Consider the following 93,583-nt stretch of genomic DNA (forward strand, 5'->3'; position numbering starts at 1 on the left):
ATCTGCAGATATCCCCGGCTCCAGGAGCAGTTCGATATCTTGCCGTTCATAGAAACGTTGTACCCGATAGAGGGCTTTTCTGTCCGTCAGAATATTGATGAGAAGGGCCTTAATCCGCACCCCGACGGAAACACGGCAGTCTTCGGGTTTGACTGGAACAATCGCATCAATACGCTCCACCCATTTCAATCGCCGTATGAGTTCAGCGAATACGGGAGCTGCTTCAACCTGAAACTGCGATATGGGTTCAATCAACTGGAAATCCTCCGTGCCATGTTGCGATGGATGAAAGATTTCGCTGTGAACCCCCGTAAACCCTTTGGAAAATTACTGAACCACCCTATATCAGGCGCGGAATCTGTGTTATTCACAAGCTGGCACCAAATCCGCAAACTGGCGGGATTGAACTTGAGGGAAAACAGTTCCGGCAAGCATAAAGGGCAAACCCGCATCAGCAAGCGGGGAAGGGCCAGGTTACGAGCACTGCTGTATCAAGGCGTGTTCCACCTGGTAGCGGTAAATGCAGAGTTCAAACTCCTGCATCAACACTTCAAGACCCGTGGGGATAACCCGCTCAAGCCGAAGCAATCGCTCATCGCCCTCTGTGGAAAACTGATACGGATTCTATTTACCATTGGAACCCGGCATGTGGACTATGATCCCGAACGAGTACTGGGACTCGCTTATCGACAACTCACGAGCCAGATGGTTGCGTAGTTCACAGGACTGACGGCTAAGCTACCGGATGAATTCCTTATTGGTCGCATGATCTGCATTTGACAAACGTACAGCACGGAGAAGCCAGCAGATATCTGATCCATTCGGGCATAGACCCTGCACATGAGCTTGGCCGGCCTCCACCCTTTCGATAGGCCGTACGAAGGACTGCTTGGGGCACAGACCCTGTGAGACATGAGAGGGTAAACCACGAAAGTGTTTGGTGAAGATCCGAGGTGCGTACCAAACCAAAATCTAGAAGGCGATGCTACACCGTCTGGTTTGGTACACCCTCAAACGGGTCGGCCCACTCACATCACACATTTTGCGGTCTGGGTACGCAAGGAGTCAAATGCGAAATCGTGCGATTGAGTGAGAAAAACGAAGAAAAACCTACTTTCCCTGAGAGAGGAAGTGGGAGGCCAGAATCATGCTCTTTCAAGTTCCAATCAGGCGCTCAGTTGATCCATGGTGGTATGAAGACATGTGGATTGTGGAAGTTTGTTGGGGGCATCCCCCAACCAGATGCGGGCGGATATAAAGTTTTCAAGGAACAAGCGCATGATAAAGAAGCGGAGTAGCCGTCAAGCGACTCCGGTGACTCAACCGATAACAATCATCTATGGGTCAATGGGAACCTCCCCATCCATGGGTGAAAACGGGTATTGCGATACTGCGAGATTGTTTGGATGGGGAAGCCCCATCAACCACTTCCCATCCTCCTGAGCAGCTGTCTCATTCGGATGGTCTTGAGCCGGCTCTGGAAATTCTCCAGCGCTGTTCCAGCAGTTCCGGACCTACTGGAAATTCGACGGAGGAGAACTTATACTACCCTCATACGAGGAGGGGGAACTTTATGGACTACCGGAACGTTACGGTCGCTGGGGGTGGCGTCTTAGGCAGCCAGATTGCCTTTCAGACTGCCTTTAAAGGGTTTCATGTCACAGTGTATGACGTAAGTGATGTGGCGCTGGAAAGCGCCAAAGACCGAATCAAAAACCTGAAACCACGCTATCAAGAAAGTTTTGGGGTCCCGCAAGATCAGGTGGATGCGGCGTACGAGAGGATGCAGTTCTACACCGATTTAGCCAAGGCCGTCGCAGATGCCGATTTGGTCATTGAAGCGGTTCCTGAGGTGGCGGACATTAAGATGGACTTTTACAAGACATTAGGTCCGCTGGCACCCGCCAAGACGGTCTTCGCAACCAATTCGTCCACGATGTTGCCGAGTCAGTTTGCAGACGCGACGGGACGCCCCGAGAAATTCTTGGCACTGCACTTTGCGAACGAGATTTGGATCCATAACACAGCGGAAATCATGAAACACCCGGAGACGGATATGCAGGTCTTTCAGGACGTCATTGACTTTGCCCGGGCGATTGGCATGGTTCCGTTACCGTTGTACAAAGAACAGCCGGGGTACATTCTCAACTCTTTGCTGGTTCCGTTCCTGGAGGCTGCTCAGATGTTATGGGTAAACGAGGTGGCGGATGTTGAGACGATTGATAAGACGTGGATGATTGCCACCGGGGCGCCGGAAGGCCCGTTTGCCATATTGGATACCGTTGGTATCCGCACGGCCTACAATATCGCGGCCGGAAAGGCGAATGCTACCGGGAGTGCGGATTACAAGAAATTGGCGGAGCGCCTGCAGACAGAGCTCATTGCGAAGGGTAAGCTGGGAAGAGAATCGGGGGAAGGTTTCTATCGCTACCCAAACCCGGCTTTCGAGCAACCGGATTTTCTCAAGGGTTGAGCACACTTCCTCGTTTCGCCCAAAAGGACTGCCCCTTGCGCCATCGCGCTTGGGACAGCCCCCGTATTGAACCCGACTTTGTCAAGACAGATGGGATGGCCTTTAAGAGAGAAGCGGGGGTCTTGAAATTCCGATAAAGATTGTCTCACGCTGCGTTCCGTCGTGTTTGCCAATTTCTGAATTTCAACGGCGACCGATAACCGAGTGCGGAATGTGGTCGGTCCGTGTTGTGAAAATGAATGTACGACTCAATCGCCGCTTTCGCCTCGTCCAAGCTACTGTAGGGTCTGCTGAACGAGTCACGAGTTCACCAGCGTAGTTGAAGTTTGGACCTGTTGGAGCCACGAAAGAACAAGGGACAGAAGAAGGCGAAGTCGGTGTTCCAAGTTCATCACGAGCAGTTGCAGCGCGATAACCGTCTCGCTCGTTGCCTGCAGGCACGCCCGAATCAAGCCGAGACCGTACAGACACTTGCCTTCGCCGAACTTCCCTTCAATTTTGTTTCGTTCCGCTGCGTCCTGTCTCTCAATCCGTGCCTCTTCTGCTCGCGCCGTCTTTGAGGGCCGACCGAGTGGAGGTCCACTCAGGCGAATGCCACGCTCTTTGCAGTAACGCAGGTTCTCCCGACTCCGGTAGGCCCTGTCGGCCAGCACAGCTTCCGGATAATTGCCATACCACTCCCAATAGGCCTCCACTGCCACCTGCAGGGTATTGCCTTCGTGTGTCCCAGTGTCCAACCGCTCCAGCCTTGCGTACCCATTCACACACTGATTGCCACCTTCGTGCCAAACTTCACGTTGGCGCGTACCTTACCACGTACGATGGGCCTCACATGGTTAACTTAATCCCTCAAGTTTCGCACCTTCAGCTCAAGTTTGACAGTACCCTTGATGTGGCGCGGATTGTAGGCGCAAGTTTGTACCACACGCACGCTAGCTCCGCATCGCTGCGGGGCTCGCAATCGACTATGGGGACTCACGGTCTTCGCGGTGGTTCTGTCGGGCGTTTACTGGGCAGGGTCAGCACACTCATGGTTCGAACGGACAAGGTCTTGTTCGGCATCGGAATACCCAGGCTGGTGAGGATTTTCTTCACACTGTCGCTCGCTTTCGTCACGCTGAGAAACTCCTTGTCCATGGCGTGCACCGCCTGCCATCGCCTCAGTTCACGTACAATGGCTTCTCCGGTGTACCAGCGCTTATCCAACTCCGTCAACGCCTTGGCTCGCTCCTGGTCATTCTCGATTTTCTCCGCGTCGTTCTTGTCTTGCTCCCATTGGCGACGGTACAGCACTTGCATCTCTTGCTCGAACAGATAGGCCAGCACGCAGACAAAGATGTGCCCTCTGACCCTCTGCTCGTTCCAGGGATACACAGATCCCACATCGAGGAAGTTCTTGATTTGGTCAAACGCCCGTTCAATCCCCATCAGCGTCTTGTACGACAACACCACGTCCCCTGCGGACAAGTCGGTGTTCGTCCGAATCAGGAACTTCCCGTCCCGCAGTGCCTCCTTGGCAACGGCTTCTTCATCCCATTGGTATGTCAATACCCTGTCCCTGTAGTCGACCTGAAAGAACGCCTGAACCCCCTTCTTTGTCAGCAGTTCCGCCACCTTGAGCATGACACCTTTGTCGGTCGGTTTTCGGCCGCGCCTTGGTTTCGTCAACCCTTCTGCCAAGGCCATTAGACCGGTCTCGGCCTCCGCGATAGCACTCTCTCGAAATGCGGCATCGTGGGCCGCCTTCTCGGGATTGTAGCAGAGGATGTACCGTACGCCGGCCGTCTTTTCATCGTCGTCCACACTCTCCGCTGGCACCTCGAGATAGCGCAGGTTGTCCTTGAGTTCGCTGTATGTATCGACATCTGCAAACTGCTCCAGCAACGCGTCGCTCACGATTCGGCCACGCTTGTGAAACCCGACGATGTACGGAAATCCAGCCTCCGCCATCAAGGCCATGTTCTTTTCCGTGACCATCCCGCGGTCACCGACGAACACACACTGCTCGACCGCGAATTGCTCCTTGAGGCGCTTCAAGATGTCGGGCACGGTCTGCTTGTCCGAGACGCTGCCCGCGAACACCTCGTGGGTGATCGGGATACCCTCCGGTGTCACCAGCAGCCCGAGCTCGACTTGCTCGAGATCCGGGCGATGAGTGCGCGAGTACCCATGCTCGTCTAAGGGGCAGGCGTGCCCGTGTAGGTGCGTGCTGGTCAGGTCATACGGCACCAAAGACAGCTTGAAGTTGAGCAAGTCCGTCAGCCGACTGTACAACGCCCGCTCCAGCTGCGGTTTGATCTCCACGAGGTGATCCAGCGCCCGATAGAAGTGCTGAAGCTGCCACGGTTCCGACCCGGCGTCCGGAAGATACAGGTCATCCAGCGTTCGAAACAGACGGAGTTTACTGGAGGGGTCCACCAATCGATGAACCACCATGGCCTGCACGTACCGGGCCACGTCGAAGGTGATATCCCGGTCTTTCAATGCATCACGGATGGCCTCTGTCAGTCCGAGCTGGTTCCACAGAAATTGAACCACGTAGGGAACACCAAACTGGAGGACCTGCTGGGCCTCGAAGTCTTCGAGCGAACCCGTAGTGCGGTGTTGTAGGAGAGACTCGAGCGTCCGGATAATCTGCTCAATCTCCCGCTCTGAGTACTGACTAATGTTACCGAGACTAGCGACACGGCGTTTTTTGACGGTCCCGCCCTCGCGAGAGGACTCGACGATGTGGAGATATTTGTAGGTTTTACCGTCCGGTTTCTTTGTGGATACAATTTGAGCGAACACGGAGCTCACCACCGCCAATATTTATAACCACAATTATGCCAAATAACTCCTTTCATATTAATGAAAAATGATCCTTTAGTTTGACCTACATTTTTGATGCAAAAGTACCACCAAACAACGAAAAAACCGCGCCGTAGCGCGGTGTTGGCCTCTGGATCAAGGGGTGTTACTGTCAAACTTGAGATTAACCAGCACCACTCAGCCATCGATGGCAAAGCCCTGGTGACTCGGTCAGGATATTTATTCCATATTCACACACCACCCCAACTTCCTCCCGCACTCACGCTTCATCCATGATACTCCTCCACATACTCAGGCCCGTCATTCTGCACATTTCTCACCAGATGATTCACTTGGAAATATAGGTCTGTAGATCATGAACGAAAGTTGCTGCATCCGTTTCAGAAGGAAAAACGCGCTTAGGAATGACGAACAAGTTTCTAGCGTTCTTGAACCTTAGAAATATATATTTATCCGTGTCTTTGCAGCTTTTAGCGTACTTCCAGTCAATCTTAGCGTTTAGGCCTGCCCCGTTTACTCCAAAACCATCTGGGCCAATAGTAATCACCATAGGTTCTTGTCCTGAACTTTCCTTGTGAGTGCGATTATACATGAGGTTTAATCGACAATAGAGAAGAATGGGTACCAAGATAACAAAGAGTAAAGACATATACAGGAGATGAGTCATAGAGCAAATTATCAAAACGAGAATAAAGCCAGCGAGTATAATCGCCCCATGCCGATTTCGGGTCGTTTGAATAAACGACAGTTTAATATACTCCGGTTTCGTCAGTGAACAATTTGTCAGGAAATAAGTACCTTCTCTTTTTTTCATCAAGATTCTCCCACTCATTGTTTTGTTTTATTTTATAAGATACTCTTATTTAACGACGATTGAAATCGTTCCATTGTGATTCGTGATCTCGCACGACGCGGACGAGGGTGCGGCGATAAAATGTTTCGAGGAACGGAGGTTAGCAATTCGTTTGCAAATACGGTTCTGGATTGCGGAGGGTATGGAAAAGCGGCTCCCCGGGGGAGTCGGGAAGCCACACCACGACTAGCGGAGAGGGTGGGATTCGAACCCACGGTGAGCTTGCGCCTACAGCGGTTTTGAGGTTCCCAACGTATCATTTTTATTGAATAAATGAGCACATGAATTAGCACATGGGCGCTTGTGTGCGGTTTGTGTGCGAACTCAGCCGAAATGCGTGTCAGTGGATGTAAATACGGTTCAGAACAGAGGGCCTAAAATGCCTGTCATGGCGCGGAAAATGACACTCAGAGGAACTGCCCGGTATTCGGTGTAAAATGCCTCCGGCCTGCCTTACAAGCAGGGGGTCAGCGGTTCGAGCCCGTTACCGCCCACCATGAAGAAACCCCGCATATACAACGAAAATCGGATGGAAAGCTGTTATTGGCTTCTATCCAATTCGTGTTTCAGTCTAATTTTCCGTGATGATCTATCTATTCACGCGAACCCTTCGAATGAATCGATGCTACTTCAAGCTTGAGCTGATCTGTTTTTTAGGAGAATCAAAGCACAGATCCGTAACTGATGGCCTTTAGAGCCCTCAGCGGATGGATACCCGTAAGCACGCCCCCAGGTCCAGGACAAACGTACAGACAACCCCGAACCCAGGAAAGCTGCTGCTCGATGCCACATGCGCGCTGGCGGACATCTCCTGTCTGACCGACTTGTCGCTTCTAAATGAGGCCCGTGACCAAACGGCCTTGTTCATCGTTTGTGTGCATTAGGTCTCCAATCCTTATGTAAAGTACTCGATTTTGGCTTCCGGGAAGTGTCGGTCGAGCAGTTCGCGAAATAGGTCTTTGATCTCCTGTTGCTGCTCATCGGTGTAAACGTACTTTCCGATGCCGTAGCGGCCCCACTTGTATTTGCGCTTATTTTCATCCAAATCAAGTTTTGTCTTGGGATAGCGCTGTTCTATAACTCGCTTAGCAGGTTTGGTAAACCGGTGCTGAATCAATTCGAACGTTAGGTCACGGCGGGTCTCCGGCGGCATCGCCTCGGCCAGGTTCTGAACGAGTTTTTTGTAGTCAGACTTCCAGTCGTCGTAAAGATAGATTGGAGCAATGATAAAACCAAGTGGGTAGCCGGCGAAGGCGGCCTTGCGAGCGGCGGAAATCCGCTCATGCAGCCGGGCGGTCGACGGTTCAAAATAACGGATCACATACTCTGTGTTGACCGAGAAACGGATGCGCGTGTGGTCATTGTGCTGTAGCAGAAGCAAGGAATCAATCTGGTCGTACTTCGTTACGAAACGAAGGCGTCCGTACTCTTGTGTAGCCATAAACTCAATCAGTTCCTTAAGTGATCCCGTGAGGTGTTCGAGGCTCAGTGGATCGCTCGTGCAGGCAGCCTCAAAGCGGGTGATTTCGGGCGCACGTTGGTCGATGTAGCGTTTCGCCTGTGCTAGGATGTCCGGCAGGTTAACGTACACTCGGATGTAAGGCCTGGTGCCGAGCGTCGTCTGGAGATAACAGTAATGGCAATGACCAATACATCCGGTCGCGATGGGAATGGCATACTCCGCAGACGGTTTAGAGCTATCGAATTTGAGTGTTTTACGCAGGCCAACCACTAGGGTTCGTTTCGCATTTCGGTACTTCTGTAATGGATTATTCCCTGGCAGCCCGGTTACCCGGTTGTGCGAGGTGGTCGTCAAAATTTCAACTCCAAGAGCGCGTAGCTTTGCGTAAAGCTTACGTCCCAGCGGGTAATCTAATGCTTCGGGTTCAAAGTAGGCTCGGTCGGGGATAAACGGCTCCATGCTCATCCTCCTGGTGTTGACGAGTGTCTCGGACCTAGCTTGGTCCGTCGGATATGACGTATGCATAATGCGCCACGCCGGAATCATCCATTTTGTGTAAGTCTATACATGGGGAAGGCATTATAAGGGGATGATGAACTGCGGAACTGATTGGAGGAATGAAAGTGGGAGCGAGGGACTCGGTTCATGTCATTGATTCCCTTTGTCCATTGTGTGGTGGGAATTTGTGGAAAGATGAACTCACCCGGGAAGTTTGGTGTTCAAGTATGAAGTGTCGGTACGGCGTAGAAGAGGAAATACTGTACGAAGAAGGAGAATTGTCAGCAACCCCGTAGCTGAATCAAGGGGTTGCATCGCGCATGGCTGGTTGACCGCAACCCTCCTGGGAGACCAGCAGCGAAGTTGAAGAGCACTAGATAAATGGTAGTCACAAATGTCTCAAACCCAGGCGCTCGCAATCCGTGCTAAGATAGAAGAGGTAAGAGTCCGGCGTTTTCATCCACAGGCCATCGAAACGAGCGGGTTACGACAAGGCCGGCCTGCTGTCGATGGCCACACATGCCTTGCCTGGAGGGATGAGCGGGCATGAAAACTTGGGTTTGGCTTAAGATGGTGTTGAGCGGTTGTTGTGGTGCCGCCATCGTCCTCGCGGGTGTTATTTATTATTTCGCGCATGAGCGGCAACAAGCAACGAAAACAAACAAATCCGTACCAAAAGTGACCATTCAGGTTGGACCCGCCCAGCCGGTATATACTGTGAACCCAAACGGACAGACTGTGCAACAACAGCGGGAGGTGTACGCAGCCGTCAAGCGAATGCTGCAATCCTCGGGTAGTCTCAGCCTGGATGCATCGGGGTTTGTCCAAGCCGCCCTCTCTTCTGCAGGTGTCTCACTTCCGCGTACGATTGCGGATCAGGCGCAAACCGGTACCATCATTCAAGATAAACAGGATTTACAAACCGGCGACCTTGTATTTTTTGATCTCTCGGGCAACGGGAATGCACCGACTTTTGATGGGGTCTATATGGGTCAAGGACAGTTTGCAGCTCTGACAACGCATGGCTTACGGTTAATTGCGTTGAGCGATGAATACTGGGCTGGGAAATATCTGTACGGTCGCAGGGTTCTTGGCTAGACTCCCATTTCGCCGGGGCAGCACTATCAGAAAGATGAAAATGGTCACCTGAGGCTCTTTTCAGGATATACGGGTGCCGAACCACAGGGATACCCGTGGTTCGGCCATGGCAGGATGTTATTGTTCTTCACGCAGGTCCCCGACAGGTGCCGTATAGACCTCTCCGTTTTCGTAGTGAACTTTCGCGTAGCCATTGGTCTCGTAGATTTCATCAATGTGGACCGGTTTCCCGCGATAAGTTACGGGGATGATGCGGGGAGATTCGAGGATCTGTTTCGCGCGTTGAACATCCATGAAGATCGACCTCCGGAAAAAATCTTGAGTGATGGTGGTCCAGGATGGGTTCAGTGGCCCAGCCGTTTCCGCAACCCCGTCAGCGGCTCAGGTATGTCGCGTTCACGTATCGCTTGACAAACAGCGTCCTTCCTCATAAAATAGATGATGTCCCATTGATGTGGGAAGCATACAAACCAGTCATGGTATACATGGAGTGATGGCCGAGTAGGTCGAAGGCGCTCGCCTGCTAAGCGAGTATACGCTGTAGAGGCGTATCGAGGGTTCGAATCCCTCTCACTCCGCCAGATACGAAGCGAGCTAAGGGCTCGCTTTTTGATTGCCGAGATTCGTTGGTCTACCTTTTGTGGCGCGACTGATGGCATTTTTGTCCGCACTTTTTCTCCAGAGTTGTCATTCCGCGGATACTATTGAAAGCGAGCTTGTTGACCGATGGCTTCTTGGTACCACGCCAAGAAGGCCTTGGCCAAAGCCGCTTCAATTTCGTTTTCCTTGAATTCCCCGTTGAAGACCACTTTCTGATCCAGCCAATCTGCGAACTTGTCGAAGACGTTGGGCATCTGTTGCCAATGCCCGTCCTTGACCAAAACTTGGACAAGCCTACCCTTGCATTTGGTGGAAACTGTGAAGACCGGTGGTAGGCTTGGCCCCTCCAGGGTGATTGTAAATCCCGGGTGGTTGTCTGGGGATAGTCCTACGCTTAAGTGTTCATCGTTCGCCGCCCATTCGTTTGCCCACCGTTTGAGACATTGCTTTAACAATCGCTCTGTCGCCATCTGAACGGCTTCCTTCTCCTGTTCCTGCATGTTGTGGAGGGTTGCCAGCAGTTCTTGTTGGTGCCGGATTCGTTCCATTTCTGTGGTCACATCGGGAATATGGGACATCGGATAGCACCTCCGGATTTTGAGACGGAATATACGAAGTGATGGTCGGCCAAAGTGATGAATGGTCTGGCATTTTCAGTCTCGCTGTTTAAGCGCCAGATATACAGGTACGATGGCGGGGAAGTCGTTGAAATTCGTCGATCCCGCCGGACTGTCGTGGGTATGACAGGGGGTGTCGGAGGGAGAATAAACAGGCAGTCTCGGTGAGGAGGCAGTTGGATGTTTGAGACGAATCAGGAGAAGAAGGTTGGTCAACAGCTGCGACAGTGGGATATTGATAAACAGCATGTACCGCCCATTTCACGCAACCTCCAGGAGAATGTAGAGTACCTCAACCGTCTGCTTGGCATCGGATATGGTCCGGGAAACGCGTGGGATCTGATGGCCAAGCCGTTTCGCTACGGCGGTTTGAACATGATGGCATACGTTCTAAACGGATTTTTCACCACCACCAACCTGGTTCTGATTCTGGACAATTTTGAGCGGCAAATCAGTGAATTTGTGACCCGAAAGCAAGGTCAGGACTTCAGTATTCAAGAACTCGCGGAGTTTCTTAACACGCATATTGGCTTCGTCCAGGTTCAGCCGTTTGCGGACATGGGGGAGCTCATCCGTCAAATTCTCTCCGGACCCATGGTCATTTTTATCGATGGATTTGATGTAGCGCTGCTCATCGATACCCGTATCTACCCGATGCGTAGTATTGGGGAGAGTGAGATTGAACGCACCGTGCGCGGCCCGCGAGACGGCTTCGTAGAGACGATGCTGTTTAATGTCGCATTGGTTCGCCGCCGGTTAAAGGACCCTCGCATTCGAACGGAACTCATCCAGGTGGGAAACCGCTCGAAAACCGATGTCACGATTATGTACTTACAAGACGTCACGAACCCTGAACTGGTCGACAACGTCCGCAGATCCCTCACTTCCATCGACGTAGATGCGATTACGATGGCCGAACAGGCGATCACCGACCACATGATGCGTGTCAAATGGAACCCGTATCCCGTTGTTCGTTACACGGAGCGAGCTGATGTGGCCGCGACAGCACTCGTTGACGGTCATGTGTTAATCATTCCCGACACCACACCTGAGGTCATTATTGCGCCGGTGACATTCTTTCAGTTGCTGCAAAACCCAGGTGAGTATCATTCGTATCCGCTTGTCGGTACGTACATGCGATGGGTCGTTTTACTCTCCGTCATCGTGAGCACCATCCTGCCGGGGCTGTTCCTGATGGTGAATCTTCATCCCCAAGTGGTGCCAAAAGAGTTTTCATTCTTTCGTGCGGACACCACATACCCATTACCCGTTTGGGCGCAGTTGTTGGTTGCAGAGATTGGGCTCGATATTTTACGCATGGCAGTTGTCAACATCCCGAGCGTCCTGGCGGGATCGGTCAGTATTGTCGCTGCCGTCATCTTTGGCCAGTTTGCCAGTAAGATTCAGCTCTTCCAACCCGAAGTGCTGGTCTATATGGCTTTCGTGATGATTGCTCAGTTTGCGATTACGTCGTTTGAATTGGCGAATGCGAACGCGCTGACGCGCCTGTTTCTGATTTTGACTACGGAAGCAGGATTCGCCGTCGGCATCCGCGGCTGGGGGTTTATCCTTGGTCTTGCGGCGTGGGTATTGTTATTAGCGACCACACGTTCTCTCGGGGTACCTTATTTATGGCCATTGATTCCATTCCGTTGGAAAAATGGCATGCAGGATGTGCTGCTGCGAAAACCGATGTCCACCATTCGTGGACGACCTCCGATTCTCTTCACCCGCACGGCCAAACGGAAAGGCTGAGCCTGGCACTCGGCGAACGTCATCTAGGCGATCACCCACATGGGCCTCGACGCATAGGTTATCGTGGTCGCTGGCATACACGGCCAGAGGCTGCGGAAACTTGACCGTCGAGGTGATGTGCGTGCGACGAACACCTCCCAATCCTCAGGTCCGAGAACAATCCCAAGAGATCTTACAGCGTTACCGTGACGGTCAGATTGCGCTGGCAGAGGCGTTACAGTGGTTGGCGGGTCCAGCAGAAACGAAATCAGATGCGGAAAGTCCGCCTTTGACGCGTTCCGCGTTGTTGAGTCAACTCGCGGAACTCGACACGTTGGTCGGTCTCGAACAAGTCAAGGCGACGGTGCGGGAAATTTTTGCGTTGTTCTATATGCAGCAGCGGCGTCGTGAATTTCATCTGCAGACGGAACCGGTGGTTTTGCACATGGTGTTTAAAGGCAATCCAGGTACGGGTAAGACCACGGTAGCTCGTTTGCTGGCAAAGATATTTCACCAATGCGGACTGCTTAGCAAAGGACATCTGGTCGAGGTTGAGCGCGCAGATTTGGTCGGAGAGTATATCGGGCATACGGCACAAAAGACGCGTGAACAAGTGAAAAAGGCCTTAGGCGGGATTTTATTCATCGATGAGGCTTATTCACTGGCTCGCGGCGGTGAAAAGGATTTTGGACGAGAGGCTATCGATTGCCTCGTCAAGAGCATGGAGGATTACCGGAATCAATTTATCGTCATTATCGCTGGGTACGAACGGGAAATGGACTGGTTTCTGTCCACCAATCCGGGCCTTCCCAGCCGTTTTCCCATTCATCTGGTGTTTCCCGATTACGATGTCAGGGCACTTATGAACATCGCCCGCAAGATGGCCAGTGAACGGCAATATCAACTGAGTCGGGAAGCCGAACAAAAGCTGCGCGAGCATCTGAAAGAGGTGCTCTCCGTTCACGATCCGTATGGCCGTTTTAGCAACGCGCGGTTCGTTCGCAACACCATTGAGCGTGCCATACGCCGACACGCTGTTCGGTTGTTTGATGAAACACGTTTGAATCGAGAGACTGCCATGACGTTGGAGGCTCGTGATTTTGTCTGGGAGGGGGAAGTCTTTTGAGGTGCGTTCTTGTAATTGGGCGCAGCAACGTTGGGAAAACGCTATTCTGTATCCACTTCGCCGAGTATCTCGGCCTCTCCAAGCTCATCTGGAAAATTCAGCAGCCTTCCGGTCAACTCGAAAACAAGCGGCTGACCGTACCGCAAGCGGAAACCACATTGACCGACGCCTCTCCGCACTTTACACGCTGTTTGCAATCGGTGGAGATCGACGTGCCGAAAAGGAAAGTGGATTGCCGACTGATGCTTACCGACTCGACCGGACTCACCGATGGAATTCATTCCGATACGGGGTTACGTTATGCCATGGCTCAGACGCTCGAAGCACTATTACAGGCCGATGTGATTTTGCATATGGTGGACGCGGCCCAGTCGGCCTGGGAACCGTTGGATGAGCAGATATACCTCTATGGCCGTACATGCGACGCTTATCTTGTATTGGCAAATAAGATTGATTTGCCGGCAGCCAAGCGGGGGTATCGTCAACTCACGCGCCGTCTCTCGTCAACCCGAATACTCCCGATTTCGGCTCTCTACGGAAACGGATTTCGGGAGGTAAAGCAATATGTCTGGCGGATGGCTTGATTATGTACGAGTGTTCGCTTGTTTGTTGCTCATGGCTGGCGCCATTAAAGTGATGGATGATTACCTGGACAGAGATTTCGACCTGACTTGCGGGAAACGTACCCTGGCTGCGCGTCTGGAACGATCCGCGCTACCCTATGGGCTGGTGCTTGCGCTGGTCGCGACGTTTCTTGATTTGCGTGTTGCCCTGGCCGTTTTTTTTGGCAGCTACGCGGTTGGGATGTTTGCGAATTGGAAGGAAAAGATGCCGACCCACCTACCTGCATACGTAGAAATTGTCGCTTCGATAATATTGGCTTGCCTGTTTAGCGGGTGGCAAACTGCACTCTGGGGAATTGCGATGATGGCGGCCATCGATTGGCTTGATGATCTCTTAGACCAGGCTGTCGACCGACGGAGTGGGCAGAGAAACTTAGCATCTAAAATGGGTACGATTGAGACTTTGCTCTTGGTGCTTGCGGCGCTTGGGGTGGCCGTGTTGGTCAACGCCTCGTTGACCGTCCTGGCATTCTTAGCCCTTCCCATGATTATCGTGCTCGACGAATTGACCACACAGCGCCTATGGAAGACATCGGAGGAAGACGGGGTGAATGTTCCGTGATGGGGTCCGTTGGGTGGCTCGTGATTGTGGCCGTCCTTTGGACGTGTCTTGTCTTTGCTGTGGCACGGCGCATCGGGACGGCTGAAGGAAGACAAGAGGCCAAGGCCGAAATTCCCATTCAATTGCGGGTCTGTGCATTGAGAGAGGGCCGCTGTCCGGTCTGCGACAAAACCTATGATACAATCGCGCAAGAGGAATGACCCGAGGTCATCCGGCTCCACGAAACAACGTAAAAAACGACGTGTTGTAAGCACAGATTCATATCTTGGAAAGGATGCCCATATGCAGAATACAGGATCTTCACTTTTAAAAGCGGCCTGGCAAAGGGTACAGCCGGTGTTTACGCAAATTGACGCCCAGGCCATTGAGAATCAGCGGAAGGTTCTCCGGGCCTTTCAATCCGAACAGGTGGCTGCTCATGATTTGTTGGGGACCACGGGGTATGGTCTCGACGATGCGGGGCGGGACAAGCTGGAATCCGTTTGGGCGCGTGTCTTCGCGACGGAAGCGGCGTTAGTCCGACCTCAGATTGTTTCTGGCACGCATGCCTTACGGCTGGGGTTGTTTGCAGCCCTGCGTCCGGGAGACCATTTATTGTTTGTCACAGGCACCCCATACGACACCTTAGAGTCGGTCATTGGGCTACGAAACGCTCGTGGGAGTCTGCGGGACTGGGGGGTTGAATGCACCACCGTACCGCTCGGCGAAGACGGGCAAATTGACCTGGAGGCATGCCAGGCTGCGATACGGCCACAGACGAAAGTGGTGATGTTTCAACGTTCCCGTGGCTACAGTGACCGAAGGGCGTTTTCGGTAAAGGAGATTGGCGACGCGATTGACGCCATCCGCAAAACCGCCAGACAAGCGGTTATGTTGGTGGATAACTGTTACGGCGAATTTGTCGAGACGTTGGAACCGTCAGAGGTCGGTGCCGATTTGGTCATAGGGTCATTGATTAAGAATCCGGGAGGTGGATTGGCGACAACCGGGGGATACCTGGTTGGCCGACAGGACTTGATCGAGGCGGCTGCGGACCAATTGTACGCCCCGGGATTGGGACGCGAGTCTGGCCCCACACATACCTTTTTACGGTCGTTTTACCAGGGGCTCTTTTTGGCTCCCCATGTGGTGGCCCAGGCTCTAAAAGGTTCCGTCTTGGCTGCGGCCGTGTTCGAGGCGGCCGGGTTAAAAGTGTCGCCGAGGTGGTCTGAACCGCGTACGGACCTTATCCTTTCCATTCGGTTTGACCAACCGGATCCGCTGTTGGCTTTCTGTCGCGCGGTGCAGGCGAGTGCCCCGATTGATTCGTTCGTTCGCCCGGAGGCGGCCCCGATGCCTGGATACGATTCGCCCATTGTCATGGCAGCAGGTACGTTTGTTCAAGGCGGATCGCTCGAATTGAGCGCCGATGCGCCATTGCGTCCACCGTACGTGGCCTACATGCAAGGCGGGTTGACGTTGGAGCATGTGTACCTGGCCTTGGAAAAGGTTCTTGAGACGATCCCGGTTGATCAACGTTAAGAAGTTTATGTCTTCCGTAAACTTATATGTCAGGAAACATGACATACATAGTTGCTCCGTTCGACAAGGAGTGATACGATCACGATAACCGCTGGGCACGGAGGGGTGGCGATGGACCTCGGAGACCGGATGCGGCAGCCGCTTTTTTCCATTGGCATCGTACAGCAATTGACCGGATTAACCGCTCGGCAAATCCGGTATTATGAGCAGCAAGGCCTGGTTTCACCCGGCCGTACGCAAGGGAACAGACGTCTGTTCTCGTTTGTCGACGTGGAACGTCTGGTTCGAATTCGTGGTCTGCTGGATGAGGGGATGACCCTGTCCGATGTACGGAACTTTTTAGCGGCCGAGGCAAAGCAAAGGCGGAAAGGCAGAATGGTCAAAGAGGAAGCGACGGACCGGCAGGTATACCGCTGGATTGAGCGTGAATTGCTCGGCGAGGGCAAAGGCCCATCCCAGTCGGTGCTGCAAGGCGATTTGTCGCGGTTCTATCGTCGTCGTCCATGAGTGCCAGATTGTTCGGGCGTGATCGCCGTCGTTGGTGGTCCGACGGGCAGAATATGCTTTGAGTGGAGGGTATCCATTGAAGCCAGACTACAGCAAGGAACAGATTTTGGAACTCGCGAAAGAGCATGATGTGAAGTACGTCCGTCTGCAATTTACGGATCTCCTCGGAGTCGTGAAGAACGTCGAAATTCCTGTGGATCAGCTGCCGAAGGCGCTGGATAATAAGATCATGTTTGACGGTTCTTCCATTGAAGGCTTCGTGCGCATTGAGGAGTCCGACATGTACCTGGTGCCGGACCGGAGCACGTGGCTGGTTCTTCCGTGGACTTCGGAACAGGGTTCGGTGGCTCGGCTAATTTGTGACATATATACGCCGGACGGTGAGCCTTTCAAGGGCGATCCTCGCTCCGTGTTGAAGCGTGTCCTCAGTGAAGCTCGTGACATGGGATTCACAACGTTCAATGTCGGACCCGAACCTGAGTTTTTCCTCTTTAAACTGGATGAACGTGGCCGTTCCACGCTGGAGGTTAACGATGAGGGCGGCTACTTCGATTGGGCGCCGCTGGATTTGGGTGAAAATTGCCGTCGCGAGATTGTCTTGACCCTGGAATCTATGGGCTTTGAAATCGAAGCTTCGCACCACGAGGTGGCTCCGGGACAGCACGAAATTGACTTTAAGTACGCGGATGCGGTGGCGGCTGCCGACAACATTGCGACGTTCCGCATGGTGGTTAAGACGATTGCCCGCCAATACGGGTTGCATGCCACGTTTATGCCGAAACCGGTATTTGGAATCAATGGTTCGGGCATGCACTGCCATCTCTCTTTGTTTAAAGACGGGCAAAATGCGTTCTACAACGAGTCTGATGAACTAGGACTGAGCCAAACGGCCCGGCATTTCTTGGCTGGAATCTTGGAGCATGCGCCTGCGTTTACTGCCATTTGCAACCCAACGGTCAATTCGTACAAGCGCTTGGTCCCGGGATTCGAAGCGCCATGTTACGTGGCTTGGTCGCCGAAGAACCGCTCGCCGCTCGTCCGGATTCCGGCTGCACGCGGTATGAGCACCCGCATCGAAGTCCGTAGCCCAGACCCGTCTTGTAACCCGTATCTGGCGATTGCCGCGATGCTGGCTGCTGGTTTGGATGGAATTCGTCGTCAACTGTCTCTGCCGGATCCAGTCGACCGCAACATCTATATCATGACGGAAGAAGAGAAAGAGGAAGTCGGCATCCGCAGTCTGCCTGAAAACTTGCTGCTGTCGCTTGAGGCACTCGCGAAGGACGAGGTCATCTGCGGTGCGCTTGGCGAACACGTTCTCACTCACTTTACGGAGGCCAAGAAGATTGAGTGGAATATGTATCGCACTCAGGTCACCGAGTGGGAAAAGGAACAGTATTTGAGCGTCTATTGATCAAACCTATGGACATTCCGTCATAAACAGGGGCTGCCCTGCAATCCCATCGTAAAACGGGGGAAGGGGCAGCCCCTTTCTCATCGCTCCTGGCAGGATGGATGGTATACATGTCAAGGAACCGTATCTGGGCCCCTCAATCGATACGGCGAAATACGCCTATGACCTTTCCCAAGATGCGAACATCCTTGTACCGTAGGGGCAGCATGGTCGAATTCTCGGGTTGCAGGCGAATGTGGTCGCGCTCGCGATAGAACCGTTTTACGGTCGCCTCGTTATCCTCGGTCATGGCAACGACGATTTCTCCATTTCTCGCAGTCTCTTGTTTCCGCACAATCACGTAGTCACCGTCCAGGATACCCGCATCCACCATGCTATCTCCTTGCACGTTCAGGAGATAGACCTCGTTGTCACGCACCATATCTTTGGGTAGGGGAAAATAATCCTCAATGTTCTCTATGGCGGTGATGGGCATCCCGGCAGTAACCTTGCCGACAACCGGAGCCAATACCAGATCCGCTGCGGGGAACGACGGATTCGCTTCCGGTGGGTCTTCGAGAAGTTCAATCGCGCGCGGCTTGGTCGGGTCTCGTCGGAGAAAACCTTTGGCTTGTAAGCGGGTCAGGTGCCCGTGGACGGTAGAACTGGACGTGAGTCCCACCGCTTCTCCGATCTCACGAACCGACGGAGGATATCCTTTTTCGCGAATGTTCTTCCGGATGAAGTCAAGAATGGCCTGTTGTCTTGGGGTCAGACCTGTCACAAGGAATCCTCGCTTTCCGTACCACGTACCATTTTGTGCAATCATAACATAGATCCGCGGTGCACACAAACAAACGTTCCCGTCCGTGAGCCTTGACACGAACATATGTTCTATATTACGTTTGGAGACAGGAACATACGTTCGCAACGGTTTTGCAACAATCCGATGGGGAGGGACCGGATTTGTTCAGCTATCGGCAATTGACCGGGGCACGGAACGAACACCGTCAGCGAGTTAATGGGGCGTCCCGGGTGAAGAGATGGCCAGTCGAATGGGTTCTCGGTATCGTGGTGTTATTATGGGTTGTTGTTTGGATGGCAGCCGATGTTCTTCAGGATAGCCCGCGTGTCGTCAGGGGAGTTGTAGCGTATCGGGTTCAGCCCGGAGATACTTTGTGGTCGATTGTTGAGAAAGAACGTCTGGAAGGAGATACGCGCCACTGGGTGGAATGGCTTCTGGAGTTTAACCATTTACCCAACTCAAACAGCCTGCGACCTGGCGAGATACTGCGGGTGCCACAACCCACAGGCCACCTGCCTTGAAGCCTCTGTCATTTTAACAGTCCAAGGCTTTGGCACGCTCGCAGTACGCCATCCTCTTCAACGGTTGTGGTGACAAAGGAAGCTTGCTTCTGGACGTCGGGAGCAGCGTTCCCCATGGCCACCGAGATTCCGACTTGTTGGAACAGCGGAATGTCATTCCCGCCATCGCCGATGTGTATCGCTTGGTCTGGACGGATGCCGAGGTGAGACAGGAGTATCTGGGCGCCCACTGATTTATCGCATGAACCCTTTTGTAGGTCAATGGCATGAAAATCCCAGCGGTACAAGAGGCACTCTGGAAACTTTGCGCGAACTCGATCGTCCCAGTCTGGAGTAAGCAGCACGTTCGACTGAAATACCGATTGGCTATCGCAAGACCACTCGGTCTCTTCGATTACCTGGATGGGCGGAAAATCGTACGCATCCAGCAGAGGGCGGAATTGCCCGGGAATCGATTCAAAGGTGACGGCCGACTCGGTGGTGTGCAGAATGAGTGGCAACTTGTACCGTTTGGTAAACGAGATCATCCGCTGAACGACTGTAGCGGAAAGAGGAAATGACTGAATGATGTGTCCCTTTGAATAGGTGAGCGCTCCGTTGAAATAGACGCAATGCCTAACGCCCAACTCCGCTTGAACCTTCCTGCCGTGCAGGACAGAACGGCCTGTACACAGGGCAACTTCTATCCCGTTGTTTTGAAGGCCGCGAACGACACGGTGCGCGCTTGGGACCAAACGCCGGTCATGCACCAATGTGCCGTCAATGTCGAGGAATACCATACGAATGTCCAATCAAGCTCCTCCTTGCTGGAGTCCATGAAACTCACTGGCCTCATTATACATGTTAGACATGGATGATCTTCCCGACGGTGTGTGAAATGCAACGGAAGGTCTATCGTGGGGTTCGTTGCACCTAACGAATCCATTACAGTATCATAACCTTGTGTGCTTGTAGGCTTGCAGGAGTCGGGAGGACAAACCATGTCAGTTACAATGGAGCAATTAGTTGCATTAGCCAAACATCGCGGATTTATATTTCCAGGTTCGGACATCTATGGCGGTCTAGCGAATGCTTGGGACTACGGCCCGCTCGGCGTCGAACTGAAAAACAATTTGAAACGCGTGTGGTGGCAGAAGTTCATTCAGGAGTCTCCCTATAACGTTGGATTGGACGCGGCCATCTTGATGAATCGCGAGGTATGGGTTGCGTCTGGACACGTCACGAACTTTAATGACCCGATGGTGGATTGCCGTCAATGTAAAGCCCGATTTCGGGCGGACAAGCTTCTCGAAGATGCTCTAGCCGAAAAAGGAATCGAGCTGTTGGTCGACGGGCTGCCGTTTGCGGAAATGGAATCCTTGTTGCGTAAGCACGATGTTCACTGTCCGGAGTGTGGTGCGGCAGATTTTACGCCCATTCGTCAATTCAACATGATGTTTCGCACCCATCAAGGAGTTACCGAGGATACCAGCAGTGAAATCTTCTTACGGCCGGAGACGGCACAAGGAATCTTCGTGAATTTCCGCAATGTGCAACGTACGATGCGAAAGAAGCTCCCTTTTGGCATCGGACAGATTGGGAAGAGCTTTCGCAACGAAATCACTCCGGGGAATTTTATCTTCCGAACCCGCGAATTTGAGCAGATGGAGCTGGAGTTTTTCTGCGAACCTGGGACCGATATGGAATGGTTTCGGTATTGGCGCCAGTTTTGCTACGACTGGTTGCGGACGCTCGGGCTTTCCAAGGAGAACCTACGGCTTCGTGACCACGCACCTGAACAGCTTTCCCATTATAGCGCCGCCACCACGGACGTCGAGTATCACTTCCCATTTGGTTGGGGCGAGTTGCTTGGGGTGGCCAATCGGACGAACTATGATTTAGGGCAGCATCATCAGCATTCCCATGAAGACTTTATGGTGTCTGAAGAGGGGAAAGAGCCGTTTATCCCGTACTGCATCGAGCCTTCCATCGGTGTGGAGCGTTTGCTGCTGGCGATATTCGCCGACGCATACGAAGAGCAGTCACTGGATGGTGGGGATACGCGCACTGTACTGCACTTCCATCCAGCCATCGCGCCGTTCAAGGCTGCGGTGTTTCCGTTATCGAAAAAGTTGTCTGAACCTGCACGCGAACTCTTTCAGCAACTATGTCGAGAGTTTCGAGTGGATTATGACGAATCGGGTTCCATCGGCAAGCGATATCGTCGCCATGATGAAATCGGCACTCCTTACTGCATTACGTATGACTTTCAGTCGACAGAAGACCAGTGTGTGACCATCCGCAATCGCGATTCCATGGAGCAGTCTCGCGTGCCGATTGCGGAATTGAAGGACTGGCTGCGCGAACACACCCGGCTCTGACACTTGAGTTGCCCTGGTGCATGTCCGGGGAGGACTTGGGCAGACCATAAACGGGGGTGTGTGGCATGACAAATCAACACACGGACAACCATAATGATGCGTTCACGTTTTATGGCGCTCTGAAGCAAAACGACATTGCGGAAGGCATTGTCGATCGACGCAACCGGGTGATGGATGAGGCAGCTTTGACGCCTATCCCGTGGAAGCAGATTCACCACGCAAACGTGCCGCATCTGTCCAGGCGTTCGAACTGATTTGGAGTGGACATCACATTCCCGCAACGGTCGGGGGAGCTGCAGCTCCCCTTTGCCGTATTCGGGTATCATCCCTTACGCATCGGTTGAATTTCTAGGAGGGAAATGAGAATGGATATGGGCGTCACAGATAAAGTCGTTTTGGTACAGGCGGCGACTCGTGGCCTTGGGTTCGCCGTGGCCAGGGCGTTTGCTCAAGAAGGGGCGCGCGTGGTCATTACGGGTCGCAATCAATCGCGGATGGCCGAAGCCGTGGCCGAGCTCGAGTCGTTGACAGACAAAGAACACGTTTTAGGGGTGCTCTGCGACCTGAGTCTTCCTGGGGACATTGATGCTCTGTTTGAAACGATTGAACAAAGTTGGGGTGGGGTGGATGTACTCATCAATAACGCCGGCGGTCCTCCGAAGGGAAACTTTCTCGACTTTTCGGATGGGGACTGGGAGGAAGCCTTTTCGTCCTGCCTCATGAGCATGATTCGATCCGTTCGCCACGTCCTTCCGCACATGCGGAGTCAGCGGTGGGGACGGATTGTGAATATCGCCTCCTCGTCGATTCGTCAACCCATTGAAGGACTCATCCTATCGAATACGTTTCGCGCCGGGATACTCGGTCTCGCCAAGAGCCTTGCGGTGGAATTGGCCCCAATCAATATTCTTGTCAACACATTGGGACCGGGGCGCATAGCCACCGACCGCGTGCGCTCACTCGACCAATCCGATGCGGCTGCTGCCGGCATTTCAGTTGCCGACGTGCAAAAACGGTGGCATGAAAAGATTCCGATGGGGCGCTATGGAGAACCAGATGAATTTGCTGCGGTCGCATTGTTTCTCGGTTCTGCGGTCAACGGGTATGTTACCGGCCAGGCATTGCTCGTGGACGGCGGGATGGTGCGCAGTCTGTAATGTGCGGAGGGTTGTAAAAGGATTGATCCTCCGTCAAGCACTGAAAGAATTGAAAAATCGTCCGTAAACTTATATAATTATGTTGCCTCGAGTGGCTAGTTGTTCTATTTAACAGCGTAAGCGTTCACATAGCTGTTTCCGTTTCCGGCAAACGGTCACAGACTCTGACTTTCGTTCTCAGCAGTACGCATTCAAGTCTGACTGAGGTACGACAAAGGAGTGTTGAGATATGCAGGTTCAGAACGAGCGTTTGGATACGCTCTTACGGGAACAGCGGGTGTTTGCGCCATCCGAAGACTTCCAAAAACAAGCGAACTTTTCCGATCCGGACGTGTATGAGCGGGCCGCAAAAGATCCAGAAGGGTATTGGGCAGAACAAGCGTCCTTTCTCAGCTGGATGAAACCGTTCACAAAAGTACTGGAGTGGAATCCACCGCATGCACGATGGTTTGTTGACGGCCAGTTAAACGCGGCTCACAACGCGGTCGATCGGCATCGCGAAGGCGCACGAAAGAATAAAGCGGCGATTCTCTGGGAGGGAGAACCCGGGGATCGCAAAGTATATACGTATGAGATGCTGGGGCGCGAGGTCGACCGAGCAGCCCATATGCTGAGGCGACTGGGGGTCACAAAAGGGGACCGCGTAACCATCTATCTCCCGATGATCCCTGAGCTACCTATCGCGATGTTGGCCTGTGCGAAGATTGGCGCCATACACTCCGTGGTATTCGGTGGGTTTTCGGCATCCAGCCTGCGTGACCGCATTGTGGATGCTGGCGCGAAGTTGTTGATCACGGCTGACGGTGGATGGCGGAGGGGAAACATTGTTCCCTTGAAACAAAACGCCGATGAAGCCGTGTCGGGGACTTCGGTTGAAAAGGTGCTAGTCGTCCGGCGTATTGGGGACGCCGCTGGCGTATCCATGGTGCCTGACCGCGACCTTGATTGGCATGAGGAAATGGCCAAATCACCATTCACGCCATACCCTGCCGAGCCGATGGACGCAGAGGATGTTTTGTACCTCCTGTACACCTCGGGTACGACTGGCAAACCGAAGGGGATTGTGCATACGACCGGCGGTTATCTCGTCGGGGTCAACACCTCGATGCGGAGCGTCTTCGACATCAAGGACAGCGATGTGTATTTCTGCACCGCGGACATTGGCTGGGTGACCGGCCATAGCTATGTGGTGTATGGCCCCTTGTCGGCAGGTGCAACGGTTGTTCTGTATGAAGGTGCGCCGGATTATCCGGATCGAGATCGCTTTTGGGAAATCATTGAGCGGTACGGGGTGACTATTTTCTATACGGCTCCCACGTCGATTCGCATGTTCATGAAATGGGGGGAAGAGCATCTCCAGAAGCATGACTTGACCAGCTTGCGCTTGTTGGCTACCGTCGGCGAGCCGATTAATCCAGAAGCTTGGATGTGGTTCCACGAACACGTCGGACTGGGTCGATGCCCCATTGTGGATACCTGGTGGCAAACGGAGACAGGATGTGCGATGATTGCGTCGCTTCCCGGGCTAATTCCCACGAAACCAGGCTCTGCCACAAAGCCGGTTCCTGGGATTGAAATTGACATCGTCGACGAAAATGGCACATCCGTACCACGAGGACAGGGCGGTTACCTTGTCGTTAAACGGCCATGGCCTTCCATGTTACGTACGGTATGGGGCGATGACGAGCGATTTAAGAACACATACTTTGGCAAGTTCGACGGGATCTATCTATCTGGAGACGGGGCCCATATGGATGAAGACGGATATGTATGGATTCTGGGTCGGATTGACGACGTCATCAATGTCTCGGGTCACCGGATAGGGACGATGGAAGTGGAGAGCGCCTTGGTATCGCATCCGACCGTGGCGGAGGCCGCCGTTATCGGGCGCACCCACGAGGTGAAGGGACAGGCGATTACGGCATTTGTCACTTTGAAGGAAGGAGTAAGCCCTGACGATGCGTTGGTCAAGGAGTTAAAGGGCCACGTTGCCGCACAGATTGGCGCTATGGCGCGTCCTGAGGAAATCGTATTTGTGGCCGATTTGCCAAAAACCCGCAGTGGGAAAATCATGCGTAGATTACTGCGCGATATCGCAGAAGGCAGGGTGGTAGGAGATACGTCTACCCTGGCTGATCCCAGTGTCATTCGGACCTTGCAAGAGGAGCATCGAGCCGTCGAAGTCTAAGAGGCTAATTGAATCGAGGTAAACCGGGGACCGGAGCGAAATCCATCTGCTTCGGTCCCGTGGTTCCGTGATTTTCCCTTCTTTCAGTTGTTTAGCCTTTCATGGACTCTAGCCACTCCGCGTAACAGTTGTCGCATAGGGGTTCGTCGTGTTCGTCCTCTACCTCGTAGAACGTCACGTAATGTGGCTTTCCTTCAATGCGGTGTTGGCAATAGTAGCAGGTATCCTCCACCGTGAATTCCCCTCCGCAACTTGTTTCTCTGGGTAACGCCACTGTCCTGGCGTCTTTAGCTTGCGCAGCCGTCACCGACTTTTGCATGGATTTTCTTGGATGGTGATCGGTATGACACCCGTCCAGCCGCTTTGGGGGTGCTATCATAGGATGCCCCAAAGGAGGTGGCATTGGCGATCCGCCTATCGCCGCGTCCGACCAATTTCCGCACCATCTCGGGAAGTTGATGACATTCGACTCCTTCAAGATGTAGCCGAGGGGTTAACGGAAACGGCCTGGTTTCCGTTTTGGTTCTTTCCCTGGGCATTTTTAGGGGGATTTTGGCTCTGGGCTTGGTGGTGGTAATCCTTAACCGGCCAAACACCCTCACCGGCGCTCCTTCCCTGAGAAGGCTTGGCAGCGGGCGGATACCGCGACAGCGTCATCGTGTGGCGTCATATGGTGAATCAGCTTTCAGCGAGGGAGGTGTTTGAACGTGTACGGAGTTTTCGGTGGATATACCCGGTGGGCGGTTGTATTCCTGATCATCTTCGTCCTGTTCTTCTTGCTGGTTCCAGGCTACTACGGTGCAGCGGCCACCTGCTAAGTGAACCTGTTTCGGGTTATTTAGGTGGAAGAAGCGCTGTCCTGATGGGGCCGGAATGAGTGTGTGCACGAAGGAGGGCTGTGGAATGTACGACGCCGTTCTCGGCGGATACACCCGCTGGGCGATTGTATTCCTAATCATCTTCGTGTTGTTCATGCTGCTGATTCCATACAATGTGACCACTTGTACAACCACATCCGTCTATTGATGCGTGATACGCCATTCCGGAGGAATCACGGCCCTGTGCGGGGACATCCATCCCCCGCACAGTGTCACAGATGAAATACAAACGGGTATTGCAAAGGGGTCCATCCCTCGGTATATTGGGGAAGGAATCACGAAAAGTACATAACGTGCAGATGACTGCTGGCGTGAGAGTGTAGCGATACCACCGATGGGGCAATGTGCGGTCGCGTCCTCGGCCCGCACAAAATCTCTCAGGTCATGATAGCGCCGCAGGATGCAGCTCTGGAGAAGCCGTGTAATCACGGCTACCGATGGGGTAACCGTTTCGAGAAAACGGGGAACTCTCAGGTTGACGAGACAGAGACGACGGAGGCCTAGCTTTCGTATGTCTCTGTCTTTTTTGCATAGAACTTGGACCGTCTGCAGAACAGTTGGATGCAAGGGAGGGAGCGTGCATGTCCAGCTTGAAACGAACCGCACTTTACCCGCTCTACGCGCGTTCGGGTGCCAAGATGGTCGACTTTAGCGGATGGGAGATGCCTGTTCAGTTCGACAGCATCTTGCGCGAACACGAAGCGGTTCGAACGAGAGCCGGTCTGTTTGATGTATCGCACATGGGGGAGTTCGAGGTCATAGGCAGGGAAGCAGGTCTTTTTTTACAGTCGATGCTCACCAATGATGTCTCGAGGCTGGTCCCTGGCCGGGCCTTGTACTCGCCCATGGTCTATCCGAACGGGGGAACGGTGGATGACCTTTTGGTCTATTGCCTTAAGGAGAATCACTACCTCGTGGTCGTGAACGCAGCAAACATTCAAAAGGATTTCGACTGGTTGCATGCCTACACGGGGAAGTATCAAGTCTTTGTCCGTGACCGGTCCGACGAGTACGCCCTCTTGGCTGTACAGGGCCCACGCTCGGAGTCGATTCTGCAGCCGCTTGTCGATAGGGAAGTGTCACTGGCCGCACTCCGTCCCTTCCGTTTTCAATACACGAGTGTGGCCGGCGTGCGGGTTCTGATTTCCTGTACCGGATATACCGGCGAAGACGGTTTTGAAATTTACGCTCCGGCCGAGCATGCTGGGGTGCTTTGGCAGCGCATCTTGGCGGACGGACAGGAACTGGGTCTCGTTCCGTGCGGCCTTGGGGCGCGGGACACCTTGCGGTTGGAGGCGGCGTTGCCGCTGTACGGACACGAACTGACCGCAGATATCACCCCGCTTCAAGCCGGATTGGACCGATTTGTCAAGTTCGATAAAGGAGATTTTGTCGGTCGCGAAGCCCTGTGGCAAGAGCGGCAGCTGGGTGTGCCGCGCCGGCTTGTCGGACTTACTCTGTTGGAACGCGGCATTCCGCGTGCCCATCAACCTGTTGTCTCACTTGCGGGGAAACGCGATGCCGACAATGACCGGCCAGAGGTCATCGGTATGACAACCTCAGGCACGATGTCCCCCACGCTGAAGCAAGGGATTGCCCTCGCTCTGGTCGACACCGGATACCTCTCGAGGGGTGGCGCGATGGGGGTAGACATCCGCGGCCGAGTGGCTCCTGCGAAAGTTGTAGAATTACCTTTTTATCGTCGGCAACGGTGAAGAAGAAGTTCTCCGAAAGTCCCGGGCTATCGCCGGTCTATAGGGTCGCAAGCAATATGAGGTGGGAGGTTGACGCGTGACAAACTTTAGCTATCTGCCCCATACCGAACGAGATTGCCAAAAAATGATGGAAACGCTGGGGATAAAGGACGTCGCGGAGCTGTTTGCCGATATTCCGGAAACGGTTCGCTTGCAGCGGGACCTAAACCTTCCTAAAGCGATGTCCGAAATCGAATTGAATCGTCATATGCAGGGCTTGGCGGCGAAAAACCGACATGTGGAAGAATTGGTCAGCTTTCTCGGCGCCGGTGCTTACGAGCATTATCAGCCGAGTGTGATTGATGCGATTGTCAGCCGATCCGAATTTTATACGTCCTATACGCAATACCAACCGGAGGTCAGCCAGGGGATGCTCCAGGCCATCTTCGAGTACCAGACCCTGGTGGCGGAACTAACGGGGATGGATTTGGCCAACGCGTCCATGTATGATGGGCCGACGGCGCTCGGGGAGGCTGGGATGGTCGCCTGTACCCAGACGCGCCGCAACCGCTTGTTGATTGGGACGACTGTCCATCCAGAATACTGCGAGGTCACGACCACCTATGCAGGCGGTCAGTCCGTGGAGTTGGTCGAGATTCCGCATCGTGACGGCCGGATTGACCTCGACGCGCTAGCTCGGTTATGTGACCAGACGGTGGCCGGCGTGCTGGTGCAGTACCCGAATTTCTTCGGACAGCTGGAGGACCTGGCGCGGGTGGCTGAACTCGCCCACGAGGCGGGAGCCTTACTCGTGGTCAGCACCTATCCCATCGCTCTTGGCTTGTTGGAGCCGCCCGGGAACTTTGGCGCGGACATTGTGGTGGCGGAAGGCCAATCGCTGGGCAACCCGCTCAGCTTCGGTGGTCCGTATCTGGGCATCATGGCCGCCCGCAAGGATTTGATGCGCCGCTTGCCGGGGCGTATCGTCGGCGAAACCACGGATGCCCAGGGGCGTCGCGGCTACGTCCTGACCCTCCAGGCGCGCGAACAACACATCCGGCGTGAAAAAGCGTCGTCCAACATTTGCTCCAACCAAGCCCTGAACGCCCTGGCAGCCACGGTGTTCCTGGCCTACATGGGGCCGCAGGGGATGCGCGAGCTGGCGCTGCAAAACTATCACAAGGCGCACTACCTGCAAGGGCGGCTGTGTGAGCTAGACGGGATATCCCGTGTCTTTTCCGGGCCGTTCTTCAACGAATTTGTTGTACGCCTACCGAAATCTGCGGAAGTGGTGCAAAACCAACTTCTACAACAAGGGTACCTGTTTGGACTTCACTTAGGGCGCTGGTATCCAGAGTTTCGAGATTGCGTCCTGGTCAACGTGACCGAGATGCGCACGCGCGAGGAAATGGACACGCTCGTACGGTTGGTGAAGGAGGCGCTCGTATGAATCCACTGCGTGAGCAAGAAGTGCCGTTGTTATTTGAACGGAGCCAACCCGGCCGCAGAGCCTACACGCTGCCAGACTTGGATGTGCCGGAGGCCGATGCCGCCGCAGACCTGGGGGCGTTTTTCCGCAAGTCGGATGCACGGCTACCCGAACTGGGGGAGTTGGACGTGGTCCGCCATTTCACGGCGTTGTCGACGCGGAATCACGGGGTCGACTCCGGGTTTTATCCGCTTGGGTCCTGCACGATGAAATACAATCCAAAGCGGAATGAGAAAATGGCCCGCCTGCCCGGGTTTACCCATCTTCACCCCTACCAGCCGGAGGAAACGGTGCAGGGCGCGTTAGCATTGATGTATCGACTGCAGCACGACCTAATGGAAATCACAGGCATGGATGCCGTCAGCCTGCAGCCAGCCGCTGGGGCGCAAGGGGAATGGACAGGGCTCTTGATGATTGCCGCTTATCATCGGGATCGCGGAGAAAAGCGGGATAAAGTCATTGTCCCGGACTCTTCCCACGGCACCAACCCGGCCAGTGTCACCATGGCGGGACTAAAGGCGATCACGATCCCGTCGGATGCCGAGGGAAACGTCGACCTCGCGGCTTTACGCGCGGCTGTCGGCCCCGATACCGCGGCTTTGATGTTGACCAACCCGAGCACCTTGGGCCTCTTTGAAACGCAAATCGAGGAGATTGCCCGCATCGTACACGAAGCGGGGGGGCTGCTGTATTACGATGGTGCCAATGCCAACGCGATTCTCGGGTTTACGCGGCCTGGGGATATGGGCTTTGACGTCGTCCACCTCAATCTGCACAAGACGTTCTCCACACCACACGGTGGTGGGGGACCGGGAGCCGGGCCGGTCGGGGTCAAAAAATTCCTCGAGCCGTACTTGCCCAAACCCGTCATTGAACAGGATGCGAACGGGGAGTACCGATGGAACTGGGATCGGCCGTTTTCTATCGGCAAGGTCAAAGGGTTTTACGGCAACTTTGGCGTGCTCGTGCGGGCGTACGCCTACATTCGCACCATGGGCCCAGACGGGTTGAAGCGTGTCTCGGAATCGGCCGTGCTTTCCGCCAACTACCTAATGCGGCGTTTGCAGGAAGCCTACGAGATTCCATTTAAGCGGGTGTGTAAGCACGAATTTGTGATGTCCGGCGTACGTCAAAAAGAACGCGGTGTCAAGACCCTCGATATCGCGAAGCGAGTCTTGGATTTCGGCATGCACCCACCCACCGTGTACTTCCCGTTGATTGTCGACGAGTGCATGATGGTGGAACCGACCGACACGGAGAGCTTGGAAACCCTGGACCGATTCGCCGACATCCTGCTGCAGATTGCGAAAGAGGTAGAAAATGAGCCCGAAGTCGTCAAAGAGGCGCCGCACACGACCGTCGTTGGGCGCCTGGATGAGGTCAAAGCGGCAAGGAAGCCGGTACTCCGTTATCGGTTCGAATAGGTGAGGTGGCTAAGGTGTCGTTTACACGTCTGGACGACCTCGTCAGACAGGCGGAAACCAGCAACACGTCGATTGCTCGCCTCATGATTGCTGTCGAATGCCGACAATCCGGCCTTTCCGAGGCGCAAGTCATACAGCGTATGGCCGGGCAGTTTGACATAATGGAGCAGGCGGTGCGGCGGGGGATTGCAAAGCCCGTTCGTTCCCGCACCGGTCTCACGGGTGGGGATGCGTATCGTGTCCACCGCTATCTCACCCAAGCGAACACGTTTGTCGGTTCCGAGCCCTTGCGCGCGATGGCCTACGCGCTGGCGGTCTCGGAAGTGAATGCCGCCATGGGCCGCATCGTCGCCACGCCCACTGCCGGGGCCGCCGGGATATTGCCGGGAGTTCTCGTCAGTGCCCTGGATTCCGGACGTTATCACCGAGATGACCTGGTTTTTGCGCTCTTCACCGCAGCGGCGCTTGGTTTAGTTATCGCCAATTCGGCCTCCATCTCCGGAGCGGCTGGTGGCTGCCAAGCGGAGGTCGGATCGGCCACGGCCATGGCGGCCGGTGCCCTCGTGGAGCTCGCTGGCGGTACCCCCTCCATGGTCAGCCATGCCGCCGCCTTGGCGCTACAAAATTCCCTCGGCTTGGTGTGCGATCCGGTCGCCGGACTGGTCGAGGTGCCTTGCGTCGTTCGCAACGGCCTGCACGCCATCACCGCTATGGCGGCCTCCGACATGGCTTTGGCCGGGGTTCAGAGTGTCATTCCACCCGATGAGGTGGTCGCAGCCATGCGGCAAATCGGCAATGACTTGCCGGTCTCCCTTCGCGAAACGGGTATCGGTGGACTGGCCGGGACGCCGACAGGCCGGTTGTTAAAGGCCAAGGTCTTCGGCGAGGAAGAACTGATTCCCGAAGGAACGCCACCTTGTCGAACCTCGGCGTCGATGCCTGCCGGACGCGCAGAAGAAGCGGGGGCGGAGCGATGAAATATAACAGCGCATTTGAAATCATTGGGCCTGTGATGGTTGGTCCCTCCAGCTCTCACACTGCGGGTGCCGTTCGCATTGGCCGCTTGGCCAGGGCCGTCTTGGCAGAGCAGCCGACCCACGTCCGGTTTGAACTGATGGGTTCCTTTCTGGCCACGTACCGCGGGCACGGCACCGATGTCGCGCTTTTAGCCGGGGTATTGGGGATGTCCACTGATGACGCCCAGGTTCCAAATGCCTTGGAAGTGGCCAAGGAGTCCGGCCTGGTTTACGAATTTGCCGCGGCCAATCTCGGGCATTATCACCCGAACACGGTCCGCATCACGTTATCGGGGAAGTCAAAGACCATCTGCATGGTGGCCAGTTCCCTCGGCGGGGGGAAGGTCGAAGTGCAGGAGCTTGATGGGCTGCCGGTCAAGTTCACAGGTGAACGTTCGACGTTTATCCTGTATCATGTGGATGAACAAGGCTTTCTCGCGCGCATGTCGCGGTGGTTGGATGAGCGGGGCATCAACATCGCGCGGCTCAGCCTGGAGCGCTGGCAAAAGGGCGGTGACGCGATTACCGTCTGTGAGGTGGACACGCCGGTTTGCGCCCGCTTGACGCGTGACCTTTTCGCCGCGATTCCCACGTTGCGCGACATCTGTATCATTGACGAGCTCTGACTGAAGCTTAGGCCATGGCAAGCAGAGCCCGACCACGAGGAGGAAGGAAAGTGACGTTTTTAAACCAGGTCGATCCGGACGTCGCCAAGGCGATGCAGGCAGAATTGGAGCGGCAGCGCGCCAAAATTGAGCTGATTGCTTCGGAAAACTTCGTCAGTCGGGCTGTCCTTGAAGCGATGGGAACCGTACTCACCAATAAATATGCAGAAGGTTATCCCGGGCGCCGGTATTACGGTGGATGCGAACACGTCGACGTGGTCGAGCAGATTGCCATTGACAGAGCGAAACAGTTGTTTGGGGCAGAGCACGCCAACGTGCAGCCTCATTCGGGTGCTCAGGCCAATACAGCCGTCTATTTTGCCGTGCTCAACCCTGGAGACACGGTCTTAGGTATGAACCTGGCGCATGGGGGCCACTTGACCCACGGGAGCCCGGTCAACTTTTCGGGAAAAACATACCGATTTGTCGCTTACGGCGTCGATGCGAACACGCAGCAAATCGACTACGACGAAGTGGAGCGTTTGGCGGTGGAACACCGTCCGAAGTTGTTGGTGGCCGGGGCCAGCGCTTATCCGCGGGTGATTGATTTTGCGCGTCTGCGGGAAATCGCGGACAAGGTCGGGGCGCTGCTCATGGTCGATATGGCGCACATTGCGGGATTGGTCGCAACTGGTCATCACCCCTCACCGGTGCCGTATGCGGACTTCGTAACCACGACCACACACAAAACCCTGCGTGGTCCGCGCGGCGGCATGATCTTGTGCAAAGCCGAACATCAGAAGGCCATTGACAAAGCGGTCTTCCCGGGCATACAAGGCGGCCCCTTGATGCACATCATCGCAGCGAAGGCGGTGGCCTTCGGAGAGGCGCTGCGTCCTGAGTTTCGCCAGTATTCCCAAGCCATCATCGATAACGCGCGCGCCTTGGCAGACGCATTGATGGAACGGGGATTTACGTTGGTGTCCGGGGGAACGGACAATCACCTCATGCTGGTCGACTTGCGGAACTTGGGCATCACGGGGAAAGAAGCGGAACGTCGATTGGATGAGGTCGGCGTGACCGTGAACAAGAACGCCATCCCGTTCGATCCGGAAAAACCCAACACCACGAGTGGTATTCGGTTGGGAACCCCCGCTGTGACTACTCGCGGCATGGGTGTACCGGCGATGGGGGAGATTGCGGATATCCTGTCCTTGACGTTAAAGGACGGGAGCGAGCCAGCTTTAATCGAGGCGCGGCGAAAGGTCAGCGCACTGTGCGAGCGCTTCCCACTGTATGACGGACTTGTGTATGCGTGAATGAAATGCGACGGCTAAAAACGGAAGAAGATGATGAAGGAGGGGACAAGCCCCTCCTTTTTTCGATTCATTTTGCGATGGCCCTACATCGATTGTGTTTCATACTCTTCGGATTTGCTGCTGCGCCGCGGCGTCGTTCGTTTACGGTTACGCTTGCGGAGCGGAGGCGGCCAAGAGCTTGCGGATGGCCCTATCCAGTAAGTCAAAGGTGACCGCCCAGGCACTTTCCACATGGAGTCTTTCTGAGATTTGGTGGGCGTCGCGTCCTAGAGGCCCGAGGTTGAGCACTGGGATATCCATTTGCGCCAACTCCTGCAATGGAAAACTGTAGTCGCGATTCCACGTCGGCATGCTGTCCACGATGGCTTTAACCGCGGGAATCGGTTGCTGAAGGCCTGCATAGCTGAGGTCGGAGATGCCGTTAAAGTAATGTTTACGAACGAGATTCACCTGGTGCTGGGTGCACGCGTACTGGGCAAGGTCTTCAACCACGTTTTCCAGGCATGGGTGGTCGGAAGAGCACACGGCCGGATAATACGGGGGCGCGAAAAACAAAACATACATCGGCCCCAGCCATGGACACAAGTCCACGAGCGCCTCCGCGCAGAGGGCGCTTTTGAGGCGAGCGTCCGCGCTCTCGGGTGTCTGCTCCAGACACCTCTGTACTGCGCTTTCGACGGCTGCTTGACCGTTTTGAGAAACGGCGTAGCGCCAGAGTTCCCGATACGTCATCACCTGTACCTTGAACCCACGCGACGCCCAATCGGAATGCATGCCAGAATCCGAATACCGCTGCCTGTAAAGCGATTCGACGCGTGTCGCGGCTCGTTGCATGACGGATAAGAGGGCACTTTCCACCTCTGCTCCGGTACGGCGAAGCAGAAAAAGGTTGGCAAAGACAACCGCTCGGTGCGGGACCTTGACCGAATATTGGCGCTTTAAATCGGTTTGCCAAAGGATCGTCGGCGGAGGTGTCACCTCGCCCCTATCTGATTCACTAAGTTGGTTGTTCAGTTCAAGTTCCATCGTCAGCACCGACGCCAACATCGTCGCGTTCATTCCCGCAAATGGTTCGCCTACATGCGTTTCTTTTCCGCAACACAAGAAACCGGGCAGCACTTTTCCCATGGAGCCGGTGTATAACACGTGGTCTTGCTTACCGATGGGGGAAGAAAATACAGGTTCCGAGTTGAGCATGCATGTGTAGCGGATACCCAGCTGGGCTTGAAGGTGCCCCAGAACCGGGATCATCGCTCGCATCCCTGCCGAGTTCGCCTCTTCATCTGGTACGGTCACCAAGAGCACGTTGCCTTCAAACTGTCCGAAAGTTGCCCGTTCGACGAGGGCGAGGTGAAGCGCCAAACCGCACTTCATATCCATGCTGCCGCGACCGCCCAACCAGCCCCCGTGCGTGACCTCATTCCATATGGCAACCGGGATACTATCCTCCTTGGCCAGGACTCGGGTCATTTGTTCCATATCAAACGCACAGCCTTGCCATGGGCCAAACTCGTCTACCGGTACGACGTCAAAGTGGCTTAAGAGGATAACGGTTTCCGGCCGACCCGAGGGAGAACGGACAAACGCGCTCACGGCATGCCTTCCATCGCCTGTGGGCCAAGTCCGCAAGTGGGAGGGATGTTCTTGGAAGTAGGAAACTTCAGCGAGTAATGAATGAATATATAATGCCATGTCTTCTTCGGCTGGCGATCCCGTAATGCTTGGAATGCGAACGAGATCTGCCAATAGATTTTGCCAGCCTTGGCGGTCCTGCCAACGCGCCATCATGTTCCACCCCGATGTGCGAAGATGAAAGGTTATCAATCCGTGTCTTTGCCAAGATACCACGGATTGGGCCGGTAGGAAACAGGCAGTGATTGCATAATTATTGACGAATGTGCATGGAGTAACTATAATGCCCATTGTGGCATGACCAAACTCGTTTGTTGGTTTTGCAGGGGAATGGATATCCATGTCGAAAACGTCCGTATTATGCGCTTCTTATGCACTTTGTTTCTCGGGTTCCGTCAAGACATCTAGAGAGGGGATTAAATGTGAAAAAAACAGGCGCGTTTGGCGCTGCGTTGGCACTGGCTTTGGTATTGGCAGGCTGCGGGACACAGAATCAAAACAACTCGTCCACGACGAGCGGCAAAGGTCAAGGAGAACAGTCCATCGTGATCGCCAGCAATGCGACGTATCCGCCGTTTGAATACGCGGAGAACGGGAAGATTGTCGGCTTTGATATCGATATGATTAAGGAGATTGCCCAGGCGGAGCACTTGAAGGTCCAGATTAAGTCGGTCTCCTTCGACGGCATCATTCCTGCACTGCAGGCTGGCTCTGTCGATGCCGCAGTCGCTGGGATGACGATTAAGAAGGACCGCTTGCAGAACGTGAATTTTTCGAATGCCTATTATCGATCCGGCGTCTCCATTTTGACGAAAAAGAATTCGCCGATTCACAGCCTGCAAGATTTGAAAGGCCACGTCGTAGCAACGGAAACGGGTACGTCTTCGGTCGATGTGCTGAAAAAGGCAGGGATTACGAACATCAAGCAGTTCTCGGTGACCCAGGACGCTTACAACGCGTTGGAAAGTGGTGGCGCGGATGCGGTGGTGTTTGATAACCCCTCCAACGTCTTGTTTGCCAAGTCCCATAACGATGTTCACATTGTCGGTGGTTTGTTGACGGGTGAGTACTATGGAATTGCCGTCACCAAGAAGAACCCGGAATTGCTAAAGGAGCTCAATGACGGACTCAAGAAGATTCAACAGAACGGCGAATACGAAAAGTTGTTTGACAAGTACTTTAACGGCGATAAGCGAGGCATGATTAAGGGTGTTGTGAACCCAAACTCGGTCGCGGTGAATTAAATCTCTTTCTTATATACGTATTATATACGTATTTCCGTAAAAGGTTACGCGGCAACGGGCGCAGCCGGGACGCTCTGGCTACGCCCGTTTTTCCAGGGAAAGGAGCTTGGCTGCACGCATGAATTCTTGGCATACGGCCATTCTGCAACTCCCCTTATTGTTACACGGGTTGTTGCGCACGGTGGAGTACTCGCTTGTCGCAGGAGTGGCCTCACTCATTCTTGGCTTGATTGCGGCCTTATTGAAACTATCACGATTTTCCATCCTGCGCGGGATTAGCACCGTATATGTCGAAGTGTTTCGCGGTACGCCGCTTTTGGTTCAGATTGTTTATATCGTATTTGCATTACCATCCATCATGCCGCTCAACCAATGGTTTGGCCAGAATTTCTATCCCATTATCGGCGTATCGGCAGCTCTGGCGTTAAATGAAGGGGCGTATGTGACGGAAATTGTCCGTGCCGGAATCCTGGGCGTTGACCGTGGTCAACGGGAGGCGGCAGAGAGCATTGGTATGACCGGCTATCAGACTATGCGTTACATTATTTTACCGCAGGCGTTCAAACGCATGATTCCCCCACTCGTGAATCAGTTTGCACAGACCATCAAGGACACCTCATTGGTCGCTCCGGTTGGGGTGGTCGACCTAATGTATCAAGGACAAATTACTGTAGCCCAGACGTATGCGGCGTTCTCGATTTACACATTGGTCGCGGCCCTTTATTTCATCGTCATTTTCGCGGTCAGCCGCTTCGCAAACTACTTGGAGAGGAGGCTGCAGATTGATCAGCGTTGAAAATCTTCGCAAACAATTCGGTCGCCACGAGGTACTCCGCGGCATCACAACACAGGTGCAAGAAAAAGAGGTTGTCGTCGTGATTGGTCCTTCCGGCAGTGGCAAGAGCACCTTTCTCCGCTGCTTGAACCGGTTGGAACAACCGACATCCGGCAAGATCGTCGTGGTAGGAGAAGAGATCACCCACCCGAAGACCAACATTGTACAAGTACGGCAAAAGGTTGGAATGGTCTTTCAACGCTTCAATCTGTTTCAGCATCTAACGGTTTTGGACAACGTGACGATTGGTCCACGCAAGGTGCAGGGCATGTCGACCGATGAAGCGGAGGCGCTAGCGCGTTCGCTCTTGGCAAAGGTCGGACTGACAGGAAAGGAAACGAGTTATCCCGATCAACTATCGGGTGGTCAACAGCAGCGTGTGGCCATCGCCCGGGCGCTGGCGATGCGTCCTAAGGTCATGCTGTTTGACGAACCGACCTCGGCCTTGGACCCCGAGATGGTCGGGGAAGTCCTGCAGGTCATGAAGGACTTGGCGCGCGAGGGGATGACGATGGTCATTGTGACGCACGAAATGGGCTTTGCCCGCGAGGTAGCGGACCGTGTGCTCTTTATGGACGAGGGTCTCATTATTGAAGAAGGCCGACCAGAGGCGCTGTTCAACCATCCGCGCGAAGAGCGGACACGCGCCTTTCTGAGCAAGGTTCTATAATACCTGCTCGCATGCTCGCCCCCAATGGGCGAGTGGGGATACATAGTCCGTGTGGCCGATGTAACCGAGCCCAGAGAGAACTTCGTCTAGGCTGTTGTTGTGTATGCGTACGGGATCGTGTAGCCGTGGGTTAGTATCGCAGGCACTAATCCGGACTATCGCCGTAGCACGAAAGGACTATGTCAGAAACAGGCCATGTGCGTCTTACTCAGTCTCTTTACAGGCAGTATGGTTGTCATGGGTTCATTCCGATGCGTACCGGAATGAACAAAGTGTGAACGCGCCCCTGTGAGAGTTGCAAGTGTGATTCGGCGCACTGGCGACGCCTCAGCGCCTCGATATGCTGGAGAACGGGGCGTCAGACTTTTTCACGGAAAGGAGAGATGAGGCCTTGAAGAGTTGGACACCTAGACGCATGGCGACCATGGGTCTGACGGCTCTAGCACTTCTATTCCTGGCCACTGGATGTGGACCGGAATACATAGTACTCAATCCTGCCGGACCTGTTGGCCGTGAGGAACTGCATCTGATTGAGTTGTCCACGATTCTCGTGCTCATCGTCATCGTACCCGTAATGGCTTTATTGGCGTATATCGTCATTCGTTATCGGGATCGACCAGGGAATACAGCCAAATATACGCCCGAATGGTCGGAGAGCAAGGTGCTCGAAGTTGTCTGGTGGGGAGTCCCGATTGTCATCGTGGGCGTGCTCGGGTACTACACCGGCAAGAGCACCTTTGCACTCGTACAACCTCCAGAACAGGACGTCAAGCCTATCACCATTCAGGTGACGTCTCTCGACTGGAAATGGTTGTTCCAGTACCCAGACCAAAAAATTGCTACGGTCAACTACTGCGAGATTCCCACCGGGGTACCGGTTCAGTTTGTGCTCACTTCGGACGCGCCGATGAACTCGTTCTGGGTTCCACAGCTGGGTGGTCAGGAGTATACCATGCCGGGTATGGCGATGCGACTCTGGCTGCAGGCGGATAAGCCCGGTAGCTACTTCGGCACGGGAGCCAACTTCACAGGTGAAGGCTTTGCCCACATGCACTTCCAGGTGGTTGCGAAGTCGAACAGCGACTTCAATCAATGGGTTCAGCACGTGAAGTCGACCTCGCCGGCCCTGACCATGGCGGACTACAACAAGTTGAAGCAGCCGAGCACCATGGGAACTGCGTCCTATTCGTCGTTCCCGAAAAACTTGTTCGATAAGGTTGTCTGGCAAAACGGTGGCCGTTATATGCCAGACATGATGATGGACCAAGGTCTTGGCGCGTCGATGAATGGTATGAGCGGCATGGATTCAAACGGATCGAAAAACGCCGGCAGTAATTCCTGATGCAAGACGTACGAAGGGAGTGAACGACCGATGCCAGCGTGGCTCCATACCTTTGGAGACAAATACCTGATGTGGAACGAGGGTCCATTGATTTGGATCTCGGACGTTCTCATCTTGTTGACTGGACTCGGGATTGTCTTCGTCCTCACGTACTTTAAAAAGTGGGGATGGCTTTGGCGTGAATGGTTGACGACCGTTGACCATAAGAAAATTGGCATCATGTACATGATTGCCGCCTTGCTGATGTTGTTCCGCGGCGGTGTGGACGCATTATTACTGCGCACGCAGCTGGCCGAACCGAACAGTCACTTTTTGAATGCGGAACACTACGACCAGATTTTCACGACGCACGGCACGATTATGATTTTGTTCATGGCGATGCCGTTTATCTTTGCTCTGTTTAACATCGCGGTGCCGCTGCAGATTGGCGCGCGCGATGTGGCCTTCCCATACCTGAATGCCATCAGTTTCTGGCTGTTCTTCTTCGGGGCGCTGCTCCTAAACATTTCCTTCGTCTTCGGTGGCTCACCGGACGCGGGCTGGGTCAGCTATCCGCCGCTGGCGGGTCCGGAGTTTGATAAGGGCCCCGGTGAGAACTTCTACCTCTTGGCGCTTCAGATTTCAGGTATCGGAAGTATCGGTACCGGTATCAACTTCTTGGCGACGATTCTTAAGATGCGTGCGCCAGGAATGACATTGATGAGGCTGCCGTTGTTTACTTGGTCGGTTCTGGCAACTTCGTTTGTCGTCATCGCTGCGTTCCCGGCCTTGACGGTGGCGTTGGCGTTGTTGCTGCTGGACCGGATTGTGGGCACGCACTTCTTTACGATCGCGCACGGCGGCGATCCGATGATGTACATCAACCTATTCTGGATTTGGGGTCACCCCGAAGTCTATATCGTTATTATGCCTGCCTTCGGTGTGTTCTCTGAGGTCGTGGCGACCTTCTCGCGCAAACGCGTCTTTGGCTATACATCGATGGCTGCGTCGCTGATTCTCATCAGTGTCATCAGCTATTTCGTTTGGGCACACCACTTCTTTACGATGGGTGCTGGCGCAGATGTGAACACGTTCTTCGCCGTGGCCTCGATGGCGGTCGCGATTCCGACTGGCGTGAAAATCTTCAACTGGTTGTTGACGATGTATCGTGGCCGGATTCGCATGGAACTGCCGATGCTTTGGACCATCGCTTTCATACCGTGCTTTGCCATTGGTGGCGCAACCGGCGTCATGTTGGCAGCCGCGCCGGCTGATTATCAGTATCATAACAGCTACTTCTTGATTGCTCACTTCCACCAGGTTTTGATTGGTGGTACAGTATTCGGCGTTTTGGCGGGCATGTACTATTGGTGGCCGAAGATGTTTGGCTTTAAGCTGGATGACCGCCTCGGACGCTGGGCATTCTGGTTCTTTAACATCGGGTTCTATGTTTGCTTCATGCCCCAGTATGCACTTGGGTTCATGGGCATGCAGCGACGCATCTACGTTTATCCGGCCAATATGGGCTGGACGACGCTGAACCAAATTTCAACCGTCGGGGCTTATTTGATGGGCATTGGATTCTTGTTTATCGTGGCTCAGATTGCGTACAGCATTAAGCATGGTGAGCGCGACACGACGGGAGATATTTGGGATGGGCGGACGCTGGAATGGTCGTTACCGTCACCGGTTCCGCATTACAACTTTGCGGTCATTCCGACGGTGACTTCGCGAGATGCATGGTGGGAAATGAAGCAAAAAGGTCAGACGCATGTTTTGCTTCCCTCCAAGGATCAGATTGCTCCCATTCACATGCCGAAAAATTCGGGTCGCCCGTTCATTTTGAGTGCACTGTTCTTCGTGGCCGGTTTTGGGTTCGTGTTTGAGTGGTTCTGGCTTGCAGCTCTGGGGTTGTTTGGCGTATTCATTTGCCTGGCGTTGCGTGCATTTGAATACGACGACGAGTACCACATTCCGCCCCATGAGGTCATAGAGACCGAGTCTGCTCTGGGGAGGTTATAACCATGGCGCTGGCGGAAAACCGTGTGTTACGCAAAGGGGATACAAGCGCGCTCTCCATTGAATACCAGGATACGCACCAATCCTTGCGTATCTTCGGTTTCTGGCTGTTCCTGTCCACGGACATGCTGCTGTTTGCGTGTCTGTTCGCCACCTATCTGGTCTTACGTACACACACCGACGGAGGCCCGACACCAAAAGAAATCTTTGATATTCCGGGATTCACGATTGAGACGTTTATCCTTCTTACCAGTAGCTTCACGGGTGGTTTGGCCACGCTGGCGATGCGTAATGGTCACAAAAAACAGCTGATGGCCTGGCTCATCATCACGATGCTGCTCGGACTCGGATTCGTTGGTCTGGAGGTTCAAGAGTTCATCCATGACGTGGCGGAGGGCGCGACTATGCAACGCAGCGCCTTCCTGTCCGCCTTCTTTACCCTGGTCGGCACGCACGGAAGCCACGTTTCCCTAGGTATCTTGTGGATGTTTGCAACACTGCTCCAGGTCGCCCGGCGAGGTATCACGCATGTGACAGCCCGCAAGGTGTTCATTGTCAATCTTTACTGGCACTTCCTTGACGTGGTCTGGGTGTTTATTTTCACGGTCGTCTACTTGTCTGGGGTGGTGATGTAAAATGGAACGAGGGACCCAGGCTTCTCACCACGGGCACCATTCACCGACGCTTTATATTGTCGGGTACGTGCTATCGCTCGTCTTGACCGCCATTTCCTTTACGTTGGCGCTGACCCATGCGATGGCGTTGGGCCCGATGATGTGGATCTTGATGATTCTGGCGGGGCTGCAAATCCTAGTTCAGCTGTTTTTCTTCATGCACGTGACAGAGGGAGACGGACCGCCTTACCATTCGCTGACTCTGTTCGTCGGTCTGATCTTCACCTTTGCCATCTGCCTGATGTCCATCTGGATTATGACCTTTCATTATCAATCGTACTGACAAATTGGGTGTGGTGTATTTTACCGTCCCAAGGGTCGCACACTGGGAAGGGTCGGGTAAGTTTTTCCGGCCCTCCCAATTGGACCCTTGAATTAGAAAGGAGAATCGTCCATGGCGACGATGTCAGTCGGACGGGCAAATTCGGATACGGACGCCGCTCTGGTGCCGCGCGGCTGGTTGGATACCGTCAAGGTGTTCGTGGAACTGACCAAGCCGAGAATCATGGTGTTGCTGTTGTTCACTGCGTTCGCCGCGGCGATCGTCGCGCGGGGCGGATTGCCGAGTCTCAAGGAAACCCTCGTTCTCCTGATTGGCCTGGCGCTCTCCACCGGAGGAGCGGCAGCCGTAAATATGTGGTTTGACCGCGACATTGATGCTGTGATGTCGCGAACGGCAAAGCGTCCACTTCCGACCGGGCAGGTGTCGGCGACGGCGACCCTGGTATACGGTATCGTGTTGGGCGTCCTGTCGATTGTCGTACTAGCCGTGTTTGCCAATCCCTTGTCGGCTTTGTTATCGACGGCGGGGTATATCTATTATGCCGTCATCTACACGATGTGGCTGAAGCGAAGCACGCCGCAGAATATCGTCATTGGCGGCGGGGCAGGGGCGTTTCCGCCGCTCGTGGGATGGGCGGTTGTCACAGGTAACGTCAGTCTCACTGCATGGGCGATGTTTGCCATTGTGTTCTTCTGGACACCACCGCACTTTTGGGCCCTGGCTCTCTACAAGAATGCGGACTACGTGCGAGCGGGGATTCCGATGATGCCGGCCGTGCGCGGACCGCGGACCACCAAACGTCAGTGCGTCGGGTACGCAATCCTCTTGCTTGCGGTATCCTTGGTCCCGTATTTTACGGGCTCCGTTCACTTTTGGTACGTGCCCACGGCCTCGTTTGTCGGTCTGGTGTTCCTGGCGGCAAACGTATGCATGTGGCGGGAGGCCGACGACTCCACGGTGTGGGCGAAACGGACCTTTCTGTGGTCGCTGTTGGATTTGCCTGCGCTGTTTACGCTCTTGGTTGTCGCGAGTGTCATTTAGCTGAGTCTCATTTCGCATCGAGCGACTGGTGCAAAAGCTGAGTTCCGCTGGTCGAGGAGGACGAGCCACCGGCGGGGATGGTGTACAGGAGGTACCCGTATGAGTATGAACGCTGCGAGACCCATACCCCATGCGGATCGACAGCCGGAAAAGGGGCGTTTGTTTGGTCTCGCTTTAACAACGCTGATTGTTTTGTTTGTGGCGAATGTGATTGGCTTTACCGATACCGCCACTGGCTCCGTATACGGATGTGGCCACGATTGGCCGCTCTGCAATGGACAGCTCATTCCGTCCGTATGGTCCGAGCATACGGCCATCGAGTACGCACACCGAGTGAGTGTGTTTTCGATGGAAGTGTTGCTGGTAGCGGTCGTCGTTGCGGCGTTGCGTTGGTACCGCCATACGCGTTGGGTGCGCATCGCCATCCTCTGGATGGTAATTGGCGTAGTGTTAGAATCGATTCTCGGGGCTCTGGCTGTGTTCGGCATCAATCCGCCCGCCCTGATGGCGACCCACATGGGGATTGCGCTTCTTGCCTTGGCAGGCCTGACCATGTTGACCGTGGAGAGCTGGCGAGTCGAAAAGGGACCGCGGCGGGAAATGGAGGATAGGGGAAACCGCCAGGCCAAAGCGTCGAACGGCGCAGACGAACGGAGAACCCTATACCGGTGGTCGTGGATTGCCCTGGTTTACTCCTATGTTGCGATTTATGTCGGTTCCTATGTGGCCAGTACGGGCGATGGGGCGAGCTTTAAGGGCTGGCCCTTGCCGCTGGAATCGTATCAAGCGATGCCCGGGGTGTTTTGGGTCGATGTGTTGCATCGAACCTTGGCGCTCGGTATGTTGCTTCTGGCGATCCGCTTGGCTGTCCTTGGGTTTCGTATGAAGGGTGTGGCGCCGGGGGCATTCCGGTTGGCCCTTCTGTCGGTAGTACTGGTGTGTTTGCAGGCTGGCAGCGGCGCCTGGTTAATCGCGTCACATCTTAGTCTTTCCGCGTTTCTGACGCACGTATCGTTCGCGTCGCTCTTGTTTGCCGATTTGTGTGCTCTGACCACTTTGTCTTCACACCAGTCGGTGTCCGTGGCTACGAGAGAGGCACTTCGACTTGTACCGTTGTACCCCGACCGATCTCGGAGTTAACCGTGCAGGTGGCTCCGATGAGTTGACAGCGCTCACGCATGGTTGAGAGGCCGTAATGTCCAGGCGTGACGGGCCTGTCGGTATCAAAGCCGTGGCCATCGTCCTTGATGACTACCAGCAAAGCGTGACCGGGTGTGGAATCGGAAACGGTACCAAGCGAATCCGAAGATGGATTTCGCGCGACTTTCTGGAGGTGAATGTTGACCGCCTGTGCTTTAGCATGTTTACGCACGTTTGCTAAAGCTTCTTGAATAACCTTCAAAATTTGGTTGTTCACGTAGGCGTCGAGCATCGGAAGGGTGCCATCGACATCTACCGACACCGGGATGTTGTACCGAGATTGAAAGTCCGACGCATAGCGGTAGATATGTCGGACAAGGTCTTCATCCGGGTGCAGGGTGAGATCATAAATCGCTTGCCGGAGTTCCAATAAACTTTGATCAAGAATCCGGCTGACTGTTTTCAAATCCTCAAGGTCAATGGCCTGTCCAGCCTCATAGTCTGCGACGAGTCGTTTCGTCAGGGAACTGGCGTAGGCGAGGTCCTGCGAGACGCCGTCGTGGAGGTCGCGTGCGAGGCGATGGCGTTCCTGTAAGGTATAGTGCAGTTCAAGGCGTCGCCGATCCGTTTCGCTGACCGTATACGTGATGCACCCATGTTGGGTGTGTCGCCTGCTTTGAATCGTCTTATCCACTCGACATCCACTCCGTTCCACCGTAAACCCTTCCATCCGAAGTTAAGCATTCCTGGACAGAACGATGGGTTCTCTGCACCTACATTGTAATGAATCGGTTGTCGTGGTGGCCAGTTGGACCATCATCTTTTCATTGTTCCGACACACTCCGACACGGCGTGATTTCTGCAAACTCCTGCGACAAAGCGGTATGATGATGGATGAGGGTATTGTAGAAACAGGAGGAAGCACGGATGGGTACAGCAGAGCATGATGCGGCGATTCGGGTCTTAATTGTGGATGACCACGAGCTGTTCCGACAGGGGGTGCGCGCCATCCTTGACCGGGCCGAGGACATTTCGGTGGTGGGAGAGGCCGGGGATGGGCAGGAGGCTGTGGAAAAGTGTGCGGCTCTTGTCCCAGACATCGTGTTGATGGACATCAACATGCCCGTCTGCAATGGACTGGAGGCCACACGACTGATTAAGCGGCAGACGCCGGATGTAGCGATTTTGATTTTGACCGTATCTGACGCGGAGGAAACCCTGTTCGAAGCGGTGAAGAACGGCGCGGCGGGGTATGTATTAAAAAACGCCAGTCCGTTGGAGGTCCTGGAGGCTGTGCGTCGTGTGCATGCCGGAGAACCGGTCATTCCCGGGAACTTGGCGATGCGTATCATCACCGAGCTCAATAATCCCCAGCCGACCAATCCGTCGGATGGGGCGGAAAAACTTACGGAAAGGGAAATTGAGGTGCTTCGGCACCTGAGTGTGGGCGCCAGCAATCGCGACATCGCCCGCGCCCTGTTCATTAGCGAAAACACGGTGCGAAACCACGTCCGCAACATCTTGGATAAGCTCCATCTGAATAACCGGGCCCAAGCTGCTGCTTATGCCGTTCGTGAGGGTTACACGATTCACAACCCATCGGAGAACGAGTGATGAAGCCATCAAGCTCAGGGGGAGCGCCGTTTTCGCTGCAGTTCTTCCTGTTCGATTTCTGTAAACAAGGCCTCAATCCGAGACAGCTCATCGGTCGCCTTTTTCAATTCCTGGCTGGTGTGTTCATCGTGCAACGGAAACAACAAGAACCGTATGGCCGCCAAAGACGTACGTATCTCGTTGACCACGGCCCAGGGTAAGACCTGTGGCTCATGGCCGTCTTGCGTGGTCAAGAGCCGCTGCATGGTTTGCTGTTTTTGCTGCTTATGCCGGAAACCCAGCCAGGCGCTGCAACCATAACCGACGCATTGGACTAAAACCGGCGTGATACTCAGCCCGGCGTGCAGTCCAAATCCGATGTCGAGCCCCGTAAAAACGACGCCACAAAGCAACGATACTGCGAGTCCGAAAAAGTAACCGAGCGCCCCGACTACCGCAAGTGCTCCAACAAACCAGGCCAATCCGGATACAAGTCCCCAAATACAAAGTCCGACCAATGCCAGGGCCATCAACAGATTGAATCGCGTTTGCAAACAATCAATCAGCCACGCGTCCATGCGTGCAAAGAGATGTCTGGGTTCGTGAAACCGATTGAACTTACTCACGAGCGAAATCACCGGGCTTTCCGAGAGGTTGTTCCTTATCGACCCACCCATCTTATAGACGTTCTTCGGAGATATCCAACCCAGTCTACAACATCGTACGGCTTTCAAAACTTTCACTCCAGTTCCAAGGGAACTAGTTCGATGCTAGTCCGAACGGACCATCTGTGTAGGTGGTTCCAGGCCATCTCGTCATCACCTCGGCACATCGTCGACGGGCCTAGGGCCACCAATGGTCAAGACGTACGAGAGGGCTGTAAAGAGCGTCAGGGCTCCCACGGTGGTGAAGAAGGCACTCATCCACGACACTGGGACTGCCCAGTCAGCGGGGAAAAAGTGCACCACTTCCAATCCACCAACAAGCACCCCGATTCCATAGAGTACGAGTGCAACTCGTACCCGACGCGGTGGCACCATGTCGTCAATCAGTGGTGCGGATCTGCGTTCCGGCCGTTTGCTAAACCTGTATTCAAACCATAAGAATGGAATGATCTTTTGCATATAGGAAAAAACCAACGGAATCAGTCCGGCAAACAGGAACAAGTAGGCTGCAAGGACGAGTAAAACCCGACTCGTGTGAATCGCGCAAAAAACCAGTAAAGCCTCGCTGATGAGCATGAGTCCGAGTGCAGCCAGGGCGACCTTGAGCGGAAAGACAATCCGCTTGCGTTTGCGGCTTTTCACAATGCTTGTGACATCCCACGCAAAGAATCCCATGCCTACAAGAACGGCGAGCGCAGACAGGACGCGCAGCCAATACAGCCAAACGGATGTGGAAAGCACCGGGTCTAGATACTGGAAAAAATGGGTAAAGGCCAGAAGTCCGCCGCCGAGGAAATAGAACAGTCCGGCTCTCGGCAGGGAGGCCTGATATCCATGACTCAATACGAACATGGGAACGAACTTGTAGGAGACCACCAGGACAAGTCCTCCCCAAAAAAGAATTCCACCGAGGATGGCATGGGTGAGGAGCAAGGGAAGCCCGATATGGGCTGGCTGCCAGAGCTGAAACAGCCCCAAGAGGATCGTTGCCCCTAAGGATGCGATGGGAATCCCAAGCATCCGGTGGACGGGGGTGCGGTTCCGTGCGTGTTTGTAGCTGACATGGTATAAAAAGTGCGCAAAACCCAAAAGGCCGATAAGAACCCCGATTCCCCCGATGCGTGATAGGCTTTGTTCCCGGCTCACAAAGCCCGCAATGAGGGCTAGAACCGACAGAATGTGCAACGGCAAATGCCAATACAGGACATGTCTCGGCATGGGAGGGGCTTGAAAGGCGATGGGCACCACCTGGTAGAGAACGCCGTAGGCCACGGTGAGGAGAAACCCCAATAACAACCCATGCAGCACGCCTACCGTGTTTACGCTCCACCAATCTCCTTTCGCCCACTGGGACAGTGTAGTCCCTGTCACTGCCAGACAGACGCACGCCACCAACAATCCGCAGAGGAGATAGGTCACCGTTGCGGATAGACGTTTCTTGGTAGACGTTTCCACCTTAGACTGCCTCCCGCTTGCCGTCATTATCTACAGTCTAACCCATTATCGGAGATTGTGGAGACGAAAACGGACGGCTTGTCGTGGGCAGCATCGACCAACGACAAACAGCCAATGTGGATGAGAGAAAATGGTCTAAACGCACTATAGGCGATTGGGCGCATCCGTACTGGCTTCGGGTGGATAATCCTCGTACCCTAACATGCGAATCATGTGTGACCTAATTTACAGTGTATGGTCAGCGCATTTGGTAGGTTGTCGGAGAGTGAAGGCAACGAAAGAGCAGGAATGACGGATCACGTAAGTATGAAGGAGGCACATCACGATGGAACGCAACGGAGGCCGGTTCCGTTTGCCAAGGCGCAGGTGGCCACGGCCTATCGCGTATCAGCGTGTTCTGATTTTCTTACCTGTCGTACTGTTGCTGGTGGGAATAGCAGGATGTGGAATCTGGTCCGGCGAAACGCATTCAAGCTCGGCCAACATCCGGCCAGGAAAGATGCAGATGGATGGTGGCAGCGCTACCGGAAAAGCGTTGAATCAACGACCGGTACCGATGAAAGTGACACGCCATGGACACCAGGTCCATATCACAATGGTGTCGGAAGAAACGAGGGTGCAGATTGCACCTGGGAAGTATTACAACGCGTGGACGTTCGACGGCACCGTCCCCGGCCCGACCCTGCAGTTGCAACAGGGAGACCACGTGACGTTGACACTGCGGAACCTCGATCCGAAGATGTCACATTCGATTGACTTGCACGCGGCGCTGGTTTCACCCAATCAAACGTTTGTGGATGTGCCGCCAGGTAAAACGAAGACCATTCACTTTACCGCTAAAGTTCCTGGTGTATACATGTATCACTGCGCGTCGATGCCGATGCTCCAGCACATCGGCAATGGCATGTATGGGGCCGTGGTAGTCACGGCGCCTGGACAGCCCAAACCGGACTATACCATTGTCCAGAGCGAGTTTTATCCAGGCGGCAATTACGATAAGATGAAAAATGGACAACCGTCCTATGTCGTCTTTAACGGGAAGGCGTTTCAGTATGTAAGCCATCCCCTGAGGGCGAAAGTTGGCAAGCCGTTGACGATTGCGTTTGTGAACGCAGGACCGAATGAGGTTTCGGCGTTTCACATTGTCGGGAGCGTGTTGTCGGATGTCGAGGCGTCCGGAAATCCGAAAAATCATTTTTACGACGTCTCAACGCAAGCCGTGGTTCCTGGGGAAGGAGTCTTGATCCGCGTGACTTTTCAACAACCCGGTACGTACAACATGGTGACACACGTAATGCGTGATGCCGATAAAGGGGCGACTGGGAGTATCGTGGTGACATAATAGACCTTGAATCCAATCTCACCAAGGGAGGAGGAGAACCGGGAGGAATGGGGTTTGAAGAATCGAGACGACATGTTTTACGCGAAATCGAGTTGTTTCAAGACTTAAGTGACGAAGAATTGGCCAAGGTGTCCGATCTATGCGTCGAACACCGGTATCCCAAGGGGACCTACATTTTTATGGAGGGAGACGAACGGGAGGCCGTCTACTTCATTCGTCGTGGATTGGTGAAGGTGTTCAAGGTCGACGAGGAAGGTCGAGAACACATTGTGACCGTTCTCGGAAAGGGACAGATGTTTCCGCATGTGGGATTTTTCGATGACGCCCCTTATCCGGGAACCGCGCAGGCGATGGAAGAGAGCACCCTGCTTATGATTCGACGTAGCCAATTTGACGCTTTGTTGATGAGCCAGCCCGCCATCATGCGCAAGGTGATGCATGTGATGGGGCAAAAAATTTTAATGCTCCAAGCAAAGCTCCAGGAGCTGGCTTTGTTTGATGCGCACGACAGGGTGGTCGCACTCATTCGTCACTTCGCCGAGGAACACGGGCAGCCCGAGGCTGACGGGATTCATATCCGGTTGCCTGTCACACACGGAGAAATGGCTCAGATGATTGGTATGACGCGCGAGTCGGTCAACCGTGTCTGGAGCCAATTGCGACGCAGTGGTGTGCTCAGCGGTGAACGAGACGAATGGGTGGTTCATTTTGACCGTCTATAAACGTTGGATCCGTGGTACGGTGGTCCATGTATGCCGGTATCGGTTGATGAAAAAGGGGAGCACTTCGGTGACAAGGCCGGGTTTGCAGGCATTGCCCAAAATCTTCATTTTGTTTGCAGGGCTTCACTTTTTGCTGGGTGCAGCACTGGGGGCCTGGATGGCGGGCGATAGGTATGCTATCTCTTACATCGTCAACGTCCACGCGGAAATCAATCCGTTCGGTTGGCTGACGATGATGATTTACGGCATGACCTATGCGGTGCTGGGAGTCTCGGCTGGGCTTCGCCTTCCCTGGCGATGGCTGGGCTGGCTGCACTTTGGCATGGCTGAGACAGGGATCTTGATCGTTGTCGTCGGTATCTTAACCCGTGCCGACGCGGTTGGCCTTGTCGGAGGCCTTCTGCAAGCAGCCGCACCCGTCGTGTTCTTGGTGAACATCCTGAGCGCCGTGTTTACCTCCAAACGACACCGATCTTCAGAAGGTTCTGCAGAGCGCCGTCACTTGCCTGCGGAGTTAGAGTTTTTAGGACGATTCCCGCAACTTCGAGATTCGGACAGGATTGCCCAACGGGGAACGGACGTGGCACTGATGGCGTTCTTGATAGCCGTGCTGTGGGCGGCCGAACAAAGCATTTCTTACGGGCGATGGACATGGCTGGATATGCCGGTTCCGGCCTATCTCATTATGGCGGGGTGGATTGGAGGAACGCTGCTCGCCGTATCACTTCATCTGTTTCCACGCTTCTTTGGGATAGGCGCAATGCCACGCGGCGTCATACGGTGGGTGCAAGGATTGTGGGGACTATCGCTTGTTTCCGCAGTTCTCGAAGACTTCCTGGGTCACCCGCAGTTCCGTCTGGCAAATACCATGTTTGCGGTCGCTTTAATCATCCTATCGGTGACCTACGCATGGTTCCTTTTCCGATCCGCACGTCAGCAATGGAGAACGACCGGTCCTGCAGCCTTGGCGTGGTGTGGTGCGTTTGCATGCGCATTTGCACTTGGGATATGGCTTCTTACGGGGCAAGATTTGCGTTCGGTGGCCGCGATGCATCTTTTGTTTCTCGGATGGGCGACCACGCTCATTTACTCGGTCGGATATACGTTATTCCCGTTGTTTTTTCACACCCCACCTGTATCGTTAAAATGGAGTTATGGACAAGTGATAGGGTCACTTGTGGGCACGTTTTTGCTGATTGTCGGATTACAGATGGGTCAAGCGCAGAGCGTTGTATCTTCCGATTTCGTTCAGGGATTGACAGGATTGGGTGGCCTTTTGGCGGCTTTGTCCGCGTATGTGTTCATGGGACAATGGTTCTGGAGAAGACGGGGGACAGCGCGTACCCCCGCGCCAAAGGCTTCGACTCCTCGGTGATCCGCTTCATTCACGTTTATCCACGGCTCACGCGTCTTCCTGCCAGACGCCACGACGGGAGTACTCATCAATGGCGGTCAGCCCCTGACCCAAGAAACGTTCAAATGAAAGCAGGCAGAGGTACCATGCCGTGCCATCGAGAACGTTCGTGACTTGTACGACATCGTGGCAATCGTGATCGCAAATCTGTTCTGCGGTTGGAAAAATTCGCGTCAGCAATACGGCCTTGGCTGGCTCCATCGCAATGCCTCCTACGAATCACGGCGGAATACCGTGGCGTTTCGTATTCTTTCACAGGATAGCCACGGAATGCGTCCGTCCATACCTAGGGAAACGTGTCGTATTGCGAAACGTTCGAGAAAAAGGACCATGAACCCATGCCGTACGTTTCCGGAAAAGGAGGCGAAACCGTTATGTGGCTCGATGTCTTCGTTGGGTGTTACAGCTCGCCCCACGAACGAGGCGTCCATTGGCTGAAAATGCATTCGAAAACCGGTGAGCTGGTTTATGTGGATGGGCTTACGGGTATCGAAAATCCGTCTTTTCTCGCGCTGCACCAGGCTGGCGTACGGTTGTACGCGGTCGGTGAAAGCAAAAACGGGGAAGTGGTCTCCATAGAAGTTGACCGGGAAGCGTGCAGCCTTCGATTGCTCAATCGCGCCTCCACCCGCGGTGCGGATCCGTGTCACGTCCGACTCACAAGTGACGCGAAGGTTCTCATCGTCACGAATTACTCAAGTGGCAGTGTCTGTACATTTCGTCTCGATCCGGACGGGCGAATTGGTCAAATGGCGGCGCATGTTGTTCATCAGGGGCACAGCGTTCGACCGGATCGTCAACAGGGACCTCATCCACACAGCGCGATGCCCGAGTCGGATTCTTCCTGGGTCTTGGTCCCAGATCTAGGGCTCGATCAAGTCTTGATATATCGGTTGGATAAGACCACAGGACAAATACGCAGACACGCTTCCGTCGCCACGCCGGCGGGGTCGGGACCCCGTCACCTGGCCTTTCACCCGCGGTTGGCCTTGGTCTATGTCTGCTGTGAACTCGATTCTACAATTGTCTCCTACCGGTTCGACCGGGCGGATGGTCGGATGACAGAATGGGAGTGTGTTTCACTCCTACCCGCTGGATTCACGGGCCTGAATACGGCGGCCGACATTCACGTCCGGCTAGATGGACGTTTTCTGTACGCATCGAACCGCGGACATGACACCGTTGCTTGTTTTGCGATTGGCGAGGATGGCCGTCTCACCGGTCTTGGACATGTGAGTGCGGGTGGCCGAACCCCGCGAAACTTCGCGCTAACCCCGGATGGCCGGCATATGCTTGTCGCCAGCCAGGATGATGACCAATTGTCGGTATTCGCGCTTGATGAAGCGGGATGGCCTCGGCCAACAGGAAGCACGTATGCGATGTCACGGCCAGTCTGTATCCAAGTCCAGGATCAGAAAGGGCCCCTGCAAGAATGGATCTCACAGGAGTCATCAGTCGAAAAAGGCGGTTACGGTGAGCCCCATCACTGGCCTCAGTACATATAAGGCCATCACAGGTACAATGAACAAGCAGAACCAGGCAGCACTGTAGGGGACGTTGCCGTTTATAAACTGACTGGGCGAGAGTGGGGGAATTTCATTGCTGGTTGCGTTTATTCACGGGTTTGCGTTGTCTCTTGGATTAATTTTACCCATTGGCATGCAGAATGGGTTTATCCTGACACAGGGAGCGCTGCACAGGCGGTGGTCCAAATTGTTGCCATCTGTGGTGACCGCGTTGATGATGTGGGCATCGGCGATCTATCTCGCCTATATCATCCATACGTTCGAATGATATGGATTATGACGCGTTCGAGGTGCAGCGCATTACGTCCGATAATATATATTATGTTAACTTAGAAATTGGGGCGGGGAATTGAAGTATTATTTGGACGCCGAGCTTTACCATACGGGCGTGGTATTGCAGGCTTCATTTCTAGTGCAGCGGTACTCTATGGCATACAACTGTTCGTACCGGGAATGCGGGTAAGTATTCTCGGAATGCTGCTTGCTTCATTGGTGATTGGACTTGCAGACTTAGCTATCCCAACAGGATCAAAAGCGTAACCTGAATACTGGTCGTAAACGGGGCGGTCGTGGCTGATTCTGACTTCGCGCCACTTTCCCGGCTATATCGGGTGGTCCGAAAGCGCCAGGGCGGATCGAACGTCGAACTTCAGCCAAATCCCAATATCGGTTCCCCGCACCCATTTTCCCCAAGTCGATGAATCTCCGAATCTTCCCTTCCGAGACAAGGATGTTGGGAAGTAAATAATCGCCGGGCATACCACCAGATCCTGGTCTCCCCTCCCCTGCTACTCCTGCAGTTGAAAGGGACACGTGTTTGCGTCTAAAAGGCAAGGGCCTCATCAATTCATCGCAAGCCTGCAGTGGTCCGAAGCAGCCAGGCCGTTGACCTCGGAAATGAGCGAAAACTGGCAAGGCCCATACACGCAAAAATTCAAGACACGCGGTAAAGACACATTCCCTGCGGTCACTTCAGCCGTCTGAACTCCGGCTCAATGCTGCACCGTAGCCTGCACTTTCAAGTGCAAGGGTTGGCGGGTCGGTGGTACAAGCGGGTACACACGGTTGAAAACTTTCATCTCTACGTCGTCGGAGCCCACAAACACTCATCGGACACTTTTCTGCTCGTCGGGCGACCCCTGCTTCCCAGTATACGACGGTACTGTTTTTTCAACGCTCACTTGGCTGGTAGAAATTCGTACAACGTGACGTATTGTTGGCTTTTGAGCCGCTGCAAAATTAAATGCTTCTACAGATGACCTTCGCTCGCTAGAACCGCGGCGTGTTAAGTAGCCAAAGGACCTCCAAGGCTAAAACCTGCCACTGTAAACGACGCATCTGGGTCCAGACTTGCCAGATAATCTTGAAGGCTTTGCGAAGGTCCATTTACCGGATCGACAAATGAAAATGACTTATAAAATCTCGTGAACCCGTAATCCGTTGCCCCGCCATTCGGGACAAGCGTAAAATCCGTCATCGAAAACCCAAAATTATCGATGAAATATAAAATAGTACCGGTTCCGTGTAAAATGACTGCAAATGTCATCTCCCTTAATCCCCGGATTTTTCATCGCTCTTACAGGTCTTGTACAAACTCACGGATCTGTTCAGGCGTCGCTTTTGGCGTACCTTCCGTTTTGATTCACTGGATATTTCTCACCGTCATCTCTTGACAAAATTCATTCCACTCGTCCATCCTATGTGCTTACTGCCTCAATTTAATGCTCCGAGATATTACTTGTCGAACGCCGAACCCGATGCCGAGGATTGCAATGGTAATTAGACACTGAAACGTCGTTCGCGGCGCATCATCCAGAGTTTCGATAAATCGCTTGACAACTGGAATATCCAGCATCAGCGAGGCCGCTGCCCAGGCCATCATCCCTGCCCCAAGCGGTAAAATCCATTGCTGTTTTTCGATTTGCCGGGATAGAAACAGCCCGACAATTACAAACAGGGGCACCGTGCCGACGGATGACACAACGAGCCACAGTCGGTCCCCTTTTAGCTCCGACCCGAGCCAAATCATGTTGTCCAGGTTGCCGAACACCGTAAACAGCCATAGCTTCACCACGGTCCCCCATGCTCGAAAGACACTTCGTATTTCTGGGATCGTACCGAGTGTGCGAATACACATCCACCCAAGTAGAATAATCGCCACCAAGCGAAACAGGATGTTATCAAGCATTTTATCTACGCTTGCCGCTAATATCACCTGCGATCCGCCCAACAGAATGCCCACAGCGGTAAGGAATGTGACTTTTTGCCGCTGAGTCGTATGTGAGGGTAACAATAGACCCGTGAGCAGTGCATTATCAATTGTGACGACGAGTGCGATCAACACAATCCCGATGAATAGTTTCGGCATAGTCCACCCCACACGATGAGATAGCCCCTACTGCATAATAAGACCGGCAGTAGGGGCTATTAGTCGGCTTGCGCCGGACGATTAAAGGTGAGCTCCATCACCTATTCTCTTCTTCTCTTGCCGAAGTGTATGTCCACAATTCGAGTCGTATGACACGGAAAGCTGGAGTGCATACAGGTGGTCCAGACACAGAAAAAGCGCAGAGCCATACCTCGCCCGCTTTTGATACAATGAAAGCGGATTTTGTGATAGGGGGCGATTCGCGTGCGTTATCGAACACTAGGCAATACAGAACTGCAAGTGAGTGAAGTCAGCTTCGGCACCTGGGCCATTGGCGGCGCTTGGGGTACCGTGGCCGAGAGCGACGCCCTCAATGGTCTGGCTCGTGCCATCGATGCGGGGGTTAACTTCTTTGATACGGCTGACGTCTATGGGGACGGCCGCGCCGAGCGTCTCTTGGCCAAGGCAACCAAAGGCCGCGAACACGAGATCTACATTGCGACGAAATTCTGCCGCGCCGGGGACATTCATGACCCTGCCACCTACTCGGAGGCCTCGGTGCGAGCTTATTGCGAAGCGAGTCTACGTCGACTGGAACGAGACACGATTGATCTCTATCAAGTCCACTGCCCGCCGCATGAAGTGATTCGTCAGGGCGCCGTGTTTGAAGTGTTGGACAAGCTACAGCAGGAAGGGAAAATTCGGTACTATGGCGTCAGCGTGGAAACCGTCGATGAAGGTCTCACGGCCCTTACATTTCCCGGCGTACGGGCGCTGCAGGTGATCTTTAATATCTTTCGCCAGAAACCGGCCCTCGAATTGCTTCCGAAGGCTATGCAGCAAGGGGTGGGAATCCTCGTTCGCCTGCCTCTTGCCAGCGGTCTGTTGACTGGAAAGTTCAAGAAGACGGATACGTTTCCGGAGAATGACCACCGCAACTTCAACCGCGATGGGCAGGCATTTAACGTAGGAGAAACCTTCGCCGGGCTGCCGTTTGAGAAAGGTGTCGAATTGGCCGACGAGCTGCGCTGGATTGCCGAAGGACGCGGCACCATGGCCAGAGCCGCCATGCGTTGGATATTAGACCACGAAGAGGTCAGCTGCGTCATTCCCGGCTTCAAAAACGTGGCTCAGGTCGAAGATAACCTAGCGACCGAAGAGGCACCGGGATTTTCCGAGGAAGAACGCACCCGTCTGCGCAAGTTCTATACGGAAAAGATCGCCCCATTTATTCGCGGCGCCTACTGATTTCGCGGTGCGTACTGAGTCTCTGGCGCGCGTGGATTCCTAGGCGAAAAGCGTCCGCATCCCCTCGGACGCTTTCTTTCTCTCCTTCTTTTGCCCTCAACCCACAAACGCGAGAATGTCGTGAAAGTATTGCCGGACACCGTACGCCCAATGCGGATCCGTCGCGTAGATGCCCCAGGGGTTGTGCGGATCGTTCAACCAAAGGATGGCATCTTCCCCATTCGGAGGCGGTGTCGATAATTTGTGGCGAATGGTGTCTGCGGCGATGTTCGCCGCATCCGCGAGCGTCGTGTTATAGACCTGCCAGCTGTAGAACACATTGAACGGGTTGTTGCGGATTAAAGCGGCGTCTGGACCGGGCGGCACAAACGCCTGTTCCTGCCCAGTGATGGCCACCATCAGGGCCGGGTTGACGTCATACCGCTGCGCCGCCTGACAGATGGTCTCAATGTCAGCGAGTGAAAATGTCGATCCGTGTCGTTGTACGTACGCGTACAACTTACTCGGTGGGATGTCATGCCAGCGCAAGGCGGGCACAGACACATCTCCAGAAGGTGTGGCGATGATGCGCTCTTGTTCAGCCGCCTGGCGTTTGAGCTCTGCAATCTGCTGCTGCGTCAGGTGGATGCGCGAATTCAGTTCCCGCTCTTTTTGCAACAAGGACGAAACGCCCCGGTTGGCCAGTTGCAGCGATGCCTGCTGCTGTCTTTCCATAGCCAGGCGGGATTGCTTCAAAGCAACCAGATTGTGGCCTTTGCGGACGAGTGTCAGAACGTTATCCTGCTGTTGGCGTTTATCGGCTTGCAGCTGCCGCTCCAACTGCTGGACCTGACGCATGAGTTGATGTTCGTGTTCGGTGACCGCAGACATGGTCTGTACCCGGCTGAGTAGATCCGACCAGCTCGACGCTTTGAACAAGACCTCCAGGTACGGGACATTTCCGTATTCATACGTAGCCTTAAGCATCGATTCTACGTTTTGCTTATCGATATTCAATTGTCGCTCTTGTTTGGCGATCCGTTCGTTCAATGCGGTAATCTTTGCCTGCAGTTTCTCAATCTCTGCTTGATTCTCCTGAATTTCTTGAGAGAGCTGCGAGATTTGCTGACGGGTCCTCGCAACACTTCCTTGCAATTGTCCGACTTTTCTGCGTTGCTGTTCTAACCGCTGCTTGGTTTGATTGGCCTGCTGTTGTAATTGGGTCATCTCGTGCTGCTTGTCACTCAAGGTGCTGGCGTCCGCCAAACTGCCGTAACAACCTGCCACCATGCAGATGGCGGCTGCGGATGCCGCCAGCTTTCCGTTTCGTCGCACGACGTGCCGTCACTCCTCTTGCAGTTTCAATCTTAGCCCTATTGTATACCTGTTCGGAGCCGATGACCATTTTTGACCGTCGTGTGGGAACGGTTGGACCCCCCTGGGGACTGTAGGCAGCATGATTCAGGCCTGGTCACCCTCCCCAATCGCACATGCGTGGACAAGACACCAGCCATATGGTGGTAACGATCCGTTTCGAAGGGGGGTGCGAGGATGGCGGTGACCTATCATGTGGCCCGTCGGTACTTGGGCCAGTGGGTGAATTGCCACTCGGTGTATGGGATTCATCGGGGGGTATTGACCCGGGTGCTACCCAGCGGTATTGTCTTAGGTCGCGCCGTACAACTGGCCAGCGACAGCACAGCGTTTCACGAACCACGGCTGCTCTCTTCCTCGTCTGACACGTTACGCAACTTGAATGAGGATGTCCAGCTTGTCCAGTTTTTCGGTGGGTTCTTTGTCCCGTTTGGTGGCATCTACGGACTGTATCCGGGCTTTGGATTTGGGTTTGTCATCTAAAAATCCGAATCGCAACCGTGGCGGTTGTCAAAATGGGCTCGCAAAAACGGGGAACGCCGGCGCTTTGGCCATCGTTCCCCACACACTTTTGACGTCCAGGTCGAGTTTCTCCGTCGAGGCGCGGTCAAGCGGTCGGCGTGCGCCGCCAATTCCGCTCGATTTCTTCCAGCGATTTGTTTTTCGTCTCTGGTACCACGCGCCACGTAAAGACAAAGGCGACCGCCGACAAAATCATAAAGGCAAAGAACGTGGTTGCAGGTCCGACCCCGCTGAGCATCATGGGGAAGGTTTGCGACACCAGATAGTCCGCTGCCCACAGGACCAGGGATGCGATGGCGGTGGCGCGGCCGCGAATGCGAGTTGGGAAAATCTCCGCCATGATGAGCCAGACAATCGGTCCAAACGATACGGCGAAAGCCGCCACAAACATCAGGATGAAAATTAGAACCAGGGCCCCGCCAATATGCCCGGTTTGGAAGGCAGCTCCGACGACAAGCAGGCTTACCGTCATGAAGGCGGAGCCGACGAGCAGCAAAACCTTGCGGCCCACCCGGTCAATCAGCCAGATGGACACGAGTGTAAAGATGAGGTTCACCGCGCCGACAAAGATGGTCTCGGTTAAGGACGCGTTCGTCCCAGCACCGGTTTTCTCAAAGATTTCGGGGGCGTAATACATAATGGCGTTAATTCCCGTCACCTGCTGGAGAATCGCCAGCACCACCCCGACAATGAGGGCCATCCGCAGACCCGGCTGGAACAACTGCGACAAGCGCCCGTTTTCTTCCGACAAAGAGCGGCGGATTGCCGCCATTTCGACCTGCGCCTGCGCGCTGCCTTCAATCCTCGTCAGGGTTGCCAGAGCCTTGTCCGTCCGGTTTTGCTTCAGCAGCCAACGAGGGCTTTCCGGTACCAGGAATAAAAGCAGAATGAAGATGACACCGGGAATCAGACCCAATCCGAACATCCAGCGCCAACCGGTGGAAATATCCCACGCCGTACCGCCCGCGCTGCTGACTGCACGATTGACAAAATAAATCGCGGAGATGCCAATGACAACCGCCAGCTGATTGAGTGACACCAACCGTCCGCGGTGGCGCGCCGGCGCGATTTCGGCAATATACACAGGCACCAGAGTTGAGGAGATGCCGATTCCAACCCCGCCGATGATCCGTGCCACCACAAACATGGTTATCGTCGGTGGAAGTGCGGATCCAATCGAACCAAGGGCAAACAGAAAGCCGGCCAAAATCATCATCTTCTTGCGGCCAAAGCGGTCGCTAAGCAAACCGGCAAACGCGGCACCGATGATGGCACCAATCATAAAACAAGAGACCGCCCAACCTTCCATGACTGGAGATAGGTTGAACCGTTGCTGCATGAAACCGATGGCACCGGAGATGACGGCGGTATCATAACCGAACAAAAAACCGCCAACCGCTGCCACCACCGACACCAGAGTCACAAACCCTAAGCCCGCTCCCTGGCTCGGAGCCTCAGCGTGCCGGTTCTCGGAATGGGCCATACTATTCAACGTTTTTCTCTCCTTCCCATGCGCCGATGATGAAAGCGTACAGCCACCATTATACAACGTTATGTAAACATTGTTATATACGGGGTGTACTTACAGAATTGGATAATTACAATCAACCTAACAAAACAGATGGCCGTTTGTTTGGTTGACGGACTCTATTAAAGACCATTATTTGCGTGTTTTCAACTATCGTTGTTTCATTAGGAGCTCCCATCCTTCATGCGTCCATCCTCGGCCGAACGCATACGCGCGCAGGATTTCCGCTATTTGCAGCGAACTTCATACTTATCCAATTTCTTGGATGAAACGGGTATGAACACCCGTCCGCACAACCTCTGCAAGGGTGATGACGAGCTTGCTGTCGTTTTCGTATTCAATGCACACGGACATTCAGTTTGGCTGGGGGGCTTCGCGTCGATTACCAGAGTGGCTTCGGGCGCACGCGGCAGGGCCTCGTCTCCTGTTGGTTACGGATGAGGGGGTCCTCCAGGCGGGCGTGGTCGATCCGGTAGTCAAAGGTTTGCAAACTGCGGGTTACGAGGTCGTCATCACGGAAGAACGTACCCACCGCAAACTCACGCTCAAACACGCTCAACTGCGTCCCCGGTTGGCCGTCCTAGATGCCGCTTTGACCTTGACGGTGCGCCACACGGCGTAGCGAACGCCGTGTTTCTCCCCCATAGTATTGAAGTTCAATGCTGCCGTCGAGACGGAGCTGCACAGGGACATCGCGGTTCGGACGGGGTTTGCCCGGAGTGACGATGCCCCCGAGGCCGCTGTGGCAAAGCTCGTGGAAGGTATCGCTGTTTGGACGCGGCAATTGGGGATTCCTAAGTTGTCAGAACTCCCTGGAGTCCATCCAAATGATTTTCCGGTCTTAGCAAAGCTCGCTTATGCGAACGGATTGATTGGGACGGACGTCTGGAGAAAGCGGCCGATGCCTTGGGCTCCGACAATCCCCACGAGAATGCCGATGCACCCACCCAGGAGACCGACGACCGCAGATTCGGTCAGGAACTGTCCGAGGATAGACCCTTAAGTTGCACCCAGCGATTTCCGCAGACCGATTTCGCGCGTCCGCTCGGCGACCGTGACCAGCATGATGTTCATGATGCCAATCCCCCCGACCAGCAGGGAAATGCCCGCAATCCCACCGAGAAACGTCTGCAGGGTATGGCTCACATTGGACAATGTGGAGAGTAGCGTCGCTTGGAAGTGCCCAGCCCCTGACTGATGCCATCTTGGCTGGACTGGCCCGGGGAGATGACCAATACGTTTGTGCCGAGCCCTTGGATCTAGGAGGTCACGCTCTGGGTGGCCGCCTGACCCACCCCTAACAAGGCGACAACGGCTCCGACTCCGATAATGATGCCAAAAGCAGCGTCAACACCGTACGCAGCGGGTTGTGACCCAAGCAGGCAAAGGCGGTGCGAAGGATTCGGTTGGCTCTCATGCCTTCACCTCCGCCTGAGGGGCGACGGGGTGGGAGATGCATCAGAAGGGTGGTGGATAGGTTGTGAAGAAAATGTGGAGAAAATGTGGAGGTAATGACCCTTACGACACGTCGTTTGCTGACCTGTCGGGTTCTGACGCGCCGAGCGGCAACCGTACGATAAAGGTGGTGCCGTGGCCAGGGGTCGAACGGACGTCAATCTGTCCTTGATGGGCCTCCACAAACTCTTTCGCGATGGCCAGCCCCAACCCGGTTCCTCCACTTTCCCGGGACCTATCTGGCTCACCGCGATAAAAGCGATCGAACACATACGGCAGGTGCTCTGGCGCGATGCCCGGACCGCTGTCCTGTACGGATACGACCACCTGGTCCCCTTCCAATTGGGTTTCCACCCGGACACATCCACCCTTTGGTGTGTAGCGCAGGGCATTTCCAATCAGATTGACAAATACCTGCGTGATTCGGTCCGGATCGACCGGACTGCGCACACCCTGCTCAAGCCGTGAAGCAAAAGTCAGCTGTACCTGTTTGACCTCGGCCTCCACCTGAAAGTTGTCAACGATGCGGGCGAGCAGCGCATCCAATGCGGTCGGCTGAATCTGCAGGGGCAACTGGCCGACTTCGGCCAAGGTCAACTGGTGCAGGTCTTGCACGAGGCGGGTTAACCGAATCACCTCGTCGTGGATAGGTAACAAGGTTTCTGGGCCTGCCGGTTTCACCCCTTGCTGAATCAATTCCAGTTGTCCCTGCATGATGGTAAGCGGGATCCGGAGTTCATGCGCGACGTCAGCGACCAGGTGTCTTCGAGCTTCCTCGGTCTTATGCAGGCGAGCGGCCATATCGTTGAAAGCTTGCGCGACCTCGCCGTACTCATCCCTGGAGTCAATCGGGAGCTGGGTCTGCAACTGGCCTTCGCCAATGCGGTGAATGGCCTCCATGATCCGATGCAGGGGCCGGGTTAGGCGCCGCGAAAACCAGGCCCCGACGACAAGTGCGATGCCGACGGTGAGGACAGTGCCAGCCACGCTCGCGACAGTCATAGAGTGAACCACCGTCTGTTTCATGGCATACAGGGCATCGAGACCGCGGTCGCGAATCCAGAGATGCCCGACGACCTGGTTGCCGACGGTGACCGGCACCTCCACCTCCCCATCATGACCCAGGGCAGGCGGCACCAGGGCATGGAAGCGTGGACCCGGGTGGCCAATCACCGCAATCACATGGTTGCCTGCGTCCTCGAGAACCAGTTGGTCGAGTCGCCGCGTGCCCGGGACGCTCTCGCCTTGCTGGAAGATCCCCGAGATGTATTCGTCGACACCTGTCCAGGAGTCATTGTTGGCGTGATAGTAATAAGCCAGCGATTGCGCCCACTGTTCGGCCGTGCCTTCTTCCGCGGCTTGCGCGTATTTCCGGAACAGTCCTCCGAAATAGGTGTAGGAAATCAAGAGGTCAACTGCGGCGAGAAATAGAATCAGGCTGGCAATCCCGAGAAAAATCTTATTCCGAACCTTCATTGCGAACCCCCAAACCGGTAACCAACACCGTGCACGGTCTGGATATACACCGGATTGGCCGGGTCAGATTCAATCTTTTTGCGCAGGTGGCTGATGTGGCTGTCGATTGTGCGCTCGTAATTCATGTAGGCGTCCCCCATCGTCGCCTTTAGCAACTGCAATCGACTGTAGACGACGCCTGGCTTTCGCGCCAGTGTCAAGAGCAGCTGAAACTCGGTCGGCGTCAGCACGATTTCTTGGTTGCCCTTGAACACACGAAATTGCTGCTCATCAATGGTTAAACTGCCGTAGCGGAGAATGCCGCTTTCTTCTGTGGGGGGGTGGGTGCGGCGAAGCACTGAGCGAACGCGTGCCACCAATTCGCGCAGGCTAAACGGCTTGACGATATAGTCGTCGGCCCCCACCTCGAGTCCGACGACCCGGTCCGTCTCTTCCCCTTTCGCCGTCACCATGATAATCGGAACCTGGAATTGCTGCCGCAGCTCACGGCACACATCCAGGCCGCTTATCCCGGGGAGCATCCAGTCGAGAATGACCAGATGAGGTCGGTGCTTGTCCACCATCTCCAACGCCTGGGGGCCGGAATGCGCCGTGAGAACCTCAAACCCTTCTTCCTCGAGGAAAGGTTTCATCACGTCTATGACTTTCGGTTCATCGTCGACCAATAGCAAGGTTGTCCGCATATTGTCCCTCTTCTACGGAACGAGAATCAAGTTTCTTTGTGGTATTGGACGCCCACACCGAGACTTTCGAGCAGTTCGAAATAGGTGGGGCAGGTTTTACTGACACACCCGGGATCGAGAATGCGGATGCCCGGGACGCGTGTGCCAATCAAGGACCAAGACATCGCGACACGGTGGTCATCATAGGAGTCCAGGGCGGCGGCATGGATGGGACCTGGAACAATGGTGAACCCGTCCTCTCGCTCCTGCGCCTGAATCCCGAGTCTCCCCAACGATTCGCAGACCGCTTGGATGCGATTGGATTCGTGGTGGCGGATGTGAGCCACCCCTCTCACCGTAACCGGGGCATCGGCGAACACGGATACAGCGGCCAGGGTCAGCGCCTGGTCCGACATCTCTTTCATGTCAATCTCCATGCCACCCTTGAGTATGGCCGGACCTTGTACCTCAATGTATGTATCCCCTTCTTCAACGCGGCATCCCATCTGCGCCAGAACCTCTGGAAAACGTGCGTCCGGCTGTCGGGTGCAACGAGACAGGTTGGTCACGCGCACGCGGCCGCCGGTAATGGCCGCGAGCGCAAAGAAGTAACAGGCTGTGGACGCGTCGGCCTCCAATGGCAGCGATTGTCCCCGATAATGGCCTGGCCAGACCCGAAAGCACCGGAAATCCTCATCGACCTCGACGGTTGCGCCAAATGACCTCATCAAGTCAATTGTAATCCAGACGTAGGCGTGCTGGACAATCTCGTCGGTGAGCATGATTTCTACCGGTCCATCAGCATATGGGGCTGCCAGGAGGAGTCCGCTCAGAAATTGACTGGACACCTTCCCGGAGATCTGCGTCCGGCCTCGCGACAAGCCTTTCCCGTGGACTTGAATCGGGAGTTGACCGGGCTGCTCCAAAAATTGGATGTCGGCTCCAAGCTGCCCCAAGGCATCCAACAAGGGACGAAGCGGTCTTTGACTCAGTCGCGCACTGCCGCGCACGGTCCACTTTCCCTGATGCGCAGCAGCCAGGGCTCCAGGCAGGAAACGAGCACTGGTGCCAGCCGCCCCGATGTACAGTTCCCCTTCATGCACCGGCCATGCTCCGGAACACCCGTCGATGTAGACCGTGTCGTCTTGGACTTGGCAAGAAACTCCAAGGGTTTTCAGGCTTTCCATACACCAATAGGAGTCATCAGAGCGCAAGATGCCCCGAAGTTCTGAACGACCGTCAGCCATGGCCGCCATAATCAGCGCGCGATTGGTGAAACTTTTGCTGCCAGGGATGACGGCGTCCGCATTGACGGGGTGGGAGAGTGGAGATAGGGTCACAGAGGATACCTCCGACAGGGTCGACCAAGGCGACCGGGCCTCCAAATCGGCTCCGATCTCGCTCGGCCTGGACCCAGGTACCCCCGATCGCTGTGGGCTCTGATGAGTGCTGGACGAATCGGCCATGAATGCTGTGTTCTCCTTTCATCAAAAGGGTGCGTCTGATTTCTCCGCGCTTTCTCAGCAAGCAGGGCTTTTCTCCATTGTATCTTATGTATCTTAGTCTCTCCATGCCGTCAGCAGCGAGATCACCAGGGCACCGAGGAGGAAAGATAGGACCACGGGTTTGGACCAAAACGAACGCATGGCGGGCAACAGCTCCGAAAAGGCGATGTATAGGAGCGCTCCGGCCAGCACCGCCATGACCCAGTCCAGAGTCGACGCCATCAGGGACAGCACGTGGACCCCAATCATGGCCCCGAGGAAGCAGGTTACACCGGGTACGGTCAGCATGGCGAACAGATGGCGTCGAGTTTGCAACAAGGTTGGGAATCCGGTCAGAAGAGCCACCGCCCAGAGCGCGCCTTCCGGAAGTTTATGCAATACCATCCCTATGACGAATACCCAGTCGCCGGCTTCGTTTGCGCTCACGTCTGCTGCCAGGGCTCCGCCCTCAATCAGGTTGTGCAGAGCCAAGGACAGGAGAATGACCAAACTGCTGGCGGGGCTGAGAAAGCGTGCGGAATCCGCTTGAGCGAACGGATCGTCAAATACCTGCTCGGTTTGGGTAGCCGTATCGAGTTGTTCAAAGCGTCGATCGATGACATAGGTGAGGAACCATAGACAGACAGTACCCCCCAACATGGCAAAGGGGATGCCCGTATGAGCCGCCGCCAAGGCGTCCGGCAAGAAATCCACCAAGACCATAGCCGTGAAAACGCCCGCCCCAAAGCCGAACACGGCAAGGAGGCGAGTGTTGGAGAGACTGAACTCGCGCGGCGGGCGAAAGATAACCCATCCTGCTCCTGCGACACTCGCCAAGGCACAGAGGACGGCTGCGACCCACGCAATCCACTGCGGCATGCGGCATCACCTCGGCCAACGGGGCGGACGGACCACGGGGACTGGTCTCTGGATACGACCGAGAAGCGGCCGCGGCACGATAACCGGTCCAATGGGCCGTTGGATGACGCCGTGCGGCAGACCACAAAACGTGAGGATGATGTCTTCGGCCACGTTCACTGATCCCTCCTTCCCCCATTCCATGTTTCAGCGCGGGAAATGGTTCAAGACAGGTGTCGTTTGTACGTAAAAAAGCACCGGCCTGGAGGCAGGTGCTTGAGAGGTATAATCCGAAAATCCGAATGGGGGTTAGAACAATCTCTTTATGCGTCCGGAAACAACTGATAAAACGCTTCGTACCGCTCGTCGCGTGCCCCGTTTAAATTTGGACTGCGCTTGCGACTGCTGGCGCGAGACTTCGTCGCGGCTATTTGCTGACGGCTCTGCTGCCGTTCGCGATAGCTTTCACGGTATCTTTCCAATTCTTGCCTAGTACGGATGCGATGGCGCTGCCATTCGAAGAGCACGCGATCGATGTATTTAAAACTGAACTTATTGGCGAGGACCGCCTCGCGCAGCGCTTCGACGACCATCCACTCGGGGTGCCCGTCTTGACTCAGCCACTGGCGAATCTGTTCATATTCCAGGCCGGATAACGGGCGTCCAAACTCCTCTTCAAACAATTGAAATGGGTCTTTCGAGACGGTGGACGCCTCATACGAGGAAGTGGGTTTTCCGCGCAGTTGTTGCCACAGTGGACTGAGGTCGAAGTAGTTGGTCCTTGTCCCATCGGTCTCCAGGCGTTCCCCGATGGACAAAAGCCCGCGCGAAACCAGGCGGCCAATCGCATCGCCCGCCTCACGTGGGCTGAGCCCAGACCGATTGGCCAGCTCCTGCGGGGTTAAAAAACTTTCCTCCTGGGTCTGAACACTCGTTATCACCTGAACGAGCACGACGAATTCTGCCGGCGAGAGACCCAGAGCACTGCAGCCCTGAATCAGGTCTACTGGCAGAACCACGAACGGGTGCGCCAGGAAATCGGCATTATCGACTGTGCGAACAGGCGGCATCATTAGGCATACCTTCTTTGCCGGAATTTCTTTGCCGGAATTATGGATACAACCGATACAACAGCCGGGGGAACGGAATGGCCTCTCGGACGTGTTCCAATCCACAAATCCAAGCGATGGTTCGTTCCAGACCGAGACCAAACCCCGCGTGCGGGACCGATCCAAACCGACGCAAGTCCAGGTACCAACCGTACCCGTCCATCGGCAGGTTGTGTTCTTCAAACCGCTGCTTCAACAGATCGTAATCATCAATACGTTGGCTTCCGCCGACAATTTCTCCATACCCTTCCGGTGCCAAGAGGTCATCGCACAATACGACTTCTGGTCGATCCGGATCTGGCTGCATGTAAAACGCTTTGACCTGGGTCGGATAGCGCTCGATGAATACGGGACGGTCATACTGAGACGCCAACGCGGTCTCATGTGGGGCGCCAAAGTCGTCACCCCATTGGATGTCGTGCCCCTGTTCCTGCAACCAGCGAATGGCCTCATCGTATGTAAGCCTTGGAAACGGCGGCCGGACATTCGCCAGTTTGATGCAGTCCCGTCCCAGGACCTGAAGTTCGGCCTGGCAGTGGTCGAGGACATGGGCCACGATGTACGAAACCAGTTGTTCCTGAAGGGCCATGTTGTCCTCGTGAGTGGCATACGCTACTTCCGGCTCGACCATCCAGAACTCAATCAGGTGACGCCGCGTCTTGGACTTTTCCGCTCGGAAGGTCGGACCCATCGAATACACACGCCCTAATGCCATGGCAGCCGCTTCGCAGTACATCTGACCACTTTGCGTCAGATAGGCTTCTTCCTCAAAGTACCGCGTTTGAAACAATTCCGTGGTATCCTCGCACGAGGATGGTGTTAAAATAGGCGGATCGATGCGCGTGAAGTCGTGGTTGTCCAAGAATTCACTGATGGCTCGCTGCACCTCGGCACGGACTTTCAAAATGGCGCGCTGGCGTGGCGTGCGGATCCATAGATGACGATGGTCCAGCAAAAAGTCCACGCCATGCTCCTTGAGGGTTATCGGGTAATCGACCGATTCGTGAACGAGCTGTACATCGGTCACCGATAGTTCATACCCTGTCTGGCTCCGCTCGTCGCGGCGGACGATGCCCGTTACCTTTACAGATGATTCCTGAGTCAGGCGCTTGCACCGTTCGAACAGTTCATCGCCGACCTCGCTTCGGACCGCGACACACTGAATGAAGCCTGTCCCATCTCGAACCTGCAAAAACAAGATTTTGCCGCTGCTTCGTTTATTGTACAACCACCCGTTTAGGGTGACGGCTTGACCAACAAAATCACCGACGTGCTGAATCGTAGTTCGATTGCTCACTGGAGTCCCCCCGGTCGCTCTTTCTGCCAGCAAAGATAACTTGATTATAGCAGAAACGAATCAGGCCGAGGGGACCGGAGGTCGACTTGATTCGGCCTTATAAGACAAATGAAGCCCGGCCCCCACAGGGAGAGCCAGACTTGTGTATGGCTTCGATTTTCCGTTCCTCAAACTTCGTAGGTGTGGTATGAACTGATGTGTCGATGCAGGATCTAACCGGGATCGATTGGTTCTCCTTATCAAACTCCAAGCGTGGCGCCCTGGCCAAGCACCTCGGGTGCTCGGAAGACCGCAGCCTCCTGCGGCGCGGGCAACGCCTTTTGCACGCTGCGCAGCCACCGGCGGAATTCGTCTCCGCCAATGCTCTCCACATCGACAATATGAAACGCGAATCGGGCGATGTCGGCCTTAAACGGAGCCAACAGGTCTCGCGTAACGCGTTCTTGTTCAGCCAAAATGTGCCGCACCTCGGTATCCAGCACAGACTCCGGCAGGTGTTCTTCGTCGACAATCCCGATGCGGGACAGGCCGCATTTTACCATCGTTCGGGCCAACTGGGAGGCCTGCACAAAGTCATTCTGCGCTCCCGTGCTCCGGTCTCCGTAATGCAGCTCTTCCGCTAAGCAGCCGGCCAAAGCCACATTGATTTGCTGCAGGAGGTGATCCTGGGTATACAGATACCGGTCGTGTTCTGGGATTTGGCGGACAAAGCCCAAGGCATTGCCGCGCGGTGCGATGGTAATGTGTGACACAGTGCCCGGACGCATCAATTCGCTGATAATCGCATGCCCCAACTCGTGCACCGCCACGCGGCGCAGCTCGTCCTCCGTGGGCTTGCGTCCAGTCTTCTCCCCCATCAATACCTTGTCCACTGCATCCCGGAACATTTCTTGGGTGATCTCCGACTTCCCTTGACGGAGCGCAATGATCGCCGCCTCATTGACCAAAGATTCCAACTGGGCGCCGGAGAAACCAAACGTCTCCCGCGCGATGTGCTCTAGGTCGACGTCCCCTGCGAGCGGCTTGCCCTTCGTCTGAATCCGTAAGATATGCAGCCGTCCTTCCTTATCCGGGAGATCGACCTTGATTTGTCGGTCAAATCGCCCCGGACGAAGCAAGGCCGGATCGAGAATATCGGGTCGGTTTGTCGCCGCAATTAACAACACCAGCGGGGATTGCGTCGTCGACATCCCATCCATTTCCGTGAGCAGCTGATTCAACGTCTGGTCGTATTCCTGATGGCTGTATTGTCCTCGTCGGCCACCAAGGACATCAATTTCGTCGATGAAGATGATGGCGCTGTCCTTGTTTTCCTTCTTGGCCATGGTTCGGGCCCTGCGGAACAGTTCGCGCACACGCTGGGCACCCACCCCCACGTACATCTCGACAAACTCAGACCCAGATGCGGACAAAAAGACCGAATCGGTGTACGTGGCAGCCGCTTTGGCCATCAGCGTCTTACCGGTCCCCGGCGGGCCCGTGAGCAAAATGCCTTTGAGGGGGCGAATTCCAAGCGATTTGATGCGATCCCGATGGCGCAAAAAATCCAAGGCTTCCATAAGCTCCCGCTTGGCGTGTTCCTGGCCGCCAACATCCGCGAACGTCACCTGGTGCTTGACCGGCGCTTCCCGCACGCTGGCCAAAGGGTTTCCGCGACGCTCCAACATCATCCAAAGAAAAACTCCCATCCCAACTAAAAAAACGAGGGGGAGAACATTGATTCGAAGGTAGAGCAGGAATAGCGTGATTGCGATTCCAACGCCAATGAGCCATTCTTTGATCACGACACTACCCCCCTTGATGCGATGTATATTTAAAGACGTCGTACAAATGGTGAGACCCTTCGCTCATTTGCACATAGACGTAGCTTTTATCCATGGTGATGGTTGCACGAAAGCCGTCCTTCACAGCTTGTTTCTCCACGGAGGCTATCATCTCCGTGTAATTCCCTTTCGCAATCCCTTCCAAAAGAGCCGGTGTAAGTTTCTGATATTCTTTTGTCAATTGAGTGTCGCGCGTATCTTGAATCGATATATCGACGTTGCTTCCAAGCGACTGGGAAACCTGGTTATAGATCTTCTGATAGGTTGTTTCCAGGTCGTCCACATTCCCCAACTGAATGCGCACCGTTGTGGGTTGACCCCCTTCCACCACAGCCGAACGCACGCCGGCTATGCTGGAGAGGTGTGTCTCCAAAGGTCCAATCATGTTGAAATGAAGATACGCCTGCCAACCCCCAAAGAGGATGGCGAGTGTGATTACGGCGATAAGAATGATTGGCACGAGGCGAACTCGCGACACCAACCTCGCCCCTTTCCGAGACACCGGCTCAGTCTCTTGCGGAGACATAAGGATGGTCAGACTGGCCGATACATGCTAAGTATATCACGCACAAACACATTATGTTGACAACACATATTGCCATAAACGCTTCCCGCTGACGGCGTCGTAGTAGACGTACTCCGATTTACCGCCGTGGTACCCGTATACCTCCCAGACAATCTGGTCTTGCTTCGGCTTGGTGGATAAGCGGTTGCTCGCCGGAACGCAACCCAGTTCGACATCGACGGTCTCAATTCTCGCAGCACGAGCAAGCTGTTCAACTTTTTGTTTGGGAATCACCTTTGATGCTGGAATGGAATATGCGTGAAGAGGGTTCTCTGTCACAAAGGTATACCATTTCCTGCCAAACATGTCATCCCCATAAAACACTTCTTGCACGTTGCCGCCGGTGAACACGATGTGTCCCGAAATCTTTTCCAATGGGGAGTGGTTCAATGCATACTCCGCAGCGGATGCCTCCGCCTGCCACTCGTTATCCACTTGATTCCAAAGCGCCAAGCCGGCACCCGCTGCGGCCATGGCCACAATAAGACACCCGGTGATGAGCCATATTTTCGCAGAGTTCATACGTTCACGCCCGATACATCGTCAGAATCATTTTATTCGAGTTCTGTTTGTCTAACGATAACCCGAAAATTACATCTTTTTCCTTTAAATTTCGATTCAAAAAATCGACCAATTGATACAGGTCATCCGTTCTCGTGCAGGTATGCGTACCGATAATAACCCGTTCATGCGCTTTTGCTGCGGTTGCGCCGATAGGCGCTTGTGTTTCCACAGCAGGCGTGTCTTTAGGTTGTCTGAGATACAACTTTAGACTATCAACGATCTCGTGATTTGTAAAATGGTAGCGCAACGGGGTGATGCTGATATGTCCACGGCGTACCGCCGCAACATCCGTCTCTTGTCCGCCGGGTTCTTCCAGCTCCTCCCCGGAATATCGATATCCAACCCGGGTACCAGACTTATCGACCTCGACAAAAGCATCCCGAAACCCGCGAACCCCCAGTTGGGTTACGGCCACATTCGTTTCCATATGAACGTCAGCGGGAAAGTTGACGCTCAGGAAGGTATCCGCTGGCCACGGGAAGTCCTCGAGATGCTGAATGAGTTGCAAAGCCTTCTGTGCGGCCTCAGAGAACGGAAACGGGGGGCCCTGTAAAGAAAAGGCAATGGCCGGGACACCTTGTACCGCTGCCTCTCCTGCTGCAGCAACCGTGCCGGAATATAGGACGTCCGTCGCCAGGTTCGGACCCTGGTTGATGCCGGATACCACCAGATCAAACGGAGTATTCTGAGCGAGACGGCTGAGGGCCCACTTTACGCAGTCGACCGGGGTTCCGTGTACCGCGTAGGCAGACTTTATCCCGGATAGACCGAGCTCACGTGGCTCCACCCAAATCGTCCCGTGCAACGACATCCCATGACTGGAGGCGGATCGCTGCCCATCGGGAGCGACCACGGTGACCTCCCCCACGGTTGTCAGGATTTGGGCGATCGCGCGAATCCCTGGCGCCTCGATGCCATCGTCGTTGCAAACCAATATGCGCATGCGTTGTCTCCTCTCCTGCCATCATTCTCGTCACATACGGCCGGACCCTCGCCCGTGCTATAAACACGCGTCAGAGCGCATGCACGCTCTTGCTACACCCGAGACTAAATGAAACCTACACTACGCGGGCGACCATGTAGGCCTTATTGCTGCGCCTTCAAGTGTGCTTCGATGTTTCGCGATTCATACCGAATGCGTTCCACATCGAGGGTGAGCGGTTCCCGGTTGGAGAGCAGCTGTCGACCGGCTACAATCACGTCCGTCACATCATCGGCGCCCGCGGCGTAGACCACGTTGGAAAGTAGATCGAACCTCGGCACGAAATGCGGGCTGTCCAAGTCCAGCAGGGTGATATCCGCCGCCGCACCGGGAGTTAAGGTGCCGTGACCTTTCGGTAAAAATACGCATTCTGCGCCTGTCTCAGTCGCCATCTCAAACGCAGCCGGGGCAGGCACAACCGTTGCGTCCATGAGATAACCTTTGTGTAGGGTTGCGGCCAAACGCATTTCCTCAAACATATCTAGGTTGTTGTTGCTGGCTGCGCCATCGGTGCCCAAACCGACAGAAACACCGGATGCTAACATTTTGCTCACGGGCGCAACCCCGGACCCAAGCTTGAGGTTGCTCTGTGGGTTATGCGCGACCCGAACCTGACGGCGAGCCATGAGCGCGATGTCTTCGTCGCTGACATGCACGCAATGCGCCGCTAACACAGGGACATCGAACAAACCACACGACTCGGCGTGGGCGATCGGGGAGCGGCCGTACAGCTGAAAGCTCTGTTCAACTTCTGAGCGGGTCTCCGATAGGTGAATTTGTATCGGCACACCGAGTTCCCCAGCTAATTCCGCAATCTCGCGCAAATAATCAGGGGGACAGGTATACGGGGCGTGCGGCCCCAGTGTCACCGCGAGCCGGTCGCTGACCCCTTGCCACTGACCGACAAAGGCGCGTGAATTCGCGATTCCGTTCTTTCTTCCGGCCTCGTCTAAACCTACTACACCCCAGCTTAGGACGGCTCGCAGCCCGCTTTCCAAGACTGCTTCTGCGGCCGCGTGCATCTGAAAATACATATCCGTAAAGCAGGTTGTCCCGGAACGAATCATCTCCCAGCAGGCCAACTGCGTTCCCCAATAAATCGCGTCCCGGGTCAGTTTTGCTTCCAATGGATAGACCTTTTCCTCCAGCCAGCGCATGAGCGGAAGGTCATCCCCAGCGCCGCGCAGAAGTGTCATTGCCGCGTGTCCGTGCGTATTGATGAGTCCAGGAATCGCCAACGCGCGGGGCCTGCGAATGTATTGCACCGTTTCTGCGGTATCCCCTCGTTCACCCAGGTGCATCCGGCTCGACTCGGGCCAGGGTTCCACCGCTTCAATTTTTCCGTCTGCGATGGTGATGCGCACGGGCTGATTGTACACGCAATCCGATGCACAGACTGCAGCGCCCACGTCCAAGATGGTCTTCATGTCCTGCTTCCTTTCTTTTACGAAGTCGTTCGGCCGGGCGCGTTAGGGTCTGATGTCACCGAGGACGGTGGCGATTTTTTCGCGATCCGGCCGGTCAATGACCCCTTTTTCACAAATGATGGCCTGAATCAGTTCGTGCGGCGTGACATCGAAGGCCGGATGAGCTGCTGGGGTGCGCTCTGGCGCGATCCGGACCCCGGCAAAATGAGTGACTTCTTCCGGCGCCCGCTGCTCAATCGGAATTGCTGCCCCGTCCGCAATGGTCAAGTCAAACGTGGAAACGGGGGCAGCGACGTAAAAGGGAATCCGGTGATGATGAGCCAAGACGGCCACCGCGTAGGTCCCGATTTTATTCGCCGTGTCTCCGTTGGCCGCAATGCGGTCCGCCCCGACGACGACGGCGTCAATCGCGCCTTGCTGCATATAGTACGCGGCCATACTGTCCGTAATCAGCAGGTGCGGGATGTTCTCTTGCCCCAATTCATAAGCGGTCAGCCGGGCTCCCTGCAAGTACGGGCGCGTTTCATCCACAAACACCCGGGCCAGCCGGCCCATTTCGTGCAGGGCTCGAATTACGCCTAATGCCGTCCCGTATCCGGCTGTCGCCAAAGACCCGGTGTTGCAGTGAGTCAAGATAGCCACCCGGCCGCGCCGGGCGATGAGCTTTGCCCCGTTGCGTCCGATTTGACGGTTGATTTCAATGTCTTCCTTGGCTATGTGGTCCGCTTCTGCGACGAGTGCCTTCTTCAGCACATTTAGGTTGTCTCCGTCCCACGCCTCAAGGACGCGTTTCATGCGGCCAATGACCCAAAACAAGTTGACGGCCGTGGGACGGGTTTCCGCCATTTGTTTGCACACTCGCTCCAACTTATCCCGCACGGAAGCTGCCGACTCAGTCGCCGGCAACTGCAGCCCGCCAAGCGCGATTCCGTACGCGGCTGCGGCCGCAATTGCGGGCGCCCCGCGCACCTTCATATGGAGAATCGCATCCGCCACGTCCGCAGGTTGGGTAAATTCCTCCCAGACCTCTTCGTGCGGCAGCTTTCTCTGATCGAGAAGTCGCAGGGACTGCCCTGTCCAGTTCAGCGCGTTCAGGTCAGTTCTCTCCCTTTGTCAATTCTCCTTGCCCGCTGACGGCATGGGAACACGCACAGGTGCGCGGCCCGTCCAGTTCGTCAATCACGGCAAAGAACCAGGTGCGAATCTTCTCCACGTTGGCCGCCATCTGTTCTACAACCTCTTGGTGGGTGAGCGGCGTGGACGAAAGCCCGGTTCCGTAATTGGTCACCATACAGACGGTGGCATAGCACAACTCGCACTCTTTCGCCAGAACCACCTCCGGAACACTGGTCATGCCCACGACCGTGCCTCCCAGTGCGGCATACATGCGGATTTCCGCTGCCGTTTCAAAGCGTGGGCCGTCTGTACAAACGTATGTTCCACACGCGTGAACGGCGATGCCGAGTTGGTCGGCTTTGTCACGCAAGTGATGACGAAGTCGTGCACAGTATGGATCGGACATGTCGACGTGGACCACCTTGCCCTGTTCAAAAAAGGTGAGTGGACGGGAGCGCGTGAAGTCCATAAAGTCGTCAACAATAACAAACGACCCAGGCTCCACCTCCCTGGTTAACGATCCGACCGCGGTCGTGGCAAGTACCTGTTCAACGCCGATCTCTTTTAACGCCCAGAGGTTGGCGCGGTAGTTGATTCGGTGCGGAGGAACCTGGTGGCCTCGTCCATGCCGTGGAATGAAGGCAACGCTTTTATCGTGAAAGCGGCCAATGGTTACTTCACAGGTCCCGAATGGGGTCTCGATCTGATACGTTTCCGGTGCCTCTAAAAGGGCGGGATCATACACACCGGTGCCACCGATAATCGCAAACTTTGCCTGCATGGATTCGCTCCTGTTTTCGCTTATGTATCGAATTCAATTTGCCGAACGAAGGCTTGGTTTGTCCGGCGGGATGGTTCAATTATACGGGATTGGGCGAGAAATTGGCAGTCTGCGAGAGAAAACGCAAAATCTCATGTAAATTGGCCGCAGGCGGATTGAAGATGTCCCCCATCCGCTGTACGCGCGCCGGCATGTTATCAATCCGAAACCATTCCGGCATCGCTCCGCGGGTTAACTCTTCCCAAGTCACGGGGGCGGAAACGGTAGCCTGTTCGGTGGCGCGCGCGCTGTAAGGCGCAATCAGCGTCCGGTGATGGCCAAACTGGGGGTAGTCGACATACACCTTGTCCCCTCGGTCACGCCGGCGCCGCTCCAAGGTCACCACGCGCGGTAATCGCTGTCGTAGGTACTCGGCCACCAGACGCGTAAATCGGCGGGTTTCCTGATAGGTATGTCCGGGCGTCAGGGGAATAAACACCTGCAGCCCAGTGGCGCCCGAGGTCTTCGCGACATGGGGCAGACCGAGCCCATCCAGCAAGTCGTGCAGCACCATGGCCACCTCCCGCACCGGCTCGAAACCCGGGACGGACGGATCGAGATCAAACGCTAAGGCGATGGGCTCTTGTTCGTTCTGAACGCGGGCAAATCCCACATGGATCTCCAGGCAGGCTAGGTTGGCCAACCAAACCAAGGTTTGCTCAGAATCTACCAGCACGTAGTGGATGTGCGCCTGACGTTCCTCCGACCATACGGGAACGGTATGGACCCATTCCGGGGCACCTGGAGGTACGTCTCGTTGATAAAAGGCGTGGCCTTCAATACCGTCTGGAAAACGAATCATCGTGATGGGCCTGTCTGCCAAGTGCGGGAGTATGTAAGGGGCCATGGCGAGCAAATACTTGGCGTAATCCGCTTTGCGAATCCCGGCCTTGGGCCAGAGCAGTTTATCCGGATGGGTGAAAACGACGTGTTTTATGCGCGTGCCCATCTTCGCACACCTCCCTTGTGCTCTTACTGTGTCAATTGAACCGGGGATTTGATGCAAGCAATCGCTGCCAGAGGAGGAGTGAAACGATATGGATTCCTTGTTCGGGCTTAGGCCGATGGAACCCATCCTAAAGCCTGCTCCCAACCAAGGACCTGAATTTCATTTTCAGGTTAAATGGGATGGGGTTCGATTGTTGATGGAACGGCAAGGCGATGCGATTCGTCTCTGGAACCGAAAGGGACGGGACCGAACCAAGACGTATCCGGAATTGGTCAACTGGGCTTTGGCACAGTTGACGGAATTTTTTGTCTTGGACGGGGAAGTGATAAGCCTTGGCACAAATGGAAAGCCGCAGTTTCGTCAGGTCCTGCGCCGAGACTTAGCGCACCGGCCACGAACAGACATCCCGATTGTCTATGTCGTGTTCGACTGTCTTTCTGTCCGCGGGACTTCGCTTTTCGACCAGGGATTTGAAGTTCGACAGGAACAACTACGCCAGGTCGTAAGCCAGTCGGGGTTGGTTCAGGTCAGCGACAACTTCTCGGATGGGAACGCGTTGTACGAGCGCATGCAGGAACTCGGCATGGAAGGAATCGTCGCCAAGCGGGCCGGAAGCTACTACTACCCAGGAGAGAAGCGAGCGGAATGGCAGAAAGTGAAGTGTTGGCGGTACATTACCCTGGACGGGCTGTATCTCGTCACGCGCGATGGACGACCTGCCTCCGTCGTTGTCGGGGAACGGCCGGACCTTTCCCATCCGGCCGGCGCTGTGGCGACAGGAATCGACAAAAAAGATTGGGTGAAATTGGCGGCTTGTTCCGCTTCCCCAGAGCCGCATCGCCCCGATTGGCGTGCTCTACCGCCGGGAATTCGCTTCGTCATTCGTTACCTCGAATGGACGGATACGGCAATGCTGCGACACCCGGTGGTCGTGCGGATCGAGTGGCCGTAGCCCGTTCGTGTACGGCGCCAAAGGGGGCGTATTCTTATGAACTTCGCTTTCGTCGTGTCCGCTTCGGTTTCACGCTCTCCGTCAGCGCTGCGGCAGCAGTTGGGGCAAGCGGGGTTCCTTTGGCCTCCGATGTTCGACGAATGCTCTCCTGCAACGCTTGCATCAGGTCGACAATATTGGTCTCTGGTTCGGCGGCCGCCGGCGCCACAACCTGCTTGTTCTCCAATTTCTGCTGAATCATGGCCAACAACGTCTCGCGGCGTTCGTCCGTGTATTTTTCCGGCTGAAAGGGTCCGGCTAGCTGCTCGACGAGCATGACCGCCATGTCCAGTTCCTGCTGGCTGACGTCTGGGATTGGTTCTGGGGTCGGCAGTTCCTGGGTACTGCGCACTTCAGCAGGCCAAAACAAGGTTTCAACCACGAGCACATCCCCGTAAATACGAACACAAGCCAGCGTTTCCGAATTGCGCAGGACGGTTTTCGCAATGGCGCACTTGCTTGTTTCGCGCATCGCCTTCTGTAGCAGTTGATAGGCCTTGGTTCCCGCCGGCTCCGGGGATAAATAATACGTTTTGTCGTAATACACCGGATCGATATCGGAAAGGTTCACAAAATCGACAATATCAATCGTATGTGACCGCGTCTTTTCGACCTGTTTCCAGTCTTCCTCGTCGAGGACGACAAACCGGTTTGGCTCGTATTCATACCCGCGGACAATCTCAGCCCATTCAACCGGGCGCTCACAGTGCGGACAAGTCCGCGTGTACTGAATCGGAGTCTTACACTCGCGGTGTAAATATCGAAATTTCAGGTCTTTTGACTCGGTGGCGGCAAACATTCGCACGGGTACGTTGACCAGTCCAAAGCTGACCGCTCCCTTCCACATTGCGTGCACCTGGCATCGCCCCTCTCCCTATCGATGCACAGGTTAGTCTGCGACGCGGGAGGTTTGGCATGCGTTCTCCGATTGAAAGAAGGCGCCGATTTTGGACAGGACTTCCGCCTCTGGCCCAACGACGGGACGCACCCCATCCAACGAGCGCAGGAACACGCGCCCATAGCGGCTCTGCACCAACCGCGTGTCGTAGACCACCACGGCTCCCCGGTCGGACGTGGTGCGGATGAGGCGGCCAAACCCCTGGCGAAAGCGGACCACAGCTTCCGGCAGACTGGCCTGCCAGAAGGCGCTCTTTCCGTTTCGCTCCAGTTGTTCGTGCCGCGCCTCGGTCACCGGATGCGTGGGCGGCGCAAAGGGGAGCCGCACAATCACCAAGGTGCGGAGTTGGTCTCCTGGAAGATCAATCCCTTCCCAAAAGGATTGGGCGCCGAACAGGACACCCTGGTCATGTGTTCGGTAAGCCTCCAAAATCTGTGTTCGGCTGCCGTCCAAGCCTTGCGCAAACAATTCGCAGCCCACTTCCGCCAGGGCAGCGCGCGCCTTTGCGGCTACCGCCCGCAACAGCTGGTGGCTGGTGAAGAGGGCCAACACCTTGCCCCGGCTCATTTCGGCCAATCGCACCAACGAAGGGGTCAGCCAACGGGCCGCTTCGTCCGGCCCCAATCGGGCCAGTTCGGGGACATCATTGGGGACACACAAAAGGACCTGCTCGCGCAGGCGAAACGGGGATGCCACACGCACCTCCGACAGTTTTCCCGCATCCGCGAAGGTCTTTAGCCCGAGACGGTCTTTGATGTAGTTGAACCGGCCTTCCACCGACAAGGTAGCAGAGGTCAAAACCACGGAGCTTTTCTTGCTGAATAGCCGCTCTTCGAGGATAGACGCAATGCTAAGCGGCGTCCGGTGCAGGTTCACGCCCCGCCATCCCGTGCGAGCGCCGGTGGTCTCGGCGGATCGTTCAATCCACGTCACCCAGTCCGACGATTCCTCCAGGGCGTTTCCCAGCGTGTCAATGGCTCCGCCGAGGACCGGAAAGTACCCGACCGCATCCAGGAGTCGGGCGGCCGTCTCGTCATCCTCCACAGCCGCGGCCTCGGCCAGTCGCGTCAACTTGGGCTCCGCACGGCGCCAGAGCTCTGTGAGCTGATGAACGACCTGTTCGTAACGTGTCCACGCCGACTGCTTACGCATCTCTGCTGACACCCGTACCTCGTTAGTATGCGCAGGCAGCAGTTGATGCAAAAAGGCGAAGACTTGTTCAAACTGGGTTTCCATCTGCGCGCAGATGTCGATGAGTTCCATCACGGCTTCCACCAGTGCGTGGTGTCCCCGCTCCGTCAGGCGGATCTGCAATTCCGGGAGCACGCCTTGACGGCCACGATCGCGCACGAGACGAGCCAACAGGGCGTGTAGGTGACCAGAACGCACCTCATCCTCCAGTTGGCGTGTCGCTTCTTCCTCCAGGTGATGGGCTTCATCCAGAATCAGTTTTTCGTAAGGCGGCAGTACGCGATGGTCTGCCTTCAGGTCGGTCATGACCAACGCGTGGTTGGTGACCACGATGTCTGCTTCATACGCTTTGGCGCGTGCCCGAAAGTAGTAGCACGGCTTGAAGAACGGGCACCGCTTGTTGATGCAGGTTTCACTCTCACTCTGTACGCGCGGCCACACGCTCTGTTCGGACCCGGACAGCGCGAGCTCCTCCCGGCTCCCCGATTCGGTTTCCGTCAACCAAACCAGCATCCGCATATACGCCCGAATTTCCTCCGGGTTGTTCGTCCATCCGAGCATCGCGACCTCGTGCCGGAGTTTGCGCATGCAGAGATAGTGCGTCCGCCCCTTGAACACGGTCAAACGCAGGGGCTCTGGAATCACCTTGCGCAGGGTGGGGAAATCCCGCTCAGCGATTTGGTCCTGCAAGGCGATGGTATGTGTGGAAATCACGACCCGAGTGTCATGGCGTCTTGCGTATAGGGCGGCTGGAATGAGATAGGCTAACGATTTCCCCGTCCCGGTCCCCGCCTCTGCGATGAGGTGTAGGTCTTCCGCCAGGGACTTGGCCACCTCGACCACCATCTTCTGTTGACCTGGGCGGACTTCAAATCCAGGCAAGGCCTCGGCCAGCGGGCTGTTCGAGGACAGTAGCTGGGCGGACTCAGATTTCCAATCCTCGGTTTGATCGGAGGAGGATGGGCGGTCCTCAAGCCACGGCTGTGGGGAACGAAAGACCAGGTCTTCCACGACTTCTACCCCGTTTACGTCCGCGCCTTGGGACTCCTGCTGTTGCTGGTCTACCAACTCGGCAAACCATGCCCCGGTAACGCCCGAATACAGGCTGGCGAGCCTCACCAGCGTCTGCAGTGTCACCTGCGGTAAACGCTTTGCCTGTGTCGCCAAGGCGGTCAGCGCATGGGCCGTGACTTCAGCATCTGCCAAAGCCCGATGCGGGGTCCGCACGGGGATGTTGTACCGCCTGGCCAAGTCAATCAACCGGTGTTCTCGCGCCTGCGGGCAGAGAATGCGTGATAAATGTAGTGTATCCAATGCGTCTTCCGACACGGGCAGTACGTAGCCGAACGCCTCACAGGCGGCGTGCAAAAAGCCGAGGTCAAACTCGATATGGTGACCAGCCAAGACATGGCCCTCAAGAAAAGAGAGAAGGCGGGGCAATACGTCGGCCATCGGCGGCGCGTGCATCAGGTCGGCCGGGGAAAGCCCGGTCAGTTCGAAGATGGCCGCATCTACTTTGGAGGCCGGGCGAATCAAGCTGTGGAACGTCTCTCCGATCTGGCCGTCAATCCATTCCACGGCGCCGATTTCCAAGATTTCATGACGATCCGGAGACAATCCGGTGGTTTCTAGATCCAATACGACGAACTTCACACCCGTTGGCCCCCTGCCTGTCGATTGCCCTTATTGTATCAAAACCGGTCAACCGACCCAGACCCATCGAATCGAGTTCGTTTATTTCCCTTCCGGACACCCTCACTTCTGTACTTCGTTTTCCGAAAACAGGACCTCGCCGCTGTGCACAGGCAGCAGGGTTCCGTCGTCCAGGCGCAGTTGTAGCACGCCATCCGCATCTAGGCGTTCGGCGATCCCCTGATACGTATGGCGACCGACAACGACTTGGATGAGCCGGCCCAAAGTGGCACTGTGGGCCCGCCATTCATCGGCGACGGCAGCGAACTGCGATTCGCCGCGTACGAGGCCTTCGTACCACGGTTCCAACTCATTCAAGATGGCCGCCACAAGGTCCAGATGAGAAATGGGATTGTCGCGGTATAAAGACAGCGACGTCGCGGTGCCGTTTAAGGCAGCTGGCAACTCGCTCAGCGGCACGTTCGTGTTGATGCCGATACCTAGCACGGCGTATTGGACATTCTCGCCATCCGCCCGCATTTCCGCTAAAATCCCGCATACTTTGCGCCCGTCGCATAGGATGTCGTTCGGCCACTTGATCGAAAGCGGAAACGACCCTTGTTTTTGCAGGGCACGGAAGACGGCCACCGATGCCAAGAGGGTCAACTCATGGGCCAGAAAGAGTGGCACTGACTTACCGAGGAGAATCGACATCCAGAGACCTCCACGAGGTGAGACCCAGCCGCGACCGCGCCGCCCCCGTCCCCCGGTCTGTACCAAGGCGGTTACGAGTGTGCCATGTGGTGCACCTTGCCGGGCGAGACGAAGTGCCAACGCATTGGTGGAGTCCACCTCCGGAGACCAGATGACCGTCCGGCCGAATTCCCCAACATTTGCGAGTCGTGGCTGGAGGAGAGGGCCAAGAACCAAATCGGGTGTTTTTTCCAATCGGTATCCGCGCCGCGTTGCGGCAGAAAACGAAAACCCCAGTTCCTCCAGGCTGTGAATGTGCTTCCATACTGCCGCTCGGGTGAGCCCCAGTTGTTCACTCAGCCAGGCGCCGGATACGCGGTGATCGCTCGCCTTGAGAAACGCTTCAAGAATCTGGTCGCGAATCAAGGCGGTCGAGTCACTGTTGCTATGATTGCGGTTGTCCACAACTTCAGAGGTCATGCTGCCCCTCCTGGGTTTCTATGGTGCGCCCCTTCGAGGCGAGGTCATCCATCACCCACTGCAAGAGGACGCTACGTTCGTTCGTTAAGTCTTGGTTAAGCACCATACGAGCCAAACTGGTCAGTGTCTCCCCGATTTCCCTCCCCCTCAGACCAAGCGCTGCCAGGTCATGCCCATTGACCGCCAACGCGGACAAACCATGCAGTGGCTGCGTGGGCGCCATTTCCTGGTACCGAGCAAAACGCGAGGCCTGTCCGGGGACCAACACGTCCAGCACAAAACACACCCAACCGACCAGAGGGGCCGGCGTTTCAAATAAACGCTGGCGCCACACCGTCTGTGTCCAGGAAAGCGGATCCGGATTGGACACGGCGAGCATGCGCCGCAGCTGCTGAGCGACGGATTTGGGCCACCCGAAGCGTCGAATCGCCTCGTGGATTTCCTCCGTGGATGCAGAGACGATGTGACCCACCCAGAACATCCAGGCGACCACAGGCGCCCACGCGTCCGCCCAGTGCAAGTCCTGAAGGGTTTGTCTCCAGCGCCGTCCAAACGCTTCGAAAGACGACTCGTCATCACCAATTCGGTCGGCGGCAGCATACAGCGCGTCCGCCCAGCCTGGCCACGGATTCGGATAGGCGCGCAGCCAAGGACCCTCGCACCACAGCGGCCATGCCTGCCACCACATCGTTTCCGCGATGCGCTTCATCTCTTGGCCGATACGCTCGCCAGAGACGCTCCGCAATCTCTCTGCTTGCATGTGCATGGCATGAGCGGTTCTGGGTTCAATGGTAAAAGCCAATTGGCTTACGAATCGCAACGCCCGCAGAATGCGCAGACCGTCTTCCGCAAACCGTTGTTCGGGATTTCCAACGGCGCGCAGGCGCTGCTCGACCAGATCTGACCATCCTCCGAACGGATCTATCAAGTGTCCCTCCAGGTCTGCCGCCATGGCGTTGACGGTAAAATCGCGGCGCGCCAAATCCTGCTCCAAGCTATGCGTGAATTCCACCTTGTCTGGCCGGCGCCCGTCGCTGTAGACGGATTCCACTCGGAAGGTCGTGACTTCGACGGAGCGGTGTTCCGTTACTACGGTAACGGTGCCGTGGCGAAGCCCCGTGGCAAACGTGCGTGGAAACAACGATAGGACTTGTTCGGGGAGCGCCTCGGTGGCCACGTCATAATCATGAATGGGAAGTCCGCGCAGTCCATCGCGTACGCACCCTCCGACCAGGTACGCTTGGTAACCGTGACTACAAAGCGTCTGCATGACCGCCGCTACGTCATCGGGCGGCGCCGGGATACGGGGAGACGGCTTCATCCAGACAGAGCCCCCATTGCAAGGGCGCATTGATAAAGATGTTCGTATTCGGCGACTTTGTCCTCGACACAAAACTGACGCACAGCCCGGATTCGTCCTGCCTGACCCATTCGGGTGCGCAGTTCTTCATCCGACAACAAACGGACGGAAGACTCGGCGAGGTGGGAGATATCCCCTACGGGGGACAGATACCCCGTCTCCCCATCGATCACCACCTCGGGAATCCCGCCCGCCGTTGTTCCAACCACTGGCACCCCGCAGGCCATGGCTTCCAACGCCACCAGGCCGAAGCTCTCCTTTTCGGAAACAAGCAGAAATAGGTCGCTGGCTTGATACAGCGGCACCACATCGTCTTGCTTGCCGAGAAAGTGCACCCGCTCTTCGAGCCCTAAGCCGCGAACCAATTCTCGCGCAGCACCGAGTTCCGGCCCTTCTCCGACCAGCAACAAGCGGCTCGGAACCTGGCGGTTGACCAGAGCAAAAACGTGAATCAAATCAAGGATCCGCTTGACCTTGCGGAAGTTCGAGACGTGAAGCAACACTTTTTCGCCCGCATCGGCAAAACAAGCGCGCAGCGAAGATGCTTCCCCGGGACGAAACACGTTCGGATCGACAAAATTGTGCACACAGGCAATCGGTTGCTCCAGGTGGAACAGTTCCTCGGTCTGTCGCGCCAAACTGTGGCTGACCGCCGTCACGACATCACTCTTGGTCAAGCCGAGTTGAATCACTCGATACAGGCTTTTATCCTGTGCGAGCACGGTAATGTCGGTGCCATGCAAAGTCGTCACAACCCGTACGGGGTGCCCTGCCACCATTTGCCGCGCGAGAAACGCGGAGACGGCGAAGGGCAGCGCGTAATGTACGTGCAAAACTTCCAACTCGTACTGGGAAATGACATCCGCCATGAGCGCAGCCAACGTAAAATCGTGGGGAGGGGTTCTAAGCACTGGATAGGTCATCGTATCCGTCTCATGGATGTAGATGTTGCGATGAAACTCCCCCAGTCGAAACGGCACGTCCGAAACGATGAAATGGACTTGATGGCCGCGATGCGCCAAGGCTTTGCCCAACTCTGTGGCGACCGCACCTGACCCGCCGATGGTGGGATAACAGCTGATACCTATGCGCATCCTCTAGGACTCCTTTTTATTCACCGCCTTGCGCCAGTTGAGGTCACCACGTTCAAGGGCGCGCATCAGCGCTTCGGCAGTCGCGAGATTGGTGGCCACGGGGATGTCGTGCACGTCGCAGAGCCGAAGCAACGCGGTGATGTCCGGTTCGTGAGGCTGGGCGGTCAGCGGATCGCGCAGGAAAATCACCAGGTCCATTGCGTCCTCCGCAATCTTCGCACCAATTTGCTGGTCACCGCCATATGGGCCGGATAACACACGATGAATGTTCAAACCGGTCGCATCCATGATGCGTTTCCCGGTCGTCCCGGTTGCATACAGGCTGTGTTGGGCAAAAATGTGCTTATAGGCAATCGTGAAATTTACCAACTGTTCTTTTTTTGCATCATGTGCAATAAGGGCAATATTCATCGGACCACGCTCCTATTCGCCTCTACCAGAGGATGTTTTCCAATCCGTAAACCAGCCCGCGAATGCTTCCGACTTGGGCACAAGCGGTGAGGATGCCGGGCATGAAACTTTGCCGAGACAGCGAATCGTGGCGTATGGTCAACACCTCGCCTTGGCCGCCAAACAAGACCTCCTGATGAGCCACGAGTCCAGGTAGACGAACACTGTGAATGGGGACTTGGTGCCCGACTTCAGAGGCCACCTGCTCCGCCGTTCGTTTCGCGGTTCCCGAAGGTGCATCTTTCTTGCCGTCATGATGGAGTTCAATGATTTCCACGGCCGACATGAAGCGTGCCGCTTCACGCGCAAAGCGCATCATCAGTAGCGCGCCTATGGCAAAATTGGGGGCGGCAATGCCCCCTATTTCTCGCTCCAGGCATGCAGCGTGCCAACGCGCCACATCCTGTTCCGTGTATCCGGTCGCGCCAACCACGGGCCGGATGCCATGGGTGATGGCAAAATCCACGTTCTCAACCACACTGGACGCATCGGTGAGGTCCAGCCAGACATCGGGGCTTGTCTCGGTAATTAATTCGTGCTTATCGGTGAAAACGGGCCAATCGCCCTCTGCTTGTCCAGCTCGGCGCGCCAATCCACCCACCACCTGGAAACGCGCGTCTTTGCTGAACGCCAGAGCGGCTTCCCGTCCCATTTTTCCATGAATCCCTGCAATGACAACGCGAATGGTGTTCTCCATGCCTGTCCTCCTGTTTCCTGCAGCTGGCGTTAAGAGCTTGTCCGATACACGGACGTTTGTCCTTACGACTGACCGTCTCCCTGCTTGTCAATCCGGGTCCAGCGGTCCTTATCCCGGGTTTCAAACTTTTTCATGACCGCTTGAAAAGCATCACTAAGGTCGATGTCGAGACGGTTTGCCAGGCAGCCGATGACAAACAGCAAGTCGCCCAACTCCAACGCAATACTGCCTTCCGGTTCATCCGGTTTTTTCGGCTTTTCTCCATATACATGGTTGACTTCGCGGGCAAGCTCCCCCAACTCTTCACTTAACCGCACAACCAGGGTCATCGGAGAAAAATAGCCTTCTTGAAATTGCCCTATATACGCATCAATTCGTTCTTGCATTTCGGCGAGGGTCATGGTCAGTCCTCGTTTCGTAAAAGCCTTTGCTTGCTATTATAGCGGACTGTACTCCGAAAACATAAACCTCCGGCTTGGACATATGTTTTAGTGATGTCTTGGACATCGGGTAGCGTGCTGCGACGAAGGAGATGAAGCCGGTTGAAGCGATGGTGGAAAAGCGGCCAGCTTTCAACAATTTTGCTTGGAACCGCGGTCGTCGTGTTCACGATTGCCTTGGTGATTTACCCCAAGCAAAGCGTTGAAGCGGGATTGGTCGGCCTGAAACTGTTCTGGGATGTCGTGTTTCCGTCTTTGCTGCCGTTTTTCATTCTATCCGAACTCATGCTCGGGCTAGGCATCGTACGGGGGTTCGGCGTGTTGCTTGAGCCGTTGATGCGCCCCCTGTTTAGTGTCCCCGGAGTAGGCGCGTTTGCGCTCTCAATGGGCTTAGCCGCCGGCTATCCAATGGACGCGGTCGTAACCGCGCGCTTCCGCGAGACGGGAATGTGTACGCAGGTCGAAGGGGAACGACTGCTCGCCTTCACGAATACGGCGGATCCTCTGTTTATGTTTGGCGCGGTCGCGGTGGGGATGTTCAAGAGCCCCGAGCTGGGCGCTTTGCTCGCCGTCGCCCATTACGTTTCTTCCTTTTTGGTCGGGGTCAGCTTTAAACTGTGGGGGCGTAGAGGTGAAACGATACGCACCGAGGCGACGCGCGGGCGGGGAAACATTCTGCTGCGCGCCTACCGGGAAATGATGAAAGCCCGCGAAGAAGACGGACGTACGTTCGGGAAATTGCTCGGAACGGCCGTCACGGAATCAATCCAGACGTTGCTCATGATTTGTGGGTTCATCGTCTTCTTCGCCGTGTTGATTGAAATCCTCAACCTGTCCGGCTTGATGCGTATCATTGGCTGGCCCATTGCCTTTGTCTATCAATTGTTTGGCCTCGACCCAAGCCTCGTTGGTCCGACGATGGCCGGGTTGTTGGAGATTGACATCGGCACCGCACAAACGGCTGCTGCCAGTGCCCCCATGCTGCAGAAATTTGCACTGGTAAGCGCCATCATCGCCTGGAGCGGCCTGGCGGTGCACGCTCAGGTGGCCAGTGTGCTTACCCAGACCGACATCCGGATGACTCCGTATTTCTTAGCACGATTCTTACATGCCGCGTTGGCCGCAGTTCTAACCGTCGTGTTCTGGCACCTGGGCGTGGGTCGACCGGTCGCCCAGATGTTGACCGATAAAGTACCGGTATTCGCCGCATTCCAAAGTGCGTCGAGCGGATCGCCCTGGGTGGTGACAATGTGGAACGGACTCACGGCTTGGGTATGGTTGATTGTCGGTCTTCTGGTTCTGTCTGCAGCTTGGGCGACCATCCGTCGTCTGCGCCTGTTGGTCTGGCGGACACGATAACGATACGACGTAAGTGGCTCGTACGGAGGGGGTCCCTCGCGACCCCGAATTCATTGTGTTTTGCGCGCCTTGTGCCCCGCTGTTTCCCTGGCTCACGCGAAAACGCCCGCGGTGCAAGCCGTGGGCGTTTTTCTTCAGGGCATCAACCATGAAACAACGGTGGAAACCAACGGTGGGTTGTCACCTGGTCGAAGAGAATCCAGGCTGCCAGCGCCCAAACATAGACCGCGAAAATCCGCATGCGTGCCTTCTTGACAAGCCACAGTGTCGCTCGCACCCCGATGTATCCACTCATTGCCGCGGCAGCCGTCCCGAGCCCCAGACTGAGCCAATCGATCCGGATCCACTTGGTGGGGGTTTCTAACAACTCTTCGAGTTGAACCGCGGTGGCCCCAAGGATGGCTGGGAGGGAAAGAAGGAATGAAAACCGACTGGCCGCCTCTCTGTCCATTCCCCTCCACAATCCGCCGGCGATGGTCAGACCGGACCTGGACAACGCAGGAAGAATGGCGGCGGCCTGACAGCACCCGACGCAAAGCGCGTCCCAGACGGTCATGTCTTCTTCCAGCTTACGGCTCGTCGTCACTCCATCCATCCACCACAGGATGACACCGGTGATGACAAATTCCAGTCCGATTGTGGCGCCGCTGGCGAATACATTTTCAAACCAATCCTCAAACAAGGCCCCGGCACAGGCGGTCGGAACGAGTGCGGCGTAGATCATGCGCGCCGTCCACGACCATGGGTGATGGATAAGCCAACGGATTTCGCGGTGGTATGCCGCAACGACGGCAACCAGGGTTCCTATGTGCAGGCAGATGACAAACAGCATCTGGTTGCTGGAAATGTGCCAGATTCTTTGTAAGAGGACCAAATGCCCAGAGCTGCTGATGGGTAGAAACTCTGTGATTCCCTGCACGACACCCAGGATGACAGCTTGGAGTTCGGTCATGGCATCCCTCCTAAGGCTACGCCAGATAGTCGATGGATTCGCTTTATGTATATGGCTTGTCTTCGCGAACATGTCCATGGTTGCGGTCTGAATACGGTCGGTTCGCCATATGGTGTAAGGGGGGGAGATGTCCCGTGACCGAAAGACAACGCATTCGTGCCTTCCAGGTCGCCTGTACCTACATTGGTACCGTGGTCGGTGCCGGGTTTGCTTCAGGGAGAGAAATCTATCAGTTCTTTGGACGATACGGCTACTGGGGCGTTCTCGCCGTGTTGGCCTCGGTATTTTTCTTCAGCTGGCTGGGCCAGCGCATGATGGCCTTGGGGGCACGTCTAAAGGCACGATCCTTCCGCGACGTGGCCAACTACCTCTTGGGACGTTGGGTTGGCAACGTGGTCAATCTCATCCTGCTGCTGATGCTGTTTGGCGTCAGCGCCACCATGATGGCAGGGACCGGTGAACTGGCACGGGAAATCCTCGGTCTGCCGTTCGCGCTCGGAGTTTGGGCGACGCTAGCCGTCACGTTCCTCACCTTGTTACGTGGCATAACCGGCTTAATGAAGGCCAATTCCATCATCGTTCCCATCCTCATCTTCGTGGTGTTATTTGCATCCGTTCGATCCGCCTGTACCCCCCACGCCATCGAGCACGCGCTACAGGCAGCGATGCAGCTTTCCTCACCCCACCCTCTTGCCGCAGGCATCGCGGCCGTCTTGTACGTCGCGTTTAACATCGGCCTGGCTGCCGGGGTGTTGATTCCACTCGGAGCGGAGGTCGGGGACCTTGTCGTGCTGCGGGCTGGCGCCATAGCCGGCGCGGCAGCGCTCGGGTTCATGCTGCTGGCCGTCACCTTTACTTTGTTGGTGCACTACCCTACGTCCGTTTCGTACGCGGTTCCGATGGGCTTTGTTGCCTCCCGCTATGGGGGGGTGTTTCAGTGGCTGTTCAGTTTCATCCTATGGGGGGAGATCTATTCGACCTTAGTCGGGAATGTGTACGCCATCGGGAGCCAACTGCCCATACCGGCACGTCCGCACCTTGTCGCTTGGGTGAAGGACGGTTACCACCTCGGACTCTTACTCCTGGCCGCCGCATGCAGCACCGTGGGATTCACCCGGATGGTGTCCTACGGCTACACCATTTTCGGGTGGGTCAGTTTACTGTTGCTGTTGGCGGTCATGTGGCCTCTCCGGTTTTGCTCTGACAACTGCCAGAATTTATAATGAAGTGGATGTTGCTGGACGACTATCGAGCAAATCCATCGTTGCGCCCGGAAGAAAAGGAGACTTTGTATGCGCTGGCAGGACGTCTGGAACCCCTTGTGGAAATGGGGGCAAATCCTGGTTGGGGCTTTCATTTACTCTGTCGGATTGAATGCGTTTTTAGTCGCCAATCACCTGGCAGAGGGAGGCTTCGTGGGTATCTCTGTGCTGCTTTTGTACAAGCTCCACTGGCCCGTAGGTGTGACGTTTTTTCTTATCAATATTCCCTTGCTGTTTTTCGCCTGGCGGATTTTTGGCGCCGAGTTCATCTTGAAAACGGTGGTCGGCGTCGTCGCCGTATCGTTGTTCACCTCCTTAACCAGTCAACTGCAGGTCCCTACCCATGACCCCCTGTTGGCTGCGCTGTACGCCGGTGTTGTCACCGGGTTAGGGTTAGGACTCATTTTTCGATCCGGAGCCACCACCGGTGGTTCGGATATTATTGCGCGTTTGGTGCGGCACTGGTACGGCATCGCCATGGGGCGAGTCCTGTTTGCCATTGATTTGTGTGTGATTGGCCTGGTCGTCATTGAGGTCGGACGTGAAGTCGCCATGTACTCATTAGTCGCCCTATTTGTCGCCAGTCGAGTGATCGACTTTGTCATCGAAGGTGTCAAAACGGGTAAGGCATTGACGATTATTTCCGACCGGAACCGAGAGATTGCTTCGGCCATTCACGAGCGCCTGGAACGAGGAACGACCATCCTGAAGGCCACGGGTGGATACACAGGCAAGGAACGTCAGGTGGTCTATTGCGTAGTGCCGAGGGAAGAGGTAACACGTATCCAGCAGATTGTCTCGGAGATGGATCCGAGGGCGTTCGTGGTCATCAACGACGTCCACGAGGTGTTAGGCGAGGGATTCACATTTGAGTAGTCGTGAAACAAGCGTCAAAAATGCGGGCGTAAAAACAGGGCGGCTTAACCGGCCACCCCAGAGACGCTCGGGGAATACTGGAGTATGCGCTGACCTTCGTATCCGCGATGTTAATATCCGCCGCCACTGTGTTTTTGCTTCACCAGCCAAGCTACAACCTCATCCACCTGTTGGTCACTGCTTAAACCACCTCGTGGCGGCATGCCACCCTGTGGATGTTCGACAAATTGTTTCAGCTGCTGTTGGTTCCAAAAATGGCCGATGGCATAAATCGGTGGACCAATATGGCCTTCCCCGCTCTTGCCGTGACAAGCCGCGCACGTGGACTCAAACAGTTTGTATCCCGGCATATTCGTATTTGTAAACTTAATCTGAGAGGCAGAGATCGGCTTCAGTTGAGGCAGGTTCTGCCCCCCTCCCAATTGTCCGGTTTCCGCCAAGTGCTGTACTCGGGCTTCGTTTGTCAACCAGATGACCAGAAACGTGACCAACACCATGGCAGCCGTGGCAATCGGACGTTTATAGGGATGTCGCTCCTTGGATACATCCAGCCACGGGGTGAAAAGGAGAAGAAGCGTCCCTATCATCGGAACTAACACGACGCCGACGACAATCTGAGAGCCTGGGTAGTACTTTAAGATTTGATAGAGGAACAGGAAGTACCAGTCTGGAATCGGAATGAAGGTTGTATCATCTGGATTCGCCTTCGGACCCAGTTCGACCGGGTTGAAAATGATCCATAACACGAAAGCCAACAGAAACACCGCACCCACAATCCACTCTTTCAAAAGAAAGTTTGGAAAAAAGGGTTCGTACCCTGAGTGCGGATTCAAACTGTGGCGGTACCTGGGGGTACCCGGGATGCGTTCGCCTTCAGCCATGTCCGAATCTCCTCGCTTTCAGGTACGTTAGGCACCGCGGGGTCACGCAGTCCGTTGTTTTCAGCTTGCTCGATCATAGCGGTCCCGAGATGTGCTGAGTCCGGATCATGATAAAGTGCAGGGCCAGCAGAACCAGCAAGGCTGCAGGCAAGAAAAACACGTGGATGGCAAAGAAGCGCGCCAAGGTCAGCGCCCCCACGTAATGGCCGCCGAGGAGTAACGTCTGAATCCAGGGTCCTATCCACGGAATGGATCCGGCAATCTGGGCGCCGACGCTGGTCGCCCAATATGCCTTTTGATCCCAAGGCAACAGGTAGCCGGTGAAGCCGAAAGCCAATACGACAAAGAAAATCAGAACCCCGACCACCCAGTTCATCTCTCTGGGCTTTTTGTAAGCACCTGTGAAAAAGACCCGCAGCATGTGCAAAAACATCATGACAATCACCAAGCTGGCGCCCCAAAAATGCATGCCACGCACGATTTGACCCAAAAGGACTTGGTCATCAATGTACTTCACACTGTACCAAGCGTTGTTAATATCCGGTGTGTAGTACATCGCGAGAAACATACCCGAGAGGATTTGTGTGGTGATGACGAGAAACGTAAGTCCACCGAAACAGTAGATGAACGCCGACATCTTAATGGCGGGGTTGACGTGCGCTGGCACGTCATGGTCTGCCACATCACGCCATAAGGGAGTCACGTTTAACCGTTCGTCAATCCAATCATACGCCTTTTTGAACATCCCTCTTCATCACCTGCCCAGAGCGATTGGATACCTAAATCCGTTGCCCAACTCTGCGAACCTGGCGCGTTGTGATGTGGTCAGTCGAGATTGGAGATTGAGCCGATCTCAGCCTTGCCGAAACAGGGTATGTACGCGAGACACGCGTGCTGTACGCTTTCATCATATCTTTCATAACTTTCATGTGTCAAGTTAAGATTTCGGCTTATCAATCCATTCTCTATTCGACGGCATCCGTATTGGCAAAACTCCACATAGCTTCTATCTGAGCGTAGGCAGCTTCCAGCCATAGGCGCAGCAGCCGTTCCCCTTCTGCGGTCATCTCGGTGACTACAGCAGGCTGCAGTCCCATTTCAAGAAACTCTGGCCGTTCGCGATATTCTTGCGACGTCAAACAAAGATACATCCACACGTCTTGACGCCTAGAGACGGGCGTACGCTCTGACAGCCAATGCCACCAATCACAAAACAACCAGCGTACGGTATCACATCGTCCATGTTGAAAGTCACGCTCCAGCTGACGATCCGCTAGGACGATGATAAACTGTACTGGATTTCCCAACATCCGCGACAGGGTATGAGCGAATTTCGAATGGATCACTGGTTGCGTAAGTGGGTCTTGCTCGGGTATGAACGCTCCGAATTCAAAGCCCGCGATTCGCCCCTGGTAGTACTCGGATAAACGACGCATGATTTGTTTGGCAATGATGTGTGCGGCTCCGTAGGGAACGGCGATGTCCAGCGGGTATGGATTCCACATTCCGAGCAGGGCTGTATCCACATAGGATTGGAGTGGCTGGTACTGATGAGGAGTCCACCATGTGAGTTCCATCCTCCTCCTCCGTTCATCTTTTCATCTATTGTATATCCAATTCCGACTCGATTGAATCGAAACAACTGACCCGTGATGCGGGTGTCATGAAGTTGCCCCATTTGGGAAGCGTGAACTCCTGTGCACCTGTAGAACAAACGTTGGAATACCACTTCGCAGACGGCCAACGATAGAAAGAAAAACACCCCGAGATGAGTCCTGCTCACCTCAGGGTGCTTTCTTTCGGTGTCCTTC

General features: G+C 55.1%; 88 protein-coding genes, 1 tRNA gene, 4 pseudogenes and 3 riboswitches. Of the genes and pseudogenes, 45 read left to right on the top strand and 48 right to left on the bottom strand.

Annotated features, from left to right (window positions below; translation table 11 throughout):
* Positions 1–255, bottom strand: a 255-nt coding sequence (locus H522_RS21105; RefSeq protein WP_155836388.1) for a DUF4277 domain-containing protein, incomplete at its 3' end; no start/stop codon positions are given.
* A gap of 111 nt (positions 256–366) precedes the next feature.
* Between H522_RS21105 and H522_RS21110 the strand changes: the two are divergent.
* Both H522_RS21110 and H522_RS0111560 read left to right on the top strand, forming a co-directional pair.
* Positions 367–717: pseudogene (locus H522_RS21110) on the top strand (transposase); the annotation flags it as partial.
* Positions 718–1,573: 856 nt separating this feature from the next.
* Positions 1,574–2,473, top strand: coding sequence for a 3-hydroxyacyl-CoA dehydrogenase (locus tag H522_RS0111560; protein ID WP_026962432.1), 900 nt, complete (start codon positions 1,574–1,576; stop codon positions 2,471–2,473).
* Positions 2,474–2,618: 145 nt separating this feature from the next.
* Here the strand turns inward: H522_RS0111560 and H522_RS22525 are convergent.
* The 5 genes and pseudogenes from H522_RS22525 to splB form a co-directional block, all read right to left on the bottom strand.
* Positions 2,619–2,756 (bottom strand): annotated as a pseudogene (locus H522_RS22525) (integrase core domain-containing protein); the annotation flags it as partial.
* Between the two features lie 16 nt (positions 2,757–2,772).
* Positions 2,773–3,308, bottom strand: a pseudogene (locus tag H522_RS19100) (transposase); the annotation flags it as partial.
* 140 nt (positions 3,309–3,448) lie between these two features.
* Complete coding sequence (locus H522_RS0111570; RefSeq protein WP_425387020.1) at positions 3,449–5,272, bottom strand: IS1634 family transposase; 1,824 nt, start codon at positions 5,270–5,272, stop codon at positions 3,449–3,451.
* A gap of 340 nt (positions 5,273–5,612) precedes the next feature.
* A complete protein-coding gene (locus H522_RS22530; protein ID WP_081412090.1) occupies positions 5,613–6,116 on the bottom strand; it encodes a YcxB family protein in 504 nt (167 codons plus the stop codon).
* Positions 6,117–7,032: 916 nt separating this feature from the next.
* The gene (splB, locus tag H522_RS0111585; protein ID WP_026962435.1) at positions 7,033–8,058 is read right to left on the bottom strand and encodes a spore photoproduct lyase; all 1,026 of its coding nucleotides are present in this window, start codon (positions 8,056–8,058) and stop codon (positions 7,033–7,035) included.
* A gap of 585 nt (positions 8,059–8,643) precedes the next feature.
* Between splB and H522_RS20610 the strand changes: the two genes are divergently transcribed.
* A complete protein-coding gene (locus H522_RS20610) occupies positions 8,644–9,195 on the top strand; it encodes a C40 family peptidase (RefSeq protein WP_051344209.1) in 552 nt (183 codons plus the stop codon).
* A gap of 117 nt (positions 9,196–9,312) precedes the next feature.
* Here H522_RS20610 and H522_RS21120 read toward each other — a convergent pair whose 3' ends face one another.
* Positions 9,313–9,489, bottom strand: a complete 177-nt coding sequence (locus H522_RS21120; RefSeq protein ID WP_081412091.1) for an H-type small acid-soluble spore protein — start codon at positions 9,487–9,489, stop codon at positions 9,313–9,315.
* A gap of 193 nt (positions 9,490–9,682) precedes the next feature.
* Here H522_RS21120 and H522_RS0111600 point away from each other — a divergent pair.
* Positions 9,683–9,776: transfer RNA gene (locus H522_RS0111600), tRNA-Ser, on the top strand.
* Positions 9,777–9,896: 120 nt separating this feature from the next.
* Here the strand turns inward: H522_RS0111600 and H522_RS0111605 are convergent.
* Positions 9,897–10,373 (bottom strand): hypothetical protein, encoded by a 477-nt coding sequence (locus H522_RS0111605; protein WP_026962436.1) that lies wholly within the window; start codon positions 10,371–10,373, stop codon positions 9,897–9,899.
* A 219-nt stretch (positions 10,374–10,592) separates the two neighbouring features.
* Between H522_RS0111605 and H522_RS0111610 the strand changes: the two genes are divergently transcribed.
* The 8 genes from H522_RS0111610 to glnA all read left to right on the top strand — a co-directional run bounded on the left by H522_RS0111610 (position 10,593) and on the right by glnA (position 17,899).
* Positions 10,593–12,167 carry a spore germination protein gene (locus H522_RS0111610; protein ID WP_081412092.1) on the top strand — a complete coding sequence of 525 codons (1,575 nt, stop codon included), beginning with the start codon at positions 10,593–10,595 and terminating at the stop codon, positions 12,165–12,167.
* 121 nt (positions 12,168–12,288) lie between these two features.
* Positions 12,289–13,272, top strand: a complete 984-nt coding sequence (locus tag H522_RS0111615) for an AAA family ATPase (RefSeq protein ID WP_245578096.1) — start codon at positions 12,289–12,291, stop codon at positions 13,270–13,272.
* Entirely contained in the window at positions 13,269–13,856 is a 588-nt protein-coding gene (locus tag H522_RS0111620; RefSeq protein ID WP_026962439.1) for a GTPase domain-containing protein, read from the top strand. The genes H522_RS0111615 and H522_RS0111620 overlap by 4 nt, the downstream gene beginning before the upstream one ends.
* On the top strand, positions 13,837–14,457 hold the full coding sequence (locus tag H522_RS19110; RefSeq protein ID WP_051344210.1) for a hypothetical protein: 621 nt from the start codon (positions 13,837–13,839) through the stop codon (positions 14,455–14,457). Before H522_RS0111620 ends, H522_RS19110 begins: the two co-directional genes overlap by 20 nt.
* Entirely contained in the window at positions 14,454–14,657 is a 204-nt protein-coding gene (locus H522_RS0111630; protein ID WP_155836394.1) for a hypothetical protein, read from the top strand. The genes H522_RS19110 and H522_RS0111630 overlap by 4 nt, the downstream gene beginning before the upstream one ends.
* Positions 14,658–14,739: 82 nt before the next feature.
* Entirely contained in the window at positions 14,740–15,978 is a 1,239-nt protein-coding gene (locus tag H522_RS0111635; protein ID WP_026962441.1) for a methionine gamma-lyase family protein, read from the top strand.
* A 111-nt stretch (positions 15,979–16,089) separates the two neighbouring features.
* Positions 16,090–16,485 carry a MerR family transcriptional regulator gene (locus H522_RS0111640; RefSeq protein WP_026962442.1) on the top strand — a complete coding sequence of 132 codons (396 nt, stop codon included), beginning with the start codon at positions 16,090–16,092 and terminating at the stop codon, positions 16,483–16,485.
* A gap of 76 nt (positions 16,486–16,561) precedes the next feature.
* The gene (gene glnA, locus H522_RS0111645; RefSeq protein WP_026962443.1) at positions 16,562–17,899 is read left to right on the top strand and encodes a type I glutamate--ammonia ligase; all 1,338 of its coding nucleotides are present in this window, start codon (positions 16,562–16,564) and stop codon (positions 17,897–17,899) included.
* A 136-nt stretch (positions 17,900–18,035) separates the two neighbouring features.
* Here glnA and lexA read toward each other — a convergent pair whose 3' ends face one another.
* Both lexA and H522_RS0111660 read right to left on the bottom strand, forming a co-directional pair.
* The gene (gene lexA / locus H522_RS0111650; RefSeq protein ID WP_026962444.1) at positions 18,036–18,662 is read right to left on the bottom strand and encodes a transcriptional repressor LexA; all 627 of its coding nucleotides are present in this window, start codon (positions 18,660–18,662) and stop codon (positions 18,036–18,038) included.
* A gap of 550 nt (positions 18,663–19,212) precedes the next feature.
* Positions 19,213–19,995, bottom strand: coding sequence for an HAD family hydrolase (locus tag H522_RS0111660; protein WP_026962445.1), 783 nt, complete (start codon positions 19,993–19,995; stop codon positions 19,213–19,215).
* A 189-nt stretch (positions 19,996–20,184) separates the two neighbouring features.
* Between H522_RS0111660 and H522_RS0111665 the strand changes: the two genes are divergently transcribed.
* The 4 genes from H522_RS0111665 to acs all read left to right on the top strand — a co-directional run bounded on the left by H522_RS0111665 (position 20,185) and on the right by acs (position 24,909).
* The gene (locus H522_RS0111665; RefSeq protein ID WP_026962446.1) at positions 20,185–21,564 is read left to right on the top strand and encodes a glycine--tRNA ligase; all 1,380 of its coding nucleotides are present in this window, start codon (positions 20,185–20,187) and stop codon (positions 21,562–21,564) included.
* A gap of 65 nt (positions 21,565–21,629) precedes the next feature.
* On the top strand, positions 21,630–21,818 hold the full coding sequence (locus H522_RS0111670) for a hypothetical protein (protein WP_026962447.1): 189 nt from the start codon (positions 21,630–21,632) through the stop codon (positions 21,816–21,818).
* A gap of 111 nt (positions 21,819–21,929) precedes the next feature.
* Positions 21,930–22,721, top strand: coding sequence for an SDR family oxidoreductase (locus tag H522_RS0111675; RefSeq protein WP_026962448.1), 792 nt, complete (start codon positions 21,930–21,932; stop codon positions 22,719–22,721).
* A gap of 229 nt (positions 22,722–22,950) precedes the next feature.
* The gene (gene acs / locus H522_RS0111680) at positions 22,951–24,909 is read left to right on the top strand and encodes an acetate--CoA ligase (RefSeq protein WP_026962449.1); all 1,959 of its coding nucleotides are present in this window, start codon (positions 22,951–22,953) and stop codon (positions 24,907–24,909) included.
* 91 nt (positions 24,910–25,000) lie between these two features.
* On the opposite strand, the gene H522_RS21865 is transcribed toward acs, so the two are convergent.
* The gene (locus tag H522_RS21865; RefSeq protein ID WP_169726631.1) at positions 25,001–25,141 is read right to left on the bottom strand and encodes a hypothetical protein; all 141 of its coding nucleotides are present in this window, start codon (positions 25,139–25,141) and stop codon (positions 25,001–25,003) included.
* Between the two features lie 671 nt (positions 25,142–25,812).
* Here H522_RS21865 and H522_RS22345 point away from each other — a divergent pair.
* The 7 genes from H522_RS22345 (at position 25,813) to H522_RS0111725 (ending at position 33,334) form a co-directional block, all read left to right on the top strand.
* A complete protein-coding gene (locus tag H522_RS22345) occupies positions 25,813–25,935 on the top strand; it encodes a hypothetical protein (protein ID WP_273365354.1) in 123 nt (40 codons plus the stop codon).
* A gap of 250 nt (positions 25,936–26,185) precedes the next feature.
* A riboswitch (glycine riboswitch) is annotated at positions 26,186–26,284 on the top strand.
* Between the two features lie 84 nt (positions 26,285–26,368).
* Positions 26,369–27,502 (top strand): glycine cleavage system aminomethyltransferase GcvT, encoded by a 1,134-nt coding sequence (gene gcvT / locus H522_RS0111700; protein ID WP_026962450.1) that lies wholly within the window; start codon positions 26,369–26,371, stop codon positions 27,500–27,502.
* Between the two features lie 76 nt (positions 27,503–27,578).
* On the top strand, positions 27,579–28,931 hold the full coding sequence (gcvPA, locus tag H522_RS0111705) for an aminomethyl-transferring glycine dehydrogenase subunit GcvPA (RefSeq protein WP_026962451.1): 1,353 nt from the start codon (positions 27,579–27,581) through the stop codon (positions 28,929–28,931).
* Positions 28,928–30,394, top strand: coding sequence for an aminomethyl-transferring glycine dehydrogenase subunit GcvPB (gene gcvPB / locus H522_RS0111710; RefSeq protein ID WP_026962452.1), 1,467 nt, complete (start codon positions 28,928–28,930; stop codon positions 30,392–30,394). The genes gcvPA and gcvPB overlap by 4 nt, the downstream gene beginning before the upstream one ends.
* Before the next feature lie 14 nt (positions 30,395–30,408).
* Positions 30,409–31,371, top strand: coding sequence for an L-serine ammonia-lyase, iron-sulfur-dependent, subunit alpha (gene sdaAA, locus H522_RS21125; RefSeq protein ID WP_081412094.1), 963 nt, complete (start codon positions 30,409–30,411; stop codon positions 31,369–31,371).
* Positions 31,368–32,036, top strand: coding sequence for an L-serine ammonia-lyase, iron-sulfur-dependent subunit beta (gene sdaAB, locus H522_RS21130; RefSeq protein ID WP_026962453.1), 669 nt, complete (start codon positions 31,368–31,370; stop codon positions 32,034–32,036). Before sdaAA ends, sdaAB begins: the two co-directional genes overlap by 4 nt.
* Positions 32,037–32,050: 14 nt before the next feature.
* Entirely contained in the window at positions 32,051–33,334 is a 1,284-nt protein-coding gene (locus tag H522_RS0111725; RefSeq protein ID WP_051344211.1) for a serine hydroxymethyltransferase, read from the top strand.
* Positions 33,335–33,481: 147 nt separating this feature from the next.
* Here the strand turns inward: H522_RS0111725 and H522_RS0111730 are convergent, their stop codons facing one another.
* Entirely contained in the window at positions 33,482–34,927 is a 1,446-nt protein-coding gene (locus H522_RS0111730; RefSeq protein WP_162143505.1) for a M20/M25/M40 family metallo-hydrolase, read from the bottom strand.
* 461 nt (positions 34,928–35,388) lie between these two features.
* On the opposite strand from H522_RS0111730, the gene H522_RS19125 reads away from it, so the two are divergent.
* The 9 genes from H522_RS19125 to H522_RS0111775 all read left to right on the top strand — a co-directional run bounded on the left by H522_RS19125 (position 35,389) and on the right by H522_RS0111775 (position 44,193).
* Positions 35,389–36,210, top strand: coding sequence for a basic amino acid ABC transporter substrate-binding protein (locus tag H522_RS19125; RefSeq protein WP_051344212.1), 822 nt, complete (start codon positions 35,389–35,391; stop codon positions 36,208–36,210).
* A gap of 118 nt (positions 36,211–36,328) precedes the next feature.
* The gene (locus H522_RS0111740; RefSeq protein ID WP_026962456.1) at positions 36,329–37,006 is read left to right on the top strand and encodes an amino acid ABC transporter permease; all 678 of its coding nucleotides are present in this window, start codon (positions 36,329–36,331) and stop codon (positions 37,004–37,006) included.
* Positions 36,993–37,715, top strand: a complete 723-nt coding sequence (locus tag H522_RS0111745; RefSeq protein WP_026962457.1) for an amino acid ABC transporter ATP-binding protein — start codon at positions 36,993–36,995, stop codon at positions 37,713–37,715. Before H522_RS0111740 ends, H522_RS0111745 begins: the two co-directional genes overlap by 14 nt.
* Positions 37,716–38,139: 424 nt before the next feature.
* The gene (locus tag H522_RS0111750; RefSeq protein WP_035453735.1) at positions 38,140–39,057 is read left to right on the top strand and encodes a ubiquinol oxidase subunit II; all 918 of its coding nucleotides are present in this window, start codon (positions 38,140–38,142) and stop codon (positions 39,055–39,057) included.
* Positions 39,058–39,087: 30 nt separating this feature from the next.
* The gene (qoxB, locus tag H522_RS0111755; RefSeq protein WP_026962459.1) at positions 39,088–41,058 is read left to right on the top strand and encodes a cytochrome aa3 quinol oxidase subunit I; all 1,971 of its coding nucleotides are present in this window, start codon (positions 39,088–39,090) and stop codon (positions 41,056–41,058) included.
* A gap of 2 nt (positions 41,059–41,060) precedes the next feature.
* On the top strand, positions 41,061–41,690 hold the full coding sequence (qoxC, locus tag H522_RS0111760) for a cytochrome aa3 quinol oxidase subunit III (RefSeq protein ID WP_051344213.1): 630 nt from the start codon (positions 41,061–41,063) through the stop codon (positions 41,688–41,690).
* Position 41,691: 1 nt separating this feature from the next.
* Positions 41,692–42,012, top strand: a complete 321-nt coding sequence (locus tag H522_RS0111765) for a cytochrome o ubiquinol oxidase subunit IV (RefSeq protein ID WP_035453701.1) — start codon at positions 41,692–41,694, stop codon at positions 42,010–42,012.
* Between the two features lie 111 nt (positions 42,013–42,123).
* Positions 42,124–43,053, top strand: a complete 930-nt coding sequence (locus tag H522_RS0111770) for a heme o synthase (RefSeq protein WP_245578097.1) — start codon at positions 42,124–42,126, stop codon at positions 43,051–43,053.
* A gap of 99 nt (positions 43,054–43,152) precedes the next feature.
* Positions 43,153–44,193, top strand: coding sequence for a COX15/CtaA family protein (locus tag H522_RS0111775; RefSeq protein ID WP_026962463.1), 1,041 nt, complete (start codon positions 43,153–43,155; stop codon positions 44,191–44,193).
* On the opposite strand, the gene H522_RS0111780 is transcribed toward H522_RS0111775, so the two are convergent.
* The gene (locus H522_RS0111780; RefSeq protein ID WP_162143506.1) at positions 44,138–44,908 is read right to left on the bottom strand and encodes a sensor histidine kinase; all 771 of its coding nucleotides are present in this window, start codon (positions 44,906–44,908) and stop codon (positions 44,138–44,140) included. The two genes, H522_RS0111775 and H522_RS0111780, sit on opposite strands and share 56 nt — an antisense overlap.
* A 212-nt stretch (positions 44,909–45,120) precedes the next feature.
* On the opposite strand from H522_RS0111780, the gene H522_RS0111785 reads away from it, so the two are divergent.
* A complete protein-coding gene (locus H522_RS0111785; protein ID WP_026962465.1) occupies positions 45,121–45,807 on the top strand; it encodes a response regulator in 687 nt (228 codons plus the stop codon).
* A gap of 14 nt (positions 45,808–45,821) precedes the next feature.
* On the opposite strand, the gene H522_RS0111790 is transcribed toward H522_RS0111785, so the two are convergent.
* Positions 45,822–46,412 carry a hypothetical protein gene (locus H522_RS0111790; RefSeq protein ID WP_155836397.1) on the bottom strand — a complete coding sequence of 197 codons (591 nt, stop codon included), beginning with the start codon at positions 46,410–46,412 and terminating at the stop codon, positions 45,822–45,824.
* A 192-nt stretch (positions 46,413–46,604) separates the two neighbouring features.
* Positions 46,605–47,906 carry a hypothetical protein gene (locus H522_RS0111795; RefSeq protein WP_026962467.1) on the bottom strand — a complete coding sequence of 434 codons (1,302 nt, stop codon included), beginning with the start codon at positions 47,904–47,906 and terminating at the stop codon, positions 46,605–46,607.
* Positions 47,907–48,231: 325 nt separating this feature from the next.
* On the opposite strand from H522_RS0111795, the gene H522_RS19130 reads away from it, so the two are divergent.
* From H522_RS19130 to H522_RS0111810, 3 genes are read left to right on the top strand one after another with little or no spacing between them, the layout of a single operon-like run.
* Positions 48,232–49,248 carry a multicopper oxidase domain-containing protein gene (locus H522_RS19130; protein WP_051344214.1) on the top strand — a complete coding sequence of 339 codons (1,017 nt, stop codon included), beginning with the start codon at positions 48,232–48,234 and terminating at the stop codon, positions 49,246–49,248.
* Between the two features lie 47 nt (positions 49,249–49,295).
* Positions 49,296–49,970 (top strand): Crp/Fnr family transcriptional regulator, encoded by a 675-nt coding sequence (locus H522_RS0111805; RefSeq protein ID WP_026962468.1) that lies wholly within the window; start codon positions 49,296–49,298, stop codon positions 49,968–49,970.
* Positions 49,930–51,345 (top strand): hypothetical protein, encoded by a 1,416-nt coding sequence (locus H522_RS0111810; RefSeq protein WP_155836399.1) that lies wholly within the window; start codon positions 49,930–49,932, stop codon positions 51,343–51,345. Before H522_RS0111805 ends, H522_RS0111810 begins: the two co-directional genes overlap by 41 nt.
* A gap of 27 nt (positions 51,346–51,372) precedes the next feature.
* Here the strand turns inward: H522_RS0111810 and H522_RS0111815 are convergent, their stop codons facing one another.
* Entirely contained in the window at positions 51,373–51,585 is a 213-nt protein-coding gene (locus H522_RS0111815) for a hypothetical protein (protein WP_026962470.1), read from the bottom strand.
* 173 nt (positions 51,586–51,758) lie between these two features.
* Between H522_RS0111815 and H522_RS22535 the strand changes: the two are divergent.
* Both H522_RS22535 and H522_RS21570 read left to right on the top strand, forming a co-directional pair.
* Positions 51,759–52,775: pseudogene (locus H522_RS22535) on the top strand (lactonase family protein); the annotation flags it as partial.
* A 44-nt stretch (positions 52,776–52,819) separates the two neighbouring features.
* Positions 52,820–52,881: riboswitch (Fluoride riboswitch) on the bottom strand.
* A gap of 102 nt (positions 52,882–52,983) precedes the next feature.
* Complete coding sequence (locus tag H522_RS21570; RefSeq protein ID WP_035453704.1) at positions 52,984–53,178, top strand: hypothetical protein; 195 nt, start codon at positions 52,984–52,986, stop codon at positions 53,176–53,178.
* Between the two features lie 1,017 nt (positions 53,179–54,195).
* On the opposite strand, the gene H522_RS21140 is transcribed toward H522_RS21570, so the two are convergent.
* On the bottom strand, positions 54,196–54,456 hold the full coding sequence (locus tag H522_RS21140; protein WP_081412098.1) for a lipase family protein: 261 nt from the start codon (positions 54,454–54,456) through the stop codon (positions 54,196–54,198).
* 159 nt (positions 54,457–54,615) lie between these two features.
* Entirely contained in the window at positions 54,616–55,278 is a 663-nt protein-coding gene (locus H522_RS0111830; RefSeq protein ID WP_026962471.1) for a hypothetical protein, read from the bottom strand.
* A 43-nt stretch (positions 55,279–55,321) separates the two neighbouring features.
* Positions 55,322–55,389: riboswitch (Fluoride riboswitch) on the bottom strand.
* 153 nt (positions 55,390–55,542) lie between these two features.
* Here H522_RS0111830 and H522_RS0111835 point away from each other — a divergent pair.
* Positions 55,543–56,526: an aldo/keto reductase gene (locus H522_RS0111835; RefSeq protein WP_026962472.1), complete on the top strand. Its 984-nt coding sequence runs from the start codon at positions 55,543–55,545 to the stop codon at positions 56,524–56,526.
* 96 nt (positions 56,527–56,622) lie between these two features.
* Here H522_RS0111835 and H522_RS0111840 read toward each other — a convergent pair whose 3' ends face one another.
* Positions 56,623–57,840 (bottom strand): murein hydrolase activator EnvC family protein, encoded by a 1,218-nt coding sequence (locus H522_RS0111840; protein WP_026962473.1) that lies wholly within the window; start codon positions 57,838–57,840, stop codon positions 56,623–56,625.
* Positions 57,841–58,056: 216 nt separating this feature from the next.
* Here H522_RS0111840 and H522_RS0111845 point away from each other — a divergent pair, with 216 nt between their 5' ends.
* Positions 58,057–58,362: a hypothetical protein gene (locus H522_RS0111845; protein ID WP_026962474.1), complete on the top strand. Its 306-nt coding sequence runs from the start codon at positions 58,057–58,059 to the stop codon at positions 58,360–58,362.
* 124 nt (positions 58,363–58,486) lie between these two features.
* On the opposite strand, the gene H522_RS0111850 is transcribed toward H522_RS0111845, so the two are convergent.
* Entirely contained in the window at positions 58,487–59,884 is a 1,398-nt protein-coding gene (locus tag H522_RS0111850; protein ID WP_026962475.1) for a sugar porter family MFS transporter, read from the bottom strand.
* Between the two features lie 364 nt (positions 59,885–60,248).
* Here H522_RS0111850 and H522_RS22155 point away from each other — a divergent pair, with 364 nt between their 5' ends.
* Entirely contained in the window at positions 60,249–60,551 is a 303-nt protein-coding gene (locus H522_RS22155; RefSeq protein ID WP_026962476.1) for a dehydroquinate synthase/iron-containing alcohol dehydrogenase family protein, read from the top strand.
* Positions 60,552–60,928: 377 nt separating this feature from the next.
* Here the strand turns inward: H522_RS22155 and H522_RS22540 are convergent, their stop codons facing one another.
* From H522_RS22540 to ligD, 16 genes are all read right to left on the bottom strand, one after another.
* On the bottom strand, positions 60,929–61,075 hold the full coding sequence (locus H522_RS22540; protein ID WP_425387021.1) for an FtsX-like permease family protein: 147 nt from the start codon (positions 61,073–61,075) through the stop codon (positions 60,929–60,931).
* Between the two features lie 372 nt (positions 61,076–61,447).
* Positions 61,448–62,860 (bottom strand): sensor histidine kinase, encoded by a 1,413-nt coding sequence (locus H522_RS0111865; RefSeq protein WP_026962477.1) that lies wholly within the window; start codon positions 62,858–62,860, stop codon positions 61,448–61,450.
* Positions 62,857–63,543: a response regulator transcription factor gene (locus H522_RS0111870; protein WP_026962478.1), complete on the bottom strand. Its 687-nt coding sequence runs from the start codon at positions 63,541–63,543 to the stop codon at positions 62,857–62,859. Before H522_RS0111870 ends, H522_RS0111865 begins: the two co-directional genes overlap by 4 nt.
* Positions 63,544–63,569: 26 nt before the next feature.
* Positions 63,570–64,862, bottom strand: coding sequence for a 3-phosphoshikimate 1-carboxyvinyltransferase (gene aroA, locus H522_RS0111875; protein ID WP_245578098.1), 1,293 nt, complete (start codon positions 64,860–64,862; stop codon positions 63,570–63,572).
* Between the two features lie 219 nt (positions 64,863–65,081).
* On the bottom strand, positions 65,082–65,885 hold the full coding sequence (locus H522_RS0111880; RefSeq protein ID WP_026962480.1) for a ZIP family metal transporter: 804 nt from the start codon (positions 65,883–65,885) through the stop codon (positions 65,082–65,084).
* Positions 65,886–65,891: 6 nt separating this feature from the next.
* Positions 65,892–66,044, bottom strand: coding sequence for a hypothetical protein (locus tag H522_RS21575; RefSeq protein ID WP_162143507.1), 153 nt, complete (start codon positions 66,042–66,044; stop codon positions 65,892–65,894).
* 143 nt (positions 66,045–66,187) lie between these two features.
* The gene (locus H522_RS0111890) at positions 66,188–66,937 is read right to left on the bottom strand and encodes a DnaD domain protein (protein ID WP_026962481.1); all 750 of its coding nucleotides are present in this window, start codon (positions 66,935–66,937) and stop codon (positions 66,188–66,190) included.
* 37 nt (positions 66,938–66,974) lie between these two features.
* Positions 66,975–68,270, bottom strand: coding sequence for an asparagine--tRNA ligase (asnS, locus tag H522_RS0111895; RefSeq protein WP_026962482.1), 1,296 nt, complete (start codon positions 68,268–68,270; stop codon positions 66,975–66,977).
* 239 nt (positions 68,271–68,509) lie between these two features.
* Positions 68,510–69,940, bottom strand: coding sequence for an ATP-dependent metallopeptidase FtsH/Yme1/Tma family protein (locus H522_RS0111900; protein ID WP_245578099.1), 1,431 nt, complete (start codon positions 69,938–69,940; stop codon positions 68,510–68,512).
* Positions 69,941–70,058: 118 nt separating this feature from the next.
* Positions 70,059–70,571 (bottom strand): hypothetical protein, encoded by a 513-nt coding sequence (locus H522_RS0111905; protein ID WP_051344217.1) that lies wholly within the window; start codon positions 70,569–70,571, stop codon positions 70,059–70,061.
* A gap of 99 nt (positions 70,572–70,670) precedes the next feature.
* The gene (locus tag H522_RS0111910; RefSeq protein ID WP_155836405.1) at positions 70,671–71,180 is read right to left on the bottom strand and encodes a hypothetical protein; all 510 of its coding nucleotides are present in this window, start codon (positions 71,178–71,180) and stop codon (positions 70,671–70,673) included.
* A 4-nt stretch (positions 71,181–71,184) separates the two neighbouring features.
* Positions 71,185–72,165: a 5'/3'-nucleotidase SurE gene (gene surE / locus H522_RS19145; RefSeq protein ID WP_081412100.1), complete on the bottom strand. Its 981-nt coding sequence runs from the start codon at positions 72,163–72,165 to the stop codon at positions 71,185–71,187.
* 143 nt (positions 72,166–72,308) lie between these two features.
* Positions 72,309–73,631 (bottom strand): amidohydrolase, encoded by a 1,323-nt coding sequence (locus H522_RS19150; protein WP_035453710.1) that lies wholly within the window; start codon positions 73,629–73,631, stop codon positions 72,309–72,311.
* A gap of 42 nt (positions 73,632–73,673) precedes the next feature.
* Complete coding sequence (gene mtnA / locus H522_RS0111925; protein ID WP_026962486.1) at positions 73,674–74,726, bottom strand: S-methyl-5-thioribose-1-phosphate isomerase; 1,053 nt, start codon at positions 74,724–74,726, stop codon at positions 73,674–73,676.
* 1 nt (position 74,727) lies between these two features.
* Positions 74,728–75,528: an S-methyl-5'-thioadenosine phosphorylase gene (gene mtnP, locus H522_RS0111930; RefSeq protein ID WP_026962487.1), complete on the bottom strand. Its 801-nt coding sequence runs from the start codon at positions 75,526–75,528 to the stop codon at positions 74,728–74,730.
* 79 nt (positions 75,529–75,607) lie between these two features.
* Positions 75,608–76,516 carry a non-homologous end-joining DNA ligase gene (gene ligD, locus H522_RS0111935; RefSeq protein ID WP_026962488.1) on the bottom strand — a complete coding sequence of 303 codons (909 nt, stop codon included), beginning with the start codon at positions 76,514–76,516 and terminating at the stop codon, positions 75,608–75,610.
* Between the two features lie 88 nt (positions 76,517–76,604).
* Here ligD and H522_RS0111940 point away from each other — a divergent pair, with 88 nt between their 5' ends.
* Positions 76,605–77,468: an ATP-dependent DNA ligase gene (locus tag H522_RS0111940; RefSeq protein ID WP_026962489.1), complete on the top strand. Its 864-nt coding sequence runs from the start codon at positions 76,605–76,607 to the stop codon at positions 77,466–77,468.
* A 34-nt stretch (positions 77,469–77,502) separates the two neighbouring features.
* Here the strand turns inward: H522_RS0111940 and ku are convergent, their stop codons facing one another.
* From ku to H522_RS0111980, 8 genes are all read right to left on the bottom strand, one after another.
* Positions 77,503–78,354: a non-homologous end joining protein Ku gene (gene ku, locus H522_RS19155; RefSeq protein ID WP_081412101.1), complete on the bottom strand. Its 852-nt coding sequence runs from the start codon at positions 78,352–78,354 to the stop codon at positions 77,503–77,505.
* Between the two features lie 42 nt (positions 78,355–78,396).
* A complete protein-coding gene (locus H522_RS0111950) occupies positions 78,397–81,249 on the bottom strand; it encodes a helicase C-terminal domain-containing protein (protein WP_026962490.1) in 2,853 nt (950 codons plus the stop codon).
* Positions 81,250–81,351: 102 nt separating this feature from the next.
* Positions 81,352–82,401: a biotin--[acetyl-CoA-carboxylase] ligase gene (locus tag H522_RS0111955; RefSeq protein WP_051344218.1), complete on the bottom strand. Its 1,050-nt coding sequence runs from the start codon at positions 82,399–82,401 to the stop codon at positions 81,352–81,354.
* Positions 82,391–83,722, bottom strand: a complete 1,332-nt coding sequence (locus tag H522_RS20620; RefSeq protein WP_051344219.1) for a CCA tRNA nucleotidyltransferase — start codon at positions 83,720–83,722, stop codon at positions 82,391–82,393. The genes H522_RS0111955 and H522_RS20620 overlap by 11 nt, the downstream gene beginning before the upstream one ends.
* Positions 83,719–84,855, bottom strand: a complete 1,137-nt coding sequence (gene bshA / locus H522_RS0111965; RefSeq protein WP_026962492.1) for an N-acetyl-alpha-D-glucosaminyl L-malate synthase BshA — start codon at positions 84,853–84,855, stop codon at positions 83,719–83,721. Before bshA ends, H522_RS20620 begins: the two co-directional genes overlap by 4 nt.
* 3 nt (positions 84,856–84,858) lie before the next feature.
* The gene (gene mgsA / locus H522_RS0111970; protein ID WP_026962493.1) at positions 84,859–85,266 is read right to left on the bottom strand and encodes a methylglyoxal synthase; all 408 of its coding nucleotides are present in this window, start codon (positions 85,264–85,266) and stop codon (positions 84,859–84,861) included.
* Between the two features lie 22 nt (positions 85,267–85,288).
* Positions 85,289–86,002, bottom strand: a complete 714-nt coding sequence (gene dapB / locus H522_RS0111975; RefSeq protein ID WP_026962494.1) for a 4-hydroxy-tetrahydrodipicolinate reductase — start codon at positions 86,000–86,002, stop codon at positions 85,289–85,291.
* 62 nt (positions 86,003–86,064) lie between these two features.
* Entirely contained in the window at positions 86,065–86,403 is a 339-nt protein-coding gene (locus H522_RS0111980; protein ID WP_026962495.1) for a nucleotide pyrophosphohydrolase, read from the bottom strand.
* A gap of 141 nt (positions 86,404–86,544) precedes the next feature.
* Here H522_RS0111980 and ylbJ point away from each other — a divergent pair, with 141 nt between their 5' ends.
* Positions 86,545–87,801: a sporulation integral membrane protein YlbJ gene (gene ylbJ, locus H522_RS19165; protein WP_035453713.1), complete on the top strand. Its 1,257-nt coding sequence runs from the start codon at positions 86,545–86,547 to the stop codon at positions 87,799–87,801.
* 142 nt (positions 87,802–87,943) lie between these two features.
* Here ylbJ and H522_RS0111990 read toward each other — a convergent pair whose 3' ends face one another.
* Complete coding sequence (locus H522_RS0111990; protein WP_026962496.1) at positions 87,944–88,753, bottom strand: undecaprenyl-diphosphate phosphatase; 810 nt, start codon at positions 88,751–88,753, stop codon at positions 87,944–87,946.
* A gap of 134 nt (positions 88,754–88,887) precedes the next feature.
* Between H522_RS0111990 and H522_RS19170 the strand changes: the two genes are divergently transcribed.
* Positions 88,888–89,976 (top strand): YkvI family membrane protein, encoded by a 1,089-nt coding sequence (locus H522_RS19170; RefSeq protein ID WP_051344220.1) that lies wholly within the window; start codon positions 88,888–88,890, stop codon positions 89,974–89,976.
* Between the two features lie 69 nt (positions 89,977–90,045).
* Positions 90,046–90,891, top strand: a complete 846-nt coding sequence (locus H522_RS0112000; protein WP_035453716.1) for a YitT family protein — start codon at positions 90,046–90,048, stop codon at positions 90,889–90,891.
* Positions 90,892–91,001: 110 nt separating this feature from the next.
* Here the strand turns inward: H522_RS0112000 and H522_RS0112005 are convergent, their stop codons facing one another.
* The 3 genes from H522_RS0112005 to H522_RS0112015 form a co-directional block, all read right to left on the bottom strand.
* The gene (locus H522_RS0112005; RefSeq protein ID WP_026962498.1) at positions 91,002–91,772 is read right to left on the bottom strand and encodes a menaquinol-cytochrome c reductase cytochrome b/c subunit; all 771 of its coding nucleotides are present in this window, start codon (positions 91,770–91,772) and stop codon (positions 91,002–91,004) included.
* A gap of 73 nt (positions 91,773–91,845) precedes the next feature.
* Positions 91,846–92,517, bottom strand: coding sequence for a menaquinol-cytochrome c reductase cytochrome b subunit (gene qcrB / locus H522_RS0112010; RefSeq protein ID WP_026962499.1), 672 nt, complete (start codon positions 92,515–92,517; stop codon positions 91,846–91,848).
* A 220-nt stretch (positions 92,518–92,737) separates the two neighbouring features.
* Entirely contained in the window at positions 92,738–93,349 is a 612-nt protein-coding gene (locus H522_RS0112015) for a hypothetical protein (protein WP_026962500.1), read from the bottom strand.
* Positions 93,350–93,583 lie beyond the last annotated feature (234 nt).

The organism is Alicyclobacillus herbarius DSM 13609 (assembly GCF_000430585.1).
GTDB lineage: Bacteria > Bacillota > Bacilli > Alicyclobacillales > Alicyclobacillaceae > Alicyclobacillus_G > Alicyclobacillus_G herbarius.

Bases quoted from the DNA above. Each gene is read 5' to 3' on its own strand.
- H522_RS0111560 (WP_026962432.1), top strand. From the start codon at position 1,574: ATGGACTACCGGAACGTTACGGTCGCTGGGGGTGGCGTCTTAGGCAGC.
- H522_RS22530 (WP_081412090.1), bottom strand. From the start codon at position 6,116: ATGAGTGGGAGAATCTTGATGAAAAAAAGAGAAGGTACTTATTTCCTG.
- splB (WP_026962435.1), bottom strand. From the start codon at position 8,058: ATGGAGCCGTTTATCCCCGACCGAGCCTACTTTGAACCCGAAGCATTA.
- H522_RS20610 (WP_051344209.1), top strand. From the start codon at position 8,644: ATGAAAACTTGGGTTTGGCTTAAGATGGTGTTGAGCGGTTGTTGTGGT.
- H522_RS21120 (WP_081412091.1), bottom strand. From the start codon at position 9,489: ATGGATGTTCAACGCGCGAAACAGATCCTCGAATCTCCCCGCATCATC.
- H522_RS0111605 (WP_026962436.1), bottom strand. From the start codon at position 10,373: ATGTCCCATATTCCCGATGTGACCACAGAAATGGAACGAATCCGGCAC.
- H522_RS0111610 (WP_081412092.1), top strand. From the start codon at position 10,593: ATGTTTGAGACGAATCAGGAGAAGAAGGTTGGTCAACAGCTGCGACAG.
- H522_RS19110 (WP_051344210.1), top strand. From the start codon at position 13,837: ATGTCTGGCGGATGGCTTGATTATGTACGAGTGTTCGCTTGTTTGTTG.
- H522_RS0111635 (WP_026962441.1), top strand. From the start codon at position 14,740: ATGCAGAATACAGGATCTTCACTTTTAAAAGCGGCCTGGCAAAGGGTA.
- H522_RS0111640 (WP_026962442.1), top strand. From the start codon at position 16,090: ATGGACCTCGGAGACCGGATGCGGCAGCCGCTTTTTTCCATTGGCATC.
- H522_RS0111665 (WP_026962446.1), top strand. From the start codon at position 20,185: ATGTCAGTTACAATGGAGCAATTAGTTGCATTAGCCAAACATCGCGGA.
- H522_RS0111670 (WP_026962447.1), top strand. From the start codon at position 21,630: ATGACAAATCAACACACGGACAACCATAATGATGCGTTCACGTTTTAT.
- H522_RS0111675 (WP_026962448.1), top strand. From the start codon at position 21,930: ATGGATATGGGCGTCACAGATAAAGTCGTTTTGGTACAGGCGGCGACT.
- acs (WP_026962449.1), top strand. From the start codon at position 22,951: ATGCAGGTTCAGAACGAGCGTTTGGATACGCTCTTACGGGAACAGCGG.
- H522_RS22345 (WP_273365354.1), top strand. From the start codon at position 25,813: ATGTACGACGCCGTTCTCGGCGGATACACCCGCTGGGCGATTGTATTC.
- gcvT (WP_026962450.1), top strand. From the start codon at position 26,369: ATGTCCAGCTTGAAACGAACCGCACTTTACCCGCTCTACGCGCGTTCG.
- gcvPB (WP_026962452.1), top strand. From the start codon at position 28,928: ATGAATCCACTGCGTGAGCAAGAAGTGCCGTTGTTATTTGAACGGAGC.
- sdaAB (WP_026962453.1), top strand. From the start codon at position 31,368: ATGAAATATAACAGCGCATTTGAAATCATTGGGCCTGTGATGGTTGGT.
- H522_RS0111725 (WP_051344211.1), top strand. From the start codon at position 32,051: ATGGCAAGCAGAGCCCGACCACGAGGAGGAAGGAAAGTGACGTTTTTA.
- H522_RS0111740 (WP_026962456.1), top strand. From the start codon at position 36,329: ATGAATTCTTGGCATACGGCCATTCTGCAACTCCCCTTATTGTTACAC.
- H522_RS0111750 (WP_035453735.1), top strand. From the start codon at position 38,140: ATGGGTCTGACGGCTCTAGCACTTCTATTCCTGGCCACTGGATGTGGA.
- qoxB (WP_026962459.1), top strand. From the start codon at position 39,088: ATGCCAGCGTGGCTCCATACCTTTGGAGACAAATACCTGATGTGGAAC.
- qoxC (WP_051344213.1), top strand. From the start codon at position 41,061: ATGGCGCTGGCGGAAAACCGTGTGTTACGCAAAGGGGATACAAGCGCG.
- H522_RS0111765 (WP_035453701.1), top strand. From the start codon at position 41,692: ATGGAACGAGGGACCCAGGCTTCTCACCACGGGCACCATTCACCGACG.
- H522_RS0111770 (WP_245578097.1), top strand. From the start codon at position 42,124: ATGGCGACGATGTCAGTCGGACGGGCAAATTCGGATACGGACGCCGCT.
- H522_RS0111775 (WP_026962463.1), top strand. From the start codon at position 43,153: ATGAGTATGAACGCTGCGAGACCCATACCCCATGCGGATCGACAGCCG.
- H522_RS0111785 (WP_026962465.1), top strand. From the start codon at position 45,121: ATGGGTACAGCAGAGCATGATGCGGCGATTCGGGTCTTAATTGTGGAT.
- H522_RS19130 (WP_051344214.1), top strand. From the start codon at position 48,232: ATGGAACGCAACGGAGGCCGGTTCCGTTTGCCAAGGCGCAGGTGGCCA.
- H522_RS0111805 (WP_026962468.1), top strand. From the start codon at position 49,296: ATGGGGTTTGAAGAATCGAGACGACATGTTTTACGCGAAATCGAGTTG.
- H522_RS0111815 (WP_026962470.1), bottom strand. From the start codon at position 51,585: ATGGAGCCAGCCAAGGCCGTATTGCTGACGCGAATTTTTCCAACCGCA.
- H522_RS21140 (WP_081412098.1), bottom strand. From the start codon at position 54,456: ATGACATTTGCAGTCATTTTACACGGAACCGGTACTATTTTATATTTC.
- H522_RS0111830 (WP_026962471.1), bottom strand. From the start codon at position 55,278: ATGCCGAAACTATTCATCGGGATTGTGTTGATCGCACTCGTCGTCACA.
- H522_RS0111845 (WP_026962474.1), top strand. From the start codon at position 58,057: ATGGCGGTGACCTATCATGTGGCCCGTCGGTACTTGGGCCAGTGGGTG.
- H522_RS0111850 (WP_026962475.1), bottom strand. From the start codon at position 59,884: ATGGCCCATTCCGAGAACCGGCACGCTGAGGCTCCGAGCCAGGGAGCG.
- H522_RS0111865 (WP_026962477.1), bottom strand. From the start codon at position 62,860: ATGAAGGTTCGGAATAAGATTTTTCTCGGGATTGCCAGCCTGATTCTA.
- H522_RS0111870 (WP_026962478.1), bottom strand. From the start codon at position 63,543: ATGCGGACAACCTTGCTATTGGTCGACGATGAACCGAAAGTCATAGAC.
- H522_RS0111880 (WP_026962480.1), bottom strand. From the start codon at position 65,885: ATGCCGCAGTGGATTGCGTGGGTCGCAGCCGTCCTCTGTGCCTTGGCG.
- H522_RS0111890 (WP_026962481.1), bottom strand. From the start codon at position 66,937: ATGATGCCGCCTGTTCGCACAGTCGATAATGCCGATTTCCTGGCGCAC.
- H522_RS0111900 (WP_245578099.1), bottom strand. From the start codon at position 69,940: ATGATGTTGGAGCGTCGCGGAAACCCTTTGGCCAGCGTGCGGGAAGCG.
- H522_RS0111910 (WP_155836405.1), bottom strand. From the start codon at position 71,180: ATGAACTCTGCGAAAATATGGCTCATCACCGGGTGTCTTATTGTGGCC.
- surE (WP_081412100.1), bottom strand. From the start codon at position 72,165: ATGCGCATATTGGTTTGCAACGACGATGGCATCGAGGCGCCAGGGATT.
- H522_RS19150 (WP_035453710.1), bottom strand. From the start codon at position 73,631: ATGAAGACCATCTTGGACGTGGGCGCTGCAGTCTGTGCATCGGATTGC.
- mtnP (WP_026962487.1), bottom strand. From the start codon at position 75,528: ATGCAGGCAAAGTTTGCGATTATCGGTGGCACCGGTGTGTATGATCCC.
- ligD (WP_026962488.1), bottom strand. From the start codon at position 76,516: ATGGGCACGCGCATAAAACACGTCGTTTTCACCCATCCGGATAAACTG.
- H522_RS0111940 (WP_026962489.1), top strand. From the start codon at position 76,605: ATGGATTCCTTGTTCGGGCTTAGGCCGATGGAACCCATCCTAAAGCCT.
- ku (WP_081412101.1), bottom strand. From the start codon at position 78,354: ATGTGGAAGGGAGCGGTCAGCTTTGGACTGGTCAACGTACCCGTGCGA.
- H522_RS0111955 (WP_051344218.1), bottom strand. From the start codon at position 82,401: ATGACCTCTGAAGTTGTGGACAACCGCAATCATAGCAACAGTGACTCG.
- H522_RS20620 (WP_051344219.1), bottom strand. From the start codon at position 83,722: ATGAAGCCGTCTCCCCGTATCCCGGCGCCGCCCGATGACGTAGCGGCG.
- bshA (WP_026962492.1), bottom strand. From the start codon at position 84,855: ATGCGCATAGGTATCAGCTGTTATCCCACCATCGGCGGGTCAGGTGCG.
- mgsA (WP_026962493.1), bottom strand. From the start codon at position 85,266: ATGAATATTGCCCTTATTGCACATGATGCAAAAAAAGAACAGTTGGTA.
- dapB (WP_026962494.1), bottom strand. From the start codon at position 86,002: ATGGAGAACACCATTCGCGTTGTCATTGCAGGGATTCATGGAAAAATG.
- H522_RS0111980 (WP_026962495.1), bottom strand. From the start codon at position 86,403: ATGACCCTCGCCGAAATGCAAGAACGAATTGATGCGTATATAGGGCAA.
- H522_RS0111990 (WP_026962496.1), bottom strand. From the start codon at position 88,753: ATGACCGAACTCCAAGCTGTCATCCTGGGTGTCGTGCAGGGAATCACA.
- H522_RS0112000 (WP_035453716.1), top strand. From the start codon at position 90,046: ATGCGCTGGCAGGACGTCTGGAACCCCTTGTGGAAATGGGGGCAAATC.
- H522_RS0112005 (WP_026962498.1), bottom strand. From the start codon at position 91,772: ATGGCTGAAGGCGAACGCATCCCGGGTACCCCCAGGTACCGCCACAGT.
- qcrB (WP_026962499.1), bottom strand. From the start codon at position 92,517: ATGTTCAAAAAGGCGTATGATTGGATTGACGAACGGTTAAACGTGACT.
- H522_RS0112015 (WP_026962500.1), bottom strand. From the start codon at position 93,349: ATGGAACTCACATGGTGGACTCCTCATCAGTACCAGCCACTCCAATCC.